98 protein-coding genes and 2 tRNA genes are annotated in these 114337 nt (G+C 64.8%); 55 read left to right on the top strand and 45 right to left on the bottom strand.

Features of this window, described 5'->3' with window-relative positions:
• Window positions 1-71: 71 nt before the first annotated feature.
• The gene (locus tag CSC94_RS16760) at window positions 72-1352 is read left to right on the top strand and encodes a Rieske 2Fe-2S domain-containing protein (protein ID WP_099307516.1); all 1281 of its coding nucleotides are present in this window, start codon (window positions 72-74) and stop codon (window positions 1350-1352) included.
• 233 nt (window positions 1353-1585) lie between these two features.
• On the opposite strand, the gene CSC94_RS16755 is transcribed toward CSC94_RS16760, so the two are convergent.
• Both CSC94_RS16755 and CSC94_RS16750 read right to left on the bottom strand, forming a co-directional pair.
• Window positions 1586-2866, bottom strand: a complete 1281-nt coding sequence (locus CSC94_RS16755) for a gallate dioxygenase (protein ID WP_099307515.1) — start codon at window positions 2864-2866, stop codon at window positions 1586-1588.
• A gap of 81 nt (window positions 2867-2947) precedes the next feature.
• Entirely contained in the window at window positions 2948-3880 is a 933-nt protein-coding gene (locus CSC94_RS16750; protein ID WP_165784479.1) for a LysR substrate-binding domain-containing protein, read from the bottom strand.
• Window positions 3881-4222: 342 nt separating this feature from the next.
• Here CSC94_RS16750 and CSC94_RS16745 point away from each other — a divergent pair, with 342 nt between their 5' ends.
• The 3 genes from CSC94_RS16745 to CSC94_RS16735 are packed head-to-tail and all read left to right on the top strand — an operon-like array spanning window position 4223 to window position 7030.
• Window positions 4223-5209, top strand: a complete 987-nt coding sequence (locus tag CSC94_RS16745; RefSeq protein WP_099307513.1) for a TRAP transporter substrate-binding protein — start codon at window positions 4223-4225, stop codon at window positions 5207-5209.
• Window positions 5206-5733, top strand: a complete 528-nt coding sequence (locus CSC94_RS16740; RefSeq protein ID WP_099307512.1) for a TRAP transporter small permease — start codon at window positions 5206-5208, stop codon at window positions 5731-5733. The genes CSC94_RS16745 and CSC94_RS16740 overlap by 4 nt, the downstream gene beginning before the upstream one ends.
• Window positions 5726-7030 (top strand): TRAP transporter large permease, encoded by a 1305-nt coding sequence (locus tag CSC94_RS16735; RefSeq protein ID WP_099307511.1) that lies wholly within the window; start codon window positions 5726-5728, stop codon window positions 7028-7030. The genes CSC94_RS16740 and CSC94_RS16735 overlap by 8 nt, the downstream gene beginning before the upstream one ends.
• 30 nt (window positions 7031-7060) lie before the next feature.
• On the opposite strand, the gene CSC94_RS16730 is transcribed toward CSC94_RS16735, so the two are convergent.
• Complete coding sequence (locus CSC94_RS16730) at window positions 7061-7501, bottom strand: MarR family winged helix-turn-helix transcriptional regulator (protein WP_099307546.1); 441 nt, start codon at window positions 7499-7501, stop codon at window positions 7061-7063.
• A 151-nt stretch (window positions 7502-7652) separates the two neighbouring features.
• Here CSC94_RS16730 and CSC94_RS16725 point away from each other — a divergent pair, with 151 nt between their 5' ends.
• Window positions 7653-9563, top strand: coding sequence for an FAD-binding monooxygenase (locus CSC94_RS16725; protein ID WP_099307510.1), 1911 nt, complete (start codon window positions 7653-7655; stop codon window positions 9561-9563).
• A 101-nt stretch (window positions 9564-9664) separates the two neighbouring features.
• Here the strand turns inward: CSC94_RS16725 and CSC94_RS16720 are convergent, their stop codons facing one another.
• The 11 genes from CSC94_RS16720 to CSC94_RS16670 all read right to left on the bottom strand — a co-directional run bounded on the left by CSC94_RS16720 (window position 9665) and on the right by CSC94_RS16670 (window position 20568).
• The gene (locus CSC94_RS16720) at window positions 9665-11377 is read right to left on the bottom strand and encodes a pyrroloquinoline quinone-dependent dehydrogenase (protein WP_099307509.1); all 1713 of its coding nucleotides are present in this window, start codon (window positions 11375-11377) and stop codon (window positions 9665-9667) included.
• Between the two features lie 90 nt (window positions 11378-11467).
• The gene (locus CSC94_RS16715; protein ID WP_165784477.1) at window positions 11468-11875 is read right to left on the bottom strand and encodes a c-type cytochrome; all 408 of its coding nucleotides are present in this window, start codon (window positions 11873-11875) and stop codon (window positions 11468-11470) included.
• Between the two features lie 207 nt (window positions 11876-12082).
• Window positions 12083-13711 carry a thiamine pyrophosphate-binding protein gene (locus CSC94_RS16710; RefSeq protein WP_099307507.1) on the bottom strand — a complete coding sequence of 543 codons (1629 nt, stop codon included), beginning with the start codon at window positions 13709-13711 and terminating at the stop codon, window positions 12083-12085.
• Between the two features lie 235 nt (window positions 13712-13946).
• On the bottom strand, window positions 13947-14261 hold the full coding sequence (locus CSC94_RS16705; RefSeq protein WP_099307506.1) for a 2Fe-2S iron-sulfur cluster-binding protein: 315 nt from the start codon (window positions 14259-14261) through the stop codon (window positions 13947-13949).
• A 72-nt stretch (window positions 14262-14333) separates the two neighbouring features.
• Window positions 14334-14813, bottom strand: coding sequence for a cyanase (gene cynS / locus CSC94_RS16700; protein ID WP_245408392.1), 480 nt, complete (start codon window positions 14811-14813; stop codon window positions 14334-14336).
• A 75-nt stretch (window positions 14814-14888) separates the two neighbouring features.
• A complete protein-coding gene (locus CSC94_RS16695; protein ID WP_099307505.1) occupies window positions 14889-15740 on the bottom strand; it encodes a sulfurtransferase in 852 nt (283 codons plus the stop codon).
• 81 nt (window positions 15741-15821) lie between these two features.
• Window positions 15822-16931 (bottom strand): acyl-CoA dehydrogenase family protein, encoded by a 1110-nt coding sequence (locus CSC94_RS16690; RefSeq protein WP_099307504.1) that lies wholly within the window; start codon window positions 16929-16931, stop codon window positions 15822-15824.
• Between the two features lie 67 nt (window positions 16932-16998).
• Window positions 16999-17559: an OsmC family protein gene (locus CSC94_RS16685; RefSeq protein ID WP_099307503.1), complete on the bottom strand. Its 561-nt coding sequence runs from the start codon at window positions 17557-17559 to the stop codon at window positions 16999-17001.
• A 43-nt stretch (window positions 17560-17602) separates the two neighbouring features.
• On the bottom strand, window positions 17603-18439 hold the full coding sequence (locus CSC94_RS16680) for an ABC transporter permease (RefSeq protein WP_099307502.1): 837 nt from the start codon (window positions 18437-18439) through the stop codon (window positions 17603-17605).
• Window positions 18436-19698, bottom strand: a complete 1263-nt coding sequence (locus tag CSC94_RS16675) for an ABC transporter substrate-binding protein (RefSeq protein ID WP_099307501.1) — start codon at window positions 19696-19698, stop codon at window positions 18436-18438. Before CSC94_RS16675 ends, CSC94_RS16680 begins: the two co-directional genes overlap by 4 nt.
• Window positions 19699-19728: 30 nt before the next feature.
• On the bottom strand, window positions 19729-20568 hold the full coding sequence (locus tag CSC94_RS16670) for an ABC transporter ATP-binding protein (RefSeq protein WP_099307500.1): 840 nt from the start codon (window positions 20566-20568) through the stop codon (window positions 19729-19731).
• Between the two features lie 293 nt (window positions 20569-20861).
• Here CSC94_RS16670 and CSC94_RS16665 point away from each other — a divergent pair, with 293 nt between their 5' ends.
• From CSC94_RS16665 to CSC94_RS16655, 3 genes are all read left to right on the top strand, one after another.
• A complete protein-coding gene (locus CSC94_RS16665; protein ID WP_099307499.1) occupies window positions 20862-21455 on the top strand; it encodes a TetR/AcrR family transcriptional regulator in 594 nt (197 codons plus the stop codon).
• Between the two features lie 253 nt (window positions 21456-21708).
• A complete protein-coding gene (locus CSC94_RS16660) occupies window positions 21709-22653 on the top strand; it encodes a cytochrome c oxidase assembly protein (protein ID WP_165784476.1) in 945 nt (314 codons plus the stop codon).
• Window positions 22654-22669: 16 nt separating this feature from the next.
• The gene (locus CSC94_RS16655) at window positions 22670-23092 is read left to right on the top strand and encodes a copper chaperone PCu(A)C (protein WP_165784475.1); all 423 of its coding nucleotides are present in this window, start codon (window positions 22670-22672) and stop codon (window positions 23090-23092) included.
• Between the two features lie 4 nt (window positions 23093-23096).
• Here the strand turns inward: CSC94_RS16655 and CSC94_RS16650 are convergent, their stop codons facing one another.
• Window positions 23097-23756 carry an SCO family protein gene (locus tag CSC94_RS16650; RefSeq protein WP_099307496.1) on the bottom strand — a complete coding sequence of 220 codons (660 nt, stop codon included), beginning with the start codon at window positions 23754-23756 and terminating at the stop codon, window positions 23097-23099.
• Between the two features lie 65 nt (window positions 23757-23821).
• Complete coding sequence (locus tag CSC94_RS16645) at window positions 23822-24454, bottom strand: TetR/AcrR family transcriptional regulator (protein WP_165784474.1); 633 nt, start codon at window positions 24452-24454, stop codon at window positions 23822-23824.
• Between the two features lie 174 nt (window positions 24455-24628).
• On the opposite strand from CSC94_RS16645, the gene CSC94_RS16640 reads away from it, so the two are divergent.
• From CSC94_RS16640 to CSC94_RS16605, 8 genes are all read left to right on the top strand, one after another.
• A complete protein-coding gene (locus CSC94_RS16640; protein WP_099307494.1) occupies window positions 24629-26221 on the top strand; it encodes an acyl-CoA carboxylase subunit beta in 1593 nt (530 codons plus the stop codon).
• Window positions 26218-27021 carry an enoyl-CoA hydratase-related protein gene (locus tag CSC94_RS16635; RefSeq protein WP_099307493.1) on the top strand — a complete coding sequence of 268 codons (804 nt, stop codon included), beginning with the start codon at window positions 26218-26220 and terminating at the stop codon, window positions 27019-27021. Before CSC94_RS16640 ends, CSC94_RS16635 begins: the two co-directional genes overlap by 4 nt.
• On the top strand, window positions 27015-29006 hold the full coding sequence (locus CSC94_RS16630) for an acetyl/propionyl/methylcrotonyl-CoA carboxylase subunit alpha (RefSeq protein WP_099307492.1): 1992 nt from the start codon (window positions 27015-27017) through the stop codon (window positions 29004-29006). Before CSC94_RS16635 ends, CSC94_RS16630 begins: the two co-directional genes overlap by 7 nt.
• The gene (locus tag CSC94_RS16625) at window positions 29003-29797 is read left to right on the top strand and encodes a TIGR03084 family metal-binding protein (protein ID WP_205853336.1); all 795 of its coding nucleotides are present in this window, start codon (window positions 29003-29005) and stop codon (window positions 29795-29797) included. Before CSC94_RS16630 ends, CSC94_RS16625 begins: the two co-directional genes overlap by 4 nt.
• Before the next feature lie 8 nt (window positions 29798-29805).
• Complete coding sequence (locus CSC94_RS16620) at window positions 29806-30663, top strand: beta-keto acid cleavage family enzyme (protein WP_099307491.1); 858 nt, start codon at window positions 29806-29808, stop codon at window positions 30661-30663.
• Between the two features lie 122 nt (window positions 30664-30785).
• A complete protein-coding gene (locus CSC94_RS16615) occupies window positions 30786-34133 on the top strand; it encodes a transglutaminase family protein (RefSeq protein WP_099307490.1) in 3348 nt (1115 codons plus the stop codon).
• 13 nt (window positions 34134-34146) lie between these two features.
• The gene (locus CSC94_RS16610; RefSeq protein WP_099307489.1) at window positions 34147-36543 is read left to right on the top strand and encodes a circularly permuted type 2 ATP-grasp protein; all 2397 of its coding nucleotides are present in this window, start codon (window positions 34147-34149) and stop codon (window positions 36541-36543) included.
• Between the two features lie 2 nt (window positions 36544-36545).
• Window positions 36546-37430 carry a transglutaminase family protein gene (locus CSC94_RS16605; RefSeq protein ID WP_099307488.1) on the top strand — a complete coding sequence of 295 codons (885 nt, stop codon included), beginning with the start codon at window positions 36546-36548 and terminating at the stop codon, window positions 37428-37430.
• 10 nt (window positions 37431-37440) lie between these two features.
• On the opposite strand, the gene CSC94_RS16600 is transcribed toward CSC94_RS16605, so the two are convergent.
• Genes CSC94_RS16600 through CSC94_RS16590 form a run of 4 tightly spaced genes read right to left on the bottom strand, consistent with a single transcriptional unit; the run spans window position 37441 to window position 42193 of the window.
• Window positions 37441-38631, bottom strand: coding sequence for an OpgC family protein (locus CSC94_RS16600; protein WP_099307487.1), 1191 nt, complete (start codon window positions 38629-38631; stop codon window positions 37441-37443).
• A complete protein-coding gene (gene mdoH / locus CSC94_RS16595; RefSeq protein ID WP_165784473.1) occupies window positions 38628-40427 on the bottom strand; it encodes a glucans biosynthesis glucosyltransferase MdoH in 1800 nt (599 codons plus the stop codon). Before mdoH ends, CSC94_RS16600 begins: the two co-directional genes overlap by 4 nt.
• A gap of 25 nt (window positions 40428-40452) precedes the next feature.
• A complete protein-coding gene (locus tag CSC94_RS24685) occupies window positions 40453-40614 on the bottom strand; it encodes a hypothetical protein (protein WP_165784472.1) in 162 nt (53 codons plus the stop codon).
• Window positions 40598-42193, bottom strand: coding sequence for an OpgD/OpgG family glucan biosynthesis protein (locus CSC94_RS16590; protein ID WP_099307485.1), 1596 nt, complete (start codon window positions 42191-42193; stop codon window positions 40598-40600). Before CSC94_RS16590 ends, CSC94_RS24685 begins: the two co-directional genes overlap by 17 nt.
• 310 nt (window positions 42194-42503) lie before the next feature.
• On the opposite strand from CSC94_RS16590, the gene CSC94_RS16585 reads away from it, so the two are divergent.
• Genes CSC94_RS16585 through CSC94_RS16570 form a run of 4 tightly spaced genes read left to right on the top strand, consistent with a single transcriptional unit; the run spans window position 42504 to window position 46039 of the window.
• Window positions 42504-42818, top strand: a complete 315-nt coding sequence (locus tag CSC94_RS16585) for a FeoA family protein (protein ID WP_099307484.1) — start codon at window positions 42504-42506, stop codon at window positions 42816-42818.
• Window positions 42818-44701, top strand: coding sequence for a ferrous iron transporter B (gene feoB / locus CSC94_RS16580; protein WP_099307483.1), 1884 nt, complete (start codon window positions 42818-42820; stop codon window positions 44699-44701). The genes CSC94_RS16585 and feoB overlap by 1 nt, the downstream gene beginning before the upstream one ends.
• Window positions 44701-44928: a hypothetical protein gene (locus CSC94_RS16575; RefSeq protein WP_099307482.1), complete on the top strand. Its 228-nt coding sequence runs from the start codon at window positions 44701-44703 to the stop codon at window positions 44926-44928. The genes feoB and CSC94_RS16575 overlap by 1 nt, the downstream gene beginning before the upstream one ends.
• Window positions 44929-44965: 37 nt before the next feature.
• Complete coding sequence (locus CSC94_RS16570) at window positions 44966-46039, top strand: tartrate dehydrogenase (RefSeq protein WP_099307481.1); 1074 nt, start codon at window positions 44966-44968, stop codon at window positions 46037-46039.
• A 27-nt stretch (window positions 46040-46066) separates the two neighbouring features.
• Here CSC94_RS16570 and CSC94_RS16565 read toward each other — a convergent pair whose 3' ends face one another.
• From CSC94_RS16565 to CSC94_RS16555, 3 genes are all read right to left on the bottom strand, one after another.
• A complete protein-coding gene (locus CSC94_RS16565; protein ID WP_165784471.1) occupies window positions 46067-47962 on the bottom strand; it encodes a methyl-accepting chemotaxis protein in 1896 nt (631 codons plus the stop codon).
• A gap of 307 nt (window positions 47963-48269) precedes the next feature.
• On the bottom strand, window positions 48270-49922 hold the full coding sequence (locus tag CSC94_RS16560; RefSeq protein ID WP_099307479.1) for a globin-coupled sensor protein: 1653 nt from the start codon (window positions 49920-49922) through the stop codon (window positions 48270-48272).
• Between the two features lie 264 nt (window positions 49923-50186).
• The gene (locus CSC94_RS16555) at window positions 50187-51941 is read right to left on the bottom strand and encodes a cobalamin-dependent protein (protein WP_099307478.1); all 1755 of its coding nucleotides are present in this window, start codon (window positions 51939-51941) and stop codon (window positions 50187-50189) included.
• 84 nt (window positions 51942-52025) lie between these two features.
• On the opposite strand from CSC94_RS16555, the gene CSC94_RS16550 reads away from it, so the two are divergent.
• A complete protein-coding gene (locus CSC94_RS16550; protein WP_099307477.1) occupies window positions 52026-52784 on the top strand; it encodes a pyrroline-5-carboxylate reductase dimerization domain-containing protein in 759 nt (252 codons plus the stop codon).
• 40 nt (window positions 52785-52824) lie between these two features.
• Here CSC94_RS16550 and CSC94_RS16545 read toward each other — a convergent pair whose 3' ends face one another.
• Window positions 52825-53670, bottom strand: a complete 846-nt coding sequence (locus tag CSC94_RS16545; RefSeq protein WP_165784470.1) for a phytanoyl-CoA dioxygenase family protein — start codon at window positions 53668-53670, stop codon at window positions 52825-52827.
• 117 nt (window positions 53671-53787) lie between these two features.
• On the opposite strand from CSC94_RS16545, the gene CSC94_RS16540 reads away from it, so the two are divergent.
• Together CSC94_RS16540 and CSC94_RS16535 are read left to right on the top strand one after the other, a co-directional pair.
• Window positions 53788-54468: a GntR family transcriptional regulator gene (locus tag CSC94_RS16540; RefSeq protein ID WP_099307475.1), complete on the top strand. Its 681-nt coding sequence runs from the start codon at window positions 53788-53790 to the stop codon at window positions 54466-54468.
• A gap of 81 nt (window positions 54469-54549) precedes the next feature.
• Entirely contained in the window at window positions 54550-55839 is a 1290-nt protein-coding gene (locus CSC94_RS16535) for an MFS transporter (RefSeq protein ID WP_099307474.1), read from the top strand.
• Here CSC94_RS16535 and CSC94_RS16530 read toward each other — a convergent pair.
• The 4 genes from CSC94_RS16530 to acsA are packed head-to-tail and all read right to left on the bottom strand — an operon-like array spanning window position 55824 to window position 61012.
• Window positions 55824-56060 carry an acyl carrier protein gene (locus CSC94_RS16530; RefSeq protein WP_099307473.1) on the bottom strand — a complete coding sequence of 79 codons (237 nt, stop codon included), beginning with the start codon at window positions 56058-56060 and terminating at the stop codon, window positions 55824-55826. The genes CSC94_RS16535 and CSC94_RS16530 overlap by 16 nt on opposite strands.
• Window positions 56057-57235 carry a dihydrolipoamide acetyltransferase family protein gene (locus CSC94_RS16525; protein ID WP_099307472.1) on the bottom strand — a complete coding sequence of 393 codons (1179 nt, stop codon included), beginning with the start codon at window positions 57233-57235 and terminating at the stop codon, window positions 56057-56059. The genes CSC94_RS16530 and CSC94_RS16525 overlap by 4 nt, the downstream gene beginning before the upstream one ends.
• A 4-nt stretch (window positions 57236-57239) precedes the next feature.
• Window positions 57240-59228, bottom strand: coding sequence for a pyruvate dehydrogenase (acetyl-transferring) E1 component subunit alpha (gene pdhA, locus CSC94_RS25060; RefSeq protein ID WP_099307471.1), 1989 nt, complete (start codon window positions 59226-59228; stop codon window positions 57240-57242).
• Window positions 59225-61012, bottom strand: coding sequence for an acetate--CoA ligase (gene acsA, locus CSC94_RS16515; RefSeq protein ID WP_205853335.1), 1788 nt, complete (start codon window positions 61010-61012; stop codon window positions 59225-59227). Before acsA ends, pdhA begins: the two co-directional genes overlap by 4 nt.
• Window positions 61013-61493: 481 nt before the next feature.
• Between acsA and CSC94_RS16510 the strand changes: the two genes are divergently transcribed.
• The 10 genes from CSC94_RS16510 (at window position 61494) to CSC94_RS16465 (ending at window position 74222) form a co-directional block, all read left to right on the top strand.
• On the top strand, window positions 61494-62498 hold the full coding sequence (locus tag CSC94_RS16510) for an ABC transporter substrate-binding protein (protein ID WP_099307470.1): 1005 nt from the start codon (window positions 61494-61496) through the stop codon (window positions 62496-62498).
• 126 nt (window positions 62499-62624) lie between these two features.
• Window positions 62625-63512, top strand: coding sequence for an ABC transporter permease (locus CSC94_RS16505; protein ID WP_099307469.1), 888 nt, complete (start codon window positions 62625-62627; stop codon window positions 63510-63512).
• Complete coding sequence (locus tag CSC94_RS16500) at window positions 63505-64551, top strand: quaternary amine ABC transporter ATP-binding protein (protein ID WP_099307468.1); 1047 nt, start codon at window positions 63505-63507, stop codon at window positions 64549-64551. The genes CSC94_RS16505 and CSC94_RS16500 overlap by 8 nt, the downstream gene beginning before the upstream one ends.
• Window positions 64552-65002: 451 nt before the next feature.
• On the top strand, window positions 65003-66043 hold the full coding sequence (locus CSC94_RS16495) for a DUF2778 domain-containing protein (protein ID WP_245408391.1): 1041 nt from the start codon (window positions 65003-65005) through the stop codon (window positions 66041-66043).
• 137 nt (window positions 66044-66180) lie between these two features.
• Complete coding sequence (locus CSC94_RS16490; protein ID WP_099307542.1) at window positions 66181-67065, top strand: alpha/beta fold hydrolase; 885 nt, start codon at window positions 66181-66183, stop codon at window positions 67063-67065.
• 224 nt (window positions 67066-67289) lie between these two features.
• On the top strand, window positions 67290-67958 hold the full coding sequence (locus tag CSC94_RS16485; RefSeq protein ID WP_099307466.1) for a MarC family protein: 669 nt from the start codon (window positions 67290-67292) through the stop codon (window positions 67956-67958).
• Between the two features lie 295 nt (window positions 67959-68253).
• Window positions 68254-70515 (top strand): S8 family serine peptidase, encoded by a 2262-nt coding sequence (locus CSC94_RS16480; RefSeq protein ID WP_165784468.1) that lies wholly within the window; start codon window positions 68254-68256, stop codon window positions 70513-70515.
• Between the two features lie 744 nt (window positions 70516-71259).
• Window positions 71260-72375 (top strand): C4-dicarboxylate TRAP transporter substrate-binding protein, encoded by a 1116-nt coding sequence (locus CSC94_RS16475; protein WP_099307464.1) that lies wholly within the window; start codon window positions 71260-71262, stop codon window positions 72373-72375.
• Window positions 72376-72402: 27 nt separating this feature from the next.
• Window positions 72403-72942 (top strand): TRAP transporter small permease, encoded by a 540-nt coding sequence (locus CSC94_RS16470; RefSeq protein ID WP_099307463.1) that lies wholly within the window; start codon window positions 72403-72405, stop codon window positions 72940-72942.
• Window positions 72942-74222, top strand: coding sequence for a TRAP transporter large permease (locus CSC94_RS16465; RefSeq protein ID WP_099307462.1), 1281 nt, complete (start codon window positions 72942-72944; stop codon window positions 74220-74222). The genes CSC94_RS16470 and CSC94_RS16465 overlap by 1 nt, the downstream gene beginning before the upstream one ends.
• 10 nt (window positions 74223-74232) lie before the next feature.
• On the opposite strand, the gene CSC94_RS16460 is transcribed toward CSC94_RS16465, so the two are convergent.
• Window positions 74233-75147, bottom strand: coding sequence for a LysR family transcriptional regulator (locus CSC94_RS16460; protein WP_099307461.1), 915 nt, complete (start codon window positions 75145-75147; stop codon window positions 74233-74235).
• 127 nt (window positions 75148-75274) lie between these two features.
• On the opposite strand from CSC94_RS16460, the gene CSC94_RS16455 reads away from it, so the two are divergent.
• Genes CSC94_RS16455 through CSC94_RS16435 form a run of 5 tightly spaced genes read left to right on the top strand, consistent with a single transcriptional unit; the run spans window position 75275 to window position 81383 of the window.
• A complete protein-coding gene (locus CSC94_RS16455; protein WP_165784467.1) occupies window positions 75275-76300 on the top strand; it encodes a phosphotransferase family protein in 1026 nt (341 codons plus the stop codon).
• Window positions 76301-76303: 3 nt separating this feature from the next.
• Window positions 76304-77593: an acyl-CoA dehydrogenase family protein gene (locus tag CSC94_RS16450; RefSeq protein ID WP_099307459.1), complete on the top strand. Its 1290-nt coding sequence runs from the start codon at window positions 76304-76306 to the stop codon at window positions 77591-77593.
• 23 nt (window positions 77594-77616) lie between these two features.
• A complete protein-coding gene (locus tag CSC94_RS16445; protein WP_165784466.1) occupies window positions 77617-78945 on the top strand; it encodes a 3-hydroxyacyl-CoA dehydrogenase in 1329 nt (442 codons plus the stop codon).
• Window positions 78926-79702 carry an SDR family oxidoreductase gene (locus tag CSC94_RS16440; RefSeq protein ID WP_245408390.1) on the top strand — a complete coding sequence of 259 codons (777 nt, stop codon included), beginning with the start codon at window positions 78926-78928 and terminating at the stop codon, window positions 79700-79702. Before CSC94_RS16445 ends, CSC94_RS16440 begins: the two co-directional genes overlap by 20 nt.
• A gap of 16 nt (window positions 79703-79718) precedes the next feature.
• Window positions 79719-81383, top strand: a complete 1665-nt coding sequence (locus CSC94_RS16435) for a long-chain-fatty-acid--CoA ligase (RefSeq protein WP_205853334.1) — start codon at window positions 79719-79721, stop codon at window positions 81381-81383.
• A gap of 20 nt (window positions 81384-81403) precedes the next feature.
• On the opposite strand, the gene CSC94_RS16430 is transcribed toward CSC94_RS16435, so the two are convergent.
• Together CSC94_RS16430 and CSC94_RS16425 are read right to left on the bottom strand one after the other, a co-directional pair.
• Entirely contained in the window at window positions 81404-82135 is a 732-nt protein-coding gene (locus CSC94_RS16430) for a hypothetical protein (RefSeq protein ID WP_099307456.1), read from the bottom strand.
• 13 nt (window positions 82136-82148) lie between these two features.
• Entirely contained in the window at window positions 82149-82868 is a 720-nt protein-coding gene (locus CSC94_RS16425; RefSeq protein WP_099307455.1) for a TetR/AcrR family transcriptional regulator, read from the bottom strand.
• 114 nt (window positions 82869-82982) lie between these two features.
• Between CSC94_RS16425 and dctP the strand changes: the two genes are divergently transcribed.
• From dctP to CSC94_RS16395, 6 genes are all read left to right on the top strand, one after another.
• Window positions 82983-83975, top strand: a complete 993-nt coding sequence (gene dctP / locus CSC94_RS16420) for a TRAP transporter substrate-binding protein DctP (RefSeq protein WP_165784465.1) — start codon at window positions 82983-82985, stop codon at window positions 83973-83975.
• Window positions 83976-84045: 70 nt separating this feature from the next.
• The gene (locus CSC94_RS16415) at window positions 84046-84567 is read left to right on the top strand and encodes a TRAP transporter small permease (protein WP_099307453.1); all 522 of its coding nucleotides are present in this window, start codon (window positions 84046-84048) and stop codon (window positions 84565-84567) included.
• Window positions 84560-85855, top strand: a complete 1296-nt coding sequence (locus CSC94_RS16410; protein WP_099307452.1) for a TRAP transporter large permease — start codon at window positions 84560-84562, stop codon at window positions 85853-85855. Before CSC94_RS16415 ends, CSC94_RS16410 begins: the two co-directional genes overlap by 8 nt.
• Window positions 85852-86823 (top strand): alpha/beta hydrolase, encoded by a 972-nt coding sequence (locus CSC94_RS16405; protein WP_099307451.1) that lies wholly within the window; start codon window positions 85852-85854, stop codon window positions 86821-86823. Before CSC94_RS16410 ends, CSC94_RS16405 begins: the two co-directional genes overlap by 4 nt.
• A complete protein-coding gene (locus tag CSC94_RS16400) occupies window positions 86816-87292 on the top strand; it encodes a DUF3237 domain-containing protein (protein ID WP_099307450.1) in 477 nt (158 codons plus the stop codon). The genes CSC94_RS16405 and CSC94_RS16400 overlap by 8 nt, the downstream gene beginning before the upstream one ends.
• Before the next feature lie 143 nt (window positions 87293-87435).
• A complete protein-coding gene (locus tag CSC94_RS16395; RefSeq protein ID WP_099307449.1) occupies window positions 87436-87921 on the top strand; it encodes a hypothetical protein in 486 nt (161 codons plus the stop codon).
• A 94-nt stretch (window positions 87922-88015) separates the two neighbouring features.
• On the opposite strand, the gene CSC94_RS16390 is transcribed toward CSC94_RS16395, so the two are convergent.
• A complete protein-coding gene (locus CSC94_RS16390) occupies window positions 88016-89713 on the bottom strand; it encodes a winged helix-turn-helix domain-containing protein (protein ID WP_099307448.1) in 1698 nt (565 codons plus the stop codon).
• A 115-nt stretch (window positions 89714-89828) separates the two neighbouring features.
• On the opposite strand from CSC94_RS16390, the gene CSC94_RS16385 reads away from it, so the two are divergent.
• Window positions 89829-90302 carry a hypothetical protein gene (locus CSC94_RS16385; RefSeq protein ID WP_099307447.1) on the top strand — a complete coding sequence of 158 codons (474 nt, stop codon included), beginning with the start codon at window positions 89829-89831 and terminating at the stop codon, window positions 90300-90302.
• Between the two features lie 39 nt (window positions 90303-90341).
• Here the strand turns inward: CSC94_RS16385 and CSC94_RS16380 are convergent, their stop codons facing one another.
• Window positions 90342-91967, bottom strand: a complete 1626-nt coding sequence (locus CSC94_RS16380; protein ID WP_165784464.1) for a winged helix-turn-helix domain-containing tetratricopeptide repeat protein — start codon at window positions 91965-91967, stop codon at window positions 90342-90344.
• 142 nt (window positions 91968-92109) lie between these two features.
• Between CSC94_RS16380 and CSC94_RS16375 the strand changes: the two genes are divergently transcribed.
• Together CSC94_RS16375 and CSC94_RS16370 are read left to right on the top strand one after the other, a co-directional pair.
• Window positions 92110-92853 carry a dienelactone hydrolase family protein gene (locus CSC94_RS16375; RefSeq protein WP_099307540.1) on the top strand — a complete coding sequence of 248 codons (744 nt, stop codon included), beginning with the start codon at window positions 92110-92112 and terminating at the stop codon, window positions 92851-92853.
• 52 nt (window positions 92854-92905) lie between these two features.
• Window positions 92906-93319, top strand: a complete 414-nt coding sequence (locus CSC94_RS16370) for a cupin domain-containing protein (protein ID WP_099307445.1) — start codon at window positions 92906-92908, stop codon at window positions 93317-93319.
• Between the two features lie 173 nt (window positions 93320-93492).
• On the opposite strand, the gene CSC94_RS16365 is transcribed toward CSC94_RS16370, so the two are convergent.
• Both CSC94_RS16365 and CSC94_RS16360 read right to left on the bottom strand, forming a co-directional pair.
• Window positions 93493-93582: transfer RNA gene (locus tag CSC94_RS16365), tRNA-Ser, on the bottom strand.
• A gap of 418 nt (window positions 93583-94000) precedes the next feature.
• Window positions 94001-95494, bottom strand: coding sequence for a sensor histidine kinase (locus CSC94_RS16360; protein WP_099307444.1), 1494 nt, complete (start codon window positions 95492-95494; stop codon window positions 94001-94003).
• Window positions 95495-95657: 163 nt separating this feature from the next.
• Between CSC94_RS16360 and CSC94_RS16355 the strand changes: the two genes are divergently transcribed.
• On the top strand, window positions 95658-96596 hold the full coding sequence (locus CSC94_RS16355; RefSeq protein ID WP_205853333.1) for a lipid II flippase Amj family protein: 939 nt from the start codon (window positions 95658-95660) through the stop codon (window positions 96594-96596).
• 188 nt (window positions 96597-96784) lie between these two features.
• On the opposite strand, the gene groL is transcribed toward CSC94_RS16355, so the two are convergent.
• Entirely contained in the window at window positions 96785-98410 is a 1626-nt protein-coding gene (groL, locus tag CSC94_RS16350; RefSeq protein WP_099307442.1) for a chaperonin GroEL, read from the bottom strand.
• 52 nt (window positions 98411-98462) lie between these two features.
• On the bottom strand, window positions 98463-98777 hold the full coding sequence (locus CSC94_RS16345) for a co-chaperone GroES (RefSeq protein ID WP_099307539.1): 315 nt from the start codon (window positions 98775-98777) through the stop codon (window positions 98463-98465).
• A 323-nt stretch (window positions 98778-99100) separates the two neighbouring features.
• Here CSC94_RS16345 and CSC94_RS16340 point away from each other — a divergent pair, with 323 nt between their 5' ends.
• From CSC94_RS16340 to CSC94_RS16330, 3 genes are all read left to right on the top strand, one after another.
• On the top strand, window positions 99101-99451 hold the full coding sequence (locus tag CSC94_RS16340) for a hypothetical protein (RefSeq protein WP_245408389.1): 351 nt from the start codon (window positions 99101-99103) through the stop codon (window positions 99449-99451).
• A 117-nt stretch (window positions 99452-99568) separates the two neighbouring features.
• Window positions 99569-99778 carry a nitronate monooxygenase gene (locus tag CSC94_RS25290; protein WP_165784463.1) on the top strand — a complete coding sequence of 70 codons (210 nt, stop codon included), beginning with the start codon at window positions 99569-99571 and terminating at the stop codon, window positions 99776-99778.
• A 416-nt stretch (window positions 99779-100194) separates the two neighbouring features.
• A complete protein-coding gene (locus tag CSC94_RS16330; protein ID WP_099307440.1) occupies window positions 100195-101025 on the top strand; it encodes a class I SAM-dependent methyltransferase in 831 nt (276 codons plus the stop codon).
• 388 nt (window positions 101026-101413) lie between these two features.
• Here CSC94_RS16330 and CSC94_RS16325 read toward each other — a convergent pair whose 3' ends face one another.
• The 6 genes from CSC94_RS16325 to CSC94_RS16305 all read right to left on the bottom strand — a co-directional run bounded on the left by CSC94_RS16325 (window position 101414) and on the right by CSC94_RS16305 (window position 110062).
• On the bottom strand, window positions 101414-103003 hold the full coding sequence (locus tag CSC94_RS16325; protein WP_165784462.1) for a GMC family oxidoreductase: 1590 nt from the start codon (window positions 103001-103003) through the stop codon (window positions 101414-101416).
• 208 nt (window positions 103004-103211) lie between these two features.
• On the bottom strand, window positions 103212-104015 hold the full coding sequence (locus CSC94_RS16320) for a class I SAM-dependent methyltransferase (RefSeq protein WP_165784461.1): 804 nt from the start codon (window positions 104013-104015) through the stop codon (window positions 103212-103214).
• A gap of 954 nt (window positions 104016-104969) precedes the next feature.
• The gene (locus CSC94_RS16315; protein WP_099307437.1) at window positions 104970-105371 is read right to left on the bottom strand and encodes a hypothetical protein; all 402 of its coding nucleotides are present in this window, start codon (window positions 105369-105371) and stop codon (window positions 104970-104972) included.
• Between the two features lie 890 nt (window positions 105372-106261).
• The gene (locus CSC94_RS24270; RefSeq protein WP_133122914.1) at window positions 106262-107143 is read right to left on the bottom strand and encodes a hypothetical protein; all 882 of its coding nucleotides are present in this window, start codon (window positions 107141-107143) and stop codon (window positions 106262-106264) included.
• A 1236-nt stretch (window positions 107144-108379) separates the two neighbouring features.
• The gene (locus tag CSC94_RS16310; protein WP_099307436.1) at window positions 108380-109372 is read right to left on the bottom strand and encodes a tyrosine-type recombinase/integrase; all 993 of its coding nucleotides are present in this window, start codon (window positions 109370-109372) and stop codon (window positions 108380-108382) included.
• 312 nt (window positions 109373-109684) lie between these two features.
• A complete protein-coding gene (locus tag CSC94_RS16305) occupies window positions 109685-110062 on the bottom strand; it encodes a hypothetical protein (RefSeq protein WP_133122913.1) in 378 nt (125 codons plus the stop codon).
• A gap of 195 nt (window positions 110063-110257) precedes the next feature.
• Here CSC94_RS16305 and CSC94_RS16300 point away from each other — a divergent pair, with 195 nt between their 5' ends.
• On the top strand, window positions 110258-111160 hold the full coding sequence (locus CSC94_RS16300; protein ID WP_099307434.1) for an HNH endonuclease: 903 nt from the start codon (window positions 110258-110260) through the stop codon (window positions 111158-111160).
• 131 nt (window positions 111161-111291) lie between these two features.
• Here CSC94_RS16300 and CSC94_RS16295 read toward each other — a convergent pair.
• Window positions 111292-111381 (bottom strand) — tRNA-Ser (locus CSC94_RS16295).
• 354 nt (window positions 111382-111735) lie between these two features.
• On the opposite strand from CSC94_RS16295, the gene CSC94_RS16290 reads away from it, so the two are divergent.
• The 3 genes from CSC94_RS16290 (at window position 111736) to CSC94_RS16280 (ending at window position 113430) form a co-directional block, all read left to right on the top strand.
• Window positions 111736-112359: a 50S ribosomal protein L21 gene (locus CSC94_RS16290; protein WP_099307433.1), complete on the top strand. Its 624-nt coding sequence runs from the start codon at window positions 111736-111738 to the stop codon at window positions 112357-112359.
• 84 nt (window positions 112360-112443) lie between these two features.
• A complete protein-coding gene (gene rpmA / locus CSC94_RS16285; protein ID WP_099307432.1) occupies window positions 112444-112713 on the top strand; it encodes a 50S ribosomal protein L27 in 270 nt (89 codons plus the stop codon).
• Window positions 112714-112833: 120 nt separating this feature from the next.
• A complete protein-coding gene (locus CSC94_RS16280) occupies window positions 112834-113430 on the top strand; it encodes a GNAT family N-acetyltransferase (protein ID WP_099307537.1) in 597 nt (198 codons plus the stop codon).
• Between the two features lie 83 nt (window positions 113431-113513).
• On the opposite strand, the gene CSC94_RS24680 is transcribed toward CSC94_RS16280, so the two are convergent.
• A partial coding sequence (locus CSC94_RS24680; protein WP_342585963.1) for a transporter occupies window positions 113514-114337 on the bottom strand: 824 nt, incomplete at its 5' end.

Genomic DNA, 114337 nt, shown 5'->3' with positions numbered 1-114337 from the left:
TGGCTGGACGGACGTGGCCTCGCGTTCTATTTTTGCTTAGAAAGCTAATCAGATTTTTCCCGGGAGGTTCCATGCTTACGCAGGAAGAAAACGCCATCCTGACCGAAGTCGGTCCGGACAAGCCCATGGGCAAGCTGATGCGCCAGCACTGGACGCCGGTCTGCCTGATCGAGGAGGTTGCCGAACCCGATGGCACGCCGCTGCTGGTCGAGGTCCTTGGCGAGCGCTACGTCGCCTTCCGCAACAGCGACGGCAAGCTCGGCCTGCTCGATGAGCTGTGTCCGCACCGCCGCGCCTCTTTGGTGCTCGGCCGCAACGAGGAATGCGGCTTGCGCTGCCTGTACCACGGCTGGAAGTTCGATGTGGACGGCAATGTCGTGGCCATGTCGTCCGAGCCGGAGGGCAGCCCGCTGATGAACAAGGTCAAACACCGTTCCTACCCGGTGAAGGAATGGGGCGGGTTCGTCTGGGCCTGGTTCGGCGAGAAGGACGCGGCCCCGGACTTCGATCCGCCGGCCTTCGCCCCGGCGGAGGACACGCCCGTGTCGATCCTGAAGATCCGCATTCCCTGCAACTGGGCGCAGATTCACGAGGGCCAGATCGATAGCGCCCATTCCTCCAGCCTGCATTCCTCCGACATGGTACCGGCCCGCGTCGAGCGCGCCTCGGCCGACGACAAGTCCTGGTACCGGCCATCGACCGACAAGTCGCCGCGGATGCAGACCCAGACGACGAGCTACGGCTTCCACTATGCCGCCATCCGCAAGCCGATCAAGAATGCTGCAACGCACAATTACCTGCGGATCACCGAGTTCATCGCGCCCTATTACTCGTTGATCCCGCCGAACAACATGTACAACGTCGCCTCCGTCATCGTGCCGATCGACGACGTGACGACGGCCTTCCATTTCATCGCGTGGGGCACCGATGAAGTGCCTTCCACCGAGGAATGGCGCAAGTTCGCCCATGCCCGCAAGGGCATCGATCTGAACGATCGCTGGGAACCGGTGCGCACGCTGGAAAACAACTTCCTCCAGGACCGGCAGGCCATGAAGCTCGGCAATTTCACCGGCATCAAGGGCATCCCCAACCAGGACATCGCCATGTGGGTCACCCAGGGCCCGATTGCCGACCGGTCCGCCGACATTCTCGGCGCCTCCGACCTTGCCATCGTCGAGTTCCGCCGCCTGATGGTGGATGCCGCGCGCAAGGTCGCCGAGGGTGGCGCGGCCATCGGCACGGAGGAGCCGCGCGTCCGCCAGGGCACGATCGCCTCGCGCGAAGGCGTCTATCCCAAGGATGTCGACTGGCGCACGCTCGGCGACAACAAGGACGCCGTGGCGGCGGAATAAGCATTTTGCAGCCCGGTGATATCACCGGGCGTCGCATAAATGCGATGGGAAAGAACCCCGGTTTTGCAGCCCGGAGATATCGCCGGGCGTCGCACGAATGCGATGGGAAAGAGCCGGATCTTGCAGTACGGCGATGGCGTCGGCGGACATGTGAAGCCGGAGAAAGAAAGAGGCGGGACCCGGTACCCGGACCCCGCCTTTCCCGTCTTCGAAAGCGAACGCCGGCCAGTCCCTCAGGCCTTGTCCATCTGCTTCACCTTGTCGCCGCCGGCCACCGAATAGGTGATCGGCACCTTGCGGGTGGCGAGGAATTCCTCCAGCGTTTCGCCCCGGAAGGCGGCATAGACCTGCGGGTTCGGCACGCCGATGACGGCCGCCATCTTTTCGAGCACGAAGAAGCTCACGCCGTGGCGGATCATCTCGATCCACTTGCGGTCGCGGATCAGGGTTTTTTCTTCGTCCGTCAGGCCGTATTCCGATGCCAGCGCGTCGAAATCGCCGAGGAAGCGCTCCCTGTGAGCCGGCTCGACCAGCCGGTGCAGGAAGTCGTTGATGCGGAAATTGGCCTGGCTGCGGGCATGGGTGAAGGGATAGGTTCCGGCGAGCGTCTCCGCCCCTTCCAGTTCATGGCCGATATGCTTGCGGTAGGCGGCGATCTCCTCGGCATCCGGCTCGCCCCCCTCGTCCTCGAAAACGAGCGTGGCGATATTCGTCACCGACGGCGCATAGGTCTGCTTGTGGACGAGGCGGACCCGGTCCGACAGCGCACCGCGCATGATCAGCCACATGATGACTTCCGCGCCTTCCATCCCGCCCTTCACCGCGTAGTCGGCGATGCGCATGTCGACGAGCGCCTGCGGATTGGTTTCCAGCAGGTCGAGGAATTCGTTGTCCCAGTCCTCGTTGACAAAGCCGGCCCGCTCTCCGTGCACCTGGTGCGACAGGCCGCCGGTCGCGAACACCGCCACGCGCAGGTCTTCCGGGTAGCTCTCGATGGCCTTGCGCAGGCTCTTGCCCAGCTTCCACATCCGCTTCGCGCCCGGTATCGGCAATTGCAGCACGCCGACCTGTAGCGGAACCACCTTGCCCGGCCATGGACCGCTCTCGTCGCCGAGCATCGACAGCGGCGACAGGAAGCCGTGATCGACCGGCTTTCCCTGGAAGAAGGACATGTCGAACTCGTCGGCCACGAGCGCCGTGGCGATGTGCCGGGAGAGGCCGAGGTGGCCCGAGGCCGGGGCGACGTCACGCGGACCGCCGCCCTCGTCAGCCGGGCGATAGGTGTCGTCGATGCCCATGGCGAAGGCCGAGTAGTGGTCGAAGAAGAACGACGTGATGTGATCGTTGTAGATCATGAACAGCACGTCGATGTTCTTGTCCTGCACCCATTTGCGGATCTCGGCGAAGCCGTCGAAGATCGGCTTCCAGGCCGGGTCGTTCTGCTTCCCGGTGTCCTTGGCGAAGCCGATCGTGGGTGAATGGGATGCGCCGATGCCGCCGATGATCCTGGCCATGGGAAATGTCCTCCGAAACGTGATCTGAAGGACCTTCTAATTTCACGATATTTGCATGTGAAATGCCATTTTGAATTGCTTTTATAACATTTCTGTCATGATTCTGTTTTTGGCAATCGTCCGGATGATGCCGAGGAACCGTTCCTCGACAAGTGTCAGCCGGCGGCGGGGGTCGGTCGTGATCCCCACGGACGCGTCGATCCGCCAGCCGGAGACGGCCAGTTCGCTCAGGTCCCCGGTCTCCAGGTCGCGCGACACCACGCCCTCCGGCGCGATCCACACCCGGTCGTCGTCGATGACGAGACGCCGCGCCAGCGCCATGGAATCGGTTTCGATGGCATCGTCCAGCCGGCTGACCCCCTGCGAGAAAAGGAAGCGGTCCGTTTCGGCGCGGATGATCGTTTCCGGCTGGTGCAGCACGAGGCGCATCTGCGCCAGTTCGCCGGGCGGGATCGGCTCGCTTCCCTGCAGCGGATGCCCCGCCCGGACCACGCAGGTCACCCGTTCCGAGTAAAGGTGCTCGAACGACAGGCCGGTAAGAAGGTCGGAACCGGCGATCCGCCCGATGACGAAGGTCAGGTCGCCATGGCGCAGCATGGTCATGTGATCGGCATTCGTGCCATGCAGAACCCGCAGCACGGTACGCGGCGCCGCCCGCCGCATTTCAGTAAGCGCCTGCGGCATCAGCGAGACCGCCTCCGGCAGCGTGCCGACCACGATGGTGCTCTCCGCCTGCTCCGACGGCTGAAGCGCCGCGTAGGCCTGGCGGATCTGCGCCGCGCCCGGCGCCGCGAACTGGTAGAACTTCTCGCCGAGGTCGGTCAGCCGGCTGCCGCGCTTGCTCCGCTCCGTCAGCCTGGCCCCGGTGATCGCCTCGAGGTCGGCCAGCGCCCGCGAGACCGCCGACTGCGCCATATTGAGCGACTCCGCCGCCCGGCTGACGCTCTGGTAGCGGGCAACCTCGAGGAAGCAGACGATCTGCCGGAACTTGATGCGATTGTCGTTGACCGTCATTTGATTTGCCCGAAACATGATTTGAATGGCTTCTGCGCCAATTTAATATGACAGAATAGATATAAAACCATATCGAAATAGCAATTCTGTCGCGCGGCGGGCTTCGATATGGGTTTGTCACATGTGAACGGGAGGACACGCAACGCCAGGTGCTGGCGGATGACAGGTGTCCGCACGATCATGTGATGCCTGCGGCGGGAAACGCCGGCCTGACGGATGGCAGGCCCCCGCAAGCCGCGGGCCAAAGGCATCGGCCCCGGGCATTCCGGCCCGGAACGTCTCGAACGAGGCGCAGACCGCACGACGGTCTCGCCCAAACACCCGCTACGGGAGGAGAAACCAATGATGAAGACTTTGCTGGGACTGGCATTGACCGCCGCCGTTGCCATGGCCGCGCCCATGGTTCAGGCCACGGAACTGAAGCTCGCCGATTTCCAGCCGCCCACGCATTTCGTGGTCGGCAAGGTCTATGACCCGATGAACGAGGCGATTTCCGCGGCCACCAACGGCGCGGTGACGCTGAAGGTCTTCATGGGCGGGGAGCTTGGGCCCGGCCCGCGCGACCAGTACAACCGTGCCGTCGACGGCGTCGCCGACATCGTCTTCGGCCTGCCCGGATACACCGCCTCCAACTTCCCCAAGACGCTTCTGACGGAACTGCCCGGCGTCATCTCCGCCGACACCGGGACCGAAAAGATCGTCGCCAACATGGACATGCTCGACAAGGAATACCGCCGCGTCGTGCTGCTGTCGCTGTGGAACAACGCGCCCAACCTTCTGCTCACCGCCCAGAAGCCCGTGCGCAGCATGGACGACTTGAAAGGCCTGAAGATCCGCGTTCCCTCGCGCAATGCCGGCCTGGTGGTCGAGGCATGGGGCGCCACGCCGGTTTCCATGCCGGCTCCTGAAATCTACAACGCCATGCAGACGGGCGTCATCGACGGCGCCATGATCGATGCGACCACGCTGAACGCCTTCAAGCTCAAGGAAGTGACGAAATATGTCACCATGGGCATGGAGACGACCATCTCCAGCTTCTTCCTGATCATGAACCGCGACGCCTTCTCCGGCCTGACCGATGACCAGCAGAAGGCGGTTCTCGAAGCCGGCAGGCAGGCCTCGCTCAACGGCAACAAGGCCTGGCTGGGGATCGCCGACAAGGCACTCGCCGCGTTCAAGGAGACCGACGGCAAGGAAGTGATCACCCTGTCGTCCGAAGAGGCAGGCAAGTTCGACGCGGCATCCGCGCCGGTCGTCGCGAAGGTGATCGCCGAGGCCGATGCCGCTGGCCTGGACGCCACGGCCTTTGTCGAAGCCCTCAAGAAATGAGCGGATACACCTCCGGGGAAGACAATCGCGGACTGGCCCACTCGACACCCGTCGAGTGGGCCGTCCGGCTCCTGACCACGCTGTCCGCGGCCTCCCTGGCCGTGGTCCTCATCGTCACCTTCATCGGCGTCATCATGCGCTACGTCTTTGCAGCGCCCATCCTGGGCAGCAACGAGATCATCCAGCTGGCCTCCGTCGGCCTCGTCATGCTGGCCATGCCGCTGGCGACCCAGCAGGAGATCCATATCCGGGTCGATGTCTTCGACCGCCGTATCGGCGCGCTCGGGCGCTTCGCCGGCGATATCCTCTCGCGCGTCATCGCCGCCTTCATCCTCGCGATGCTGGCGCTGCGCGCTTGGGACAAGATGCTGGATTCCGCCGAGTTCGGCGATGCCACCAACATGCTCGCGCTGCCGCTCTGGCCTTTCTACGGACTGCTGGTCGTGGGCGCCGTGCTCTATGTCGTTGTCCTTGTCCTGCAACTCGCCGATATCCTGCGCGGGGGAGTGAACAGCCGTGACTGATTTCATGATCGGCCTGTCCGGACTGGGCGCCATGTTCGTCCTGATGATCCTGCGCATGCCTGTCGGCATGGCGATGCTCGCCGCCGGCTATTTCGGCACCATGGTTCTCAACGGCACCCGCTCCGCCAACGCCCTGCTCGTCACCGAGACCTTCTCGGCGGCGTCCAACTATTCGCTCACCGTGGTGCCGCTGTTCATCCTGATGGGCAACATCGCCTCGGCCGCCGGCTTCAGCCGCCGCCTCTACGAGGCTGCCTTTGCCTGGGTCGGCTGGCTGCGCGGCGGGCTCGCCTCGGCCTCGATCGTCGGCTGTGCCGCCTTCGCCGCGGTCAGCGGCTCGTCGGTCGCCACCGCCGTCACCATCGGCAAGGTCGCCCTGCCCGAGATGAAACGCTTCGGCTATTCCGATGCGCTGTCCACCGGCGCCATCGCCGCCGGCGGCACACTCGGCTTCCTCATCCCGCCATCCACCGGCTTCGTGCTCTATGCCATCCTGACAGAGGAGAGCATCGGCCAGCTCTTCATGGCCGGCATCCTGCCCGGCCTGCTGCTGACGGGCCTGTTCATGATCGCCGTGGCGCTCGTCACGTGGCGCAATCCGGAAGCCGGTCCGCGCGGCGCGTCGGTGGAAATGGCGGAGCGGTTCCTCGCCCTCACGCGCGCCCTGCCGCTGGTTACCGTGATCGTGGTCTCCATCGGCGGCATCTACCTCGGTGTCTTCACCCCGGTCGAAGCCGCGGGCGTGGGTGCCGGCCTGGTCATCCTGATGGCGCTCGCCGGCCGCAAGCTCGACTGGGTGACGCTGAAGGGTGCCGTCTCGGACACGGTGCGCACCACCGCCATGCTCTATCTCATCGTCATCGGCGCCAGCCTGCTCAACCCCTTCCTGGCGCTGACCCAGCTCCCCGCCACGCTCGGCGAGATCATGACCTCGCTCGGACTCGGCGCCTACGGCGTGCTTTTCCTCATCGTCGTCGCCTATCTGGTGCTCGGCATGTTCATGGACGGGCTCGCCATGCTGGTGGTGACCATCCCGATCTTCTTCCCGATCATCACCGCGCTCGGCTTCGACCCGATCTGGTTCGGCGTCATCGCGGTGATCATCATCGAGATGGGCATGATCACGCCGCCGGTCGGCCTGAATGTCTTCGTCGTCAAGAGCGTGGCCGACAACGTTCCCATGGCCACCATCTTCCGCGGCGTCCTGCCGTTCTGGTTCGCCATGATGGCCTGCCTGCTGCTGATCGTGATCTTTCCGCAGATCGCCCTGGTCATCCCGCAGGCCATGTTCCAGTAGCAACCGGAAGCACCCGGTCCCGGCCGGCGATCAGTCCTCGGGACCGGCGCCGGCCGCCGCGGCTTTCGCCGCCAGACGCACGAACTGCTCGTACTCCGCCTCGTCCAGCCCGCCGAGGATCTCCTTCTGCAGCGCATCGACCACCGGCAGCAATGCTGCGATGACGCGCCGGCCTTCCTCCGTCATCTCCAGCACGCGCGCCCTGCGGTCCGCCTTGCTGCGCGACCGCGTCAGCAGGCCCTTCTGCGCCAGCCGGTCAACCACGGCCCCGATCGTCGCCGGGTCCTTGCCGACCACGTCCGCCAGCCCCGCCTGGTCGATTCCCGGGACGTGGCTAAGCGCATCGAGCGCGGCAAACTGCACCGGGGTCAGGTCAAACCCGGCATCCCGGACGCGCTGGGTGAAGACATGTGTCGATTTCTGGTGCAGGCGCCGGATGAGATGGCCCGGCATCCGTGAACTGGCGATCATCATGGTTCTCCGCTGCCCCGCTCATCCCTGATCCGGCTTGCCTCGATCTTCATAGCGAAAAATGATAAGTGCGCATACTTATTCAATTGACGAAGGTCCGAACCGGCCATATAATACGTACACTTATTAATTCCCCCGAGGAGGATTGGCAATGCAGTACTACCTGAACGGTTTCAAGCCAGGTGACCCTGACGTCCAGGAAGTCGCACCGGCGCGCGCTGGTGCCGGCCTGCCGGAAAAGGTGGACGTGCTGATTGCCGGCTGCGGCCCCGCCGGGCTCTGCCTTGCCGCGCAGCTTTCGCAGTTCCCCGAGATCCACACCATGATCGTGGAGCCCAAGCCCGGCCCCATCGAGAAGGGCCAGGCCGACGGCCTGAATGTGCGATCGATGGAGATGTTCCAGGCCTTCGGCTTTGCCGAGAAGGTCAAGCGCGAGGCCTACTGGGTCAACCAGACCAACTTCTGGGCCCCCGACCCTGCCAATCCCGCCGGAATCAAGCGCATCGGCCGCGTGCAGGATGTCGCCGACGACCTGTCGGAAATGCCGCATACGCTGATGAACCAGGCGCGCGTCCACGAGATGTTCCTCGACGTGATGCGCAATTCGCCGACCCGCCTCGAGCCGCACTATTCTCTGGCCGTGCGGGATCTCACGGTGGACACGACCACTGACGATCATCCGGTCACCGTCACGCTGGAGCGCACCGGAGAGGGCGAGGAAGGGCAGACCGTGACCGTTCGCGCCAACTACGTTGTTGGCTGCGATGGCGCGCGCTCCAACGTGCGCAAGGCGATCGGCGGCGAACTCCAGGGCGATGCCGCCCACCAGGCCTGGGGCGTGATGGACATCCTGGCGAATACCGATTTCCCCGACGTGCGCATGAAATGCCTCATTGCCTCGCAGAAGGAGGGCAACGTGCTCATCCTGCCGCGCGAGGGCGGCTACCTGTTCCGCATGTATGTCGAGCTGGACAAGCTCAATCCCGACGAGCGCGTGGCCAACCGCAACCTGACCATCGACCACATGATCGCCGCCGCCAACCGCATCATGAGCCCCTATTCGCTCGACGTGAAGGAAGTGGTCTGGTGGTCGATCTACGAGATCGGCCATCGCCTGACCAACAAGTTCGATGATGTGCCGGAAGGCGAGACCGCGACGCGCAATCCCCGCGTCTTTACCGCCGGCGATGCCTGCCACACCCACAGCCCGAAAGCGGGCCAGGGCATGAACGTCTCCATGGGCGACACGTTCAACCTCGGCTGGAAGCTGGTCCAGGTCTTCAAGGGCCGCTCCGATGCGAGCCTGCTGCACAGCTACACCGCCGAACGCCGGGCGGAAGCCAAGCGCCTCGTCGACACCGACCACGCCTGGGCCCGCATCATGAGCGCACCGCCGGGACAGTCGGAACTCGACGGCACCGGCATGCCGCGCTTCCAGGAGCACTTCATCCGCAACGGCATGTTCACCGCCGGCCTGGAAGTCGAGTACGGCCCCTCGGCCATCATCGCCGGCAACGCGCGCCAGGACCTCGCCACCGGCCAGAAACTCGGCATGCGCTTCCATTCCGCGCCCGTCGTGCGACTGGCCGATGCCATGGCCATGCAGCTCGGCCATGCCGCCGAGGCCGATGCCCGCTGGCGGATCTATGCCTTCGCCGGCGCTGGCGACACCGGGGCGTCCGGTTCGGCCATGCGCGACCTGTGCGACTGGCTCGAAACCGATCCCGCCTCGCCCGTCCTGCGCCATACCCGCGGGGACGAGGACATCGATGCGGTCATCGACGTCCGTGCCATCTTCCAGCAGGGTTTCGACGAACTGGAATACGGCACGATGCCGTCGCTGCTCAAGCCCGCCAAGGGCCGTTACGGTCTGCGCGATTTCGAGAAGATCTTCTGCGTCGACAGGAAGAGCGGCATGGACATCTACGACATGCGCGGGATCAACCGCGAAAACGGCTGCATGATCGTGGTCCGGCCGGACCAGTACATCGCCCACATCCTGCCGCTCAATGCGCGCGAGGACCTGGCCGCTTTCTTTGCCGGCTTCCTGAAGAACGCCTGACCAGAAACGGTAACGGCGGATGAGCCACGGGCCCATCCGCCGCCTGCCACCCGTGAACGCCGGCCGTCAGACGGGCCGGCGTTTGTGGGTTCGGGGAAGCGTCAGCCGCTTTCCTGGTCATCGCCCGCGGCGAAGATGGCCACAACGTCGCCGCGCGGATAGCCAAGCTGGAAGTTTCCGCCGGCCGCCACCGCGATGTACTGACGCCCGTCCACCTGGTAGCTGATCGGCGGTGCATTCACGCCGGCGCCGAGATTGTAGCGCCAGACGGTTTCGCCGGTTTCCGCGTTGAAGGCATCGAACCAGCCATTGCCCTCGCCGGTGAACACCAGGTTGCCGGCCGTGGCCAGGACCCCGCCGATCATCGGCTGCGGTGCATCATAGGCCCACGCGATCTTGCCGGTATTGACGTCGACCGCGTCGAGCACGCCGTTCTGCACCGATGCGTCGCCCTTGACGTTCTTGAACGTGCTGCCGAGACGCAACTGGCCGGGAATGGTGGTCGTATCCGACGTCGTGAACGTCATCAGCTGGTTCATCTCCATGACGTAGAAGAGATTGGTGTCCGGCGAATAGGCCGGCGGCGACCATTCCGCCCCGCCGTTGGCACCGGGCAGCATCTTCACGCCTTCCCTGTTCGGCGTCGTGAACATGTTGTCGGACATTTTCACCAGCGGCTCGGACTTGCGGATCAGCTCGCCCGTGTCGCGGTTGACCTCGAACAGCCAGCCGACCTTGCCAGCCTCCGCCGCCACGGGAACGGTCTTGCCGTTCTCGTCCCTGGCATCGAACAGCACCACGTTCGAGACGGCATCATAGTCCCACACGTCGTGCTTCACTTCCTGGTAGTGCCACTTGATCCTGCCGGTGGAGGCATCGAGCGCGACGATGGAATCGGTATAGAGATTGTCGCCCTTCCGGCTGGCCCCGTTCAGGTCGGGGTTCGGGTTGCCGGTCGAGAAGATGACGAGGTTGCGCTCGGTGTCGATGGCCGGCGTCGTCCAGACCATGCCGCCACCCGTCTTCCAGGAATCGCCCTCGAAGGTTTTCGGATCCGTGGAATCCCAGCGCCAGTCCTGCTTGCCGGTCTTGGCGTCATAGGCGGCCACGAATCCGCGGATCGGCCATTCGCCGCCGGAACTCCCGACGATCACCTTGCCGTCATAGATCTGCGGCGCCATGGTTTCCGAGTAGCCGGCGCGCGGATCGGCGATGTCGGCGATCCACGCCTGCTTGCCGGTCCTGGCGTCCAGCGCCAGCAGCTTGGCATCCAGCGTGGCCAGGTAAACCTTGCCGTACCCGATTGCCAGGCCCCGGTTGACCGGACCGCAGCAGGTCTTGTTCGTCCCGACCTCGTAGGTGGTGGACCAGAAGCGCTCGCCCGAGGCGGCGTTCACTGCCATGACCTTCATCTTGCCGTCGACCATCGGCGTGGTCAGGTACATGACCCCGTCGGCGACGACCGGCGTGGTCTCGAAGCTGGCCACCATCCCTGTCTGGACCAGAGCCACTGGCTTGAGCTGGTCGACCGTATCGACGTTGATCTCGTCGAGGGGCGAGTAGCGCTGGTTCATGTAACTGCGGCCATGCAGCAGCCAGTTGTCCCGGTCATCCTTCGCGCCCGCCATCGCCTCGTCGCTCACCGCCACCGCGGCGTCGTCGGGAATGGGCGCGGTCTCTGTCCGGGTGACGTTGTCGCTGTTGGCGATTTCCTGGTTCTGCGCCGCCTGGGCGGGCAGGACGAAGCTCACCGAGAGCAGAAGTCCGGCTGCCAGGCCACGCGTGATGGTCCGTTCGGGCTTGAGATTTTGCATTGTCGTTACCTTCCGTGCTGGTGTTGAACGTCACGGAACGACCCCCTCGACGCGGCGATGGAATGCCGCGCAATCGCACCGAAGGCGTGATCAGGGAGAATGACAGGCCCCGGCCGGCTTGCCCGGCAAAGGCAGAAGCGTGACATTGCCGACCGAATCGGCATCGAGCGCGGTTTTCCCGGCCTTGAAGCCGTTCTCGCAGAGCATGTAGGCGAAAACGTCCCAGTAGGCTTTCTCAGGCAGGCTGCCCGGCTCGTTCTTCGGCATGTGCTTCGACATGAAGTCGAACAATTGGCTGGCCGTCATGTTCCCGTAGGAAAGGCTGCCGGAAAATTTCTTGCCGCGCAGGGCCGGCCCTGCGCCGCCCTGCAGCTTGCCGCCGTGACAGGCCGCGCAACTCTGGTTGTAAACGGTGCGGCCATGCACGGCCTGCTCCTTGCTGTAAGGGGCAGCGGCCAGGGACGTGGCGGGAAATGCCAGCGATGCGAGGATTGCCATCCATGCAAACCTCCCGAGCGGGAACGGATGGCCAGTTGATGTTGACGTCATGTGACCCTCCCAGGTCCTGTACGGGAAAACGGTCCCGCACTGGGAGGACAATGCGCCGCCCCCGGCAGCGTTCCTGAATATGAACAAAGATTAATGAGCGTGAACGCCACCGGGCGGCTGTCCCGTCCCACGGCCCCGCGCTTCGGCAGGCTGGGCTCAGATGCGCATGCGCGGAACGTCGTTCGGGTCGAGCCTGAGCTCGATCAGCAGCGGACGGTCGCGCGTCGCGATCGCCTCGATCGCCCTGTCGAGGTCTCCGGACGATTGCACCCGGATGCCCTGCCCGCCCAGCGCTGTCGCCACCTCGGCGAAAGACGGCCAGTCGAACTGGGCAAGGCCCGGATCCATGCTCCGGTCGAGGAACTGGATGTGCTCGGCGCCATAGGCGGAATCGTTGCAGACGATAACGATCAGGTCCTGTTTCATGCGCACGGCCGTGTTGAACTCGTTCACGCCCCCCATCATGAAGCCCCCGTCACCGGTGAACAGCACCACGGGGCTGCCCGGGTCGGCAAAGCTGGCGCCGATCGCTTCGGGGAGGCCAAGGCCGATCGAGCCGAAATTCGCGGTCACCAGGAAATGGCGCGGATCCGGCACGGATACCCGGCACCAGACCTCGGTCATGAACCGGCCGCCGTCGGTCGCCAGGATGCGATGCTTGGGCAGCGCTTCCTCCAGGCGTTCGAGCGCATGCACGTAGTTCACGACACCTTCGCCGGCCCTGTCGGCCTGACCCGCCGGGTGCGCCGTCAGCGCCGCCATGTCCAGTTCGCCGGTGAAACCGGTCGGCGGGATCTCGGCTTCATCCAGCCAGTGGATGATGTTGTCGGCGGTCAGACCCGCGTCCGCGACGAGCGCCGCGTCGGGGTGGAAGTTCCGCCCGATGGCCGCCGGATCCTCGTTGATCTGGATGATGCGCTTTCCCTTCATCAGCGCGCCCCGGTCGGTCGTGAAGGCATGCAGGCTTGCGCCGAACGCGATCACGCAATCGGATTTCGCGATGACGTCATAGGCCGCCGGTGTGCTCAGCGTCCCGAAGATGTCCATGTTGAACGGATGGGCGTTGAACAGTCCCTTGGCCTTGAGCGTGGTCGCCAGCGGCGCCTCCAGCCGGTCTGCCAGGCGAACGAGCGGCTCGCGCGCGCCCGTCGCGCCGCCACCGGCCAGGATGATTGGCCGCCGCGCCGAGGCAATAATGCCGATGGCCTCGTCGTGCGCCTCGCCTTCCGGCACGAAGGCCGGCGTGGCAAACACCGGGAAGACGGTCTTCTCGTGCGCCGTTTCCTGCCACATGAAGTCGGCCGGCATGTTCAGCACGATCGGCCTTTTCTCGACACGCGCCCGGTAGAAGGCGTTGGCCACGTCGTAGGCCGCCGTTTCCGGCGCGCGAAGCTGTTCGAAACCGGCACCCGTGACCTTGACGAGTTCGCGCTGGTCGATGCTCTGCAGGTGGCCCGGGTTGGCCACCGGCGTATCGCCGCAAAGCAGCACCATCGGCACATGCCCACGCGCACCCTCGGTCAGCGCCGTGGTGCAATTGGTCAGGCCCGGACCATGGGTCACCGTCGCCACCCCGACCTTGCCCGACACGTGCGAATAGGCGAGCGCCATGAGCACCGAGCTGCCCTCGAAGGCCGCCGGGATGAACCGTCCGCCACCGGCCCGGACGTAGTGGTCGACCATGAACAGGTTGGCGTCGCCCATCAGGCCGAAGAGCGTGTCGACCCCGTGATCGAGAATGGATTGGGCAATCGACTGGTAGGTGTAGCGCTTGGTGTCAGCCATGATCCTTGACCGCCTTGCGTCGTCCCGGACCGGTCCGCAGGATGCGGCGGGGTCCGGTAACGCGCGTCAGCGTACCCCTGGCAGGCCCGGACAGACAGGAAATTGTATGTCGGTCCAAAGGTCATAGCGCGAACGCGATACAAGCGGCATGCAAAATAGCCGCGCAACACGATCACTGATGCACGAAGCATGCGTTAATCAGGAAAATCCTGCGGGAAGTGGTATTCAGAGGCGGTCAGCCGGGAACGAACAGGGTCAATCCGTCCAGCTCATCGCTCATCGTGATCTGGCAGGCAAGCCGCGACTCGGGCCGCATCTCGTGCTGGGCAAACTCCAGCATGTCGGTTTCCGTCTCGCCCCGCTCACCGGTCTTCTCGAACCAGCCGTCGCCCACGTAGCAATGGCAGGTCGCGCAGCTCATCGAGCCGCCGCATTCGGCTTCGATGCCGGCGATCGCGTTGGAAACGGCCGCCTGCATGGCGCTTTCGCCGGCGCGCGCCTCGACCGTGGAACGGCTGCCGTCCGGCTGGACAAAGGTGACGTGGATCATGAAGGGCTGCTTTCGTTTCGCACGGGGAGGAATGGCCGGGCGCCCGGGATCAGGCACGGCGCCCGGTCGGCGTCACCACTGGTTGTAGGAGAGGAACTTGCCGGTCATCGAAACCTTGACCCGGTCGCCCTTAGGGTTCGCGATGCGGTCCACCTTCAGGTCGAAGTCGATGGCGCTCATGATGCCGTCGCCGAATTCCTCGTGGATGAGTTCCTTGATCGTGTCGCCATAGACATAGATGATCTCGAAGAAGCGGTAGATCAGCGGGTCCTTCGACACGGTCTCGGCGTCCTGTCCCTTCTTCGGCGGGCGCTGCAGGGCGATTTCCACGTCCTTTGCCCGGTTGCCGAGATCCAGGAAACCCGCGACCTTGGCCGCGGCATCGGCCGGTAGCGAGTTCTGGCCGAGACAGGCCGAGACCACGAAGACCTCCGACATGCCGGCGGCGGCCGCGATCTCCTTCCAGGTCTTTCCCTGCATGAACTTGGCCGCCATGATCAGTTCGGTCATCTCGACCTTCGACATCAGGCTGGCCACCGCGCTCTCACCCATGATCGTTCTCCTTTTCCGGTTTGCATTCTGGCTTGGGGGGTGGCCGGCGGCAGGATCGGCGCCGGCCGGAGTCCGTCAGAAGGGAAGACCTTCCTCGATCGGCAGGGACGGGTCGCGGGACCACTCGTTCCAGGATCCGAAATAGATCGCGACATCCCTGATGCCGGCCTCCTTCAGCGCCAGGAAGGTGTTGGAGGCGCGCGCGCCCTTGAAGCAGTAAAGCTTGACCGGCGTGTCCGGCGTGATGCCGACCGTCGCGCATTCGGCCAGCACTTCCGCCTTCGACTTGAAGACGGGTCCATGCGGCGTCGGCTTCATCATCCGGTACCACTCGATCCATTTGGCGCCCGGGATGCGTCCCTTGCGCGGGCAGAAATCCTTGCCGTAGGGCGACGAGGAATCGGCGATCCATTCGTCGATGTCGCGCACGTCGAGAATGACGACGCCGTCGTCGCCGATGGCCGCCTTCATGTCGGCGACATCCATCATGATCGATGCGGCTGCCGGATCGACGGTGAAGCTGCCCGGCGCCGGGGCAACCGTGTCGGTGGAAACCGGCAGGCCTTCCGCCAGCCAGGCGGCATAGCCGCCGTGCAGCACCTTCACCCTGGGATAGCCGAGGAACGAAAGCAGGTAGAAACCGCGGCACGACTGGCCGAAGCCGGTGTTCATCGAGGCTTCGTAGATGACGGCGATTTTCTCGCCGTCCAGGCCGGCGGCGGCGAACTCGTCGGCGAACTTGTCCTTCAGTTCAGCCATGCCGGCGGAATCGGACGTCGCCAGGAAGGTGAAGATGTCATGCATGTTGACCGCGCCGGGAATATGGCCGGCGGCGAAGCTCTCGGGGTCGCGGGTGTCGATGATGACGGCAAGGTCCGCATCGTGGAGGGTCTTCAGGTCGGCAGGCGTAAGCAGGGCGGATTCCATCTGTCGTTCTCCTGTGACTGGCTTGGGGTTTCGGCACGCGGGAAAAGGATGGCCCGGGGGGGGGCCGGACCATCCGGGGGATCAGGCGGACAGTTCGGCGATCAGCTTGCGCAGGTGCTTCGTCGCCGGCGTCACGATGGCGATGAAATAGGCCTCGCGCAGGCGCCGTTGTGCCGCGCCATTGGTGACATAGCCGCGCGCGCCGCAATGCAGTTGCGCCCAGTGAGCCGCTTCGACGGCAAGCTCGCCGCCCTTGAGGCGCGCTTCCAGCACCCGCCTGTAAAACGAAATGCTGTCGTCATAGGGCGTTTTCGCCAGCGCCAGCACATCGGCGACCAGGGCGTCGTAGTCCGCCTGGATGTCTTCCGGCTGCTTCTCAAGGAAGCGGTTGACGTGGCCGAGCGGCCCGGCGACCTGGGTCATCAGCTCGATGCAGTTCTTGATGATGCCGGCGGCCATTCCGCATTGCAGCAGCGTGAAGCCGGCGCGCATGCGCTTGACGAAGGGCTCCGCCGGGTCGGCGAGCACGTGGTCGTCGGGCACGAAGACGTCACGGAACTGGACGTTGCACGTCGCCGTGCCGCCCATGGCCACGAAATCGTGGTCGAGGCGCAGCCTGATCCCGTCCCAGGCGGCATGGATGATCGCCATCACGCGCTTCGGGCTGTCCTCGCCTGGAACGTCGACGTGGAACATCGTGCCGAAATAGCCGTCGTCGACGAGGTTCGAAACCCAGGGCAGCATGCCGCGCACCCGGTAGCCGCCCTCCACCCGCTCGCCCTTCAGGCGCATGGGTTCGATCTCGCCCATCGCCTTCATCGGGTTGGACATGCCGGTGCCGCCAAGTGCCTCGCCCCTGGCAACCTTCGGCAGCACGGTCGCCTTCAGGAAATCGTTGTCCGACGAGGCGATGTACCAGCCCAGCGTATCCTGGCACCAGACGCAGAAGCCGGTGGACAGGCATTCCTCCGCTGCCCGCGCCATCGCCAGGATCGCATCGCCAAGGTCGACCTTGCCGTTCGGGCCGCCCAGGTGCGTCGCATAGGCGCCTGCCGCGCCATAGGCCCGCACGATGTCCTCGGGATAGGTTCGTTCGTCATCGATCTTGCGCGCCAGGACCGCAAGCCGGTTGGCGGAAATCTCTTCGATCTTGCCGAAGTCGGCGGCGTTGAGAGGGGCTGCCACGTTCATTTCGGGTCTCCTTGCCTGTTCTGGATGGGGAAGCCGCGCCCGCCCGAAGAAAGGCGCGGCTCGCGGGTCAGACGGTCTCGGCGACCATGTTCACGGGCCGGGAGAAGGTGTTGAACACCGGCGACCACTGGACGACATGCGCCACCAGGGCCTCGATTTCCTCCTTTGGGCAATCGGCTTCCATGTCGACCTTGATGCGAACGTCGGTGAACCCGACCGGCTTTTCCGACGTATCGCCCGTGCCCCAGACGGCGGTGATGTTGAGATCGCCTTCCAGCGCCAGTTCCAGCTTCTTCACCTTGATGCCGCGGGCGACCGCATTGGCATGGAGCCCGACGGCCACGCAGGAGCCGAGCGCCGCCAGCGACGCCTCCGACGGGTTCGGCGCGGTGTCGTCGCCCAGCAGGCCCGGCGGCTCGTCGACGATGTAGGGATCGAGGTCGCGGATGTAGTTGGCATGGCGGAACCGGCCCTCGGCAACCGTCTTGCACTTGAGCGTCTTGACGGCCTGCGGATTGGCCTTGCCCTTGGCGATCAGGTCTTCGAGACCTTCCTTGGATATCGGCGCGAGGCCGGTCTCGGGATCCGGGGCGAGGCAGCCCGTCAGCACGGTAGCGGGTTGGGACATGGGGGGTCTCCTTTCGGTTTGCATGTCATGGGTTGGGTGCATGTCAGTCTTCCCGGTGCCAGCTCAGCCGGGCGATGGCCTGCTGGCAGGCGAAATCGAGGGTGAAACCGATGATGCCGATGATGATGACGGTGGCCGCCAGCCGGTCGTATTCCAGCGTGTCGCGGGCATCGTTGATCGAGTAGCCGAGGCCGGAAGTGACACCGAGATATTCCGCCGGCACCAGCACGATCCAGGCCACGCCGAGCGCCAGCCTCACCCCGGTCAGGATGTCCTGGCTGATCGCCGGCAGGATGATGGTGAACAGCATGTGCCACGGCCGGGCGCCGAGGTTGCGCGCCACCTTGAACCAGTCCGGATCGACCCGCCGCAGCCCGGCCGCGGTCGAAAACAGGATCGGCCAGATGGCGGCGATGGCGATCAGGAAGATGATCGCGCCATCCCAGGTCGAGTAGGCCATCACGGCGACCGGCATCCAGGACAGCGGCGAGATCATGCGCAGGAACTGGAACGGGATGTTGGTGATCTCCCGCAGCACCGGGACCCGCCCGATCAGGATGCCCGTCGGCACGCCGAGCAGGATGGCGATTGCCATGCCCTGCAGCACGCGTTCAAGGCTCGGAAGGGTCATGGCCAGCGCTTCGCCGCTCGCCACCATCTGGCCCAGCCGGTCGAGCGCCGGCCCCGGCGCGAAATCCGCGAAGGCAGCCATCGACGGGTTGCTGCGGATCACGAAACCGCCGAGCCACCACAGCCCGTAGAGCAGAACCATGCCGAGACCGGCGTAGCCGATGCTGCGCAGGGCCTTGATCCCGCGCATCGGCCCGGTGCCGGTCCCGGCCGCCATGGCGGCCGGGTCGAGGGCGATCTCCGCGCTCATAGCTCCAGGATCTCGGTGCGGTTGAACGGATCCTCCGGATTGACGCTCGGGTCCTTCTTCCAGTCCGGGTACTTGTCGAGCGCGTTCTTCACGAACTCGTAGTCGACGAGGTCGTTGGCGACGTGGTCCGGGTCGAGCCCGTCGAGGAAGGTCGTGTCGCCGCCGACCACCGTCCGGTTCATCTCTTCCACGATCAGCCTGGTGGCCGAGGGATATGGCCAGGGCTGGAAGTCGATACGCCCGTTGCCCCAGGCTTCGGCGTGCTTGATGGCGCCGCTCTTCTCGTAGGAAGGTTCCTCGGTGTAGAGCGTCATCGCCCGCTCCACCACGGCCGCGGGCATCGGCAGGTAGCCCTCGCCGTCCTTCGACATCAGGCGCGCCACCTCGGCCTTGTTCTGCGAGGCATAGACCTGCGCCCTGACGACGGCGTTCATGACCTTCTGCGTCCACTCCTTCTTCTCGGTCGTGGCCTGTTCGTGCATGCAGATCACGCAGCAGGGATGGTTCTTCCAGATGTCGCCGGTAAAGCGCAGCATCCGCGCGCCGGCCTTGATCTCGCCAAGCGCGTTGAACGGTTCGGCGACGATGTAGGCGTCGATCTTCCGCGACGCGAGCGCGGCCGGCATTTCCGGCGGCGGCAGGATCTGCAGGTTGCATTCATTGGCGGCCAGCGGCTCGCCCTCGCCCTTGATCACCGGCGTGACGCCCGACTTGCGCAGGGCATACTGCAGCACGATGTTGTGCATGGAATACCAGAACGGCACCGCCACCTGCTTGCCGCCGAGCTGGCTGAAATCGGTGATGTCGGTATGGCCGCCGACCACGAGGCCGGACCCGTTGGTATGCGCCCAGGCCATCAGCTTGACCGGGATCTTGTTGTTGTAGCGCATCCAAACCGGGATCGGCTTGAGGAAATGGACGAGGTTGAACTTGCCGGCGACGAAGCCTTCCACCAGCGGCGACCAGCCGCGGATCAGCGTCGGGCGTTCCGCCTTCAGGCCCTCTTCCTCGAAATAGCCCATGCCGTGCGCCACCAGCAGCGCCGTGGCATCGGTGATCGGCAGGTATCCGATCCGCACCACCTCGTCGGCCGCGGCCGCGAACGAGGGCGAGCTCATCGCGCCGATGAGCGGTCCGAGCGCCGCCATCAGACCGCCGGCAGCGAACATGTCCAGCGTCTGCCGGCGCGTGAAATCGGCCGGGAAATAGTCGTCATCCCAATGCGGGCTGTTCGGTCTGCGGGTTTTCTTGTCGGTCATGGCGCATTCCTTTCGGGGGCTTGGGGAGGATTACTTGGCGGCAGCACGGCCGGCGCGTTCCACCGGTTCCGCGGCCCGTGCGCCCGCGGCGGCCGCGGGCGCGGCCTCTTCGGTGAGGTGAATGCCCGCGGCGCGCTCGTAGGCGCGGGTCAGGCGGGCGCGGGCCGCGGCATATTCGGGCGTGCGCAGGTCGTCGCGGTTGGCAAGGTCGATCTCGACGATCTCGCTCACCTCGCCGGGGTTGGCGCTCAACACCACCGCGCGTTCGGCCATGATCACGGCTTCCGGCAGGTCGTGCGTCACGAGGACGAGCGTGATGCCCAGTTCCTTGGCGATGCGGCGGACATCGCGCTGCAGGCTGGAGCGGGTGAAGGCGTCAAGCGCCGAGAACGGCTCGTCCAGGAAAAGGATCTCAGGCCGCGGTGCCAGCGAACGGGCGAGCGCGACCCGCTGCTGCTGGCCGCCGGACAGGTCCTGCACGTTGCGGTCGGCGTAGTCCGAGAGCTCGACCAGCGACAGCAGGTCCGGAACCCGTGTCGCGATCTCGCCCGAACGCCGGGAGAACTTGAGACCGAGCGCCACGTTCTGGGCCACCGTCATCCACGGGTAGAGCGAGGGCTTCTGGAACATCACCACCCAGTTCGGCGACGGGTCGGTCACCTTGAGACCGTCGATGTAGATCCTACCTTCCGTCGGGCGCAGAAGACCGGACATGATGTGCAGCAGGGTCGACTTGCCACAGCCCGACCGTCCCACGAGGGCCAGCGCCTCCTCCGGACGGACTTCGAGGTTGATGTTCGCCAGGGCCTTCTGCTGACCGCGCCGGTAGGTGTGCGAGACGTTTTCGACTGCAAGGTGGGCGCCGGACATCGGGGGCTCCTGATGAAAACAAACCGTTCTGTACACCACCAAGCAAGGCCTGTGCCAAACCGTCCCCGCGATCGCGGGCATTTGTTTTCAAAGGATGATTTCCGGCGACGGAGGCATCTGCCCAAAAAGCGCGCCAGGGTGCACTGCACAATCGGAGTCCAGATAGACGCTGGCATCGCTTAAAAAAGCCGCATGTGTACGCCGGGTACACCCCGTATCCCGCACGCTTGCTGCAAGGTCGCTGCCGCGCTACAAATTCGGATACGGAACGTTCTGTATTCTGGAGGCACCGGATGACATCTGTCATGGAGACGCCGGCTGGCGGCATGCCCCACCATCCGGGTGCGGCAAGGGAAAGGCTCCTGCTGGCGGCCTGCGACCTGTTCTGCCGCTACGGGATCAACGCTACCGGCGTGGACAGCATCGTCGCTGCCGCCGGCACGGCAAAGACGACGCTCTACAAGGTCTTCGGCTCCAAGGAGGGTTTGATCGAGGCCGTCCTCGAACACGAGGGCCAGTCCTGGCGCGACTGGTTCTCCGCCGAGATCGACCGTTTCGAGGGCTCACCCGGCGAAAAGCTGGTGCATGTCTTCGATGTGCTGAAGAAATGGTTTGCCGAGGAGAACTTCTACGGCTGCCCCTTCATCAACGCGGTCGGCGAACATGACAAGGAAGACGACAAGATCCGGCTCATCACGATGAAGCACAAGAAGATCGTGCTCGACAAGATTTCCAACCTCGCTGCCGACGTCCGCCCGGATGATCCCGACGGCTTGACCCATGAACTGGCGCTCCTGATCGACGGCGCCATCGTCGCGGCCCTGATCACCCGCGACCCCGGTGTCGCAGATCACGCCCGCAACGCCGCAGCGCGCCTGGTCGCCTGATCCGGCCCGCGGGGTGGGTCGATTTGTCCGTGCCTCGCGCCGGCGTGCCGTGGTAACAGGACGGGCCGGCGCCGGGACCACCGGCGTTGTCGCCGTCATGCGCCGCCATCGCGCCGCGGACGGTATCGATGCATGCCCGTGACCGGGCCGCGCCACGGCAAGGAAACCGCGAGGAGACCGAATGACGAGCGATCCGGCACGGCACCACGCTCCGGGGAAACCTGACCACGGTCCCCGGCCTGGAACCCGGGCAATGGCCTGGCTGCCCTACGGTGTCATTGCCCTCCTCGCAGCCGTCCTGTGGTGGCTCGACCGCTACCAGGCCGCCTCGGTTCCGGTCTGGCTTCCCTACGAGTTCGACGCCACCTATTTCGTCGCCACCGCCCTGGCGGTCTGGTGGTATCTGCGCGGACTGGCCCTGACGCCACGCGGCGAGCGGCCCGCGCTCTGGCAGATTTTTTTCTATTTCGCGGGCGTCGCCACGATCTATGCCGTCTTGCAGACCCGGTTCGAATACATGGCCGAGCACATGTTCTTCCTCAACCGGCTCCAGCATGTCGTCTTGCATCACGTCGGTCCGTTCCTGATTGCGCTCGCCTGGCCGGGAGCGACGATGGCCCGCGCCATGCCCGGCTGGCTGATGCGCCTCGTCACGTCCCGCCCCGTCCTTGCGGTGCGCGATGTCGTCCAGCAGCCCTTCATCGCGGCCGTGCTCTTCGTCGGCCTCATCGCGCTCTGGCTGACACCGGCGGTGCATTTCGTTGCCATGATCGACACCGGCCTCTATCGAGTCATGAACTGGACCATGGTCGTCGACGGCCTGCTGTTCTGGTTTCTCATCCTCGATCCGCGGCCGAGCCCGCCCGCGCACGTGTCCCACGCCGGCCGGATCGTCACCGCCGTGCTGGTGATGTTTCCGCAGATCGCCATCGGCGCCGTGATCACCCTCGCGCATGGCGACATCTACACCTTCTACGACTGGTGCGGACGGTTGTACCCGTCGATCGGCGCCATCGATGACCAGGTCTATGGCGGCCTGATCGTCTGGATTCCCGCCGCCATGATGAGCGTCGTCGGCATGCTGCTCGCCCTCAACATGATGCGGCTGAGCGAAGAGGAAAAGGAAAGGCGGGAGCATGCGGGAAAAGGGAGCGAAGACGATGGCCTCGTGGTCTCGGCCGGCTGGACCGGGCGCTGACCGGCGGCTCTGCCTCTTGCTCGCGGCCCTCGCGGCCCTCGCGGGCGGCCATGCGGCGCTGGCAGCCGGACCATCCCTGAGCCTTCAGGATGCCTGGTTCCGTATGGTCGTTCCCGGGCGCCCCGCAGCAGGCTACTTCACGCTGCGCAACGACGGCGACACCAGGGCAACGCTCGTCGGCGCAGCATCGCCGGCCTGCGGCATGGCGTCCCTGCACAGATCCATGGAATCTGACGGGGTCGTGAAAATGGTGCCGGTCGAGGCGATCGCCGTGCCGGCGCATGGCGAACTTCGGTTCGCGCCCGGCGGCTATCACGTCATGTGCATGCAGCCCGCCGCCGCCATGGCACCCGGCGCGGCGGTGTCCCTGACCTTGCGCTTTGCCGACGGCACCAGCCTGACGGCGCAAGTGCCGGTGAAATCGGCGACGGGCGGCTGACGCCTCAGAACCAGGCGGCCAGCCCGCTGGCCCGGCTGCCCCCGACGAGACGCTCGAGATCGGCTTTCATGCCATCCGTGTCCGCGTCGCTGCTGCTGAGATTGCTGTAGAGCATGCGCGCCTTTCCCTCCTTGTCGAAGGCATAGACCGCCGGCCCGTGCGTGACGACGTAGTCGCCGGCGCTGTCCCTGCCCGCGGAATGGGCGACGCGGTAGCGTTTCGCCAGCGACGCCAGCTGGTCGTCGGTGCCCCGCAGGCCGACGACCTGCGGGCCGAAGGCCGAAACGTAGTCCTTCAGCACGTCCAGCGTATCCCGGGCCGGATCGACGGTGACGAACAGCACGCGGACATCCCCGGCCTTCTTGCCGAGCCCCTTGAGCACCTGCGCGACATTGGCCAGCGTCAGCGGGCAGACATCGGGGCAGAAGGTATAGCCGAAATAGAGCAGCACCACCTTGCCCTCGTAGGTCCCGCCGGTCACCTCCGCCCCGTCGCGCGCCCGCATCATGGTGAACTGCAGCGCCGGCAGCGCACCGGAAATGTCGGTACCGCTCCATGGCTCCGTCGACGACGAGCAGGATGTGAGCGGGATGGCGAAGACAAGAAGCGCGGTCGCGGCGAAAAACCGCCGGGCGCGCGCGGGGAGGGCCAGGAAGGTCAGCATGATCCTCGCTTTCTAGCAAATCTGGCCGCACGCCGCATCCCGACATGTCGACGCAGCCGACGGACCTACATGCGCCCGCGCAGCGAAAGCTCTTCCGCCATCATCATGCCGAACCGCCGCACCATACCCTCCAGGCGCATCGGGTCGTCGACGAAACGCGCATGGATCACGAGGCCGCGCAGGAAGGCACGCGCCATCGACCAGAGCATGGCGGCATCGTCTTCAAGGCCGCTGACGGCCCGGAAACTCTCCTGCGCCGCCTTGCCGATCTCCTCGTCCCACTCCGCGAAGTGTGGCGCCAGAGCGAGATCAAGCGCTGCATCCGTGCGGCAGGCGACGAGGATCTCGATAAAGGCGCGGCCTTCCCGCGTGTTGACGATATGCCGCCAGTAGAACATCAGCAGGTCCGCGACATTCCCGCCGGCCATGGCCCGCGCGGTGCTCAGCCGCCGCGTCGGCCGGATCGCGGCTTCAAGCAGGCGTTTCGCCGTCGCGACGATCATCTCCTGGCGCGTGGCGAAGTGGTACATAAGCGCGCCGCGCGACAAACCCGACATGTCCTGCACCGCGGCGATGGTCGTGTCCGCGTAGCCCTTCTGGTCGAGGCAGTCGAGCACCGCCTCGAACAGCGTTTCGCGGGTCTCGCGGACCCGGTCGGCCTGGCTGCGCCGTCGGTGCTGGGACGCGGGCTTCCGCATCGCGACTTCTCCTTTTTCAATGAAAATACCGTACGTTTGGTCTGTTTTCAATTGCGCCAAGGGATTCATATCCATATGTAAGGAATAGCGTTTTCTTCTGCAGCGCGAATGCCAGCGGCTCCCTTGTCATTCTTTCCGACCGTTTGTATTGTTTGTTCAACTGGGAGGAGACCGATGACCGAAACCACCCATTCGGCCAATCGCGCGGCAATGGAAGGCGCGGTCGCGGAGCTTCGCGGGCTGGAGGCGCGCGCCGCGCGCAAGTCGGAGGAGCGGCGCGACCGCTTCCGCGAGCGCGGCCAGATCACCCCGCGCGAACGGCTGGCCCGTCTGCTCGACCCCGGCATGCCCTTCCTGCGGCTCCACAGCCTCGCCGGCTACCTGGCCGATACCGATGACGCGGCGGCCTCCATTCCCGGCGGCACGTTCCTCGGCGGCATCGGCTTCGTCTCCGGTGTCCGCTGCATGGTGATCGTCGACGATAGCGGCATCAATGCCGGCGCGCTGAGTCCCATGGCCCTGCAGGCCGTGCTGTCGATGCAGGACATCGCGCTGCGCCAGAAGCTGCCTTTCCTGCACCTGGTCGAAAGCGCCGGGGCCAACCTGATGAACTACAAGGTCGAGGACTGGGCGCACGGCGGCGCGGTGTTCCGCAACCTGGCCCGCTTGTCGGCGGCCGGCCTGCCGACCATCGCCGTCCTGCATGGCCCGTCAACGGCCGGCGGCGCCTACATGCCCGGCATGTCCGACTACGTGATCGCCGTGAAGAGGAACGGCATGGCGGCCCTTGCCGGCGCCGCGCTCGTCTATGCCGCGACAGGGGAGAAGGCCCGCGACGCCGATCTCGGCGGCGCCGAGATGCACGCCACCGTCTCCGGCCTCGTCGAATATCTCGCCGAGAACGATGCCCATGCCATTGCCATGGCCCGCGATCTTCTGGCCCGTCTGGACTGGAACCGCGACATGCCGCGCCGGCAGCGCGATCATGCCCCGCCGCGCCTCCCGCCGCAGACCATCGCCGACGTGGTGCCTGCCGATCCGCGGGAGCCTTACGATGCCCGCGACCTCGTCACGCGGCTGGTGGATGGATCGCGCATGGAGGAGTTCAAGCCCGGTTTTGGCCCGGCCACCCTGTGCCTGCAGGCGTCAATCCACGGCCATCCCGTCGGCATCCTCGCCAACAACGGGCCGATCGACCCGCCCGGTGCCGCCAAGGCCACCCATTTCATCCAGGCCTGCGACCAGTCCGGCACCGCGCTCGTCTTCCTGAACAACACCACCGGTTACCTGGTCGGCACCGACTACGAACGGGCCGGCATGATCAAGCACGGCTCGAAGATGATCCAGGCCGTGGCCAACGCGCGCGTACCGAAGATCACGCTCTACGCGGGTGCCAGTTTCGGGGCCGGCAATTACGGCATGTGCGGCATCGCCTTCGAACCCGATTTCCTCTTCGCTTGGCCGACGTCACGCTCCGGTGTCATGGGCGGCGAGCAGGCGGCCCGCACGATGAGCGTGGTGGCCCGTGCCGGCGCGGCCAGGCGCGGCGTCGAACCCGACGAGGACCGGCTTGCCCGCCAGGAGGCCGCCATCCAGGCGCTGTTCGACCGGCAGTCCTCGCCGTTTTATACCTCCGGCCGCGTGCTCGATCATGGCGTGATCGATCCGCGCGACAGCCGCAAGGTCATCGCCTTCTGCCTCGACACTTGCTTGGAGGCACGCGCCCGCGCCCTCCGGCCGAACGCTTTCGGAGTGGCGCGGATATGAGCGGATTTCCGGAAACAGTCACCCTCGACCTGGAGCCGGACGGCGGCTGGCTGACGGTCTGGTTCAACGAACCGGAGCGCCGCAATCCGCTTTCGCCTGCCCGGGCGGCCGATCTGCTTGCCCTGGCCGGCGCGCTGGAAAACCGCCGCGACATTCGCGGTCTCACCTTTCGCGGCCGGGATGCCATGTTCAGCGCCGGCGCCGACCTCGCCGCCCTGAAGCGCCTCGGGCAGGCAGGCCGCGACGAGATCGAGGCGCTGAGCCGCGAGGGCGCGCGAATGTACCGGGCCCTGGCCGATCTGCCGCAATTCACCGTCGCGGTGATCGAGGGCGCGGCCATGGGTGGCGGCCTCGGCCTCGCCTGCACCGCCGACCTGGTGATCGCCACGCCGGATGCCCGGCTGGCCCTGTCGGAAGCCCGCGTCGGGCTGGTCGCTGCCCAGATCGCGCCTTTCGTCGTGGCCCGTGCGGGCATGACGGCCGCGCGGCGCCTGATGCTGACGGGAGAGGCCATGGATGCGACGGCGGCCTGCGCTGCCGGACTGGTCGACCGGGTCGTCCCGGCCGCCGCGATCGAGGCCGAGATCGGCGGCCTGCGTGCCAAACTGCGCAAGGCTGCGCCGGAAGCTGTGGTCGCCACCAAGCGGCTGCTGCAGGGCCTTCCCGCGCTGTCGGCGGCGCAGGCTGTCGATGCAGCCGCGAAGACCTTTGCCGACGCCATCCTGTCGGACGATGGCCGCGAAGGCATGGCCAGCTTCTTCGACAAGCGCCCCGCCGGCTGGACGGCCAAGCCATGCTGAAGCCGTTCACCTCCCTCCTGATCGCCAACCGGGGCGAGATCGCCTGCCGCATCATCCGCACGGCCCGGGATCTCGGCCTGCGCACCATTGCTGTCCATTCCGATGCCGATGACCGCGCGCCCCATGTCCGCCTCGCCGACGATGCCGTGCGGATCGGCCCCGGCCCGGCAGGCGAGAGCTACCTTGACGCCGCAGCGATCCTGGAGGCCGCCCGCCTGTCCGGCGCCGGAGCCATCCATCCGGGCTACGGGTTCCTGTCCGAGAACGCGGATTTTGCCCGTGCCGTCGAGGCGGCCGGCCTGGTCTTCGTCGGCCCGCCGGCCGAGGCCATCGCCGTCATGGGCGACAAGGCCGGCGCCAAGCGCGCCATGATCGCCGCGGGCGTGCCCTGCGTGCCCGGCTACCAGGACGCGGACCAGTCCGAAGCCACGCTCGCGCGCGAGGCCGAACGGATCGGATACCCGGTGATGGCGAAGGCGGCGGCCGGCGGTGGCGGCCGCGGCATGCGCCTCGTCGAAACACCGGATGCATTGCCGGATGCCCTCGCGCTGGCCCGCAATGAAGCTGTCTCCGCCTTCGGCTCGGGACAACTCATCCTGGAGAAGGCAATCCTTCGGCCGCGCCACGTCGAGATCCAGGTCTTTGCAGACGCCAGGGGGAATTGCATCCACCTCGGCGAACGCGACTGCTCGGTCCAGCGCCGTCACCAGAAGGTGGTGGAGGAAGCCCCCTGCCCGGTGATGACGGAGGGCCTGCGCGAGCGCATGGGTGCGGCCGCCGTGGCCGCGGCATCGGCCGTCGGCTATTGCGGCGCCGGCACCGTCGAATTCCTGCTCGACGACGAGGGCCGTTTCCATTTCCTCGAGATGAACACGCGGCTCCAGGTCGAACACCCGGTCACCGAGATGGTCACCGGCCATGATCTCGTCGCCTGGCAGATCAGGGTCGCCATGGGCGAGCCCCTGCCCGTGACGCAGGATGAGGTGCGCCTGTCCGGACATGCCATCGAGGTGCGTCTCTATGCCGAGGACCCGGCATGCGATTTCTTGCCCGTCACGGGGCAGGTCGCGCTCTGGTCGCCGGCTGAAGGTCCGGGAATCCGCATCGATGCGGGGATCGCCGGCGGACAGGAGATCACCCCCTTCTACGACCCCATGCTGGCCAAGCTGATCGCCTGGGGCGAAACCCGCGAGGCGGCACGAACCCGCCTCCTGGCAGCTTTGGAACGCACCGCCATTCTCGGCCTGACCACGAATGCCGGTTTCCTGGCGGGCATCCTCGATGCGCCGGCCTTCGTTGCCGGCGAGGCAACCACCGCCTTCATCGCCGAAACCTGGCCCGACGGCATGGCCGAAACGCCGCCAGGCAGCCGTCTCCTTGCCGCCGGTGCCGCCCTCGTCCTTCAGGGGGCCATGCACGAAGCGCTCGACGCCTCGCCCATGACGGACGACAGCCTGTGCGGCTTTGCCTCCGATGGCGGCCTTCCCGTGCCGGTCGACCTCATCGAATCCGGCCGCGTGCATGCTTTGCAAGCCGAGGCAGTCGGACCTCGCGGCTGGATGGTGACCGGGCCGGACTGGTGCCACGAGATCCGTCTCGAGGAGCCCGGACCCGGCTGGCGCGGGCTGACCATCGACGGGCGTGGCGCCGCAGTCGCAGAGGCCCCGGATGGCAACGGCGGCATGCATGTCCAGATCGGAACGCAGTCTGTGGCGCTTGCCCGCCACCGGCCGTGGGAGCCATCGGCCGGGGAAGCCGGGTCGGGCCGGGTCGCCGCGCCCATGCCGGGCCTGGTCGTCTCTCTCGCCGTGGGGCCGGGCGACCGCGTCGTGTCCGGCCAGGTGCTGGCCGTCATGGAAGCCATGAAGATGCAGCACCAGTTGCGAGCCGACATTGACGGCATCGTGGCGGACGTCGCCGTTTCCGTCGGCCAGCAGGTCGCCGCCGGAAGCCCGGTTGTCACCATAACGGAGGAAGAGCCATGAGCCTGCCGCAAGCCCGCGACTTCCTGGCCGAAAGCGAGGCCCTGCATGCGGCAGTGGCCGGTCTCGCGCCATCCGGCTTCGATCGCCCGACACAGTTCAAGGGCTGGACCATCGGCGACGTGCTCGTTCACCTCCATTTCTGGAACCTGGCAGCGGATTTGTCCGCAAGCGATCCCGCCGCCTTCGACGCGTTCGCGGCCCGGGTCACGGAAACATTCGCCGCCGGCGGCGGATTCCGCTCGCTCGAGAATGCCGCGATCTCGGAGCGGGGCCCCGAACTGCGCGATGCCTGGATTGCGCAGGCGCGGGCGATGGCGGCACGCTGGGAAGCGATGGACCCGAAGGCCCGCCTGGCCTGGGTCGGACCGTCCATGTCGGCGCGATCCTCGATCACCGCGCGGCAGATGGAGACCTGGGCGCATGGTTTCGAGGTCTTCGACACCCTGGGCAAGACCCGCGAGGAGACCGACCGCATCCGCAACATCGTCGTGCTCGGCGTCAACACCTTCGGCTGGTCGCACCAGGTCCATGGCCTGCCGGTTCCCGGCGCCGTGCCGCTGCTGGAACTGACGGCACCCTCCGGTACCCTGTGGACCTTCGGAGAGGCTTCGGCCGGCCGCATATCGGGACCGGCGGCCGATTTCGCCGCCGTCGTCACGCAGACCCGCGCCCTGGCCGACACGGCGCTCCACGTCGAGGGACCGGTCGCCACGACCTGGATGACCCATGCCCAGTGCTTCGCCGGCCAGCCCGTGAAACCGCCGGCGCAGGGCAGCCGCTTCCGCCAGTGAGGACCCACATGGACAAGGCCATCATCACCTGCGCGCTGAACGGCGTGCTCACAGACCCGCGCCAGCACCCGGTACCGGTCACGCCGGACCAGTGCGCCGCCTCCGCGCGCGAAGCCTGGAACGCCGGCGCCTCCATCATCCACGTCCATTTCCGGCGCCAGGAAGAAGGCATGGGCCACCTTCCCACCTGGGACACCGCCGTTGCAGGCGAGATCGTCGAAGCCATTCGCGCCGCCTGTCCCGGCATCCTGGTCAACACGACGACCGGCACGGTCGATGCCGACTACGCCGCGCCGCTCGCCGTGGTGCGCCAATTGGCGCCGGAGATCGCCGCCTGCAATGCCGGCTCGCTCAACTACCTGAAGCTCAAGGCCAACGGCGAGTGGGCCTGGCCGCCCATCCTGTTCGAGAACATGCCGGCGAAGGTGAAGGACCATCTCGACGCGATGGCTGAAAGCGGCACCATCCCCGAGTTCGAATGCTTCGACACCGGCATCGTCCGGTCGGTCGCCATGTATGTCGCCAATGGCATGACGAACCGCGCACAATACAATCTCGTCATGGGTGTCGCTTCCGGCATGCCCGTCGATGCCGCCCTGCTGGAATGGCTGCAGGACTACCTGCTGCCCGGCAGCTTCTGGCAGGCCACGCTGATCGGGCGCGCGGAAATCTGGCCGGTCCATCGCCGCGCCGCCGAGCTCGGTGGCATGTTGCGCACCGGCGTCGAGGACACCTTCTACCTTCCCGATGGCAGCAAGACCCGGTCCAACGGCCAGTTGATCGAGGCGCTCGCCGCATCCGCCCGGGGAGCCGGGCGCGACGTCGCGAGCCCTGCGGACGCCCGCCGGATGCTGGGCATCGCATGACCCCTGTCGGGATGCCGTCCCTGGCCGATGCCCACGGGCGGATCCGGAAAGCGTCCGCTCGGCGATTGTCCCGCGGCTAAAAAAGTGGAAGTCTGGCAGGCGAACAATCGCAGGACGGATTCATGTCGATCAAGGCGGCAGTCTATCACCTTACCCACTACAAGTATGATCGCCCGGTCACGCTCGGGCCGCAGGTCATCCGGCTGCGCCCCGCGCCGCACGGACGCACCCGGGTCATCTCTCATTCGCTGAAGGTTTCGCCGCAGGGCTATTTCGTCAATCACCAGCAGGATCCCTACGGCAACTGGCTGGCCCGGTTCGTCTTTCCCGAGCCTGTCACGGAACTGAAGATCGAGGTCGATCTCGTCGCCGACATGACGGTCTACAACCCGTTCGACTTCTTCGTCGAGGAAAGCGCCGAGACCTGGCCCTTCGACTATCCCGAGGACCTGCGCGACGACCTGTCGATCTACATGAAGGCGGAACCGGTGACGCCGCGCCTGGCGGCCTTTCTCGAGACCGTCGACCGCACGCCCCGGCGGACCGTCGACATGGTCGTCGCCCTCAACCACCGAATTTCCGACGAGACCGACTACCTGATCCGCATGGAACCCGGTGTTCAGACACCCGAGGAAACGCTGGAGAAGGCAAGCGGCTCCTGCCGCGATTCGTCCTGGCTGCTCGTCCAGGTCCTGCGCAACCTTGGCCTGGCCGCCCGCTTCGTTTCCGGCTACCTCATCCAGCTCAAGCCCGACCTGGTCGCCCTCGACGGCCCTGCCGGCACCGATCACGATTTCACCGACCTGCATGCCTGGGTGGAAGTCTATCTGCCGGGCGCCGGCTGGATCGGCCTCGATCCGACGTCGGGGCTTCTGACCGGCGAAAGCCATATCCCGCTGGCCGCGACCCCGCATTACCGCAACGCCGCGCCCATCGCCGGCGCGGCCAGCTATGCCGAGGTCGACTTCTCCTTCGACATGCACGTCTCGCGTGTCTCGGAGCATCCGCGGATCACCAAGCCCTTCCCAGAGGACTCCTGGCAGGCGCTCGACCGGCTCGGCAAGCAGGTCGACCGGCAACTGGAAGAAGGCGACGTACGCCTGACCATGGGCGGCGAGCCCACCTTCGTCTCGATCGACGATTTCGAATCCGAAGAATGGAACACCGCCGCCGTGGGGCCGCAGAAGCGCGCGCTGGCCGACACCCTGATCCGCCGCCTGCGCGGCCGGTTCGCGCCGGGCGGCATGCTGCACTACGGCCAGGGCAAGTGGTACCCCGGCGAAACCCTGCCCCGCTGGACCTTCTCGCTGTTCTGGCGCCGCGACGGCAAGCCGGTCTGGAAAAACGCCAGCCTCATTGCCGGCGAGCACGACGACACCAGCGCCGGCCCCGACGAGGCGGCGCGCCTGTTGGGCGCCATCGCCGACCACCTGGCGGTCAACCGCGACTATGTCGTGCCGGCCTTCGAGGATCCCGCAGAATGGGTGCTGCGCGAGGCCAACCTGCCGGAGAACGTCACCCCGGAAAACTCCCGCCTGAAGGATCCGGAGGAGCGCTATCGCATCGCCAGGGTCTTCGAACGCGGCCTGACAAACCCCTCCGGCTACGTGCTTCCGATCCAGCGCTGGCAGGCCCGAGCGGCCGACAGCCGCAAATGGCAGTCCGAGCGCTGGAAGCCCCGCCGCGGCCACGTCTTCCTTGTCCCCGGCGACAGCCCGGTCGGCTTCCGCCTGCCCCTGGGATCGCTGCCCTACGTCCCGCCGTCTCAGTATCCCTACGTCAACATCGCCGACCCGACGGAGCCCAAGGGCCCGCTTCCCGACGTGGAGCGGCCGAAGGCGCCGGAACCGGAAAAACCCGATGCCGCGCATCCGGCCCGCATGGCCTCCTTCTCGCCCGGGACGCCCGTCCAGAACGTCATCGAGCAGGAAATCTCCGAGGTCGGCCAGGCTGTCCGCACCGCCATCGCGGTCGAACCGCGTGATGGCCGCCTGTGCGTCTTCATGCCCCCCGTCGAGCGGGTCGAGGACTACCTGGAACTGCTCAACGCCGTCGAGAGCGCCGCCGAGACCGAGGGCCTGCGCGTGCACATCGAGGGTTATGCGCCGCCGCATGACCCGCGTCTGAACGTCATCCGCGTTGCGCCCGATCCCGGTGTCATCGAGGTCAACATCCATCCCGCCACCCGCTGGGAGGAATGCGTCGCGATCACCGAGGGCGTCTACGAGGATGCCCGCCAGTCGCGGCTCGGTGCCGACAAGTTCATGATTGACGGCCGCCATACCGGAACCGGCGGCGGCAATCATGTCGTCGTCGGCGGTGCGACGCCGATGGACAGCCCCTTCCTGCGCCGCCCGGACCTGCTGCGGTCGCTCATCCTGCACTGGCAGCGCCATCCGAGCCTGTCCTACCTGTTCTCGGGCCTGTTCATCGGCCCGACCAGCCAGGCGCCGCGCATCGACGAGGCCCGCCACGACAGCCTGTACGAACTGGAGATCGCGCTGGCGCAGATCCCCCACCCGGCCGAAGGCCAGCCGCCCTTGCCCTGGCTGACCGACCGGTTGCTGCGCAACCTGCTTACCGACGTGACCGGCAACACCCACCGCTCCGAGATCTGCATCGACAAGCTCTACTCGCCGGATGGCCCGACCGGACGGCTTGGCCTTGTCGAGTTCCGCGGCTTCGAGATGCCCCCGGACCCGCGCATGAGCCTGGCCCAGCAGCTTCTGCTGCGCGCGCTCATCGCCCGTTTCTGGAACAGTCCGGCCAAGGGCAGCTTCACCCGCTGGGGCACCACGCTGCTCGACCGCTTCATGCTGCCGCATTTCGTCTGGACCGATTTCCTCGACGTCCTCGCCGACCTGCGCCAGCACGGCTATGCCTTCCGTCCGGAATGGTACGAGGCGCAGGCCGAGTTCCGCTTCCCCTTCTGCGGCGAGGTCGAATACGAGGGCGTGAAGCTGGAGCTGCGCCAGGCGCTGGAACCCTGGCACGTGCTGGGCGAGACCGGCGCGATCGGCGGCACGGCGCGCTACACCGACAGTTCCACCGAGCGCCTCCAGGTCAAGCTGACGGCGGCCGATCCCGGCCGCTATGTCGTGGCCTGCGGCGGCAGGCGGATCCCGCTGGTCGATGCCGGCGTCAGCGGCGAGGCCGTCGGCGGCGTGCGCTTCAAGGCCTGGCAGCCGGCCATGGCGCTGCATCCCGTCATCCCGGTGCAGGCGCCGCTCACATTCGACATTTTCGACACCTGGGCCGACCGCGCGCTCGGCGGCTGCGTCTACCATGTCGCCCACCCGGGCGGACGCAACTACGATACCTTTCCCGTCAACAGCAACGAGGCGGAGGCCCGGCGTCTTGCGCGGTTCGAGCATTCCGGGCATACGCCCGGCGCATCCGTGCCCCCGCCCCGGACGCCGCATGCGGAATTTCCCATGACGCTCGACCTGCGCCGCCCTGCCGGTCTCTAGGGCCCGACGCCAGATGGACCAATCCGCACCGAACGAGGCGGCCGACCTGTCCGGCCTGCTTGCCGGGTACAGCCTGCTGCCCGGCATTGCCGACGAGCTGCTCGACGGGGCCGGCAATGTCCGCCCGGTCTGGCTGCCGCTGCTGCAGCACCTGGCCTCGCTCGACGACGAGGAGCGCGACATCGCGCTCAACCGCGCCGACCAGTACCTGCGCGACGGCGGGGTCTATTTCCGCCACTACGGCAAGAACGGGTCGACCGAGCGCGAATGGCCGCTCAGCCACATCCCCCTTCTCATCGAGAAGGCGGAGTGGGACACCATCGCCGCGGCGCTGACGGAGCGGGCCGAACTGCTCGAACAGGTGATGGCCGACATTTACGGCGAGAACCGCCTGGTTTCCGAAGGCATCCTGCCGCCCGAACTCCTGGCGGCCAACCCGGAATGGCTGCGCCCCGTGGTCGGCATCACGCCGCGTGGCGGCAAATTCCTGCACCATGTCGCCTTCGACATCGGCCGCGGCCCCGATGGCAGCTGGTGGGTGCTGGGCGACCGCACCCAGGCGCCCTCCGGCGCGGGCTTCGCGCTGGAAACGCGCATGGCCACCAACCGCAGCTTCTCCGCCCTGTTCCGGCAGAACCGCGTCATGCGCCTGGCCGGCTTTTACCGCCGCTTCCGCGACATGCTGCAATCCATGTGCGAGAGCGAGAACAGCCGCGTCGGCATCCTCACGCCCGGCCCGCTCAACGACACCTATTTCGAACACGCCTACATCGCCCGCTACCTCGGCTTCACCCTCATGCAGGGCGCCGATCTCACGGTACAGGACGGCCGCCTTCTTGCTCGCACCGTCGGCGGACTGAAACCCGTCGAGGTGCTGTGGCGCCGGCTCGATTCGGCCTGGGCCGATCCCCTGGAGCTCGAAGAGGACTCGCAGATCGGCACGCCCGGCCTCGTCGAGGCCCTGCGGGCCGGCTCCTGCACCCTGGTCAACGCGCTGGGGTCCGGCGCGCTCGAGGCCCGCGCGATGATGGCCTTCATGCCCCGCATCGCGGAATTCCTCACCGGCACGCCCCTCGCCATGCCCAACATCGCGACCTGGTGGTGCGGCGCGCCGGCCGCCTGCGAATACGTGGTGGCCAACAGTGCCCGCATGACCATCGACAAGGCCATGTCGACCGGCCTGCCCTTCGACCATGGCAGGGACGCGGTGATCGCCGGCGTCACCACGGACGGCGCGCCCGTCAACCCGGACTGGATCCGCGATCACGCCGCCGGACTCGCTGCGCAGGAGATCCTTTCCCTGTCCACCACGCCGGCACTGGCCGGTGGCAGGCTGACCCCGCGCCCCATGAGCATGCGCGTTTTCCTCGCCCGCACCCGCAACGGCTGGACCGTGATGCCGGGCGGCTTCGCCCGCATCGGCCACACCAGCAACAGCGCCGACATCTCCATGCAGCGGGGCGGCTCGGTCTGCGACGTCTGGGTGGTCTCCGACCGGATCGAGCAGCCGGAAACCCTGTTGCACCACAAGGTGACGGCGGCGCGGCGCTCCGAACTGGGCATCCTTCCCTCTAGCGCCGCCGACAACCTGCTCTGGCTGGGACGCTATGTCGAGCGCGCCGAGGACCAGATCCGGCTGTTGCGCGCCTACCACCTGCGCGTTGCCGAAACCGGCTCGGCCGATTACCCGCTCGCCAGCCACATCGCCGACCAGCTCACCGTCATCGGCGCCGATCCTGCCGAACCGGTTCCGCCGGGTCTGGCCCGCAACCTGGAATCCGCGCTGCGCTGCGCCGGGCGGGTGCGCGACCGCTTCTCGACCGATGGCTGGAATTCCCTCGTCGATCTCGACAGGACGTTGCGCGAATTCGCCTCCAGGGTCACCGCCGGCGACGACGCCGCACGCGCCTACAGCGTCCTGTTGCGCAAGATTTCCGGGTTCAGCGGCCTGGTGCACGAGAACATGTACCGCTTCACCGGCTGGCGCTTCCTCGGCATCGGACGCGCCATCGAGCGCTCGCTGGCCATGCTGCGGCTCCTGGCCGACTGCACCGCGCCGGATGCACCCTCCGGCGCGCTCGACCTCGCCATCGAGGTCGGCGATTCGATCATGACGCACCGCCGCCGCTATACCGTCGATACCGACCGCTACACGGCAATCGACCTGCTGCTCCTCGACGAGTTGAACCCGCGATCGGTGCATCACCAGTGCCGGGCCATGAACGAACATGCCATCTTCCTGCCCCGTCCGGCCGGGGAAAGCACCACGCCGTTCCAGACACGGACGATCTCGCTCGTGACCGCCCTGTCGTCCGCCTCGGCGGAAACCGTCACCGGCGAACGGCTGGCCGAACTGCAGGCCCAGGTCGGTGAACTCCATGGCCTTCTGGCCGAATCCTATCTTCACTGACCATGCTCTACGATATCCGCCTCTCCATCGAATACGACTACGAGACCCCGGCGGAAGCGGGGCTGCATGTCCTGCGCATGGTGCCGCGGGCGCTTGCCCCCCTGCAGAAGGTCATTGAGAGCCGGTTGGACTTCGATCCCCTGCCGGCCGGACGCAGCGAGCGGTTCGACTTCTTCGGCAATCCGGTAACGACCATCCGCTACGGCGAGGCGGTCACCCGCACCGCCTTCCTGATGACCGCGCTGGTCGATCGGCAGCCAGGCCGCGTCCCGGACGACACCTCGCCGCCGCTGGAAGACCTGAAGGCCGGAATCCGCGCGATCGCATCCCTCGGCCCGCAGGCGCCGCATCACTTCCTGCCGCCATCGCCGCGCGTCTCGCCGGACCCGATTGTCACTGCCTGGGCGGCCGGCATCGCGGTGGGCGCGGCAAGCGTCTTTGCCATCGTTTCCAAGCTCTGCGCCGCCCTGCATGAGGAAATGGTTTTCGACCCCACGTCAACGGCTGTCGACACGCCCTTTTCCGAGGCCTTCGCCGCACGTCACGGCGTCTGCCAGGATTTCTCCCATGTCATGATCGCCGCGCTTCGCTCGCTCGGCATTCCGGCCGGCTACGTCAGCGGATTTCTTCGAACGATCCCGCCGGAGGGCCAGCCACGCCTCGAAGGTGCCGATGCCATGCATGCCTGGGTCACCGCCTGGTGCGGCCCCGGCATGGGCTGGATCGAGTTCGATCCGACCAACAACCTGATTGCCGGGGAAGACCACGTGGTCGTCGCCCTGGGACGCGACTATTTCGACGTCGCGCCGGTGAAGGGCAACCTGCGCATGTCGGGCGGCCAGACGAGCCTCCAGTCGGTGGACATGATCGTCCGGCAGCCGGGATGACAGCGCGGCATCAGGCCGCCGGTTCGCTGACCGGCCCGGCCACCGGCGACGCGAGTCCCGGCCGCACGGCGCTTCGGTCCTCGGCCTGGCGCTGCCGGAACGGAAAGGACAGGCCACGGTCGGCGGCCAGCGCGACCAGATAGTGCGCGCCGATGCCCACGAGGATGATCGCCACCTTCATTCCCTCGCCAACGGGCCAAATTTCGAAGACCACTTGCAGCAGGATGGCCAGCACCGACCCGGCGGCGAAAACGGCCAGGCCATTGCGTCCCATGAGGATGACGGGTGCCATCGCGCGGCTGGACAGGATCCGCCCGATTGCCGGTGTGTAGATCACCACGTAGGCCAGCGCCAGCACGTGCGCCAGGCGCAGGAAGGCGAGCGGGCCCTTGTCGGTATCCGCGAAGAGGAACGGCAGGCTGGACAGGCCCGGCACGGCACCCATGTCGAACTTGATCCAGACCGCCGCGAACAGCACGAAGGCCCAGGCCAGCGCGTAGAGCGGGCCGTTCCAGGCCACCAGCGGCCGCCCGGTCTTCACGCCGAGCCCGATGGCAACGCCGATGGCGAAGATGAATTGCCAGCCGAAGGGGTTGAAGAACCAGCCCCACTGGCCGGGCCAGTTCGGGAAGTTGATGCCGGTCAGGTGCGCGAGCACCCAGACCAGCAGCGACACCGAGAGCATGGCATGAACGCTCCGTGTGGCCAGCGCCAGCAGGCCGGTGGAAGCGACCAGCAGCACCACGTAGAGCGGCAGGATGTTGAAATAGCCGATCTGGTATCCGAGCAGCGGAACGCCGATGGCCGCCCGCCACGTGTCGGTCTGGAGCCGGGTATAGTTCACGTGCTCGGCGACCGATGTGACCCCGAAGGCATGAAGTCCTGTCCCGATGATCACCAGCGCCAGCGTCATGATCAGCACATGGACGACATACAGCGTCCGGGCGCGCCGCAGGATGCGGGCGACCGGCTCGCGGAACGCCCCCTTGAGAAAGCCGCCGGAATAGGCGAGCGACACGGCAATCCCCGCCATCAGCACGAAGGCTTCAGCCGCGTCGGAAAATCCGAAATTGCGCGACGTGTACAGCTCCAGCGGATTGTTCGGGACGTGGTTGATGAAGATCGTCAGCAGGGCGAGGCCCCGCACCGCGTCGAGACGGAGGTCCCGCCTCGACACGCCCGGGATGATCGGCTGGCTCATGACGCGGCAACCTGCCCGGTCTGCAGGCCGGCCTGGCCGGTCACGTCCGGCGTGAGGGCCTCGTGCCGCCACCCTGCCCTGTGGGCCTCGTAGGCCTGGATGACCGGTGCCGGCGCCAGTTCCATCGGCGTGAGGAACAGGCCCGCCTGCGCGGCCTTCTGGCCGCTATGTCGCCGCGACGACCAGCTGATGATCGCAGGCGCCAGGATCATCGGCACCGCCACCGGCAGGAACCAGTAGAAGAGATCGGCCTTGAACTCCACCGAGCCGGCCAGCAGCAGCACGCCCGTGGCGACGATCCACCACGACGCGGCCCAGGATTCGCGCATGCCGATCTCGTCGGCATCGCGGTTGGAAGCAGGCCAGCCGCCGTCGCGTCCCAGGAGCACCTGGAAGACCGAACGGCTCTGGAACATCAGGGTGATGGGCGCCAGCACGCTTGACCAGAGGACTTCCGCCACCGTGCTGCGCAGGAAGGGCACGCGCATGGGCATCGTCTTCGACTGCCCGGTTACCAGCGCACGGCCGGCGATCAGCAGTTTCGGGCCGATCAGCAGGCCGAAGATCCCGACCAGCAGGGCGATGGCCTGCATCGTCTCGGGCCGCGGGAAGATTGCCGGCATGCGCGGCTGCGGGAAGTAGTTGAGCGGCGGCGCCAGCAGCGGCGCCAGCAGCGTGGCGACGAGGAAGACCAGCCAGAGCGGCGAGGCCAGGTAGGCCATGATCCCCTGGGCGAAAACGAACCGGCTCCACGGCTTCAGGCCCGGTGCGCCGAGCAGGCGGCCGTGCTGCAGGTTGCCCTGGCACCAGCGCCGGTCGCGCTTGGCGAAATCGATGATGTTGTCCGGCCCTTCCTCGTAGGAGCCTTCGAGGTCGGCATCCACCCGCACCGTCCATCCGTTGCGCGCCAGCATGGCCGCCTCTACGTAGTCGTGGCTGAGGATGTGGCCGCCGAGCGGCGGTTTCCCGGTCAGCGCCGGCAGACCGCAGCTTTCCGCGAAAGCGCGGGTGCGCACGATCGCGTTGTGGCCCCAGAACGGGCCTGTCCGCCCCTGCATGGCCGCCAGGCCGCGCGTGAAGGCGGGCGAATGGAAGGCCGCGGAAAACTGGATCGCGCGTCCGAACCAGGATTTGGCGTGGATGATTTTCGGCAGCGTCTGGAGCAGGCCGAGGCGTGGCTCGGCCTCCATCCGCCGGACCATCTCGACCATGGTCTCGCCTTCCATCAGGCTGTCGGCATCGAGGATGACGAGAAACGGGTAGGCCGCGCCCGATCCGCGCAGGAATTCTGCGATGTTGCCGGCCTTCTTGCCGGTGTTCTTCTCGCGCCGCCGGTAAAAGAAGCGGATCGCCTCCGGCCCCTCGCTGCGCAACCGCTGCGTGCAGCGCCGCTCGACGTTGGCGATCGTGTCGTCCTGCGTGTCCGAAAGCACGATGAAATCGAACCGCCGGCCTTCGCCGGTCGCCTCAACCGATCGCGCCATCGCCATCACGCGGGAGGCCACCGACACCGGGTCCTCGTTGTAGACGGGAACCAGCACGCCGATCTTCCCGGCATCGAGAGGCACCGGGTGGCGGTCGCGTGGCCGGCTCTTCTTGTCGGAGATGAAAACCCCCTGGACGGCCAGCGATGCGCCCCAGGCGATCCAGGCGGTGGTCGTCGCCAGGAGCAGGATGCGGACCACGTCCACCGGGTCGGATCCGTCGGAAAAGAAGACATCCGCCGCAAGGCGCGATGCGATGGCCGCAACCACGAAACTGAAGATGAACGACACTGAGCGTCGGAGACGAACCACGATGGCAATCCGGGATGGAAGGGAACTAGGACGCGGGCGAGAGGAAGGCCGACAGCAGGACCGCGAGGCGGAAGGGCCGCCGCGGACGTTCGATCATCTGTTCCGGCATCGCGAGGGGCGCGACGGGGGGATGCATGTCCTGCGAATGCCTCTCGGACATCATCTTCACCTCAGGAACGCTGCTCATCACCTTTTCTCCACTGGATAAGCCAATTTTCGGAAATGCGGACAGAACGCTGGTCAAGGTAGGCGTTGATCTCGACGGGACCGTCCTCTGGAAGCTCCAGGTCGATCACCATTCGCCAGCGGTGCGTCGTCTCCACCTGTGACACGGTCGCATGCGCGACCTTGCCCGCCGAGACGGACACTGCAGCCTTAACGTCGGCTTCCGGCGGAAGGTTCCCGAGCGGCCCGCCCTCGAAGTCGATGACGAACTTCCGGGTGCTCTGCTTGTCCTCGGCCTGGACGCCGGAAACGCCGCCGTCGCCGCTCGAAATCTCGACGACCCGCGCCAGGCGCGACCGGTCCTCCTCGATCGAACCCCATGTCAGGCGGTAGCGGAATTCGTGGCTCTGCCCCGCCTTGGCCTCGCCTTCGGGGATCCACAGCACCACGATGTTGTCGTTGACCTCCAGCTCGGTCGGGATCTCGATCAGCCCGATCATGCCGGGTCCCCACTCGCCGAGCGGCTCGACCAGCACCGATGGCCGCATCTCGTAATGCGCCCCGGCATCCTGGTAGTCGTCGAAGGCGCGCGACCGCTGGAACAGGCCGAACCCGCGCGGATTGGTCTCGTTGAAGAACGAACTGGCCAGGCGCGTCGGGTTGTTCAGGCTGCGCCACATCTCCTCGCCGTCGGCGCGGACGATCTTCAAACCCTCGCTGTCGTGGACGCTCTCGCGGTAATCGTCGAAGGCGTGGCGGTTCACCCCGTTGAACAGGAACATCGAGGTGAGCGGCGCGATGCCCAGCCGGCTGACGTCTTCGCGCAGGAAGATCCGCGCGGTCACTTCAATCTGGGTCGTATCGCCCGGCGTGATGACGAAACGGTAAGCCCCCGTGACGCTCGGGCTGTCCATGAGTGCATAAACGGTCAGGACGCCATCACCCCGTTCAGGCTTCTCGACGTAGAAATCGCTGAAGCGGGGAAATTCCTCGTCCACCTCGGTCGCCGTGTTGATCGCGAGCCCGCGCGCCGACAGGCCGTAGCGCGACCCGCGGCCGAGCGCGCGGAAATAGCTGGCACCCTGGAAGGCAACCAGCTCGTCCATGACGCCCGCATTGTTCAGCGGGTAGAGGATACGAAACCCCGCGACGCCCGGCATGTCCACCTGCTGAAGCTTCTCCGCGTCGAGCGGCTCGCGGTAGATGAAGTCCTTCGCCGTGAAGCGCACCGGCCGCGCCTGGCCGCCGGAAACCGTGAACACGTTCACCGGTGACCTGAACAGCCATCCCATGTGGAATGCCTGCAGCTCGAAAGATTCGTTGCCGCGCCAGACGGTCCGGTCCGGATCGTAGGCGATGTGCCGGTAGTCGTCGTAATTCAGCGCGGCCAGCGCTTCCGGAAGCTCCTCGCTCGGCGGTGCGAAGGCCTGCCCGGCCTTGGTCTTCGCCGCGCCGGTCAGCGTCTCGAAGTCGAACGCGATCGCGTCATCGGCCGCTTCTGCTGCCTTGCCTCCACCGTCCTGCGCCAGCGCGGAACGGGCAAGGGTTGTTGTTGCCAACAGGCCGAGCGCCATGGCGACGTTGAACTGGCGACGTTGCATACATGTTCCCCAATGTGGTTGGCAGCCGGGCCGAGCCGCTGGATGCTGCACCGCAAAACAAGCGGAATCATTTGCGGAAATTTTATGGCAGGAATCGTCGGCGGCTCACGAATCTGGTCGTCGTCCGCCTCAATTTTGATGAGCCGGCACAACCAACGGTGATCCGCCGTGGCGGTTCCGCGCGGCACCTCCACTTTAGAAAAATTCCAAGGAGGGGTGCTTCCGCTTGTATTCCGCGGCCGGATTGGCCATGCATCCGGCGAAAAGGCCGCGCAATCCTGCGGCAAACGGCTTCTGATGAGATGTTAGAGTGACGACACACGGCCAGTTCAGGCTCGGGCAGGCAAGGCGGGGCCAGCGCGGCATCATCGCGGCGGTCGGCCGGTCACCCGGCGCCACGAACGGCCGCGACGAGGTCTTCGACGTCGAGCTGGAGCGCCGTCTCTTGGAAATCGGCTTCGTCGAGGGGGCCCGCGTCGAGGTTCTCCACGAAGGCTTCCTCGGCCGCGACCCCATCGCCGTGAAGGTCGATTCCATGCGCGTCGCGCTGCGCCGGCACGAGGCCGACATGATCCTCGTTCGCGAGGCCCCCGCGCAGGGGCCCGCGGGAACCGCGCCACGTTGATGAACGTCATCGATCAGACAGCGCTGGTGAGAAACGCCCGGATCGCCCTTGTCGGCAATCCGAACTGCGGCAAGACGGCGCTGTTCAACGCGCTGACAGGCAGCCAGCAGAAGGTCGCCAACTATCCCGGCGTGACCGTGGAACGCAAGGAAGGCGCGCTTCGCACGCCCGCCGGCCGCCACCTCACGGTCATCGACCTTCCCGGCACCTACAGCCTGCGCGGCCGCAGCCCCGACGAGATCGTCACCCGCGACGTCATCCTCGGCCGGACGAATGCCGTCGAGCGGCCGGACCTTCTCGTCTGCGTCGCCGACGCCACCAACCTGCGCCTCATGCTGCGCCTGGTGATGGAAATGTCGGGCGCCGGCCTGCCCATGCTGCTCGTGCTCAACATGGCGGACATTGCACGCTACCGCGGCATCCGGATCGACATCCCCGGCCTGTCGCACGAGCTGGGCATCCCCGTCGTCGAGGCCGTCGCCGTCGAACATGGCGGCACCGACCGGCTGCTCGCCGAACTCGACCGCATGCTGACCGACCTCCGGCCCGCCCGCAGGGAGCATTGGCTGGAACAGAACGCGGCCGAGGTGCGCGACGCCCACCACGCCGCCGACAGCATGGTCGTCCGCTTCGTTTCGGCCGCCGGCGAGGACCGCGACTGGACCGGCCGCATCGACGCGGTGCTGCTGCATCCCGTCGCCGGCATCGCCATCCTGCTGGCAGTCCTCTTCCTGATGTTCCAGGCGGTTTTCAGCTGGGCAACCGTGCCGATGGACCTGATCGCCGCCGGCTTCGACTGGCTGGCCGGCACCCTCCGCGCCATCCTGCCCGACGGCCTGCTGACAAGCCTTCTCGTCGACGGCATCATCACCGGCGTCGGCTCCGTGCTGGTGTTTCTGCCGCAGATCATGATCCTGTTCTTCTTCATCATCCTGCTGGAAGATTTCGGCTACATGGCGCGGGCCGCCTTCCTGATGGACAAGATTATCGGCGGCGCCGGCCTGCACGGGCGCTCCTTCATTCCGCTGCTGTCGAGCTTTGCATGCGCCATTCCCGGCGTCATGGCCACCCGGGTGATCGAGAACCGCCGCCAGCGCCTGGCCACGATCATGATCGCGCCGCTGATGACCTGTTCCGCGCGGCTTCCGGTGTACACGCTGATCATCGCCGCCTTCATTCCCGCCCGCAAGGTCGCCGGCGTGTTCGACTTGCGCGGCCTGGTCATGTTCGCGCTCTACGCGGCAGGCATCGTCAGCGCCTTCGTCGTCGCCTGGGTCTTCCGCCACTGGGTATGGCGCGGCAAGAGCGAACCCTTCATCATGGAACTGCCGGGCTACAAGCGGCCCATGCTGCGCGCCGTCCTCACCGGCGTCCTGCAGCGCGGCGTCATCTTCCTGCGCCGCGCCGGCACCATCATCCTGTCGATGATGATCCTGATCTGGTTCCTGTCCACCTTCCCCGCACCGCCGGCCGGCGCGGCCGGGCCGGCCATCGACCATTCCTTTGCAGGCCTGATCGGCCATGCCATCCAGCCGCTGCTGGCGCCCGTCGGGTTCAACTGGGAGATTGCGGTCGCGCTGATCCCGGGCCTTGCCGCCCGTGAAGTCGCCGTCGGCGCACTCGCCACCGTCTACGCTGTCGGCGGCGATGCCGGCGGTGAAGCGCTGGGCACAATCCTCGCCGGGCACTGGCCGCTCGGCACCGCCCTGTCTCTTCTCGCCTGGTACGTGTTCGCCCCGCAATGCGTCTCGACGCTCGCGGTGGTCAGACGCGAGACCAATTCCTGGCGCTGGCCGGTGATGATGTTCGTCTACATGCTGGCGCTGGCCTATGTCGCATCTTTCGTGACCTACCAGCTCGCCAGCCTGGCGGGATACGGTTGATGGGCGCTTTCCTCGACCAGGCGGTGACCTTCGCCATTGTCCTTGCGGCCGCGCTCTATGTCGTCTGGCGTTTCTTCCTGCCCAAGCATGTCCGCACGAAGATCCGCTACGGCCTTTCCGGCCGCAAGGCGCCTTGTGCGCCGGAACCGGAGCAGACCGGCTGTGCCATCGGCTGCGCGGGCTGCTCCCTGGCCGGACCGCGACCCGGCGAGACCGAGGACCGCTGAGCCGCGGCCGCACGACAACCACAGGATCCGGGAAACGATGAAGACTTACAGGATTGCCGCGATACCGGCCGATGGCATTGGGCCTGAAGTCATTGCCGCCGGCCTCCAGGCGCTCGAGACGCTGGCAGCCCGTGACGGCAGCTTCCGCATCGACGTCACCACATTTGACTGGAGCTCGGACCGCTACAAGCGCACCGGCGCGCTCATGCCCGACGACGGGCCGGAGCAGCTGAAGGCCTTCGATGCCATCTTCTTCGGCGCGGTCGGAGCTCCGGACGTGCCGGATCACGTCACCCTCTGGGGATTGCGCCTGCCGATCTGCCAGGGCTTTGACCAGTATGCCAACGTCCGGCCGACCCGCATCCTGCCCGGCATCAGCTCGCCCTTGGCCGGCATCGGTCCTGGCGATCTCGACTGGGTCATCGTGCGCGAGAACTCCGAGGGCGAATATTCCGGCAACGGCGGCCGCACCCACCGGGGGATGCCGGAGGAGGTCGGCACGGAGGTCGCCATTTTCACCCGCGTCGGTGTGACCCGCATCATGCGCTACGCCTTCCGTCTGGCGCAGTCACGGGCGCGCAAGCTGCTCACCGTCGTCACGAAGTCGAACGCCCAGCGCTTCGGCCTGGTGATGTGGGACGAGATCGCCGCCGAGGTGGCCCGGGAATTCCCGGACGTCACCTGGGACAAGATGCTGGTCGACGCCATGACGGTGCGGATGGTGAAGAACCCGAAGAGCCTCGACACCATCGTCGCCACCAACCTGCATGCCGACATCCTGTCCGACCTGGCCGGCGCGCTCGCCGGCAGTCTCGGTGTCGCGCCGACCGCCAACATCGATCCGGAACGGCGCTACCCGTCGATGTTCGAGCCCATCCACGGATCGGCTTTCGACATTGCCGGCAAGGGCATCGCCAATCCCGTCGCCACCTTCTGGACCGCCGCCCAGATGCTCGAACATCTCGGCGAGCAGGCAGCCGCTGCCCGCCTGATGCGCGCGGTGGAAAAGGTCTGCGCCGATGGCATCTTGACGCCCGATGTCGGCGGCACCGCGACGACCCGGGACGTCACCGACGCGGTTTGCGATGCCATTCGCGGCTCCAATGTCTGATCGTCGGCGTACGCCGGAAATCCGGCATCAGGCCGATGCCTTCAGCGGCGCCGCCGACCCCTCGTTGCGATAGCCGAGCCGCATCATCCGCTCGGCTTCCGTCCAGACCGGCGCACCGGCCGCGCGGTTTTCCTTCCGGCGGTTGAGCTTGAACCGGCCGACGAGGCTGCCCAGCTCGCTTGCCTGCCTGGCCAGCATCTGGGTCGCGGCCGTCGACTCTTGGGCCATGGCCGAATTCTGCTGGGTCAGCCCGTCGAGCGCCTGGACCGCCGCGCTGACCTCGCGGATGGCCGTCGACTGTTCTTCGCTGGCTGCGGTCAGCGTGTTGATGTCGTCCGTGATCGCCACGACCCGCTCCCGGACCTGGCCGAGCGCCGTGCCGGTGGCCTTGACCATGTCGGCCCCTTCCACGACGCTGGTTCGCGTCGAACCGATCAGGCCGCCGATTTCGCTTGCCGCTTCCGAGCACCGCTGGGCGAGTTCACGCACCTCCTGCGCGACCACGGCAAAGCCCTTCCCCGCCTCCCCGGCCCGCGCGGCCTCGATGCCGGCATTCAGCGCCAGCAGGTTGGTCTGGAACGCGATCTCGTCGATCACCGTGTTGATCTTGCCGATTTCCACCGATGCCTTTTCGATCCGCTCGATCGACGCCACCGCCTTGTGCACGATGTCGGTCGCTTCCATCACGGTTCGTGAAATCTCCTGCGCCCCCGAGCGTGTTGCGGCCGTTGTGGCGGACGATGCCACGATCGTCCCCGCGATCTCCTCGATCGCCGAAGCCGTCTGCTCCAGCGTCACCGCCTGTTTCTCGACACGATCGGACAGGTGCAGCGAATCCTGGCTGAGCGACTGCGAATTGTCGTCGATCTCCAGCGCCAGGGCCAGCACCTGCTCCAGGGTTTCCTGGAACACGGCCATCGAGGAATTGAAGTCGTTGCGCAGCCGCTCGAATTCGCCGTCGAACGGCATGTCGATGGTCATCCGGATATTGCAATCGGCCAGCCGTTGCAGCCCGGCCCCGAGATGCTCGATGACGGCGTCGAGGCTTTCCGCCCGGCGGACACGGTCCACCTCGCTTTTTTCCCTCTCCTGGTCCACCAGGATCCGCTGCTCCTCGACGAGGCGAAGCCGCCTGTCCACGCGCTCGCCGACGGAATCGCGCAATTGCGACAGCGAAACGGCCATCGCGCCGATCTCGTCGCCGCGACCGGTCCCCGGCACATCGGCCGAGAAGTCCTCCTCGGCGATCCGGGCCATGGCGGTGCGAAGTTGCGCCAGCGGACCGGCGACACCGCGGATGATCGCAAGCGCGGCCAGTGCCATCAGCAGGATGCCGCCGGCTGCAATACCGCTTTCCCGGACCAGCATCGCCCGGGACTTCGCAGCGATATCGTCGAGATAGATGCCGTTGCCCACGACCCAGCCCCAGGGCTGGAACAGCGCCACGTTGGAGAGTTTGTCGACCGGTTTTTCGCTGCCCGGCTTCGGCCAGGTGTAGTCGACGAAACCGTTGCCCTGTTGCTTCGCAACGCGAACGAACTCGACGAACAGCTTCTTGCCGTTTGAATCCTCGATCGCCGAAAGATCGGTTCCGTCGAGCGCCGGCTTGATCGGGTGCATGATCATGACCGGCGTCGTATCGTTGATCCAGACATAGCCGTCCGCGCCGAATCGGATGGCCCGGATGGTTTCCAGCGCCCGGCGCTGGGCGGTCTCCCGGTCCAGGGAGCCGGCCTGCTCGAGCCCGTGAAAGTGCTGGAGAATGGAAATCGCGCTTTCATTGATTGAAGCCAGCTTCACCCGGCGCTCTTCCATCAGGTTGCCGTTAGCAAGGAAAAGGCTGGAAGCAACAACGACGACGGATACGATCATGGCCAGCGCGACCAGCGCATACAGCCGGATGGCAATCGGAAAGCGTTGCATGGAGTCTCCACAACGGGGCATGTCTTGGGGTCAACGGGTCGGTTGACGGCAGGCAACGAAGGGACGTCATGCCTGGCAGGCCGCGGCGGCGGCGGCGGGCCACTCATTGGCCGGGGGAAGATTTACGGATAAGTCTATTAATATTACATTTATATAGGGACTGCTCATTTGTGCAGGACTCATGCTCCCGCATGAGTTGCCACGACGGGCATCGGATGCAACGGCCCGAACAGCCGGACGCGACCGCAGGGAGGGGTGCCGGCGGCCGTCGTTTCCTTGAAAGCATCAGGGTGGTGCCGGCCGGAGCCTAGAACTCGACCCAGTTCTCGTCCGCCGCCGGGGCAAGGGTGCTGGTCGTCTTCAGGGCCGGGACGGGCGATCCGGAAGCCGGTCGCGGCACCGCGGGCCTGACGGCGGACGGCGCGGCACGCTGCAAGGATGCAGGGCAGGACGGCCCGGACTGGTCTTCATGCCGGAACGACCGCAGCATGGCGTCGATCTGCGCGATCTCGCTCTTCAGGGAATGGCTGGCCGCGGTCATCTGCTCGGCCATGGCCGCATTCTGCTGGGTTCCCTGGTCGATCACCGAGATCGTCCCGTTGAGTTCTTCCAGCCGCAGCGCCTGGTCACGCGAATCCGCGATGGTGGCCTCCATGTCGCCGGCAACCTCGTTGACCCGCGACACGATTTCCGACATGGCCGCGCCGGTCTTGCGAACCAGCGACACGCCGTTCTTCACCTCGTTGACCGAGCCGGTGATCAGCGACTTGATTTCCTTCGCCGCCTGCGCCGACCGCTGCGCCAGTTCACGCACTTCCTGCGCCACCACGCCGAAACCCTTGCCCGCGTCGCCGGCGCGCGCGGCCTCAACTCCGGCATTCAGCGCCAGCAGGTTGGTCTGGAAGGCAATGTCGTCGATGACGCCGATGATCTTGGAGATCTTGCTCGACGACTGGTCGATCTTTTCCATCGCTGAGACGGCCTCGCGCACCACGCCCTGCGATGTTTCGCCGTGCCCCTTCGCCTCGTTGACGAGACGGCCGGATTTTTCTGCCCGTTCCGCCATGGTGCGGACCGCGTCGGTGATCGTTGCCAGCGTTGCGGATGCCTCTTCCACCGACGCCGCGTGCTGTTCGGCGCGCCGTGACAGGTCGTCGGAAGCGATGCTGATCTCGCCGGACCCGGAATTGATGGTTTCCGCCGACGTGCCGATATCGTCGATGGCCCGGCTGATCCCGGCGATCGCCTGGTTGAAGTCGTTCCTCAGGTCCTGGTAGGCCTGTGGCATGTCGCCCGTCACCTTGCAATCGAGGTTCTTCTCGGCGAGGCGCGCAATGGCCTTGCCGAAGCTCGCGCAGACCCGGTCCCGTTCCTGCGCGATGGCCTCGGCCTGCGAGGCCTGGCGGGCTTCCTCCACCTTGGCCGTCTGGCGTGCCGCTTCCGCCTTCTCGAAATAGACCGAAAGCGACAGGTCCATGTCGAGATAGATCGCGCGCAGCAGGCTGGACAGGATGCTGGCCACGCGGTCGCCGCCCGCCTTGCCGCCGAGGCCGAACCTCGGCCAGTACTCGCGCAGGATCGCGTGCACGAGATGGTCGGTCAGCGTGCCGTAGCCGCCGATGTACCAGCGCGGCAGCAGACCGATGTCGGCGTGGATCGAGCCGATGCGGTTGACCCGCTCGGCGTAGGCATCATCGAACTTTCCTTCCGCGATAGCCCCCCAATGGGACACCTGGGCGTTCTTCGCCTGGCCCATGTGGGCATCGCCGGAAAAGAAGGCCGCCGTTTCCGGCGTTGCCTTCACCTTGGCGTAGAAGTGGTCGAGCCCGCGCGGGATTTCGCGCTCCAGGAGGGCGCGGATCGTCTTCAGATCGCGCTCGGTATCGGCATCGATGCCCAGGAAGGCCCGGCGTCCGTCGATATCCCTGTCGAACCCGGTTACGGCTGTTGCTTCGGTCACTGCTCAATCCGCCAGTGTGTTGAACAGTCTGCTGCCGGGAAAATCGCCGCGCCGATGCGATGGCCGGGGCGCCTGGCAACCAGAATGCTCGGTTGGTTCGGATTCATTCCCGCCAGCGGATCAGCGTCATGTAACCCTGCGTCAGGTTGCAGAAAAGCGCGGCACACTTAATCAATGGTAGAAGCAAACGTGTCAGATATCGCCCTTCCGGCATGCGAAAGCCCCGCAATCGCCGGTTTTCCGGGCTGCCGGCAGCCGCTCCGCTCAGGTCTTGGAGCCGCCGTCGCCCCTGCCGGACAGATCGCGCAGGACGGCGAGCATGTCGTCGAGCCCGGAGCAAGGCACCGCGCCCTCCTGGCGGATGTCCTCGCGGACGTCCCGTGGCAGGCCGGAGTTCGTGTCCTCGGGGATCTGGTTCAGCTTGCCGCCGGCCATGACGGCGATCGTGGCGCCGCGCCGCGCCAGTTCCCGCCGGACGGCACGGACATAGGTCAGCGCGATCCCGTTGTAGGTGCTGATGGCGATCGCGTCCGCCCCCTCCTCGCAGGCCCGGGCAACAAGGACTTCCGGATCCACCGCCGTGCCGGCATCAACCGCCGCGACGCCGAGCTGCTCCAGCGCCTGGCGCACCAGGTAGGCGCCGTGCTCGTGCACGTCGGTCGTCCCGATCACCACCCGAAGGTGCCGCAGCGCATCGGCGTCAGGCGCGGCCTTGCGCACCCAGCTGTCCGCCATGGCATCGAGCTCCTCCGCCCAGTCTGCCGGGATGAGCGCCGCCCGGCGTTCCCCGTCGTCCCGGCCCTGGCCCCAGAGCGCTTCAATCCGTTTCGGTCCCAGCCGCCGGATCGCCAGCATGAGGGCGGCCGGGTCGCCCGTGTCCACCCCGCGCCCGGCAAGTCCGGCAAGAACGGCCGCCGCGAAGCGATGGCCGCCACTGCGCAACGCCTGCGCCATCGTGTCGATGGCCGGCCGGTCCCAGAGTTGCCCGTGCCCGGCCGCGTGCTCCGCCAGCCTGGCGGCGAAGCATTGCGCGTCGAGGATCTCGTCGACGTCCGGGATGCGCTGGTTCTCGGTCACCGGCACCGGGTTGATCGCATGGCCGGTGTGGGCCGCCTGCAGCGCGACGATATCGGCCAGCAGGTAGCTTGCCAGGCTGGCGAAATTGGCCGCTGGCGCACCGCGATAGGCCACCGTGTTGCCGAACAGCATCGTGCCCGGCGTCTCCACTTCGGCGGCCATGGCCGCGTGGAAGGCCGCACGGGCCAGCGGCCGCGAGAAGTGATGCCCGAAGCAGAAGGACGCCCGCGCCCCGACAAGGTCCTCCACGATGTGCTTTTCGATCAGCATCATGCCGAAGGCGCTGGTCATGTCGAGGAACAGGCCGGCGAACCCGTCGTCGAGGTTGGAGTGAACCAGGATGTCCGCATTCTGCGCCGCGATCAGCCCGAGCGCCGTGACGGTGGCTTCCGTCATCGCCACGTCGTCATCCCAGTAGGGCAGGCGGAAGGTGAAATACTGGCCGAGATTGCCGATCGCCGTCGCCCCGGCCGCCAGCGCGGCCTGCGTGTTGTGCAGTGCTCCCGGCAGTCCGAGCATGAAATCCCCGAAATGCGCCGCGGCCGGGCTGGCATCGGTGATGCGGCGGAAATCCTCCGGCCCGGTGAGCACGATGCCGGTGCCCCGGCTGGCACCGGCGCGCCGCTCGGGCGGATAGCCCATCGACCAGTCCAGCGTGATGCCGAAGCGGTCGATGCGCACGCCCTGCCTGTCCGCGGTCTCGTGCAGGTGCCGGATGGCGTCCACGGTCCGGTCGATGCTGCGAAAGCCGATATGAGCGTGCTGCATCATCCGGCCGTCGCGCATCGCCTGGCGCTTGTACTCGGCCTCCGAGGCGACGCCGGCGCTGGCCAGGAAAAGATTGCCGCCGAGCCGCCAGTCGCCGGCAAGCGAGCGGCCTGCGGCCAGCAGGTCGGTGCCCGGCTGCATTCCGGGCGCGGTCAGGGGAAGGCTGGACGTCATGGCGCGCCTCCGCACCGGCCGGGGGCCGGGTGGTCAATCATCGGGTGAGAAGGTATCAGCATTCGGGCAAAGAGGAGAGAAGGCATGAAACTGGGTGTCATCGGCGTCGGCCATATCGCCGGATCGGTTCTGGAGGGTCTCTTGCGGGCAGGCATTGCCCCGCAAGGCATCCTGCTTTCGCCGCGCGGACATGGCCCGCAACTGGCCGAACGCCACGGCTTCACGCTGGCCGCCGGCAACGCCGCGCTGGTCGAGGCCTGCGACCTCGTCCTGCTGGCGGTCCGTCCCGCCCAGGCGGCCGAGGCCCTGCGCGGGTTGCCGTGGCAGCGCCGTCATGTCGTTGCCTCCGCCTGTGCCGGCGTGACGATCGCCGAACTGGAGGCTGTCGCCGCCCCGGCCCGCGTCGCGCGCATCATGCCGATCACGGCGTCGGAACTCGGCGCCAGCCCGACGGTTGTCTTCCCGGTTTTTCCGGAACTGGCCCCGCTTCTGGAAGCCATAGGAACGCCGGTCCCGCTTTCCGGCGAAGACCAGTTCGAGGTCGCGACCGTCAGCGCGGCGGTCTACGGCTGGGTCCAGGACCTGATCCGTACCGGGACGGACTGGAGCGCACGCCACGGTCTTGACCCGCGGATCGCCCGCCTGCTCATGGCGAAGACCTTCGTTGCCGCCGGCCGCATCCAGGGCGAACAGGAGGCGCCCATGGACGACATCCTCGCCAGCCTTTGCACGCCGGGCGGCATCACCGAGGCTGGGTTGAACCACCTGGCCGGAAAGGGCGTTGGCGAGGCCTGGGAAGGCGCCTGCGACCTCGTCCTGCGCAAGCTGGCCGGCAAGGCCTGACGCACCCGCCAGGCCAGCTTTCCCGGCCGCTGCCGGGCGGTCAGGACGCTGGCGGCCCATCGTGCCCGATGGTGAAATTGTTCCCCGCCCGGTCCTGCCCGCTGACGAGGTAGAGCGGCCGGACGCCATAGCCCTGCGCCGGGTGCTTCCTGCCGGTTTCCGCACCCAGCGCATGATCGTAGAACGACGTGGCCGGCATCAGCCGCACGATGAACGCAGCCCGGCGCTGGTCGGTGTGGTTCGCAGCCGAACCGTGGATCATGTAGACGTCGTGGAACGAGACCTGGCCCGCCCGGATGATCAGCGGCTCCGCATCGCCCTCGTCGAAATGATCGGAATCGGTCACCAGGTTGATCGTCTTGTCGGTTCCGTCCTTCCAGGAATGGCTGAACAGTTCGTGCGCCTTGTGCGATCCGGGGATGAATTTCATCGGCCCGTTCTCGGGCGTGACGTCATCCAGCGGAATCCACATGGTCAGCGTTTCCAGCGGCCGGATCGGGTAATACTCGCCGTCCTGGTGCCAGGGCGTTTCCTTGCCGTTGCGCGGTGGCTTGCCGAACAGCGTCGTGCCCCAGAGGATGATGTCGTCGCCGATCAGTTGCCGGGCGATCGCCATCAGTTCCGGCTGCGTGGCAAACTCCAGCCATTTCTCCGACCCCTTGATCCCCATCGACCCGCCATTGGTCTGGTGCGGGGCGAGGATGATGTCCGATTCCACCTGCGGATTGCGCGCCAGCAGGTCTTCGTATTCCTGCCGCATCTCCGCGATCAGTGCCTGCGGGATCTCCCACTTCGGCACGATCCACCCTTTCTCGTGGTACTGGGCGACTTCCCGTTCGGACAGGCGGGCAGCCTCGGTCCGGTCCGCGTTCATGGCTTCCGTCATGCGCCTCTCCTCATGCGTCTTTTGCCGACAAGATTGTCGACAGGTTTGACGGCATGATTGACGACACCCTGTCGATCTGTCAAGGACAGGGGAATTTCGCATCGGGGGGAGGACGTCATGGTCCGCACATCCGCAAACACGGTCGATATCGCCTATGACGACCTGCGTGACCGGCTGGTGACCTTCCAGGTGAAGCCCGGCGCACGCCTCAACGAGTCGGAAATCGCGGCGGCCCTCTCCATGAGCAGGGCACCGGTCCGCGAGGCTTTGAACCGGCTGATCGCCGACGGCCTGGTCAGCTTCGTTCCCGGGCGCGGCTTTTTCGGCCGCAAGCTGAGCGTCAGCGAGATCGCCGATCTCTACGATATACGCCTCGACCTGGAGACGGGCGGACTGCGGCGCATGATCGAGACGGTCCCGCCGGACGATCTCGCCGCTTTCCTTGCGCGCTGGCGCGCGACCGGCGAACGGGCCGAGGCCATGGCGCTCCCCGACCTCGTGGCCGCCGACGAGGCCTTTCACCTCGAGATCGCCGAACTTGCCGGCAACGCGCAGCGCGTCCGGGCCCTGCAGAACATCAACGATCGCATCCGCTTTGTCCGCCGCATCAACCTGGAAACGCCGCAACGGCACGCCGATGCGCTGGCCGAACATGGCCGCCTGCTCGAGGCCGTCGCCGCGCGCGATCCGGAACGGGCGGTCGTGGTCCTGCGCGATCATCTGGCCCGGTCGAACGAGGAAGTCCGCTTGCAGGTCCAGGGCGCGCTCACGCGCATCTATGCCGACGACGTCGCCTGAACCGGCCGACCGCCGATGGCCGTGTCCATCCGTGCTTATCCGGCATAGAGTGAAAGACCGGGACGCGTGGAGGGGACGTCGATGAAAAGAGGCAGCAAAGACCTCTATTACGGATGGGTGGTGGTGGCGATTGCCTTTGTCACCATGGCCGTCGCCGTCAATGCGCGCACCGGCTACTCGCTTCTGCTTCCGCAGATTTCCCGGGAATTCGGCTGGGCGACCGCCACGACGTCCGGGCCGTTCTCGCTCGGCTTCCTGGCGTCAACCGCCTTCGTGCCGGTGCTTGGCATCCTGATGGATCGCTACGGACCGCGCATCGCCATCCCGTTCGGCGCCCTTCTCGTTGCAGCCGGCTATGCCGGCGCCGTGGTCATCCAGTCGCCGGTCGGACTCTACATGGCGCTCGGCCTGCTGGCCGTCATGGGATCGATGGCCATGAGCTACATCGGCCATTCGATGTTCCTGCCCAACTGGTTCGTGCGCCGGCGCGGCCTGGCCATCGGCATTGCCTTTTCGGGCGTGGGCATCGGCGCCATCACGCTTTTGCCGCTCCTGCAATGGACCATTGACACCCATGGCTGGCGCACCGCCTGCCTCGGCATCGCGGTCCTGACCCTGGCAGTGGTCCTGCCGCTCAACTTCCTGTTCCAGCGCACGCGCCCGCAGGACATGGATCTCCTGCCGGACGGCGCGGGCGAACCCGTGGCGGCGTCCCGCGGCCCGGCGCCGGGGGAAGGCGATGCCAGGACCGGGCCGGCCATCGAGTGGACACTCGCACTTGCGCTGAAAAGCGGCCGGTTCTGGTGGATATCCGGTGCCTATTTCTGCGGCCTCTTCGTCTGGTATTCGATCCAGGTCCACCAGACCAATTTCCTGCTCCGCGAGGGCGTGGATTCGGTCACGGCGGCATCGGCGCTGGGGCTCGTCGCCCTGTTCGGCGTGGTCGGCCAGATCGCGCTCGGCGCGCTGTCCGACAAGGTCGGACGGGAAATGGCCTGGACGCTGGCGCTCGGCGGTTTCGCCGCAGCGGCCGCCCTGCTCGCGACCGTCGACTTCGGCCACGATCCGCGCATGATCTTTGTCATGGCGGCTGTCCAGGGCCTGCTCGGCTACGGCGCCGCCGCCATCTATGGCGCGATCCCGGCGGAGGTCTTTTCCGGCCCGCAGTTCGCGCGCATCTTCTCCATCCTGTCGCTGTTCGGCAATTTCGGCGCGGCAACCGGCGTTCTCGCGCTCGGTGTCATCGATGACCTATACGGCGGCTACCGCCCCGGCTGGTGGCTGTGCGTCCTCGCTTCCGCCTGTTCCATCGCCAGCATGTGGATGGCCGCACCGGGCAGGGCCAGGGCTGCCGGTCAGCCTTCCAGGTAGTCCAGCATGGCGTTGACCGAACCCATCTGGCCATAGTCGCTTTCAGGCATCTCCGCCCCGGTCTCCTTCGACAATGCGGCCACGAGGGTGAGGAAATCCATCGAATCGATATCGAATTCCTCCCGAAGGTCACCGTCCCGGTCGACATCGGCCATGCCGATGTCCGGGGCGATACGATGCAGTTCGCGGGTCAGGATGGCTTCCAGTTCCGAGCGTGTCATAGGGTCTCCGGTTCCAGCAGAAGGCGGCCGATCCGGTTGAGGAAAAGCGCGCCGCGATGGCCGTCGCTGACGCGATGGTCGGCCGACAGTGTGAGGGTGACGGTGCGCGCCGCGACCACCTTGCCGTCACGCACCCAGGGCCGTTCGGCCGGTGTGCCGAAGCCGAGAATGGCCACCTGCGGCGGGTAGATGACGCCGGCAAGCAGGTCGACGCCACGCTCGCCAAGGCTTGAGATCGTGATCGTCGGGTCCGACAGTTCGCGCTGGCGGAAGCGGCCGGCCCGGACACGGGTGACGAGATCCCGCATCGCAGCCATAACCGCGTCCAGCGAAAGGCCCTGGGCGTCATGGATCGCCGGCGCGACCAGCCCGCCGCCGCGCAGGTTGATGGCCATGCCGGCATGGACCGAGGGGGCCGGGGTGAAGGCACCATCGTCGAAGAACCCGTTGAACTCGGGATACTTGCCGACCGCTAGGGCCACCGCCTTGACGAACAGCGCCGCGAGCAGCAGCCGGTCGGCCGGTCCACGATCCTTGTTGGCGCGGGCGACGAAATCCTCCGCCGCGCCGATGTCAACGGTATGGGCAAGGTAATAGTGCGGGATCTCCCGTTTCGACCGCACCATCGCGGCGGCGATCGCCGCGCGCATGCCGCTCATCCCGTCCGGGGCCGGGGCGGCGGGCTGAGCCTTCTCCACGTCGGCCAGCACGATGGCCCCGCCGGGGCCGCTCCCCGCAAGCCTCGCTGCATCGATGCCGAGGCGCTCGGCCAGCCGGCGCGCGGCCGGGGAAATGCGGATCCGCGTCGCGGTGACGAGGGATTGCGGATCAGGCGGCCGGATTTCTGCCGATGCCGCCGGCCGGGCCTCTGATGGTGCCGGCGGCGCTTCCGCCACGGCGGCGGCCGACGCGGCCGGTTCGGGCGCCGCTTCCGCTTCGCCTTCGCCGCGAATGACCGCCAGCGGCGTGCCGACCGGGACGGTGGTGCCGGGAACGGCCTGCAGCTCCTCGACCACGCCGTCCTCGAAGACCTCGATCTCGATGGCTCCCTTCTGGGTCTCGATGACGGCGATGATGTCGCCGCGCTTGACCGCATCGCCCGGCTTGACGAGCCATTCGGTCAGCGTTCCGGCCTCCATGTCCGAGCCGAGCGAAGGCATGCGGAAGACGCCCACGGGATCAGCTCCTGCCCATCAGGGCCAGCGCGGCGGCCACAATGCGGTCGGTCTGCGGAATGGCGGCCTGTTCCAGGTGGTGGGCATAGGGGATCGGCACCTCCGCGCTGCACACGCGCGCCAGCGGCGCGTCGAGGTCGAAGAAGGCCCGTTCGGCCAGTTGCATCCCGATCTCGGCCGACAGGCTGCCGGTCTTCCACCCTTCGTCGACCACCAGCGCCCGATGGGTGCGCGCCACCGAGGCGATCACTGTCTCCATGTCGAGCGGACGCAGGCTGCGCAGGTCGATGACCTCGGTCTGGATGCCCTGCGCCGACAGCGCCTCCGCGGCGTCGAGCGTCTTGAACAGCGACCCGCCATAGGTGATCAGCGTCAGGTCGCGGCCCTCCCGCCGCACCACCGCCTTGTCGATGTCGACGGCCCCGGCGTTGGCCGCCAGCGGGCCGGAACGGTTGTACAGCATCACGTTCTCGAAGATCAGCACCGGGTCCGGGTCCTGGAGCGCGGTCCACAGCATGCCGCGCGCATCCTCCAGCGTCGCCGGCGCCAGCACGCGCAGCCCGGGGATATGCGCGTACCAGCCTTCCAGGCTGTGCGAATGCTGGGCGGCCAGCTGCTTGCCCGCGCCCGTCGCCATGCGGATGACGAGCGGCACGGAGAACTGGTTGTTCGACATGTGCCGGATGGTCGCCGCTGTGTTGAGGATCTGGTCGAGCGCGAGCAGCGAGAAATTCACCGTCATCAGTTCGACGATCGGCCGCATGCCGGCCATGGCCGCGCCGATCCCCGCGCCGGTGAATCCGGATTCCGAGAGCGGCGTGTCGCGGATCCGCTCCGGTCCGAACCGCTCGTAGAGACCCATGGACACGGCATAGCACCCGCCGTAGCGCCCCACGTCTTCGCCCATCAGGAACACCCGGTCGTCCCGCTCCATCGCCTCGGCGATGGCCGCCTTCATGGCCTCGCGATAGGTGGTCTGGACCGTTTCGCCGGGCGCCGCGGGCTCAGGCGCCGCCGGCCTGTCTTCTGCCGTCACATGGTGCGCCAGCGTCTCCACCGGCTCCGTGTCCGCCGCCTCGGCGAAGGCGACGGCCGCCGCGACCTCGGCATCCACGTCCGCGTCGATCCGCGCGACGTCCTCGTGGTGGATGAGGCTGTTCTGTTCCAGCCATCCCTGGAAGCGCACGATCGGCCCCTTCTGGCGCCAGGCCTCCACCTCGTCCTTGTCGCGGTAGAGCTGCGCGTCGAACATCGAGTGGGCGCGGAACCGGTATGTCCGGCATTCCAGCAGGAAGGGCTTTCCCGTTTCGCGGATGCCCTCGAGCGCCTGCCGGCCCGCCGCCTCGACGGCCACCACGTCCATGCCGTCGACCGTCGCGCTCTGGACGTCGTAGCAGGAAGCCTTGCGGGCGATGTCGGTCACCGCCTCGGACCGGTCCAGCGCCGTACCCATGGCGTACCCGTTGTTCTCGCAGACGAAGAGCACCGGCAACCGCCACAGCGCGGCTAGGTTCATCGCCTCGTGGAACTCGCCCTCCGCCACCGCGCCCTCGCCGAAGAAGCAGGCGGTGACCGCGCCTGTCCCGCCCATCCGGTCGGCCAGCGCCAGGCCCACGGCGAGCGGCAGTCCGCCGCCGACGATGGCATTGCCGCCAAAGAAGTTCGCCTCGCGCGAGAACAGGTGCATGGACCCGCCGCGCCCGCCGGCGCAACCGGCGGCCTTGCCGTACATTTCCGCCATGACCGCGTTCATCGGCAGCCCGCGGACCAGCGCGTGCCCGTGCTCGCGATAGGTCGCGACGATGCGGTCGTCGGCCGACAGCAGCGGGATGAGACCCGCGGCCACGGCTTCCTCGCCGTCATAGAGATGCAGGAACCCGCGGATCTTTTCCTGCGAGTAGAGCTCCGCGCACTTGGCCTCGAAATGGCGCACGCGGATCATCCGGGCCAGCAGGTCGAGCACATGGGCATGGTCCAGTCTGGGCTTGGTCATGTTTCGTCGCTTTCCAGGGTCGAGATGTCGCCCTCCGCCAGGCCGAGCTCGCGCGCCTTGAGCAGGCGCCGCATGATCTTGCCGCTGCGCGTCTTGGGCAGGTTGCCGCGAAAGGCGATGTCCTTGGGCGCGACCGCAGGCCCGAGGCGCTTGCGCGCGTGGCCGATCAGGTCGAGACGCAGGTCCTCGGACGGCTCGAAGCCGGGCTTCAGCGCCACGAAGGCCTTGACGATCTCGCCCGCGGTCTCGTCGGGAATGCCGATGACGCCGGCCTCGGCCACCGCCTCGTGCTCCATCAGCGCGCTTTCCACCTCGAACGGGCCGATCAGGTGGCCGGCGCTCTTGATGACATCGTCGGCCCGGCCGACGAACCAGAAATAGCCGTCGTCGTCTTTCATGGCGAGATCGCCGGACAGGTACCATCCACCGGAAAAGCACTTGGCGTAGCGTTCCTCCTCGTGGAGGTAGGCCCGCATCATCGATGGCCATCCCGGGCGCAACGCCAGCTCGCCGACCGTGCCCGGTTTTCCGATGGCGTGTGCCACGCCGTCCCTGCGGGTGACGATGGCCGCCTCGATGCCGGGCAGCGGCTTGCCCATCGAGCCGGGCTTGACGTCCATCGAGGCATAGTTGGCGATCATGATGCCACCCGTCTCGGTCTGCCACCAGTTGTCGTGGAAAGGCATGCCGAAGACATCTTCCCCCCACATCACCGCCTCCGGGTTCAGCGGTTCGCCGACGCTCGCCATGAAGCGCAGGGCAGATAGGTCGCGGCCGGCCGCTAGCTCGCGGCCCGCCTTCATCAGCATGCGGATGGCCGTCGGCGCCGTGTACCAGACGTTCACCTTCTCCGCCTCGAGGATTGCGTACCAGCGTTCGGCGTCGAAATCCGCTTCGTCGATGATCATCGTCACGCCGTTGGAAAGCGGCGCGATGATGCCGTAGGACGTGCCGGTGACCCAGCCGGGATCCGCCGTGCACCAGTAGATGTCGCCGGGCTTCAGGTCGAGCACCGTTCGCCCGGTATAGGTATGGGCGATCACCGCCTGGTGGACATGCACCGCGCCCTTCGGCTTGCCCGTCGTGCCGCTGGTGAAGTGCAGAAGCGCGGTCTCTTCCGGCGCCATGGCCTCGGTCTCGAACGTATCGCCAGCCCCGTCCATCAGCGCCGCGAGGTCGTGAAGGCCGGCATCGCCGCCGCCATCCGCGTCAATCAGCAGGACCGCCCGCAGGTCCGGCAGTCCGGACAGGATCGGGGCCACCTTGCGCCGGTAGAGCGCCTTCGACGTCACCAGCACGTTGGCGCCGCCGATCTCCATGCGCGAGCGCACCGGCTCCGGCCCGAAGGCGGAGAACAGGGGCGAGTAGACGCAACCGGCCTTCAGCGTGCCGAGCGCGGCGACGTAGAGTTCCGGAACCCGGCCCAGCAGCGAATAGACCCGGGCGCCCCGCCCGATGCCGAGCCCGCGCAGCACGTTCGCGAAACGGCTGGTGCGCCGGTCCAGTTCGCCATAGCTGATGTCGCTGCGCTGGCCGGCCCTGTCGATCCAGCGCATGGCGATCCGTTCGCCGTCCGGCCTCGCGTGGCGTGTCACCGCCTCGTGGGCGATGTTGAGCTTTCCGCCCGCCAGGCCCTCGACGAGGTCCGCGGCCTTGTCCCAGGAGAAGGCGGCGCGTTCGGCCGCGTAGTCGGGCATGTTGGCGGCGGCCCTTCGGCCCGCGCTCTTTTCGATGACCGGGTAGCGCATCATGGCCTCCTCTTCCCGCGCCGCCGGAAACGGCATCAGGCGATCTTCGCCGGACCGGGAGACCGGCGGACAAGCACCTTCCCCGTCTCTTCCCGGTGACTTGGAGCATCAGACACCACGGTGCAGGCGCACGGCATTGACGGGCATCAATGTGCGCACGCCGGAAGCCCGGTTTGCGGCTGGCCCGATCATGGCGCAAGTCAACGATTTTTATGGGAAAACCGCGTCAAAGACGGCAAAAACTGTCCTGCTCGCGACACGATATTGTGTCGGCAAAATACATCTTTTCAGCGATTGGAATTTGTGTCTTCCTTCGCGTCAATGGAGAGGCCGGATGTGACGCTCCCGACGATGTTGAAGCCCTTGCCGAAGGTGCGCGGCTAGGCCTTCCCAGCGCTGCGGACACACGAACGACATTTCACAACTGGGTTTGCCCGGGCCGGGGTCCGGGTAATCAACGTGGCGGGTCAACGCGGCAGCCCGCTCGTCGAGAATGGCCGCGCACAAGGGAACTGAAATGAACAAATTCCTTGCATCGACATGCCTCGCATTCGGCATTCTGGGAATGACGGCAATGGCCCACGCGGGCGAATGCGGACGGGTCACGATCGCCAGCATGAACTGGCAGAGCGCGGAGGTCCTGTCCTCGCTGGACAAGCTCATCCTGAACGAGGGCTATGGCTGCGAAGCCGAAGTCACGGTCGGTGATACCGTGCCCACGATCACCTCCATGGCCGAGAAGGGCGAACCGGACATCGCGCCCGAAGGCTGGGTCGACCTGCTGCCCGATGTCGTCAGGAAGGGAACCGAGGAAGGCCGGCTCGTCGCGGTCGGTTCGCCGCTGCCCGATGGCGGCGTGCAGGGCTGGTGGATCCCGAAATATTTCGCCGATGCCCATCCCGAGATCAGGACGATCGAGGATGTCCTGGCCCATCCCGAGCTCTTTCCGGATCCCGAAGACAGCTCCAAGGGCGCCATCTTCAACGGTCCCCAGGGCTGGGGCGGAACGGTCGTGACCTCGCAGCTCTTCAAGGCCTATGACGCGGAAAAGGCCGGCTTCGTGCTGGTCGATACCGGATCGGCCGCCGGCCTCGACGGCTCGATCGCCAAGGCCTACGAGCGCGAGCAGAGCTGGGCCGGCTACTACTGGGCGCCGACCGCGCTGCTCGGCAAGTATCCCATGGTCAAGCTCGGCCACGGCGTGCCCTATGACGCTGCCGAGTGGAAGCGCTGCAACACCGTTGCCGACTGCCCGGATCCGAAGAAGAACGACTGGCCCAAGGACACGGTCCAGACACTGGTATCCAAGTCGTTCGCCGACCGGGCCGGTCCCGAGGTGATGGATTACCTGGCCAAGCGCGCCTGGAGCAACGAGACGGTCAACGCGCTTATGTCCTGGATGACCGACAACCAGGCCGTGGGCGACGATGCCGCCAAGCACTTCCTGCAGGAAAACGAGGCCATCTGGACGGCCTGGGTTTCCCCCGAGGCCGCCGGGAAGATCAAGGCCGCCATCAAGTAGGCCAGCACCGCGAGGGCGGGAACCGGAAGCGGTTCCCGCCTTTTTCATTGGCCGGCGGCCCGGAACGCACCAGGGCTGCCGTCGCGATCGGCACGGCCGGGCAGAACGACATGAAAGGGGACCGGCATGGAATGGTTCATGTCCTTTCCACACCTCGACAACGGCTCACTGACGGCCCTCAAGAAGGCCATCGACAGCGGCTTCCGTGATTTCACCCGCGCCTGGGGTGGCGCCATCGAGACCTTTTTCGATCCGGTGAAGTGGTTTCTCATTCACACCGAGCGCTTCATGACCACGACCCCGTGGCCCATCGTCCTCGGCCTGATCGCCGCCCTGGTCTGGTTCGCCAGCCGGTCCTGGCGGATCACGCTCGGCTCCGTTGCCACGCTTCTCGTCATCGGCTTCTTCGACATGTGGGACGACACGATGAAGACGATCTCGATGACCTTCGTCTCGACCGTTCTGTCCATCGTCATCGGCATCCCGATCGGCATTGCCATGTCCCGCTCCAACCGGGTGCAGGCGCTCATCAGCCCCGTTCTCGACGTGATGCAGACCATGCCGAGCTTCGTCTATCTGATCCCGGTCGTCATGCTGCTCGGCATCGGCAAGGTGCCGGGCCTGATCGCGGTCGTCATCTACGCCATTCCGCCGATCATCCGCCTGACCAACCTCGGTATCCGCCTGGTCGACAAGGACGTCCTGGAAGCGGCCGACGCCTTCGGCTCGTCCGGCTGGCAGAAGCTGAGGAACGTGCAGATGCCCCTGGCGCTGCCGACCATCATGGCCGGCATCAACCAGACCATCATGATGGCGCTCGCCATGGTCGTAGTCGCCTCGATGATCGGTGTGCAGGGGCTCGGGCAGCCGGTGCTCAAGGCCATCGCCAACCAGTATTTCACGCTCGGCGTCTTCAACGGCCTGGCCATCGTCGGCATCGCCATGATCTTCGACCGTGCCAGCCAGGCCTATGGCAAGCGGCTGCAGAAGCACCAGGAGGTCGTCCATGGCTGAGCACGGCATCCCGATCGAGGTCAGGGACCTCTACAAGATCTTCGGCCCCCGCGGCGCCGACTTCGTCGACGCGGTCAGGGCCGGCATGTCAAAGGCCGAGCTGAACGAGAAACACGGCCACGTGCTGGGTCTGAAGGATATCAACATCCGGATGCCGGCAGGCGGCATCCAGGTGGTGATGGGCCTTTCCGGCTCCGGCAAGTCGACGCTGATCCGCCACATCAACCGCCTCATCGACCCCACCGCCGGGGAGGTCCTGGTGGGCGGCGAGGACGTGGTCCGGATGGACGCGCGGCAATTGCGCGAGTTCCGCCGCCACAAGACGGCGATGGTCTTCCAGAAGTTCGCCCTCCTGCCCCACCGCACCGTGCTCGAGAACACGGTCTATGGCCTGGAGATCCAGGGCCTGCCCCGGTCCAGGCAGGAGGAGGAAGCGCGCCGCTGGATCGACCGCGTCGGCCTGTCCGGGTTCGAGAACCATTACCCCAACCAGCTCTCCGGCGGCATGCAGCAGCGCGTCGGGCTTGCCCGCGCGCTGACCAACGATGCCCCGATCCTTCTCATGGACGAGGCCTTCTCGGCGCTCGATCCGCTGATCCGTGTCGACATGCAGACGGTGCTGCTCGACCTTCAAAAGGAAATCCGCAAGACCATCGTATTCATCACCCACGACCTCGACGAGGCGCTGCGCCTTGGCGACCGCATCGCCATCCTGCGCGATGGCGAGATCATCCAGCAGGGTACCGGCCAGGAGATCGTGCTCCGCCCGGCCGACGACTACATCACCAGCTTTGTCGCCGAGGTGAACCGTGGCCGCGTGATCCTCGCCCGCACCGTTATGCGCCCGCTTGCCGGGGAACCGCCCGCCGGACCGTCCATCGGCGCCGACGAGGTCCTCGAGACGGTGGCCCGGACGATGACCGGCGCATCGGTCTCGCAGGCCTGCGCGGTCGATGCGGCCGGCAAGCCGCTCGGCATCCTGGACATCCACGACGTGATCGGCGCCATGGTCTCCACGCAGGCCCCGCAACACGTCTAGCGCAATTCCGGCCGTCGCTGATGCCGGTTGGACGGCCACGGACGCAGGCCGGATCCGGCGCCCGCACTTCCTCCGTCATGCCGCCTCGGGGCGCCCTGTCCGTCACGGTCAGGGCGCCCTTTCGCCTCAGTATGGCCGGATTCGCATGGTTAGCGAATGGTTCGCACGAAGCGGTGTCGAAAGCTTTGCTTTACCAACATCTGCTATTCCTGCGAACGAACGGGATGCATGCCGCTGGCGAGATCGCCTGACCCGGAAGAGGGGAACGGTGCATGCGGAACGGGATTGGTACGGGCCTTGCGCGGAACCAGCCGCGCGGATGGACAGGGCGTTCCTGGAACGCCGCCCGGAACAGGATGATCGATTTCGACAGTCGGGGATGAGACATTTGACGGATGGGGTATGTGTATCGCGACCGGCAGGATCGCGGAGCCGCTTGAAGACAATGCCCGTGGCAGCCTGTGCCGGATCGCTTCTCGGCGTTCTCGCGCTGCTCGGCGCCACCGCGCTGATCGCCGGCGGCGTGGCCCGCTTTTCCACCTCCGTGGCACAAATGCCGGCCCTGCTGCACGCCTCGGCGGCCAGCGTCGATCCCCGCCGCGGCTACGAGGCCGACAGGGCCGCGCGCCCGGCCCGCATTGCGGAAGGTGATCGCGCCGCGCGCCTCGCCATGATCCGCAACGCCCGCGAGGACCGGTTTGTCCAGCGTTCCGCCGCAATCGACCCGCAGCGCTTCGCTGCCGTGCCCCTGCCGGTCCACCTGCGCCAGGCCTCCGCGCCGGTCACCGTCGCCAGCCTTGAACCGCAGGCGCAGCGGATGGCGGAGATACCGCTTCCGCGGCCGCGCCCGCAGGTCGCCGAGGCTACCGCCGCAATCGACGAAGCGCCGCAGGTGGCCACACTTCCCGCGCCCGACGTGACGCCGAGCCCGCGCCCGGAGCATGCGGCACGGAAGAAGCAGGGCCACAACGCCCTCGCCTATGCCAGTCCCGACGACGGCGCCGGCGAGGAAAAACCGGGCGGCATCTTCGGCCGCCTCTTCGGCGGCAGCGCCGCCGATGCTCTTCCCGGCCGCGCCAGCAAGGTCGCCGTCTACGACATCGGCTCGGCCACCGTCTACCTGCCGAACGGCGACAAGCTCGAGGCCCATTCCGGCCTCGCCCACATGCAGGACAACCCGCGCTACGTCACACAGAAGAACCGCGGTCCGACGCCCCCCAATCTCTACAACCTCGTCATGCGCGAAAGCCGGTTCCACGGCGTCGAGGCCATCCGCCTCCTGCCGGCCGATGGCCGCAAGAAGTACAACCGCGACGGCCTGCTCGCCCATACCTACATGTATGCCGGCGGGGGCAGCCGGTCCCAGTCGAACGGCTGCGTGGTCTTCAAGCGCTACGAACGCTTCCTGAACGCCTTCAAGCGCGGCGAGATCGAACGCCTCATCGTCGTGCCGAGCATGAAGGAACTGCCGACCTACGTCGCCGCGCTGTAGGTCAATTCCGGCATCCGCCATCCCGCTTCGCACCCCTCTGTTGCCTGCCGCACGCGGGCGCTGTACCTCTGCCTCCGGAACAGGATCCGCCGCACGGCGGCGCGGACGAGGGAGAGCGGCAGCACATGCAGGCGGGAATGGCAGCACCGGCAGGTCCGTGCGAATGCGAATGGGAGGTCGACGGCCTGCGCCTGACCGGACTGGCCTGGGGACCGGAAGACGGCACCCCGGTGCTCGCCCTGCACGGCTGGATGGACCACGCCGACAGTTTCCGCGAACTGGCGCCACGGCTGACCGGCTGCCGCGTCGTCGCGATCGACCTGAGCGGCCAGGGGCTCAGCGCCCACCGCGCCGCCCACGCCACCTACAATATCTGGGATGACCTGCCGCAGATCGCCGAGCTGCTCGACCGGCTCGGCTGGAAGGATTGCGTCCTGGTCGGCCACTCGCGCGGCGCCATCATCGCAACCCTGTTCACCGCAGCGCAGCCGGAAACCGTGCGCGCGCTGGTGGCGCTGGATTCCCTGGCGCCGGAACCGGCGGAACCCGGCAGCTTCGTACCGACCCTGCGCGCCTTCATCGAGCAGACCCGCAAGCAGAAGGCCCGCCCGCCGCGGACTTTCGGTACGAGGGCGGACTATGTCGAGCGCCGCCGCACGCAGGGCAATTCCGTCGAGGCCTCCGAGGCGCTCGCCGACCGCGCGCTGGAAGAAGGCCCCGAGGGCTTCCGGATGCGCGGCGACGCCCGCCTGTTCGCCTCCTCCGCCGTCAAGCTTACCGGCGACCACGTCGAGGCCGTGCTGCAGGCGATCCGCTGCCCGGTACTCAACATCTGGGCCGGCGACGGCATCCGCAGCCGGCGGCCCGCTGCCGATGCCATGGCAAGGCTCGGCGAAACACTGATCCCGCGCTACGAAACGGCGCAGGTTCCCGGCGATCACCACTTCCACCTCGACCCCGACGGGGCGAGCGCGACCGCCGAAGCCATCCTGGATTTCCTCGACCGCCACCACGCCCGGTAAAGCCCCCCTCGACCGGCAGACAGCCCGCCTTTCGGGGCGCATCCCGCTCCAAGGATCGGGCAGGGAACCAGTTTCCTGTTGCGCTCGTGCCAGCCTGCTTCATAAGGTCAGGCCAACAACGTCAGCGGTCTCCGTTCCGGGATCACGCGCATGCCGCCGCGGGCGGGTCGCGCCGCCGATCCGGCCGGACCGTCATCAACCTGCCAGCGGGAAAGCAGCGCGCCATGGACTGGGCGGCCCTCACGAAGGACTTCATCACCCTGGTCGTGGTTATCGACCCGGTCGGCTCGATTCCCGTCTTCCTTTTCGCGGTCCAGCACGTTCCCCGCCACCTGCATCGGCGCTTCGCGCTGAACGCCGTCGCGATCGCCGCGGTCGTCCTGCTGGCCTTCCTCGTCGGCGGCCAGTTCCTTCTGGAAACGCTCGGTCTCCGCTTCGGGTCGTTCCAGATCGCCGGCGGCATCATCCTGTTCCTGTTCGCCATGACCATGGTTTTTGGAGAGTCCAAGCCTGCCCGCGAGATCGAGGAAGCGGAACGCGATCACCTCGCCGGGGCGGTTTTCCCGCTGGCCATGCCGTCAATCGCCTCGCCTGGTGCCATGCTGGCCATCGTCATCCTGACCGACAACCACACCGAATCGATTGCCGAACAGGCGATTACCGCCGGCCTGCTCGGACTCGTCCTCCTGCTGACACTGGTTCTCCTGCTCGCGGCCAGCGTGGTCCACAGGGTCATCGGCAATACCGGCGCCAGCATCATCAGCCGGGTGATGGGCATCGTCCTGGCAACCATCGCTATCGATTCGATTCTGGGCGGCCTCGATGCGCTTGGCGTCCTCGACGTCGCGCCGGCCCCGGTCGAGAGCCCGCTCACGCAACCCGCGGCAGGTTAGAACCGGGTCGGGAGTTGCGGTCACCTTCCGGCATGGCGCCGGGATGGCTTGGTCCTTCAACCGCTCGCCCGGCAATCCGCGCAGAAATTCCGGGCCGGAAGTAATCCGTGCATCGCGATTTCAAAAGAAGCCCGGCCGGGGCGGCATGTTTCGAAATAAAGAACCGGTGACTATTGAGTCGGTCTTGTTTTCAAGTAAAATTAATCAAGTATTTAAAAATAACCATATGTGGGCATCACATCGGGAGGGACATGGCATGAGACCCGTCTGGAATGGAATCTTTCGCAGTTTGAGCATGATCGCCGTGCTTGGAATGACAGTCGCGTTCCTCGGCACCGGCACAACGGGCACCCTGGCCCAGCAGGCTGATGCTCTGCCGCTGGCGGCGCCGACGCTCGACAAGATCGCGGATGCAGGCCGCTTGGCCAGCATGATGGCCGGCAACCCCGCCGGCCGCTATCGCGTCATCATCCAGTATGGGAATTCCGATATCGGCGCCCCGGATGCCGCCGGCTCCCCCGAAGACGACGCCCTCTACATCGCCCGCAACCACGCCCTGCAGGACCTCGTCCTCTCCGACGTGTTCGGCTCGTCGCAGGCCGTCGTCAGCGGACCCCTGTCGGATGTTTACGGCACGAAGCGGTCGGACTACAGCCAGATGCTCGTCATGAACCTGACGGCCGAGGAAATCGACCGCGTCGCGGCGAGCCCCCGCGTACGCTACATCCGTCCGGATGTTGCCGTCCCGCCGGCGCTCGACGAGAGCACGGCCCATATCAACATGCCCGCGGTCTGGACCGCCGGCGGTACGGGCACCGGCCGGACGGTCGCGATCATCGACACCGGCGTGAAGAAGACCCACGAGTTCATCACGCCGTCCCGGGTCGTCTCGGAAGCCTGCTACAACTCCAATGTTGCTGCAAACAACGCAACGTCCCGCTGTCCCGGCGGCGCGGAAAGCTCCACGGCCGCGGATTCGGGCGCGGATTGCTCCGAGACCTTCGCAACCGGGTGCAGCCACGGCACTCACGTGGCCGGCATCGCCGCCGGCAACAATACCAACCGCCAGGCCGGCGAACCCCTGCGCGGCATGGCCTACCAGGCCGGCATCATCGCCATCAACGTCTTTACCAAGTTCGACAACACCGGCGCCACGTCGGCGGCTTGCGATCCTGCCGCCAATCCCTGCGTACTCGCCTTCACGTCCGATATCACGCTCGGCCTGGAACGCGTCTTCGCCTTGCGCAACACCTTCAGCATCGACGCCGTCAACATGAGCCTCGGCGGCGGCGCCTTCTCCACCCCGTGTGACAGCGACCCGAGTGCTCCCATCATCACGAGCCTGCGCAATGCCGGGATCGCGACGGTGATCGCGGCGGGCAACGAAGGCCTTGACAGCCAGGTCGGTTCCCCGGGGTGCATCTCGAATGCCATCACCGTGGGTTCGTCGCTCGACAATGCCGATACCCGGTCCGACTTCTCCAACTGGGGCACGCTCATTGACGTCGTGGCGCCTGGCTCCAACATCCTGTCATCGGTCTTCGGTCCGACCGATGGCAATACGACCACTTATGAGAACTACAACGGCACCTCCATGGCCGCGCCGCACGTGGCCGGGGCGTTCGCCGCGCTGCGTGGCCTGTATCCGACCAAGACCGTCACCGAGATCGAGAACGCCCTGGAATCCACCGGCATCCCGATCACCTCGGCCGGCGTAACAAAACCGCGCATCGACATGCTCGCGGCCTGCAATGCGCTGGGCGGCGGCACCTGCGGCGGTACACCAAGCGGTCCGGTCGTCGCGTCCGTCCTGCCGACGGCCCGGGCGACGCAGACCGGAACGGCCGTGACGGCCTTCGCCACCATCATCAACCCGAACGCCACCGCGGCGACCGGCTGCAGCATCGCCCTGCCGTCCGCCATCGCCGGAACCACCTTCCTCTACCAGACGACCAACGCGTCCAACGTGCCCATCGGCACCGCGAACACGCCGGTCAACATCGCCGCCGGCGGATCGCAGGGCTTCTACTTCGCCCTGTCGCCGACCGCAGCCGCGTCGAGCAACATCCCGCTCGTCTTCGACTGCGCCAACACCGCGCCCGCCGGCACGATCTTCGGGGTGAACACCTTCCAGTACACCGCTTCGACCACGCCGATCGCGGACCTGGTGGCCATCGCCGCGACAGCCGGCAACACCGGCTACATCTCGATCCCCGGCACGACCGGCCAGTCGGCGGCCTCCGTCGCCGCGATCAACATCGGTGCGTCGCAGACCGTCACGGCCAGCGTGACCGAGCAGGCCATCGGCGGAACCGACCCGAACATGCCGGCCACGCTGACAATCTGCCGGGCCAATTCGAGCGGCGTCTGCCTGACCACGTTTGCGGCCAGCACGTCGTTCACGGCGACGGCCGGGCAGACCTACTTCTTCGTGGTCCTCGCCCAGGGGTCGGGCACGGTGGCCGACAACCCGGCTACCAACCGAGCGCATATCTACTTCCGCAATGCGAGCTCGCAGGTGGTCGGAGCGACCAGCGTGGCCGTCCGCACCCAGTGACGCGGACGCGCCAAACCGCGCACAACCCGATCCCGTTGAAAATGGCCAGGCATAGTCCTGGCCATTTTCATGTTCGGGGGCCGGCTCAATTCGCCCCGCGCCGGAGACCCCCCAGCCCGTCCATGCGCCCCTGGCCAATCTCGTATCGTGAGGCACGACCGCTCTTCCCTCGACAGCAACAGGGGACAGTCCTGTGCCCGATCTTCCATGATGTTTCTGCATGATCACCATGCTCGCAATCGATTTCCCATCCACCCGGCCGCGCTCGACGCAAGCCGGACCCCTGTGGAGACAGTGGAGGTGGGCCGCAATTTCCCAATGTTTTCAAACGACGGGGAGTGGACCGGCTCCATGCCGTTGCATGCAAGGGCCGGGCCGCCCCGGCACCCCGGAGCCCGAGCAGCCATGCGGTCTGCGGTTGCCGTCGCGGTTGACATTTATGATGCACGGAATAACAGTTATATTACATAAGAATTAGCATGTGCGGCGTTTGAAGAAGGCATGCTTCGCGCTTTTTGCCGGTCGGCGCTGCGGACCGCAGGCATAGAAGCCGCGAATGCGTATCATGCTGAATCTTCATTATTGTACGTTCTTCACATGTCATTTCTTGATGGATGTGGCCGGACCGCCAAGGTGGCCGCATGGGGTTGAGGAGGAACCGGTTCCGGCCGGGTCCGATGCATTGCTTGTCCTGCCCGCCCCCAATGCCTGTGGGCGCCGGGCATCAACATCTGGGAGGATGTCATGAGGAAGTCTGTTCTGGGAATGCTGGCCGGTGCCGCCGTCGCGGTTATGGCCACGTCGGCCGCCAACGCCGAGACGATGCGCACCACGAGCGCGTTCGGCCCGTCGCACGTACAGGCCACGAAGGTCTATCCGAAGCTGTTCGAGAAACTGAAGGAATTCACGGGCGGCCGCTGGGAAGGCGTCGATACGCCCTCCGGCCTGCTGTCGCCCGGCGAGATGAATGCCGGACTGCGTGACGGCGTTTCCGACATGGGCCCGGTCATCCTGCCCTATTTCGCGGCTGACTACCCGGAGTCCGGGCTCGTCGCCGAACTGTCCGTGGTCGGGCGGGACAACCGCGCCATCGCCGGTGCGGTGACGGAGTACATTGTCAATTGCGCCGAATGCCAGGCGGAGTTCAAGAAGTTCGGCCAGGTCTATCTCGGTGCCGACGCCACCACGCTCTACGCGCTGCTCTCCACCAAGCCGATCCGGACGCTGGACGACATGAAGGGCCTTCGCATCCGCACGGCCGGCGCCGTCTTTACCCGCCTCGTCGAGGCCCTGGGCGGAACGCCGGCACAGATGCCGTCGAACGAGCTCTTCGAGGGTTTGAGCCAGGGCGTCATCGACGCCACCTATTCCTCGATCCCGGACCTCAAGAACGCCCGTCTCTACGACGTCGTGAAATACGTCACCGAGATCAACCAGGGCGTCTTCAACGCCGCCGCGACCAACAACGCCTCCAGGATGCTGTGGGAACGGATGGGCCCCGAGGACCGCAATGCCCTCGCCCATGCCGCGCAATATGGCCAGGCGCTCGGCATCGAAGGCTGGCGCGAGGCCGAGGCCGAGGCACGGGCCGAAGGGGCGAAGAAGGGCATCGAGTTCATCACCCCGGATGACGCCATGCTGAAAGCCGCCAACGCCTTCACCGAGCAGCACCTCGCCTCCGTCGTCGGCACGCTCGAACAGCGCGGCGTCACGGATGCCGGCGCCAAGGTGGCGAAGTACATCGCGCTCGTCGAGAAGTGGGAAGGCCTGGTCAAGGATGTCCGGACGACCGACGACTATGCCGAGCTCCGCTATCGGGAAATCTGGTCGAAGATCGACTTTTCCAAATACGGCGAGTAACCGGCCGGCCGGGAGCGGACTGACGCCATGCGTGGATTCGAGACCTTTGTTTCCAGGGTGACGGTCGCCTTCGGCGGCCTGATCCTCTGCCTGATGGTCGTCCAGATCATGCTGGACGTGTTCATGCGCCAGTTCGCCGGGGCCGGATTTCCGGCCACGGCCGAACTGGTGGCGAAATACTACATGGTCGCGGTCAGTTTTCTCCCGATCGCCTTCACCGAGATCAAGCGCCGGCACGTCGAGGCGACCATCTTCGCCGACGCGCTGCCGGCTCGGGCGAGGCCCGTCCTGCTGTTTGGCGGCTTCGCCCTGTCGCTGGTCATTTACGCTCTTATAACCTTCGGCACGGCACGTGAAGCGCTACGGCAGACCAGCCAGGGCGCCTATGTCGAGACAGGCACCATGAATTTCCTGACCTGGCCGAGCTACTGGATCCTGCCGGTCGCCTTCGGGCTGATGAGCGTCGTGCTCCTGCTCCGCCTGGTCGGCATGGCCACCGGCAGCTATGTCGACCATGCCCATGACCCGCTCGAGGAACTCGATTCCCACGCCGGGGAGACGCACTGATGGATCCCCTGTCGATCGGTATCCTGTGTGTCGTCTGCGTCCTGGCGCTGATTGCGCTTCGCGTTCCCATCGCCGTGGCGCTGATCACCGTGTCCTTCTTCGGCATCTATGGCGTGACCGGGCAGATCCCGGCCATGAGCATGCTGTCGACCGTGCCCTACAATTCGTCGGCAAGCTGGACCCTGTCTTCCGTTCCGATGTTCCTGCTGATGGGCTTCGTCACCTACCATTCCGGCCTCACGCGCGGCCTGTTCGACGCGGCGCGGGTCTGGTGGGGCTGGCTGCCCGGCGGCCTTGCCATCGCATCCCTGGCGGGCGCCGGCGGCTTCGCGGCCGTCACCGGCTCCTCCGTCGCCTGCTCGGCCGCCATCGGCCGCATCGCCGTGCCAGAGATGCAGCGGGCCGGCTACGACATCCGCATCGCCACCGGTGCGGTGGCGGCCGGCGGGACCATCGGCGCGCTGATCCCGCCCTCCATCCTGCTCATCCTGTTCGGCATCTACGCCGAGGTGTCGATCAATGCCCTGTTCCTCGGCGGCTTCTACGTCGGCCTGCTCTCGCTCGCCCTCTACATGGCGGCGGTGTTCAGCGTCTACCTGATGGCGCCGGAACGGCTGCCACGCGCAAGGTCCTACACTTTCGCCGAGAAGCTCGGCGCGACGCGGGAAATCTGGCCGGTGCTCGTGCTGGTGATTGCCGTTTTCGGCGGATTGTTCACCGGCTATTTTACCGCCACCGAGGCCGGCGCTGTCGGCGCCTTTTTTTCCATAGTTATCGGGATTGTTCAGCGATCCCTGACCCGCGAGCGCTTCGTCGAGAGCATTGTCGACACGCTCCTGTCGAGCGGCGGCCTCTTTGTCATCGCGGTCGGCGCCAACCTGTTCACCCGCCTGGTTGCCATGTCGGGCCTGTCGCACGAGATCAGCCAGTTCATCGAGGGGCTCGGCCTCGGAACCACCGGCGTGCTGATCGTCATCACGCTGGTCTATCTCCTGCTCGGCATGTTCCTCGAGCCAATCGGGGCCATGCTGCTCACCCTGCCGCTGTTCCTGCCGATCATCGGCATGCACGGGATCGACAAGATCTGGTTCGGCATCCTCGTCGCCAAGCTGCTGGAGATCGGCATGATCACGCCGCCGGTCGGCCTGAACGTGTTCGTCATCCACTCGGTGTCGAAGGACTTCGTGCGGCTCGAACAGGTGTTCGCCGGAATCATCCCCTTCCTGGCGGCCGACCTGATCCTCGTCGCGCTGATGATCGCGTCGCGGAGCCTCTTCTAGAAGTGCTCGGTCAGCCTTCGGGCACTTCGGTGATCGCCGAGACCAGCTGATCGCGTAGCCAGCGATTCGCCTGGTCGCTGTCGGAGTTGCGGTGCCAGTAGAGATAGAACTCGATCTCCTGGACGTCGAAAGGCAATGGCAGGAAGCTGTTGCCGTGAAGCCGGTTGGACCGCCTGGCGAAGGTTTCGGACATGGTGAGAACGAGATCGGAACGGGAAACGACGTCCATCGCCGTGCCGAGCTGCTGGCAACGCAAGGCGATCGTGCGGCTCTTGCCGAGCCGTGACAGGGCGATATCCTCCGGCCCCAACCCCTGCCGGCGGGTCGAGACGATGATGTGCCGCTGCGCAAGGTAGTCGTCCAGCGTCATGCCCCGGTGAGCCAGCGGGTGATCCTGGCGGACGACCACGACCGACCGGCCGCCGGACATCCGGCGGCGCATGATCGTTTCGGGCAGGGGAAGAAAGATGTCGACGGCGACGTTGAAGATACCGGCGGCGAGGTCGGCTTCGATGTTGCGGCGATCCAGCAGGACGGACGACAGGCCGATACCCGGCGCCGTCTGCTGAAGGCGTTCGGCCAACGGGCTGAACAGCAGGTTCTCGGTCAGCGGATGGATCCCCAGCTTGAAGGTCATGCGCGCCGTCGCGGGTTCGAATCCCTCCAGGTCGGCAAGCGTCGTCTCGATGGTCTGGAGGGCGCGCCGGACAGGGCTGATCATCTTGTGCGCGGCGGGCGTCGGCACCAGCTTCTGCCCCTGCCGCACGAACAGCGGATCGCCGACATGATCCCGCAGGCGCGCCAGCGCGTGACTGATGGTCGGTTGAGTCAGGTTGAGCGTTTCCGCGGCCTTCGTCACTCCGCTCTGCGTGTAGATCGCGTCGAAGACGACGAGGAGATTGAGATCGACCCTGGATATATGCATCGATTTAATCTCCTGACATATGAAACATTCATTTCACATATATTGTGCGAGTGCCCACTATGCGCGTCAAGCGGAATGTGGATGGTCGCTCTGCGCGCCGGGCTTCCGCGGGAGGACAGACGGCGACATGGGACAGGTCACGACCGGCGGCATCGATGCTGCGGCGCTCTCTGCATATCTCTCCGGCATCCTGCCCGGCTGCCACGGCTTGGCGCGGCTGGAGCGGATCGGGGGCGGCTATTCCAATCCCACGTTCTTCGCCTCCTTCGACGGCGGGGCCGATCTTGTCCTGCGCAAGCAGCCACCCGGCCCGCTTCTGCCCTCTGCCCATGCCATCGACCGCGAATATCGCGTCATCCGCGCACTGTCCGGCACGGGTGTCCCGGTTCCGGAGGCTTTGCACTATTGCGGCGACGCCAGCGTGATCGGCACGCCGTTTTACATCATGGAGCGGCTGGAAGGCCGCGTCTTCCATGACAATGCCTTACCGGACCTGACGTCGGCCGAACGCGGCGCCATTTTCGATTCCATGAACGCGACGCTCGCCGCCCTTCACAGCATCGATCCGGGCGCGATAGGGCTGGATGACTACGGCCGGCACGAAGGCTTCATCGATCGCCAGATCGCACGCTGGAGGCGGCAATACGAGAAGGGCATGACCCGCCGGCTGGAAGAATTCGAGACGCTCGGCGAATGGCTGTCGGTCCACAGGCCTGCCGACACCGGCGAGGTCCGGATCGTCCACGGCGACTATCGCCTTGGCAACCTGATGATCCACCCGGTCGAGCCCCGCGTCATTGCCGTCCTGGACTGGGAACTGTCGACGCTCGGCCATCCGCTGTCCGACCTCGGCTACAACCTCATGACATGGATCATGGACAGGAGCGAACATGAGGGCTTGGGTGGCCATGATCTCGTGGCGCTCGGCATTCCCGCGATGCGGGACTACGCGCGCGCCTACATGGGACGGCGCGGCATCGAAGGTGATCTCGACCCGTTCTTCATCGCGCTCGCCTTCTTCCGCCTGTCGGCAATCTTCGAAGGCATCGTCTCGCGCGCCGTCTCTGCTGGCAGGCCGCAAGCCGAGATCGAGGATGTGAAGCGCTACGGACCGGTTTTTGCCCGTCACGGGCTGATGATTGCAGGAGTGTGAACGATGGACTTTTCTTACAGCCCGAAAGTCGAGGAACTGCGCGCACGGGTGCGCGACTTCATGGACACGCACGTCGTGCCGCGCCACCGCCAATGGCTCGCCGAGGCCGCCGAAGGCCGCTACCCGGTTTCGTTCATGGGTGACCTCAAGGCCCTGGCCAGGGAGGAAGGCCTGTGGAACATGTTCCTGCCCCACCTCAAGGATGATGAGCCGGGAACGCGCCTGACCAACCTGGAATACGCGCCGCTGGCCGAGATCATGGGCCGCCTGCTCTGGGCGTCCGAGGTCTTCAACTGCTCGGCGCCGGACACCGGCAACATGGAACTGCTGCACATGTTCGCCACGCCGGAGCAGAAGGAACAGTGGTTGAAACCGCTGCTGAACGGCGAGATCCGGTCCTCCTTCGCCATGACGGAGCCGGACGTCGCCTCTTCCGATGCGACAAACGTGACGACGGTGATCCGCCGCGATGGCGATGACTACGTCATCAATGGCCGCAAGTGGTTCATCACCGGCGCGGTCAATCCGGCGACGAGGATCGCCATCGTGATGGGCAAGACAGATACCGGGGCGGAGACCCATCGCCAGCAGTCCATGGTGCTGGTGCCGTTCGGCACGCCCGGCATGAAAGTGGTTCGCAACATCGCCGTGATGAACCATCACAGCCACGAGAGCCATTGCGAGATCGTGTTCGAGAACTGCCGCGTACCGGCAACGAACCTGCTCGGCGAAGAGGGGTCCGGCTTTGCCATGGCCCAGGCCCGCCTCGGACCCGGCCGCATCCACCATTGCATGCGCTCCATCGGCCAGGCCGAACTGGCGCTGGACATGATGATCGAGCGGTCGCTGGAGCGGAAGACCTTCGGCAAGTATCTCCACGAGCAGGGCGTGGTGCAGGAATGGATCGCCCGCTCGCGCTGCGAGATCGAGCAGGCCCGCCTGCTGGTCCTGAAAGCCGCCTGGATGATCGACAACGTCGGCGCCAAGGCCGCCCGCAACGAGATCGCCATGATCAAGGTCGTCGTTCCGCAGATGCAGCTCAACGTGACCGATCGCGCCATGCAGACCTTCGGTGCCATGGGCTTGTCCCCTGACACCCCGCTGCCCGAACTCTGGACGATGGGCCGTTCGCTGCGCCTTGCCGACGGACCGGACGAGGTGCATCTTCGCTCCATCGCGCGTGGCCAGATCAAGGCGGCCCGCGAACGCAATTTCTCCACCCTGGCCTATTTTTCCACCCCGTCGCGCACCGAGGAAGTGGACATCTGGCCGGGTCGCGACGCCGCCGAATGACACCGGTCACGCAGGAGCAGATCATGGCCGCCGAACCCGCAGGGGATGCGGCGGCCTATCTTGCCGGCGCCGCGGCGCTAGCTGCCGAACGCGCGAAACGCGGAAGCGATTCCCGTGTCCGCAAGGTTCTTGTCTGTGGCGCCGGCGCCATGGGCCGGGACATTGCCCTCGCCTTTGCCAATGCCGGCCGGAGCGTCGTGCTGCAGGACATCGTCCCCGAAACGCTCTTGGATGCGCGTCGCGGCATCATCCGGTGGCTGGATGCGCAGGTGGACAAGGGACGCCTGTCGGCGGTGACGGCGAAGTCGCGCATGGCAGCAATCCAATTTGCCGGCAAATTGATCCCTGATGCAACGCTCGACATGGTCGTAGAGGCCGTGCCGGAAGACCTGGCACTGAAGCAGCGGATCATGGCGACGCTGGCAAGGCTCGCGCCGGGCCAGGCCATTCTCGCCACCAATACCTCGACCCTCGACATCGATGCGATTGCCGCAGCAACCAATTCTCCGGACCGGGTCATTGGCACCCATTTCTTCATGCCCGCTCAGGTCACCCCGCTCCTCGAACTCGTGCCGGGCAGGCAGACCGCGCCGGACCTCGTCGACGACGTGATGGCGCTCGCCCTGGCGATGGCTAAGACGCCGGTGATCGCCGGCAATGCGGACGGCTTTATCGGCAACCGCCTGTTCGATCGCTTTCACCAGGAGGCCATGTTCCTTCTGGAGGAAGGCGCTTTGCCGGAACAGGTGGACGCGGCGCTGGAACGGTGGGGCTATGCGATCGGGCCCTTCCGGACGCTGGACATGATCGGCAACGACATTCCCTGGACCGTGCGCAAGGCACGGCTCCAGGCAGACCCGGATCGCATTCAGCCGCTGATTGGCGACATCCTCTGCGAACGCGGGTGGCTGGGACAGAAGTCCGGCGCCGGCTGGTATCGCTATGGCCTCGGGTCACGGCGTCCGGAACCCAATCCCCGGGTTCACGCGCTGATCACGCAGGTCGCCGGCGCCGGACGCCGCCATGTCACCGCTGAAGAGATCGTCGCGCGCTGTGTCGCCACCGTCATCAACGAGGCGGCGAAGATCCTGGACGAGGGACTGGCGGTCCGCGGCTCCGATATCGATGTCGTGCAGGTCAAGGGTTACGGCTTTCCCGCCGCGCGTGGCGGACCGATGCACTTTGCCGATGAAGTCGGGCTCGGGCGGATCATCGCCCTGATGGAAGACATCAGGCGCAAGGCCGGCTGGAAGGCGCCGCTCTGGCAACCCTCGCCGCTGCTGGTAAAACTCGCCGCCTCCAACGGCAGGCTGAGCGAATGGGAGGCGTATCGTGCCGAACAGACTGTTTGACCTTTCCGGGCAGACCGCCCTGGTCACGGGCGGATCGCGGGGTCTCGGCCTCCAGATCGCCGAAGGCATCGTCGAGGCCGGCGGGCGCGTCGTCCTGACGGCACGCAAGCAGGGCGAACTCGACACCGCCGCCCGTCATCTCGAGGCACTGGGAGGACAGGTGGCAACCATTGCCTGCGACCTGCAGAAGCTGGAAGGCATCGAGGCGGTGGTCGACAGAGCGCTCGCCGCCTTCGGCGCCATCGACATGCTGGTCAACAATGCCGGGGCGAGCTGGGGCGCGCCGATGGTGGATTACCCGCTGGAGGGATGGATGAAGGTCATGACCCTCAATGTTACCGCGCCCTTCATGCTGACCCAGGCCGTCGGGCGCAAGGCCATGATCCCGGCCGGGCGCGGCAGGATCCTGAACATCGCCTCGATCGGCGGGCTGCGCGGCAATCGTCCCGACATGGAAATGCACACCATCGCCTACAACACGTCGAAGGCGGCGATCATCAATTTCACCCGCGCGCTGGCCAGTGAATGGGGAAGGCACGATATCAACGTGAACGCCTTGTGCCCGGGGTTCTTCCCCTCGAAAATGTCGGCCGGTCTGCTGTCGGACATCGAGGAAAGGCTTCTGCCTGCCGTGCCGCTGGGGCGTCTGGGCGGCGAGGCGGACCTGAAGGGACCGGCGGTCTTCCTGCTGTCCGGAGCCGCGCGCCACGTGACCGGCCAGGCCCTGGCCGTGGACGGCGGCGCAAGCGCAGTGTGACCGGGAGAGGCATGCCATGGAAATGAAGCCGCAATACAAGGTCTGGCCGCACGGCCTGCCCCACAAGATCGCCCGGCCGACGGGAACGCTCTACGAGAACCTGGCGGCCACCGCCGGTCGCGTGCCCGGCAAGACCGCCATGGTCTTCTACGACACGGAGATCACCTTCGCCGAACTGCACCGCACCGTTCTGGCGATCGCGGGATGGCTGCAGCAGGAGGCCGGCGTCAGGCCAGGTGACCGGGTGGCGATCTATGCGCAGAACTGCCCGCAATACGTGATGGCCAGCTACGGTATCCTGCGCGCCGGCGGCGTCGTCGTGCCGGTCAACCCGATGAACCTCGCCGACGAAGTACGCCACATGCTGGAAGACAGCGGCGCGGTGGCGCTGTTTGCTGCCCGGGACCTGCTCGACCATGCGCTGGCAGCGTCCGACGGAACGGCTGTCCGCACCATTCCCGTGATCCGCTACGCCGATTACCTCGGCGACGGCGGCGGACTGGCCATCCCGGACTTTCTGACAGCCGCACCTGAGGAACGGGAAGACCCTCGGCTGCAAAGCTGGGCGGATATCGTCGGAGCCGGGCTCGAGCCGGCGCCTTATGACCGCGTCACGGACGATCTCGCCTTCCTGCCCTATACCTCCGGATCGACAGGCCGATCCAAGGGCTGCCGGCATTCCAACGCCACCACCATGCATGCCATTCGCGGCATGTACGACTGGTTCGGCGTGACCGGCGACGACGTTGTGCTGGCGGTCGCACCCATGTTTCACGTGGTGGGTCTCCAGGGCTGCATGAACGCTCCGGTGCAATACGGCGCGACTACGGTGATCGTGCCGCGCTGGGACCGGGACGTGGTGTCCACCCTCATCCAGCGCCATCAGATCACCGCGTGGCCGGCGGTGCCCACCATGGCCATCGACCTGATCGCCAACCCGAAGCTCGCCGACTACGACATTTCCTCCATCCGCCTGATGTTCGGCGGCGGCATCGCCATGCCCGAGGCCGTGGCCGCCAAGCTGAAGGAACTGTGCGGCGTCACCTTCCTGGAGGGCTACGGCCTGACCGAAACCATGGCGCCCGGCACCGCAAATCCGCCGCAGAAGCCCTTGGCGCAATGCGGCGGAGTACCCGGACTGAACACGGACGTGCGGATCGTCGATCCCGACACGCTGGCGACCCTGCCGGTCGGCGACGTCGGCGAGATCCTCATTTCAGGCCCCCAGGTTCTGCTTGGATACTGGAACCGTCCGGAAGCCGACGCCGAATCCTTCGTCACGCTCGACGGACAGCGCTATTTCCGTACCGGCGACCTCGGCCGCCAGAACGACGAAGGCTATGTCTTCATCGTCGACCGCATCAAGCGCATGATCAACGCATCCGGCTTCAAGGTCTGGCCGACCGAGGTCGAAGCCATCCTCTACAGGCACCCCGCCGTGGAGGAAGCCTGTGTCATCGCCTCCAGGGACCCCAAGCGTGGCGAGACGGTGAAAGCCGTGGTCGTCCTGCGCCACGATGCGCCGGAAGTGACCGAGAGCGAGTTCATCGACTGGGCACGCGGGCACATGGCTGCTTACAAGGTGCCGCGACTGGTCTCCTTCGTCGACCGGCTGCCCAAGTCAGGCTCCGGCAAGGTGCTCTGGCGGCAGTTGCAGGACGAGGAAAATACCGCGCACTGAAGCCGCCGCGGGGGGATCCGTCAACCAGCCCCTGCGGGATGAAGGCCGCGGCCCTGTTCCGCCAGCGGCCGGCTCCGGGCGGCCTCATCCGCCGTCGCGGTATAGTGCAGGCCATAGAGATCGCACCGCATGTCCGGCGTTGCGCCATTGGCAATGAGGGCATCCTGGCCAAGCGACGCATCGGTGGCCGCGTCCAGCGCACCCCGGTCGTAGGCCGTGGCCACCACCAGCCAGGGCATGACCTTGTCCTGCCCGCGCAAAGCCTGTTCGCGGGTCATCGGCGGCGGTGGCGCCGGCCGCATCAGGTACGCGCTGACCATGCCGCGCCCCGCCACCAGCTCCTGCAGCACCGCTCCGGCCAGCCAGGCGGAAAGCGCATCTTCCCGTCCGGCTTCCGGATGAAACCGCAGGACCGCAGCCACCGCCCCGAGCCCGAACCCGGCGCTGGCCGTCACATGGCAGAAGCCGCGGACCATGCCGCGGAAACGCGGCATCATCTCGCTTGTCCATGGCGTCGGGTCGTTGAGCCGGTCGAGATAGCCTTTCGAAGTCGCGACATCGACATCGCTTACCTCGTAGGAGACCATGTAGCGCTCGCCGCTTTCCAGCGCGATCCAGCGCGTGGCGCGCAGGAAGCCCGGCACGGACAGACGTTCGTGAAAATGCTCCCGGCTGTGCCAGTCGTCATGATCGGCGGTATCGCCCTCGATATCGTAGAACAGCATCATCGCGGCATCGCTGGTCAGGGCCATGGTCTCTCCTTTGTCAGCTTTGTGCGCCCGGGCCTTCGCAGCGCATCACGTAGCGACAGGCGATATCTCCCACCATCCGCCGGCGGAAGGCAACTTCTTCCGCCGACGACAGGTCGACCCCGAGCGAAAGTCCCGTCGAGATACGATTGGAAACGGCATGGAAGCAGACCGCCACGATGGCGAGGTAAAGATCGAGGATGCGGATGTCGTCGCGCATGGCCCCCTCCGCACGGCCACGCTTCCAGATCGCTTCCAGCGACGCGAGATTGGCGGCTGACCGCTGCCGGACGAAATCCGACTCGCGGATGACCTCGCCGTTGTTCAGGTTCTCCGCCATGACGAGGCGGACGAAATCCTCGTTCTGGCGAAAATTGTCGAACGCCTCCTCGGCATACTGCCGCAGCGCCTGCATGGCTGAAAGATCGGCGGCGGCAGGCGGTTCGCGCCGCCCAACGCGTTCGTAGGCGGCTTCGAGGACCGCCCGGTACAGGCCGCGCTTGGAACCGTAGTGGTAGTAGAGCATCCGCTTGGATGTCTGCGTCGCGGCCGCAATTTCGTTGATGCTGGCGCCTTCGAAGCCGTTGCGGACGAATTCGCGGGTCGCAGCGGCGATGATGTCAGCCCTCGTCTGGGCCACGAGCCCGGCGGCGTCCTGGTCGGCCTCCAGCTTGCGGCGCCCCGGACCGGACCGCCGCGCCTTGATCACAGGACGTGTTTCCCCCTCGCCAGCCATCACTTCGCCTCCCGTCGCCTTCAGCCATAGCCAACGGAAAAGGCGCTTGACAAGATTGCCGCCACGAATAATTGTACCAATAGGTTCATTTAATGCATGAGACGGGAGGAGATCATGCGCAAACTGACGTCCATCCTTGCCGCCGGTGCCGCACTCGTGGCGGTTCAGGCAACGCTGACCCCGGCGCTCGCCGCCGACAAGGTCGAACTGATCTACTCCGACACGGTTTCGGAAAACGATATCCGCTCGACGACCCTGAAGAAGGAGTTCGGCGAGTGCCTCGGCAGCGACTTCGACTTCAAGCCCTATTTCGGCGCGACCCTGTTCAAGCAGGGCACGGAACTGACCGCGATGCAGCGCGGCAACCTCGACATGGGCAACCTGGCGATCTTCGATTTCTACAACCAGGTCCCCTCGACCACGCTGCTTGGCACGCCGTTCCTGTTCCGCGACTACGCCCACATGCGCGCGGTCTACAACAGTGACGTGCTCGATCCCATGCTCAAGGAGATCGAGGACACGGCCAAGGTCAAGATCCTCGCCTTCCCCTACATCGGCGCCCGCCACCTCGGCTACAAGGCAGACAAGCGCGTCATGACGCCGGAGGATCTCAAGGGCATGAAGCTGCGCATGCCGCCCGGCGAAGGCTGGCAGTTCGTCGGCGAGGCCATGGGCGCAACGCCCGTGCCGATCCCCTTCACCGAGGTCTACACCGCGCTTCAGACCGGTGCCATCGACGGCCAGGACAATGGTTTTCCTGCCACCCATTCGATGAAGTTCGACGAGATCATCAACCACATCGGCAAGACCGCTCACCTGATCGCGGCCAACGAGTTCACCATCTCGTTGTCGAAGTGGAATTCCATGACGCCGAATCAGCAGGCCAAGGTGCAATCCTGCGCCAAGAACTTCGAGGCGGCCCTGGACAAGATCACGCTTGACCAGGAAGCCGATCTGGAAGGCAAGATGAAGGCCGCCGGCATCGACGTCTACACGCCGGACAACGCTGCTTTCCAGAGCCATGTGCTCGAGGTCTACAAGGCCTCGAAATATTCCAGGGACTGGCCGGAAGGCCTGGTCGACAAGATCGTCGCCATCGGCAAGTGATGGACACGTGGCGGGCGGCCCGGGTCGTCCGCCACTCCCCGGCCCTGCCAGTTGTTTCCGGAGGGATCCGATGGATCGCCTGCGTTCGCTCGGACAATTGATCGCGCGCTACGGCGAGCATGTCACGGCCTTCCTGCTGGGCAGCATGTTCGTCGTCTTCATCCTGCAGATCGTGTTCCGCTACTTTCTCGACCTGCCGGTGGGCTGGACGGTGGAATGGGTCACCATCGCCTGGCTCTGGGGAATCCTGTTCTCCTTCGCCTTCGTCATCCGCACGGGCGACATGATCCGCCTCGACATCGTCTACAGCGCGGTACCACGCGGCGTGCGCCGGGCCTTCGACGTGTTCACCGGCCTGACCTGCGCTGCGATCTTCGCGATCACGCTGCCCAAGGCCTGGGAATACGTCGACTTCATGAAGATCGAGCGCACCGCCTACATGCGCTGGCCGTTCAACTGGGTCTTTGCCATCTACATCCCGTTCCACGTCGCGGTGATCGTCCGCATGCTGCTGGTCGCCTGGGGCGGGATCACCGGCGGGCGCCTGCCGTCGGAAGTCGTGACGACGCCGGAGACCCACGACTATGACTGACCCGTTCACGCTCGCCATGCTGCTCATCGTCGCCTTGTCCGTCGCCGGTCTCTCGGTCGGCCTCGCCATGATGTGCGGGTCCTTCCTCTACCTGCTGCTCAAGGGCTTCGACCCTTCGCTGGCCACGGAAACCCTTCTGCAGGGCCTGTTCAACGGCTACACGCTCCTGGCCATTCCGCTCTTCATCCTGGCCGCGGACCTGATGAACATCGGCTCGCTCGCCGACCGCCTGCTGGTCTTTTGCCAGGCACTCGTCGGGCGCTTCCGCGGCGGACTCGGCCATGTCAACGTCGTCGCCTCGGTCATCTTTTCCGGCATGTCCGGTTCGGCGGTCGCCGATGCGGTGGGCATGGGCAAGATCATCATCACGATGATGACCAGGGACGGCAAATACACGCCGTCCTACGCCGCGGCCATCACCGCCGCCACGGCGACCGTGGGGCCCATCATCCCGCCGTCGATTCCCATGGTGCTCTACGCGCTGGTCTCCGACCAGTCCGTCGGCTACCTCTTCGCCGCGGGTCTCGCGCCGGGCCTGCTGATGGCGCTCGTCATGGGATTGATGAACTTCGCCATCGCGCGCAAGCGCGGCTTCCCGGTCGATGACGCCATTCCGCTGCGCGACCTGCCTGGCGTCACCTGGCGGGCGCTGCCGGCCCTCATGCTGCCGGTCATCCTGCTTGGCGGCATCTACGGGGGCATCATGACGCCGACGGAGGCCGCCGCCGTGGCCGCCGCCTATGCGCTGGCCATATCCGTCCTGTTCTACCGCTCCGTTTCCTTCAGACAGTTCTGGGACACGTTGAAGACAGGCTCTCGCTCCGCCGGTGCCATCGGTGTGCTCATCGCCGGTTCGCTGACCTTCAACTACGTCATCACGCGGGAAAACATCCCCAACGTCTTCGCCGACTACCTGATGGGCCTGCACCTGTCGCAGACCGGGTTCCTGATCGCCGTCAACATCCTGGTCCTGGCACTCGGCTGCGTGCTCGAAGGTGGCGCCATCCTGCTGATCGTCGTTCCCCTGCTCATTCCCGCTGCCCAGGCCGTTGGTGTTGACCTGGTCCATTTCGGCGTCGTCGTCGTCGTCAACGCGATGCTCGGCCTCATCACCCCGCCCTATGGCCTCCTGCTTTTCATCACCGCCAACATCACCAACCAGTCCATCGGCGCGATCGTGAAGGACATCTGGCCCTTTATCCTGGCACTGCTCGGCGCTCTGGTCATCATCACCTTCGTTCCCGATTTCGTGCTCTACCTGCCCCGCCTGATGGGCTATGCCGGATGAGCCAAGCAAAGGTTCCACCCATGCTCGACCCCGAACTCAAGCCCTTTCTCGACACCTGGACGAAAAGCTGGGCGGTGCTGCCGGAGAACGCCACGCCGAAGGAGCGTCGGTTGCTGTTCGAATACATCGCCGAGAAGATGCGTCTGCCGGCCCCGGCGGGTATCACGCTCGACACGCGCTTCGTCCCTTCGGAAGGACGCAACGTGCTGGTGCGTATCGAGCGGCACGGCGATGGCGGCACGCAGCCATGCCTCGTCTACATGCATGGGGGTGCCTGGATGCAGGGCAGCCCGATGACGCACGCCGATATCACCAGCCGCATTGCCGCGGCCAACCGCCAGACGGTCGTCAGCATCGATTACGCGCTGGCGCCGGAGCACGTCTTCCCCAAGGCCGTCCACGAGGTGATGGACGTGGTCCGCTGGGTCCGCACCCATGCCGCCGATCTCGGTATCGACCCGGCCCGCATCGCCATCGGTGGCGACAGCGCCGGCGCCAACCTGGCCGCCGCGGCCTGTATCGGCCTGCGCGGCAGCGCCGACCTGCCGATGGCGCAACTGCTGGTCTATCCCTGCGTCCACTTCGAGATGTCGTTCCCTTCCTACGTGGAGAATGCCAACGCGCCGTTGCTGCAGGTCGCCGGCATGCCGCGCGTCAATGCCATGTACTGTCCTGACAAGACGAAGTGGACCGATCCGCTGGTCGCTCCCTTGCACGCGGCGAGCCACGCCGGTCTTCCGCAGGCCTTCATCGCCGTCGCCGAGAACGATCCGCTGCGCGATGACGGCTATGCCTATGCCGACAGGCTGCGCGAGGCCGGTGTCTCGGTCGAGTTCGATCCAGGGAAAGGTCTCATCCACGGCTATCTCCGCGCCATGGAGCATTGCACCGCGTCCAGGGAAAAGCTGAAGCGGATGGGCGACTGGCTGGCCGCCTGCTACGCGGCCGGGGTCGGCAGCCATGCGTGACGAAGAAGCGCCGGTGCCGCCGGGACTGGCCCACGTCTTCACCATCCGCGCGGAGATCGATGCGCCGCGGACCAACGGCCCCGGCGTCAACGGCGAGCGCAAGCACATCGCGATTACCGGCGGTTCCGTGGAGGGGCCGCGGCTCGCCGGTCGCATCCTGCCCGGTGGATCCGACTGGCTTTGGCAGCGCCCCGACGGAGTGGCGGAAATCCGGGCGCACTACACGGTCGAGGCCACCGACGGGGCGCTGATCTACGTCCGCAATCTCGGTCTGCGCGTGGCGCCGGACGACATCCGCGAGAAGATGATCGCCGGCGAACCGGTCGATCCCGCCGCGTTCTACTTCCGATCCTCGCCCGTCTTCGACGCGCCGGACGGCCCACATCGCTGGCTGCGCGAAACGATCTTCGTCGCGCGCCTCGCACCGCAAGCCGGCGGCGTGGTGATCGAGGTCTTCAGCGTCGCGTGACGCCACCCCTCTGGCCGGGCAAATGTGTGCTTGGTCCTGCAGGATTGCGGCATCGAAGGACCATCGCGTGAAACAATTCGGCGCCGGGCGCCGTTACGACCAGCAGATGACTTTCACTCTGGCGCGCCCCGGGACGACAGCTCATGGCAATCAACAATGCGGCCCCGCGAGGCGATCTCATGAAGATCGAGATCAGCCCGCAGCGGGTCAACGAGCAATCGATGCACGACGTCGGGCTACAGGGCGCGAACCTTCTGGATGTGCTGGCCCAGTTCGAGGAATTCGGTATCTGGCGGTTCGACCTGGGGGTCGGGCTTGCCTATTTCTCCCGTGATGCCTGCCTGTTGCAGGGCATGCGGCCGAAGACGGGGGCCATGGATCTCCTCCGCCTTGCATCCCACTATCATCCCGATGATCGCCCGTACTTCCTCGAATGCATCGAGGATGCGATTTCCCGGAAATCAGGGTTCCGCTACGTGCTCAGAACGCTCGTGACGGAGGAAGGCGACCAGCCGCGCGTCGTGGAAGTCAACGGGCGCTACCGGCTCAATGACCGTAACGGGTCGGAACTCTACGGAACGATCCGCCAGGTCCGCACCCGCGTCCGGTCCGTGGACCTGAACACCTGAACCTTCCCGCGACCCCGGCGGCGATGCCGCTCAAAGCGCCCGCGGATTGCCCGTCAGGACGTGACGAAGCATGATGATGGGCCACCCAGGCAATTCAACGCAGGGCGGAAGTGCCCGAAGGATGAACGATCCCGCGAACTGTGTTCGCTGCCTGCCGCCGCGCAGTCGGATTGCCGATCGGAATGCCGAGTTCGGCCGCCGTTTTCAGAAGGAGCGTTCCGTTGAAAGCCATGTCCATTCCTTCTCCGAAAACGAAGAAACCTGCCTTGAACCCGGGATTGGTCTCCTTCAGATGGTCGGCCGCACGCCTTGAGGCATCCATGTCGCCGGCTTCGTGATAGGCCACGGCCATGAACAGGCTTCGCGTCACGTAATCCGGCGCATTTCCGAAGGCGGCCGTCGATCCGGCCCAGTCCCGCACATTGAACCGGGCCAGGCCTTCGGCGATCCGGTACCATGGCGGCGGGTCAGGGTTCAGCAGGTAGGCCTTCTCGATCCAGGCGACCCCGTCCTTGCCAAGATCCATCTTGAGGTTTCCATTGAGCGCGGCATAGGCAAGGATATCGGGAATACCCTCCCCTATGGCGGCAGCACGCCTGATCGCGTCGGCCGCGGCCTCGTGATTGCCGTGGCGCGCGAGCAGCCAGGCGTTTTCCATGATCGCCATCGGGTCATTGGGCGCGAGGTCGATCGCCTTTTTCACGGCCATTTCGCGCGTCGCCATGATCTCGTGGAATTGCTCCGCGTCGGTTTCCACCATGGACCGGAGGTTCTGGACGACGGAAAGGGTTGTCCAGGCGGCAACGAACCCCGGGTCGATATCCAGCGCGCGCGAGAGCAGGCGGTGGGCCTCCTCGAACCCCTCCTTGGTAAAACGATGCTTGGCCTGGGTACCGCGCAGGAAAAGCTCGTAGGCATCCAGGCTGCCGGTCGGACGATGGCCGGCCCGGTTGGCATCGAAACGAACGACGGCACCCGACCATTGCCCGCCGAGTTCGGCGGCGGCCTCCTGGGAGACCGCGTATTGAAGGTCAAAAAAATCACCCTGCCGCCCGAGCCAGTTCCTTGACCAGACCAACTGGCCGGAATCGACCTCGGTGAGTTGCACGCTCACCTGTAGCCGCCCGTCGTCCGGCAACAATTGCCCGGTCAGCCGGAACCTGGCAGGACCCGGCTTGTCCGGAAGGTAAACCTGGAGCCACTTGTTGGCCGCGAGGATTCCCGCGATTCCGTTCGCCATGCTGCGCCCGAACAATTGCCAGCGCTGCGAATCGGAAGGGCCTTCAAAGGGATGGATCACCAGCGACGCCCGTTCCACCGCGGAATGACTTTCCCCGCCCGGACCCCCGAATGCCCCGAGGCCGGTCTGGCCCGATCCGGGCAACTGGGGCCAAAGCAGGACGGCCAGGCCCAGGACCGCGAGCAGGGCCAGCCCGCCGCGCCGGCCTGCCACGGGGATGGTGGAAAACCGCCGGCGGGCCTGCTCGGGCGCGACGAACCGGTAGCCACGCTTCGGAACGGTGCGGATCACAACATGCTTGTCGTCACCGATGGCACGCCGGATGTCGGCGATGCATTGGACAAGGCTGTCGTCGGTGACGTGGACGTCCTTCCAGACCGCCGCAATCAAGGCGTCTTTCGTGACAACTTCGCCGCCACTGTCGATCAGCCGCTGGAGCACGGCAGCGGACTGCGCACGCAGGGTGACGGGATATCCGTCCTCTCCGATGAAAGCCCTTGCCGGGTGGTCGTATCGGGCCGCCGGCCTGCCCTTGGACACCAAACCTGCCATTGGGTGCGTTCCCCAAAAATCTGATTTCGGAAAAATATCGTTCCGAATTCAGGACCGTACGTGCCTCCCCGGTGAAACTCATCCGCACTATCGCATTGAAACGGCGGAGGATCAAATGGACGCGCTGGCAGCATTGCTGATGACCTGGATTGCAGAAAACTCCGACTATAGGACAGCTCACCTGCCCGTCCCGGCAATCGTCGAGATGTCGCCGCAGGAACTCACGAGGGAAGCCTACAAGGACAATCCGAAAATGCTTCCCGACGGCGGGATCGATGACCGGATACTGGCGCTATACTCCTTCGAGGACGGGGCCCATGGCACCATCTTCGTCCTGGGAGCGAAATGGACGGACGACGGGTCCGCGCCAGACCTGCCGCCGCAGAGCGACCCGGTGTTCCAGGAGCGGGTGCTGCACGAACTGGTTCACCACGTGCAGCGGGTCACGGGGGCTTACGACCGGTTTCCATGTCGCAACTTCGGCGAACGAGAGGCCTACGATCTGGGCGGAAAGTTCCTCAAGCAGCGCCACGTCCGCGATCCGCTGCCGAACCGGGTCTTCTGGGCAACGATCTACAGCCGGTGCTGACAGGCCCCGGAGCGGAGCTTGCGATGCCGGCACGGTGTGTCAGTTCTCCGGAAGCCCCGCTTTCCTGAAACCGTCCGCGAAGAGGCCACGGTAGGTCGGATCATGGATCGCCGCCGTCTCCAGCAGATCGGACACCGTGGCGGACCGGCCGAGCGCCTCGTATTCCATCGCCATCCATTCCGCTTCGTCGGTATTGCCGGACTGCCCGTAGGTCGCGATCAGGAACCGGTACGGGAAGGGCGCCGTCGGGTTCTGGTCGCGCGCCTGCACCAGCGCCGCTTCCGCCCGGTCGTAGTGGCCGAGGAAGTAGTTCGCCATCCCGTCGGCAAGGTAATACCAGTACGGGGGCAGCGGGTTGCGTTCGAATCCCGACCGGATCAGGGGCAGCGCCTTCTCCGCCTTCCCGTCGAAAATATGGACATTTGCCAGGAACATGTATGCGTCGACGTAATTCGGGTCGAGCGCGATGGCCTTTTCATATTCGGCGATGGCAAGCGGGATGTCCGGCGCGTAGCTGCGCGTGTACAGCCGGCCCAGAGAGAAATGCGCGAACGGAAGATCCGGCTCCAGGCGGACGGCATTCCGGGCGGCGTCGAACGCGGCATCGACATATTTGCCCCGTTCCTGCGTCCACTTGTTCTCGACGCGGAAGCTGTAGACCTGGGCGAGATGCGCGTGGGCCAGGGCAAAGGCCGGATCCTCCCGGATTGCCAGCTTCAGCGCACCTTCGGCCGCGAGATTGGTCTCTTGCGTGTAGAGGTTCTCCAGTTCGCGCCCCCGGAGATAGGCGTCGTGCGCCGCGATGTTGCCGGTGCCGTGTACGCCGAGCCGGTCGCGTTCCGCCGGCGACAGGCGGACCGAAAGCACCCGGACAAGCTTGTCGAGCACATCCTTCTGGAAACGGAACATGTCCGTCGTCGAGCCTTCGTACCGGTCGGCCCAGACATTGGTTCCGCTTGTTCCATCGACAAGCGACGCGGAAACCCGCAAGTCCTTGTCCATCCGCCTGACGCTGCCCTCCAGCACGTAGTCGGCCCGTAACCGCTTGGCGATCTCGCGCGGATCGGTCCCGCCGTGATCGATGCTGAACGTGGTGCCGCGTGACAGCACCCGCAGGTCCGAGATGCGCGAAAGACTGACGATGAGATCCTCGGCCACCCCGTTCGACAGGTACTGCTGATCGGCCTCTCCACTCATGTTGCGGAAAGGCATGACCGCGATGGTGATCGGGGCCCCCGGCGTTTCGGCCTGCGGCCACCAGAGCGCGGCCGCGGCGGCGACGAGCACAAGAAGGACGGCAAGGCCCGGCACGAGGACACGAGCGGTACGGCGGGCCGGCAAGGCCGGTTCCGGCCTGCCCCCTGAAAGCCGGTACCCGGTCTTCGGGATCGTGGCCAAGAGCTGGCTGTCATTCGGACCGAGCGCCTTGCGGATTTCCGAAATGCACTGGACGAGGCTGTCGTCGGTCACGTGCGTATCCCGCCAGACGATGTCCATCAGTTCGTCCTTGGAAACCACGGAGCCCCGCCGCTCGAGGAGCACGTCCAGCACCCTGGCGGTCTGGGGGCGCAGTGCGACCGGCTCGCCGGACGGCGGGATGATCTCGAGCGAAGCCGGACGGAACATCGTCTCGCCGATGGGAAGGTTTCTGTCCGGTTTCGTCATGGTTTCGCTGCGCCTTCGTGACTTTCGGCAAGTCCGTGGCCTGAAGTCTACATGTGACCTGCGCGTCCGCAAGAACACATCGTTCCGAAAGCCCGACATCACTTGGCTGCCGGCGTTGCAGGACAGTTGAAGGAGGAAGACAATGAAAAGACGTCTTGGTTTCGCGATCCTGGCATCACTGGTCGCATTGCCGGCCTTGGCCGGTGACCGCATCGCCTACGCCGTCAACGGGAAGCCGTTCGAAGGCTACTTTGCCTCGGCCGGCAAAAACGCCATCACCGTTGTCATACTGCCGACGTGGAATGGCATCTCCGATTACGAGAAGGATCGCGCGCAGATGCTGGCGGACGAAGGCTACAACGCCTTCGCCGCCGATCTCCATGGTGAGGGAAACCTGCCGAAGACGATGGAGGACAAGCAGTCGGCGCATGACGCGCTCTTCGCCGCCAGGCCGGAGCTGCACGCGATGCTGCGGAGCGCCATCGGGAAGGCACAGGGCCTGGGGGGCGGAAAGATTGTCCTGCTCGGCTATTCCATGGGCGGCGGAGCGGCCATGGAACTGGTCCGCTCGGGCCTGGGAAGCGAACTCGGCGTGGCTGGCTATGCCGTCTTTTCGGGCCGTGTGACCGATCCGGAAAACCGGATGATCCCCGAAGGGATCGCCCCGATTTTCGTCGCCCACGGTGCCGAGGATCGCCGGGTACCCGGATCGGGCCTGCGCAATTTCGCCGATGATCTCGACCTGGCCGGCGTCGAGCACACGATCGAGATCTACCCCGGTGCCGGCCACCTGTTCTCCGCGTTCGGTTTCCCGAACTACGACCAGCAGACCGAACGCCGCAGTTGGGCAGCATTGCTGAAATTCCTCGGGGGTCTGGCCGACTGACCCCGACGGTCACCCCGGCCGGTTCGGCCGAAATCAGGAAAGGATACATGCCATGCAGAAGACATCTTTGATCAATGGGTTCGCCCTCGCCCTCATCCTGGCGACAGGCGTACTCGCTGCATCCACGGTCGGGTCCCGCGCGGCGCAGGCCACGCCCCCTGCCGCGGAATCCCATGTCGCTTCGCCCGATGTCTACAGGGTACTGGCCGAAAACGAGGCGTTGCGGGTGATCGAGGCCGCCTGGCAACCGGGTCAGGAGGACGCGTTTCATTCCCATCCCGCCAACCGCATCACGATCTACCAGACCGCGTGCGAACTCGAGGTCACCGGGGCGGACGGGGCGACTCGTACCGGCAGGCCCAAGGCGGGGACCGCGCGGATCGTCAGCGGCAAAGCGGTCGCTTCGCACAAGGTCAGGAACGCCGGTTCGAAAGCCTGCCGGATCTGGATGGTGGAGATGAAGTAACCGGCGAAGCCGCGGTCATGCCGGACGCACCGGCCCGGACCTGACTGCCCGTGGAACCGGGGCAGCGGAGAATTCCGGATCAAGCCGGACCGCAAGGCCTGTGGCCGCATCTGCGGCCCGGGCTTTCGCCCGGCCGGTCAAAGCCGCGAGCGGCGCGAACTGGCGTGGAAAGATGGCGGAGAGGGGGGGATTCGAACCCCCGATAGAGTTGCCCCTATGCCGCATTTCGAGTGCGGTGCTTTCAACCACTCAGCCACCTCTCCGCTCGTGGTTGACGTCAAACGTCGACGCGGGCGTCTCCATAGCGGGCTGCAACGGCCGACACCGAGCTGGCGGCTCCGCCGTGTTTAAAAAGCCACGTTTGGTCAATGTGCGCCGGGCAAGTGCCTCTCCTCAGATGGAGCCTTACGGCTGCGCCGCTCAGTGAGTTCAATCGAAAAACATGCCATAACCGATCCAAGGGTCCGTCTGCTTCGCCAAAGCCCAGAAATGCGAGAATTTCTAGATTGAACCGCCCCGAGTTTGCCGGAGGCGGTTGCAATAATCTATGCGGCCCACCGGGGGCGGATCAGCCTTAGTTTGACAGATGGGATAATCAATTCGAAGCCTTGCCCCAAGCCTGCCATTGCTGCTTTTGAGTTGGAAGGAAGCCGCGCTCCGATCTGCGATGAAATCCTGTAGTCAATCGTTTATCTCGCTCAAGGGAATCGAGCAGTGGAACTGGTAGCGTTCGCCCAACGCGATCTCCATTGTCCCTCCCCACTTCTGCTCAATCAGCGATCTCTTGAGACGACGACCAAAGCCGGTGCCATGTTGTTTCGTGGGCCGGGTTTCCGGGTCATTCCATTCAAGCTCGAAGAGCCGTGATCCGTCAGACCCTTCAGTCACCTTCCAGGTGATCGAGATCCCGCCCGCCTCGCTTCCAAGACTGCCATACTTGATCGAGTTGGTCGCCAGTTCATGGAGCACGAGGCCGATGTCAAAACACAGCTTGGGTGGAAGCAGGATGTCACGGCCCGATGTTTCGACGCGCTCTTGATATGGCAACATCACCTCGTCGACCAGCTCCTTGAAACGGGTCGGCATCCAGCCGCCCTGGCTGATCAGCCGGTTCGCACGGGAGATGGCGGAGAGCCGCTCGCCGAAGGTCGCGCTCGCCGTTGCCGGGTCTGCATCCTTCGTGAATGTTTGCCGTGCGATGACGCCAACCACCTGCAGTAGGTTGTTGGACCGGTGGGCGATCTCCCTGGTCAGCAGTTCCTGACGTCTCAAGGCTTCGACTTGCCGAGCCGCATTGGCGATAATGTTGGCCAACGATTGCAAAGAACCGGCATCCGTTTCGTCGAATTTACGGATGCGGGTGTCATGGATTCCGAACACCCCGAAGGGCCTGACACCCATGCCCTCGATCACGACGCTCATACCGCTCCTTACGCCGTGCTCTATCAGCAAAGGCGGACCGCTGAAACGGTGCTCGGTCAACAGGTCGTCGACAATGACCGGTCCATGCGCCAGGAGCGTGTATCCGGCCTGCGATTCGCTATCGATGCCAACGGTTGCATTGCCAACGAGCCCGTCCTTCCACCCCAGACCTGCTTTCAGTTCAAGCCTGTCGGCGGCACTTCCAAACTGCAGGATCTTGGTGAGGGGCACGCCGAAAATGCTTGCAGCAACATCGACTGCCCGGTTGAGCACTTCTTGAAAGTCGCTTTCGCCGAGCGCGAATGATCCAAGTTCGGTGATCCCGTCCAGATGCCGGAGCCGCTTTCGCAGTTCTTCTTCCTTGAGGACTTCTTCGGTGACTTCGCGACATGTGCCGGTGAGATACTTGGTTCCATCAACGACGACTGTTGCGCCGCAGGCGTGAATCCAGACCGGCTCACTGTTTCCATGAGGGGATGTGCGGTAGGTGATGTCGTAGGGTTGGTCTGACGCGACGGCCTCGTTGATCGCTGTCCAGACAGCGTCCACATCATCGGGATGGATGTCCTGGGTGAAACTGGCAAGCGTTCCATCGAAACTCCCCGCCGGAAGCCGATGAACCGCTTCGAGATTTCGGGTCCAGTCCAGATGGTTCGTATCGACCTTCCACCGCCAGACACCGACGCCGCATCTCTCGATCGCGTCAAGGAGGGCCGTGCTGTCTTGTAGAAACGGCGTTACGCTTCGATCCATGGCCAGACCAGTCTACACCAAAGACATCGCAAAATTATCACTTGGGAGTCCTTCCGTAAATATCGCTGGCAGGCATGAAAACGGCAGGACGCACACGATCGGGGATCGACAGTGACCTGAACCCCCTCAAGGGCTTTCGAAACCAAACAAGCTCGCCTCCAAAATGAGGCTACAACAGCCAGTCGACATCAATCCGCCCAATTCTGCGCTCGCTAGATGCATTGCAGAGACTGCGTCTGGCGGCGCGCTGGTTTGGCAGGGCAGCACCTCTGAAGATCAGTGGCTCGTGGTGTTGCCTATGGATGTCCAACTCGTTTTCGTGCTCGCGTTCACCTTTGTCATCCACCTGGTTGGGACGCTTGCCTTTGCCTTTCGGATTGCTGGCGTCCGCACCGGGCAAATCGCAGTCGCCTTTTCCTTGTTCAACATCCTAGTTCTGATTTCGAGGACGGCAAACTCGTTTCAAGGACCGTTGCTCGCCAAACGGGTCGAGACGGCGATTGGTTCTCGGCTGACCGCATCCCTTGATTTCGATTTCCTGCTGATCCTGATGATGGCAAGCGTTGCCACGCTCGTCGGTGGACTCCTGATCCCGACCTTCCAGCGGCTGTCATCGATTGCGGTGTCGAACTTCGGTCAACATCGTTCGCTGTTTCGGCTGATCTGCCGGTCGTTGACTCCGCGCGGCGTCTCCATTCTGACCGAGTCGGTATCGTTGCCTCGCTACTCCAGTGTCGCTGCGACCTCGCTCGGCATGAAGGCCCCTTTTTCGATCATCCTGATGAACTTCTTCGCAACAGCGCTGTGGACGGTCGGTGGTCTGGCAGCCATTTACGCCGGCACCCTGCAGCCGGAATTCCGTGTGACCTCAAGTTCATTGTCTGCTGTCATCAACGGTGTGGCGACCATCCTCCTGTTCACGGCCGTCGATCCCTTCCTGGCAGGGATGACCGACGACGTGGTGAAGGGACGTGAAACCGAGGCGCGTTTTCGCCAGGTCGTTGTCTGGATGGTCCTGAGCCGGTTTGCAGGAACGGCGGTTGCACCTGTGCTGCTCTGGCCCGCAGCCCATTTGATCGCGTCCATTTCGACCTGGATTTGATTCAACACACCGATTGTCTTCTTTCTGCGCCTTGGTGACACAAGAAGCGGGAAATTCAATTCGTATCGGATATGTCTCTCACGGCCCTTGTCAGGATGCAGCCCCCTTTTAAGTGGGCAGGCTGTTGAACAACCTACCGGGGTGATCGGGCCCGCCACCTGCACGGCAGCGGGCCCAATGCCGAAAGCTTAGAAGTCCATGCCACCGGGCATTGCCGGTGCTGGCGCATCCTTCTTGGGCTTCTCGGCCACCATGGCTTCGGTGGTCACCAGAAGGCCGGAGACCGATGCCGCGTCTTGCAGTGCTGTGCGCACGACCTTCACCGGATCGATCACGCCCTGGGCAAAGAGATCGCCGTATTCGCCGGTCTGGGCATTCCAGCCCCAGGCGAACTCGTCCTTCTCCCTGAGCTTGCCGACGACGATCGAGCCTTCAGCGCCGGCGTTCTCCGCGATCTGGCGGATCGGCGCCTCGATGGCCCGGCGGACAATCTCGATGCCATATTTCTGGTCGGGGTTGCCGGCTTCGACCCCTTCAAGTGCCCTGGCGGCGCGCAGCAGTGCGACACCACCGCCAGGCAGGATGCCCTCCTCGACGGCCGCGCGGGTCGCATGGAGGGCATCATCCACGCGGTCCTTCTTCTCCTTCACTTCGACCTCGGTCGCGCCGCCGACGCGGATGACGGCCACGCCGCCGGCGAGCTTGGCCAGACGCTCCTGGAGCTTCTCACAGTCGTAGTCCGAGGTCGTCTCCTCGATCTGCGCCTTGATTTGGGCAACGCGGCCCTCGATCTCCGCCTTGCTGCCCGCGCCATCGATGACGGTGGTGTTCTCCTTCTCGATGACCACCTTCTTGGCCCGGCCGAGCATTTGAAGTGTGACATTCTCCAACTTGATGCCGAGATCTTCCGAGATGGCGGTTCCGCCGGTCAGGATGGCGATGTCCTGAAGCATGGCCTTGCGGCGGTCACCGAAGCCTGGCGCCTTGACGGCAGCTACCTTGAGGCCGCCACGCAGCTTGTTGACCACCAGCGTGGCAAGAGCCTCGCCTTCCACGTCCTCGGCGATGATGAGCAGGGGCTTGGACGACTGCACGACGGCTTCCAGCACCGGCAGCATGGCCTGCAGGTTGGACAGCTTCTTCTCGTGAATCAGAACGTAGGGATCTTCGAGTTCGACCCGCATCTTCTCCTGGTTGGTCACGAAATAGGGCGACAGGTAACCACGATCGAACTGCATGCCTTCGACGACTTCCAGTTCGGTTTCGGCGGTCTTGGCTTCCTCGACGGTGATGACACCCTCGTTACCGACCTTCTCCATGGCCTGGGCAAGGAAGCGGCCGATTTCGCTATCCCCATTGGCGGAAATAGTGCCAACCTGGGCGATTTCGTCGTTCTTCGTGATCTTGCGGGCGTTGGTCTTCAACTCGGCGACAACAGCCTCAACCGCCTTGTCGATGCCGCGCTTCAAGTCCATCGGGTTCATGCCGGACGCAACGGCCTTTGCGCCTTCCTTGACGATCGCCTGGGCGAGAACGGTCGCGGTGGTCGTTCCGTCACCGGCGATGTCGTTGGTCTTGGAGGCGACTTCGCGCACCATCTGTGCGCCCATGTTCTCGAACTTGTCTTCCAGTTCGATTTCCTTGGCGACGGAAACGCCGTCCTTGGTGATGCGCGGAGCGCCGAACGCCTTGTCGATGACGACGTTGCGGCCCTTCGGGCCGAGCGTCACCTTCACCGCATCGGCCAGCGTATTGACACCCTTCAGCATGCGTTCGCGGGCGTCGGAATGGAACTTTACTTCTTTTGCAGCCATTGGATCACTCCTTCATAGGCAGCCATCGTTGACTGGATTGGGAAAGAAGCCGTCAGGCGGCCTTCTTCAATTCGTTTTCAGCCTGGAGGACACCCATCACGTCGCTTTCCTTCATGATGAGCAGGTCTTCTCCGTCTAGCTTGATCTCGGTGCCGGACCACTTTCCGAACAGGATGCGGTCACCCACCTTGACGTCGAGTTCAACCAGGTTCCCGCGCTCGTCGCGGGCGCCTGGTCCAACGGCGATGACTTCGCCCTGGCTTGGTTTTTCCTTGGCAGTATCGGGAATAATGATGCCGCCGGCTGTCTTCTCTTCAGCCTCAATGCGGCGGACCAGGATGCGGTCATGCAGTGGACGGAACTTCATGTCGTTCTCCTTCATGGACAAACTGTTTGAGAGGTCCCACCGTTGCCATCGGCAACGGCGTCGCGCGACCCAAAAATGGCATCGCGCGCGAAGATAGCTGGGTGTGCCTGGTCACCGGTTCAAGAGGCCGGAAGAAATTTTTGGCACTCCCTTTATAGGAGTGCTATAAAGCTGAAATCATTCATCTAATCATCGTAGGCGCAAGTTCCATCTTGCATTTTGAGGATGCCGGAACAAAATAACTTCCACGTCATGAGGAAGACTCATGACGTCGGGAAAGCCACAGGAGAATGCCACGACGAGACCCAAGCGGAGGAACACCGATGAAGAATCGCAACAGTTCGACCATCATTCCTTCATTCACGTCCGAAACCTCCGATCCGGACTTGGACCGCCTTTTGTCCCCAGCGCGCTTCTACGAGCACCCAAACGACGTTCTGGCGGATCCGACACTCGAGCTTGCCGAGAAGAGGGCTATCCTGTCCTCCTGGGTTTCTGATGCCTGTGCGGTCGAATCCATGCCTTCCCTGCGGAAGCCGCCTGGCATGCCAGCACCGATCCCCTTCGATGTCATCATGGATGCCTTGCATCGGCTCGACAGCGAGAATCTGCGTGCATCGGGCTCGAATGGGGATCGCAAGCGCGGTCCTGGTTCTCCGGCCCTGGATGCATGACGCGGATAACCTCCTGTCTGAATAGGTGGTTCCGGATTTCACATGCTTACAATGCCGGATTGGGAATACCGTTTATGAGTTCACGGCCTAGTTCCCTAAGTTATCAACGCGGTTTCGGTGCCCATTATCGCCGCCTGCGGCATTGGGGACGATAGAGGGGTTGCAGCAGCCTTCTGCCTTGGTGCGTCAGGAGTCCAGATGGGCACAGCCTTCTTACGCTGTCCTGAAGCAGCGACTGATCGTGTGGAGCGTGAGCAACTGCAGAACGCCAAGGACCGGGACACGATGGTGGCCGACGCCTTTTCGGGAGCCCCGCCAGGATCATGAAATCGAGGTTCGCCGAGGAAATGGAGCGCGACCATTGATGGCTTCCCGAGTTCCCGCGAATGTTCACGCTTGTTCGGCCCGTCAGGGAGGCAGCGGAACCGCGAAATGCTTCTTTCCTGCCTTACGGACAAGCCGCGCCTTTGTCGAAAGGGATCCCGGGCACGGAACTGGTGGCTCTGATCGTGCAAGAGGCGCAAGCAGTGCTGCGCCGGATGGCCAAGCGGGGGCCGGGTTCGCTTCGGGCTTAGAGTGACAGCCGCGCGGTTCGTTCAGCAGCGAGTCCGGAGCTGTCGAAAAGCGGACGTTCGCTTGCTCAAGGTCGGAGCAGCTACGCGGGAGCAGCAGTAAGGTGCTAGGTTGTAGTCAATGCAGGCAATGCAAGTAGCCAGAAACTGCAGTATTTGATATTGTTCACCATGGCCCTTAACCCTGAAGATATCGAGCCTTTCGTCAAGTTCGAACAGGACGGGTGGGAGGGAGCGGCAAGCGCCTATCACGATCATTGGGGTGGGCTGTCTGCGCAGTCTTCTGCCGCCATGCTGCAGGCAGCCGGTATCGGACCAGGGTCTCGAGTTCTGGATATCGCAACGGGCGCCGGCTATGTTGCAGCCGCCGCGGCCAATATGGGCGCAATATCGACGGGGTTGGATTTCGCCCACGCTCAGGTGGCGCTTGCGCGACAACTTCATCCAGAAATCGACTTCTGCCAGGGCAACGCCCAGGACTTGCCGTTCGAGAGTGAGACCTTCGACGCGGTCGTAATGGGTTTTGGCATGAACCATTTGCCGGACCCTGAAAAGGCCGCAACAGAAGCATGGCGCGTGCTCAGGCCAGGTGGTGCGTTTGCTTTCACCGTCTGGGCACCCCCAAGCCCTGGTGAAGGCTTTGGCATTGTCCTGTCTGCAATCCAGGAGCACGGCGTTCCTAACCCGAAGCTGCCTGCAGCCCCGCCCTATTTTCGCTTCGCGGACAAGAGGGAAGTTGAAGGTCTTCTGGGATCCGCTGGATTCGGGGGAATTTCGATCGATATCATTCCACAGGTCTGGCAGCACACGACTCCGGATCAGCTGTTCGACGCGTTCAACGAGGGCGCAGTGCGTGCAACGGCAATGCTTAGGTCACAGCCTGAAAGTGTCCGTGAAATAATCCGAAGCGTAGTCCGCCAAGAGGTCAGCAAGCTTAAATACGGCGACAAGTATCTAGTGCCGGTTCCGGCGGTGCTATCGGTGGGTTTCAAGCAAAGCTGACGCGTAGTTTCCTGCTAAATGAGGTTGTTTGCGGGCTAGAGACGGTCGATCGCATCGTTCATGAGGAAGGCCCGCTCCGACTTTGAGCCACCAACGTTCCTGGCCGCGCCGCACGGCAATTTGGTAGATCAAAAGGTCTCGCAATGCGACCCCACCCCAGCTGTTGCAGTCAACTGACGGTGGCCACGAAGCTCAGCAGTCACCGAGGTTAGTCAGGGCCTCAAAGTGGGTCAGCGATAGTTTTGTGGAGTTCGCCAGGAAGAGGGAAGCGGATACGCCAATCTGTTCGAAAGGAACCATTAGATCATGATGATCAGCGGCACGACTGACGCCGTGCGTGGTTCCCCAAATCCGGCGCTGCCAAAGCTGTCTGATCTTTCTGCAACGCTCAGGCGCGCGTTGCGATCAGGTCGGCTGCCTTTTCGGCGATCATGATAACCGGAGCTTGGGGGTGGCCCGTGTTCATCCGCGGCATCACCGAGGCGTCCGCGATGCTTAGCCCTTCCAGCCCATGCACCCGCAGGTCAGGCGCGACAACTGCGGTGTCATCCTGCCCCATCCGGCAGCTTCCCACCGGATGCCAGGAGGTCGATGACACCTCCCTGATATCTGCCAGAAGCGCATCGTCGGTCGTCTTGTCCGGACCAGGCGAGATCTCCCGCACTCCAAGCTCGGCGAAGGCGTCTTGCGATACGATCCGGCGCGCCGCGTGAATACAAGCGATCAACAGGTCGCTATCGGCCGGGTCGTTCAGGAAGCCCGGGTCGATCATCGGTCGGTCCAACGGATCGGCAGAAACGATGCAAACTCGGCCAGTGCTTCGCGGACGTGTGGGAAAGCCGGATATGGTGAAGCCGTGCCTGTCAGGTGGACGCATCTCCGGCGCGCCGAGGCTGATGAAATAGGGGATCATCAGCAGTTCGATGTCCGGCGCCGCGATGCCGGGAGTCGAACGGAGAAAGGCCCCAGATTCGAAATGGTTGCTGGTGAGCGGCCCACGCTCCTCTGCATAAAGGCGTTGCGCCTCGGCACTCTGTTCGGCGGTCCTGCCAAAAAATGTCAACGGTTTTTCGATTTCCCAACGGCTGCGGTAGTGAAGGTGATCTTGCAAATTTTCGCCTACGCCGGGCAGATCATGTAGCACCTCGACCCCGACCTCCCGAAGTCTGTCACCCGGGCCGATGCCTGAGACCTGCAGGAGATGCGGCGACCCGACCGTTCCTGCCGAAAGCACGGTTTCCTGCGCTGTCGCACGGTGCACCGAGCCCCCCGTGAGGTAGTCGATTCCAAGAATGCGAGAGCCGTCGAGGACGAGACGTAACGCAGTCGCGCCGGTGACCACTGTCAGGTTCGCCCTGCCAACTGCCGCCCCGAGATAGGTTCGCGCTGTGCTTCCACGCGCGTTGTCGCGCAAGGTCGCCGGGAAGTAGCCGCAACCGTCGATGTCGCTCCCGTTCAGGTCCGGGTTGAACGGGATACCGGCCTGCTGACAGCCAGCCAGAAAGATCGCTGTCAGCGGCGAGCGTTCGGCCTGTTCCGTGACCGTGAGTGGGCCGTCATAACCATGCAGGCCCGACTCGCCTTGTGCCTGCCAGTTCTCTGCCTTCCGGAAATAGGGAAGCACGTCCTGCCAGCCCCAACCCGTAGCGCCCAACTGCTGCCAAGTATCATAATCCGAGGGATGGCCCCGCAGGTAGATCATGTAGTTGATGGATCCGGTTCCACCGATGCAGCGGCCGCGCGGATAGCCGATCTGGCGTCGCGAAAGATGCTCCTGCGGCGCGGTTCGGAATCCCCAGTCGAACCGGGTGTTAGGCAGGGCGCCGAAGCTGGCCGGGGTCGATATTCGCGGATCATCGTCATCGCCGCCGGCTTCGAGAAGCAGGACGCGCCGTTGAGGATCATCACTCAGCCTGCTGGCGATCACGCATCCGGCAGATCCCGCACCAACGACGATGCAATCAAATGTGTCCGCCATGATCTGCCCTCCGAACAGTCCGACACCCGTGCAAAGGTTGGTAAGAAGGGTGCGCAGAAATTGTCCCAGCGTCAACAACCAGCGTAGAAACATGTCTGTGGCCATACGGCGAAGACCGAGATGCGCGGGCCATTCCGTTGGCAAGACCCCACCCAAACCACATCGCCGATCCGGCACGGGTTCAGCCTCTCTGGAAACCGTGATCCCGTCAGGGTTTTCTGCCGGAGACGACAAACGAAGGAACAGGCACAACGACGCCGTCAGCCGTATCATAGGCCGAGGCTGCCGTGTTTATCTCCTGCCGAATGCGCGCCACGACGTCGTCCGCCTGCGCGTCCACTATCATCGCACCTCGAACGGTCAAATGCATGAAGTTCTCGAAGAAATCCCCATCGGGCGCATGATAAACGCTGGGCACCTCGCGAACTTCGACGTCAGAGAAGCCGGTTGCTTCCATGAGCGATATGCAGCGTTCCCTGTCCGAAAGGGCGAAGGCATCAGGGGCCCGATCCGCTACCGACAGGTCCGCATGTTTCGCGATCGATCCCATGGTGATACGAAAGAAGTCCGACTCCAAGGGGCTGCACCACTGGCTGAAGGCGTAACGCCCGCCCGGCCGCAGCACCCGGTATGCCTCGGCGATTGCTCGGGCAGGGTCGGTGACATGGAAGATCCCGAAGGGGCAGAGAGCCGCGTCGAAGGTCGCATCGTCGAATTCAAGCTGCAGTGCATCGCCTTCCATGAAGCTGCAATGCGGGAAATTGGCCTTCGCTGCCCGCACCATCTCCGGGGCGAAATCGACGCCAACGGCCCGCGCGCAAACTGCATGCGCTGCGCCAGCGGCGTATCCGGGACCCGTGCATATATCTAGAACCGTGGCCCCGGCCCTAGCGCGCACCGCCGCCAGCAGCGTCGGGATAGCTTGCGTGGTGATGCGTGCGGTGTGATCCTGATAGCTGTTTGCCTTGGACCCCCATCCCTTGCGTTCCTTTTTGCTGAATTCCTCAAACATGTTCTGTCCCCTCCTCATTCACTTGTGGCTCAGTTTAGCACATCCTGAGGACAGCCCTGTCTTCGTCGAAAAAGTGCATGCTAATTGCGAACTGTTTCATCGACATGCGAGCATATTTGTTTCGATCCAGTGAAGATCTACTCATGCTATAAAGGTGGACGTGGCAATGTCGCCGTCGCCGATTTCCCCTCTGGGCTCAATCCAGCAATCTGACAGTTTTTGTCGGATGACGGGTTTGTCCCGGACTGTGGACATCGCTTGGTTGATTCCATCGGCGGCACCATCGTGATTCAAGGGCGACAGGAGGATATTCCATGTCGCATCTATTCTGGCTCGACCACGAGCACCTGAAACGCATCCAGCACTTGTTCCCGACGCCAAGCGGCGTTGCTTCCGGAAGTTTCCGGTTCTGACGCTTCGCAAGTTAGCTGAGCAAGAACAACGGACCGTCTTGAACGAAAAATCCTATTTGTTCAGCATCGGCTGAAAAGGTGGTGCTCGTCTACTTAAACTGCCAACACATTGTTCATATCATCGGCCTCAGTTCTCGCTAAGCGGCCGAAATCATCAATGTGTCTAAGGAGCTGAAACATTGGCAACCGTGCGACAACAACTGGGAGCCTACGGCGAGCAATTGGTCGCAAAGTCATGTCGATGCCCCGGCTGCAAACGGGAAGACTCTCTTGTCAGATTGCCCCCATACGCCTCGCCTGGCTGAAACGTAGCCTAGCCGTTTATCGTCTGGCGTTTGGGCAACCCCGGCAAGACGACTTGCTGGACTACCTGCAGAGTCTAGCGGGAACCAATATGGACCTAACCGACCTTGAAGACTTGCAGATTCGGCTTGAGCCGGAAGTTTCAGATCAGCGAACACGATAAATATTTCGGCAATTTCGGCCCGTAGTAGATGCGCCCATTTAGTAGACGCATCTACTATTTTGCATATCGCATTGGTTACTGCGGGATCGGCCGGTTGCCGGCCAGCGTGCCGATAATGGTGTAGAGGTCGCGGTAGCGCGCGTCGCCTGGGCCGGCGTAGCGGATCATGCCGGCGGCGAGGTTGAGCTCGATGTGGACGCCGCGCGACGGGTCGGTCAGCATGACCGTCGTCTGGCCCCGCGCGGTCTCGAAGAAGTTGAAGGTCGCGCCATTGTCGCCGCGTTCCTGCCACTGGCCGTTGCCGAGGAAATAGAACCCGCCGTTCGGATGGTAGACGGCGGCGACGGCAACCGCGCCGGCGGAGACCGGGGCGACCTCGTGGCCGCCACCGGTGGCATGGGCGGGGAGGGCGGCGGCGCCCATGGCGGAAGCGAAGGCAAAGGCAACGATGGCGAGGCGGCGGCTGGTGGCGGTCATGGCAGTGGTCCCTTCAAGGTTCGGGTTGAAACGATGAAGAAACGTTAGTCTTTGCTGATTGAACCCTTTCCGAACGCGCCCTTCATCCGGTGTTCATGAGGTGGGTTTCGTTGAATGGGATCGTGCGAAATGAACCGGGTAGGTTTTTGCGAGAATGTGGGTCGGCAAACAGGCAGCACCCTGCTCGTAGGTAGGCGGATTTTCTAGGACTTCGTTTCCGCGGAGGGTCTTCGCCGCGGGCATAGCTCTGGTTGCCACAGAGAAGCTCACCGGCAAGCGTTTGGGGTCCGGGAGCAGTCACGGGGCATGCCAACATGAAACGCGCGCCGGTGACTCTCTATTTCGATTTCTCGTAAATCACCGGCGAGACATGCTTCAGCTTCTAAAAGAAAACCGGGAGCAGCGTATTCGGGAGCCGGTGATGAAGTCGTTGACTTGTATGTTTGACACCTTTCAACCGGCGAGATTTTCATCAGCCGCGGATGGAGAGGGCGCAGCCCTCGACAGGCCGCGGATAAAGTTATGCTCGGAAGCACTACCCTCTCCGGGAGAGAGAGAAAAATGGCGGTGGCGTGGACGCGAAGCGGCCCGCCACCGTTACGAGCTTTGCTCGTAACTTATTACATATTTGTTTAGGTAGTTATTTAGCTACATATAACGAAATCGATGACACTCCGGCGTAGAAACAAGCACTTGAATTAACGAGATAAATTAAACTAAGGATCACGCGCCCGGGTCCGGTTTCCTAAATTCAGGGTCACGCGGCTCAACCGATGCCTCCAGACCTGAGATGGCGGGATAGTGGTAGATTCATCTACCTTTCGTAGCGCAACGTCTGTGTCAACGATCGCTGATCCGGCTATGAACACATTGTGAGCAGCGTCCGAGGTCTACGAAGGTGGAACCGCTACAGGAGCCCAAGCTTCTCCCGGTGCTTCAAGCCGCTCCACCAGCAAGCGTTTGCTCCTAGCCTGATCCTTGGTAAGCGAAATCCCGGTCATATTTTCATACTGCGTTGCGATGTCACGGTCAGTGGCTTTTGGATTTTCCATCCGGGCTATCTGGATTGCCTTCCAGAATGTAACAATCTCAGTCTCGCGACCGACAAGTTGCTCCATCCGTTTGCCCTTGCCATAAGCGCGCTGGCGCAGCGTAAGCCGTTTGTGTCGCCGTTCGGCCTCGACATTGATCGCTACACGAGGATCCGATTTATCAGCGGCGCGTTTCGCAGCTTTCACAGATCTATTCCGCTTCCGGGTCCTATTTTGCGAAAGCCGGAATTGATCGACGTAAAAGCGCCGAATGAGAGACAGGGGTATCCGATGTTCGGGAGCCGGCATATCCCGTGCTTCGATGCCGAGACGTTCAGCACTGGCGGGGTTTATTGACACTGAGCCGTAGACATAATGGCATTCGCTGCGCCCAATGCATTTTCCACAATCAGGCGCCTCGCGATCATAGAGTTTTGGGACTTTGAAACAAGCTGGCCGATCCTTGCGCGACCTGGCGCGCACTTTCGCCGACGGTCCGCTTGTTTCGAATTCATCGTCTGCCGGATTGTCGGATCTCTCATCAGGCATTGATCCAAAAGAGCCAAAGGCGTCCAGGTCTATCTTGTTGCCAAGCGCAACCGATGTAGTGCGCATGCTCTCAAACTCCTCTAGACCAAGGTTGTTGAGTGCGTCCAAGAAATCTTCGTCCATTCGCAATCCCTTCCTGCGTGCTGGCATGTATTCGATACTGATTTCAATAATTGAGAGGGCGGTAGCCATCCCGTTCTCCGCTACATAGCAATCGACCGGCGGACCTCTTCGAGAAAAAGGTCTGCTTGCGCATTTTTTTCGAATCAAGCCAATAAGTTGTATTCGGGAAACAGCACACGGCTTTACACACCATGTCATCCAAGCGACGCGACAACGCTTACTACGAAGACCTCCTACAACGCGCTCATCCGGAACACTTCGAGAAACTGAACGCCGGGGAATACAAGTCAGTTCGGGAAGCAGCGATTGCTGCCGGAATTCGAAGAAAACGCACGCCGCTTCAAACGCTGAAGGTCGAATGGGGCAAAGCCTCACATGAGGAGCGAGAGGCGTTCCTCAGATCGATTGGCGCATCGCTCTCGCCCGCTCCCTCTCCTATCACAACAGGAAGCGCTGCCGGACCCACGCCCAGTGGGGGCGGATCCGTGTTGGGACCGGATCGGAAGCTTATGCCCTGGGCGCATGCACGCATATCGGCCATTCTCGACACGCGTAGGATCACGGCGAACTGTGCGATGGGAGAGATGGGCTATAGCACGCTCGATTCGTCGCTGGCGAGCGCTCTTCGCAATCGCTACGCACTTCGAAGAATCGACGAGGCTCGGCTTGCCGGTTGGATCGACGAAAACTCAAAAGCATTAAAGCTATCGTAGACGCATCTACCTTGGTTTTTGGCATTCTTTACGGGCGATGACCCGCGCGTTACTCGATTCCGCCAAACGAGACGCTATGCCGATTCTCATCTAGCAGGTGCGCATGGAGATGTGCTCCAGACCGCCAAACTCGTAGTTTCTCGAATTGTGAGGAGCATTCCTCCGACACGAAGCACCCTATGCATCCCCGATGTCGCTCAAGTCATGACGATGAATTTTGGATACGTATTTTCCTTGAGAGGCTCGGCTTCCGAGTTCGTGGGAAATCTGGAAGTGGCTTCACCGGAAATAGATACGTCTACATTTCTTCACTAGCTACCGGCTGAGCAAGCACGATGGCTGAGCACCTTCAGCGGAGGCGCCTGTAAACACCCATGTCGGGATCGAAGCCGCTGGATTGCGTGTTCGTCGATTAAGCCAAATTTTTCCGACGCCGGAAAAATGAAGCGAAATGAATGCCCAAAAACAAAATGACATTTCGTCAACAGACGAATTTTGGCTCCAAACCGCGATCGCGAGATTAATTTCACTTAATCCGCAGGAACCAGTTAAGCTCGGGATGTGACATTCTGGAGGGTCTATCTTTCCCGCTCTACCCCAACCGGGAGACCAGATCCTTTGCGCGTAGATGCGTATACCGTCCCAACATCCGGAGCTCCTTGTGCCCGGAGATCGATGCGACCTCGACCACATTCAATCCGCGTTCAAACAGACGACTGACGGCTTCGTGTCGCAGGTCATGAAAGCGGAGCCCTACTACGTCAACGCGAGCGCACAGACGTCTCCACGTTTGCTCAAGCGCTCCGGCCGTTGTCGGGAACAACGGCTGTTCTCGGTCCTGGCCATCGCGTGCTAGCCCGGAAATGACTTCGAATGCGCGCATCGAGAGCGGTATCTCTCGCCCTGTGCCGTTCTTTGAGGTGCGTAAGGTTGCCGTCCTAGCAGAGAGATCAATATCAGCCCAACGCAGCGCCAGAAGCTCTCCCCGACGCATCCCAGTTTCAATTGCGACGACAACGAGCGCACGCAGCCATGGAATCTGACCGGCGTCACAGCCATCGAGCAGCCGATCCTCTTCATTGCCCACAAGTCGACGATTTCGAGCATTGGCGACCTTCGGGCGCCGGACCCGCTTCACCGCGTTGCTTGCCAGAGGATAGCCCCAATCACGAATAGCGACCTCAAGGACGTGCGACAGGATAGCGATCTCACGAGTGACAGTCGCCGGAGAAACCACGGCAAGCCGTTCATCCCGATAGGATGCGATGTCGGATGGAGAGATGCCGATTAACGTGCGATGAGCCAAGTCTTGATGGCAGAGCCAATTCAAACGTTGCCGCTCTTGTTCGGCCCCGCGCTTACTGGGTGTCACTTCATCTCGATAGCGCAGCAGTAGCTGCTTGACGGTAGTCGATTCGAGGATCCGAGTATCAGGTGCCGCGCCAAAACGATCCGCCTGTGATTCAAGATCTCGCGCCCAGCGCTCAGCCTCGGTTTTCGTATCGAACGACTTCGCGCGGGGCTTCATCCCGCGACGCCGCACTTGAGCTTGCCAGCGCCCCCGAAGCCTACGGATCGTTGCCATCTTCTGTCTCCGCGAATGATGCGAAGATCTGCGTAGGACGCCGGCGAAATGGCGCCAAGGATAAACCCGGCACACCGCAGGGGTTACCTCTCCACTCTGTTGACCGAGCAGTAGAATTTCGGTTCGAAAATGACTGCTAGCGTGTCGCACCGGTAGTATCTAAGGCGACTTGAGTCATAGTCAGAAGGCGACTATCAGAAGCGCTGATCACGGCTGATCCTCACCCCGGTAAGCCGTGATGGACCGGAGCGGCGCACACACATCGCTCCGGTCCGCTTATTCGCTGATCAAGTTGGATCAAAAGGTCGGCCCCTATTTGCATGTGTCGGTCGCGAGTAGTTCGTTTACGGGCATGAAGAAGGTTGTGACGTCCATCGCCACGATCTCCCCATCGCGAAGGTCCAGACCCGATTTATATGACTGGAAGAATTCGCCCCTTACTCTTGGTGATCCGATCGAGATGATGCCGCCACATACCCAACCGAATTCGTTTCCGGTAGGGGCCTTCATGCGCAAGACGGTAAGATGGTGGTTTTCAGCATCGATCATCCACCGCGGGGCTATCGCATTGACTGCCATCTCCGCGCGAAACTGTTCGAGCATATCTGCCTGCGAGGCGCTGCCAGAAAACGAGACCAGGGCCGTGCCGGTGATCAGTGCCGCAGTTCCTGTAACAAAATAACGTATCATGAGGTCGCGTCCTATCTGCAGGTCAGTGTTGAGACACACTCGCGTAGGACACGGTCAGTTCGGTGTGAAGGAGGTTTCCGGTTCCTTCGTCCTGGAAAAACATCCGAGGTTGGCGGGACTCTCACAAAGTGCTTTCATCCCGATGCATGAACCGTGAAATCTGCCTGATATCTTTGACGAAAGCGCATTTTTAAAATGAACTTCTGGTGGGTAAATCAGAACCAAACCTTCAGCAGCGAAATCGGTGGCGGCTACCTCTGGTCACCAAAGACTAAGAAGGACGGTGGCCGGAACGTCTTCTATGACAACATGACGGCCGTCCGACCGGGTGACATCATATTCTCATTCTATGGCCAGCACATTGGCACGCTCGGCGTTGCTCAAGGACCAGCAGTCACTTCTCAGAAGCCGGAAGAATTTGGCGCGATTACCAACTGGTCCAAGGAAGGCTGGCGCTTGCCGGTGCGCTTCTTCAAGGCAGAGACTGCGATACGTCCAGCAGACCACATGGATGTAATCGGGCCTTTGCTGCCTGATAAATACGCCCCACTGCAAGCGTCCGGTCGAGGAAACCAAGGCGTCTATCTTGCCGCGTTGTCGCCCGAATTGGGCAAGCTGCTCCTACACCTTTGCGATTCAGAAAACTCCGTCGCGGTCGACGAGACCACTGAAATCACGACTGAGCAGCGAACGGATATCCCGGCGACGACGAAAATGCAGATCGTTCAAGCTCGGCGAGGTCAGGGAGCTTTCCGCGAAGGCGTCATCAAGATCGAAAAGCAGTGCCGCGTAACCGGACTTAGCGAAAGCGGCTTCCTGGTCGCCAGCCACATGAAGCCATGGAGCGTCTCATCAGATGAAGAGAAGCTCGATGGCAACAATGGGCTACTTCTGGCGCCCCACATCGACCGGTTGTTCGACCGTGGCTATATCTCATTTGAAGATGATGGATCGTTGCTGATCAGTTCAGCTTTGCCTGAAGAGGTCGCCAAGGCTTGGGGCCTGCGAGACAAATACACGCCACGCTCGTTTCGAAAAGCCCAACTGCCATATGTCGCGTATCACCGAAAAGATGTCTTCAAACGCGAACAAGACTAGTTTCAACGCTGCCGGGCTTCCGGCTTGCGCCGCAAACGTGGCCCTGTGACGGATTGTGACGCAGCGAGCATCGGAAACAGAGCTCACCCGGATCGGGCAAGCTCACAAGCGTTTGATTTAATAAATTATTCTGGCGGAGAGGGGGGGATTCGAACCCCCGATAGAGTTGCCCCTATGCCGCATTTCGAGTGCGGTGCTTTCAACCACTCAGCCACCTCTCCGCTCGTGGTTGACGTCAAACGTCGACGCGGGCGTCTCCATAGCGGGCTGCAACGGCCGACACAAGGGCAAATTTGCGTCCCGCTTTGCTTTTGCCGCCTTGCGGTGACCGGATATGCTTGACTCCCGCGCCGTAGCCATGTATCCGCACGCCCGTCTGGCGGTGTGGGCCATCCACGCCGCCTGATTGTTTTGTTTCCGCCCGGAGAGCATGGCGGCCAGCCGGCCGCAACGACGGGAGAACCGGAAGCAGGACAGCCAGATCGGGCAGAAGCCCGTTCCAAGACTGACAAAAAGACGGACGGACCGGCCAGCAGGACCGGTTCAGATCCGGACGGACACTGAAAGGAAGAAAAATGTTCGCAGTCATCAAGACCGGCGGGAAGCAGTACCGCGTCGCCGCCGAAGACGTCATCGAGATCGAGCGCGTGGCCGGCGAGGCCGGTGATATCGTCACCCTCACCGACGTGCTCATGGTCGGCGAAGGTGCCTCCGCCTCCATCGGCGCACCCTTCGTGGACGGCGCTTCCGTCGCCGCCGAGATCGTGGAACAGAATCGCGGCCCGAAGGTCATCTCGTTCAAGAAGCGCCGCCGCCAGAATTCGCGCCGCAAGCGCGGTCATCGCCAGCTGCTGACCACGGTGCGCATTTCCGAGATCCTGACCGGTGGCGCCAAGCCCTCCAAGGCCGCGGCTCCGAAGAAGGCCGAAGCGCCGAAGGCTGCTGTCAAGGAAGAGGCCGCGCCGGTCGCTGCCGCCGCGCCGCTCTTCACCGCGCCGGCCGGCGAGCCGGACGACCTGACGAAGATCAAGGGCATCGGCCCGGTCGCCAAGCGCCAGCTGGCCGAGCAGGGCATCACCCAGTTCGCCCAGGTCGCCGCGCTGACCGACGAGGAAATCGTCACGATCGACGAAGCCATGCCCTTCTCCGCCGACCAGATCAAGGACTGGCGTGAGCAGGCCAGGGACATGGCGAAGTAAGCCGCAGACGGCTGAGCTTGAATTCGGGCGGCGAAACGCCCATAAGGAACAAAAGGCGCCTTGCAGGCGCGAAGGAGACTGACAATGGCACACAAGAAAGCAGGCGGTTCGTCCCGTAACGGTCGCGATTCCATCGGCCGCCGTCTTGGCGTCAAGAAGTTCGGCGGCGAGAAGGTCGTGCCGGGCAACATCATCATCCGCCAGCGTGGCACCAAGTGGCATCCGGGCAACAATGTCGGCATGGGCAAGGATCACACGATCTTCGCCGTGACCGAGGGCGCCGTGTCTTTCGCCAAGAAAGCCAACGGTCGAACCTATGTGTCCGTCGTGCCGATGGCCGACGCCGCGGAGTAAGCCGGTTCCGCACCAAACACCGGCGGCCCACCTCGGGTTCCGGTGTCTGGAAAGGCAGGAAAAGGATCAGGGGAGATGGGCCGCCATCTCCCCTTTTCTTTTGACCTGATGGAGGAACCCATGGTCGGCGATACACAGGAGAGTGAAGAAGAAAGTCTGTTGCGCATCGATTGCCCGGTCCTGCTGACAGAGCGGCTCGTGCTGCGCAAGCCGCACGAGAGCGATGCCGCCGACCTGGCCCGTCTTGCCAGCAACCCGCGTGTCGCCTTGATGCTCACCCGCATGCCGCATCCCTATGGCATGCGGGAGGCCGATGCTTTCCTTTCCTATGCCGCCAACCGCCAGCATGGCTGCATTTCTGCTGTCACCCTGGCCGCTACCGGCCGATTCATCGGCTGTGCCGGCCTCGAACCGGCCGACGGTGGGGCACTCGAACTCGGCTACTGGTTCGGCCAGCCTTACTGGGGCAAGGGCTACGCCACCGAGACCGCGCACGCCCTCGTCGACGTGGCCTTCCGCAACACCGATGTTGACATGGTGCATGCCTCCTGCCGTGTCACCAACAGCGCTTCGCGCCGCGTCCTGCACAAGTGCGGCTTCCAGTTCGCCGGACACGGCATGAAGACCTCGCTGGCCGCCGGCCGCATCAGCGTCGAGCAGTACCGGCTCGATCGTGCCACCTGGATCGGCCTGAAGAGCTGGGCCGCGAGGGCATAGCCCGTCCATGAGCGGCAGGCCGGAATGAAAGTGGCGGCGCTTCCAGGGCAAGCGCCGCCTCTCCATGCTCTGACGAGGTCAAGTCAGAACTTTCCGACGGCGTTGAGGAAGACGCCCTGGTCGTTGAGGGTTATGTCTCGCAGGTCGTCGGTGAATCGACCGAAGTTGTATCCGACGCCGAGCTTGAAGTTGTCGCCCATGTGGCGGTAGGCGCCGGCGAGGAAGCCGTAGTCGGCGGTCTTCGATCCGGGCAGGTAGAGCACGCGGGCCTCGGCCAGCAGGTCCCACTTCTTCACGACGTGGACGTCGGCGCGCAGGATGCCGAGATGGGCATCGGCCCGCGACCATGCGCCCGTCGTGCGGTCGAGGCTTCGGCCGAGCCGCATGCCGTACTTGCCGCCCAGCGTCAGCCAGCGGTTGATGTCGTAGTTGGCGTCGGCCGACAGGATGTGGCTCTGCTGGCCGGGACCGTTGAGGTCGCCGGCGGCATTGACCTGGGACGCGCCGGGGATGTCGTGCAGGAAGGTATACTTGAACAGCACGTTGAGGCGGTCGTTGTCGACCGGCCGGTAGGCGGCCGCCAGCGAGGCCTCGGCATATTCGCCGTTGCGCAGCGTCGAGGCGCCCTTGGCGTCGGCAAACAGCACGTCGGCACTGGCCTGCAGGGTCAGCGCCTCGTCGGGCATCCAGCCGACCTTGACGCCGCCGGCCCAGGTGTCGGCGTCGCGGCTGCCGTCGGACGAACGCTCGCGGCGGAACTCGCCGCGCAGGCGCGCCGTCAGCCCGTTGTCCTCGCCCTTGTAGGTCGCCGCCGTGGAGAGGGCGAAGCGGTCGAAGTCCGACGCCTTGACCCCGCCGACGATGCGGTCGTCGCGGATCTGCCCGCTCTCGAACCCGCCGGTCAGCG

This window comes from Zhengella mangrovi (genome assembly GCF_002727065.1).
GTDB classification, from domain to species: domain Bacteria; phylum Pseudomonadota; class Alphaproteobacteria; order Rhizobiales; family Rhizobiaceae; genus Zhengella; species Zhengella mangrovi.
Note: the sequence above shows the minus strand (reverse complement) of the source record. Positions and strands in the feature narration are given on the sequence as shown.

Bases quoted from the DNA above. Each gene is read 5' to 3' on its own strand.
- pdhA (WP_099307471.1), bottom strand. From the start codon at position 59,228: ATGACCAAGCCCAGACTGGACCATGCCCATGTGCTCGACCTGCTGGCC.
- CSC94_RS16485 (WP_099307466.1), top strand. From the start codon at position 67,290: ATGGACTGGGCGGCCCTCACGAAGGACTTCATCACCCTGGTCGTGGTT.
- CSC94_RS16500 (WP_099307468.1), top strand. From the start codon at position 63,505: ATGGCTGAGCACGGCATCCCGATCGAGGTCAGGGACCTCTACAAGATC.
- CSC94_RS16615 (WP_099307490.1), top strand. From the start codon at position 30,786: ATGTCGATCAAGGCGGCAGTCTATCACCTTACCCACTACAAGTATGAT.
- CSC94_RS16590 (WP_099307485.1), bottom strand. From the start codon at position 42,193: ATGCAACGTCGCCAGTTCAACGTCGCCATGGCGCTCGGCCTGTTGGCA.
- CSC94_RS16415 (WP_099307453.1), top strand. From the start codon at position 84,046: ATGGATCGCCTGCGTTCGCTCGGACAATTGATCGCGCGCTACGGCGAG.
- CSC94_RS16340 (WP_245408389.1), top strand. From the start codon at position 99,101: ATGAAGAATCGCAACAGTTCGACCATCATTCCTTCATTCACGTCCGAA.
- CSC94_RS16435 (WP_205853334.1), top strand. From the start codon at position 79,719: ATGGAAATGAAGCCGCAATACAAGGTCTGGCCGCACGGCCTGCCCCAC.
- CSC94_RS16665 (WP_099307499.1), top strand. From the start codon at position 20,862: ATGACATCTGTCATGGAGACGCCGGCTGGCGGCATGCCCCACCATCCG.
- CSC94_RS16505 (WP_099307469.1), top strand. From the start codon at position 62,625: ATGGAATGGTTCATGTCCTTTCCACACCTCGACAACGGCTCACTGACG.
- CSC94_RS16430 (WP_099307456.1), bottom strand. From the start codon at position 82,135: ATGGCCCTGACCAGCGATGCCGCGATGATGCTGTTCTACGATATCGAG.
- CSC94_RS16610 (WP_099307489.1), top strand. From the start codon at position 34,147: ATGGACCAATCCGCACCGAACGAGGCGGCCGACCTGTCCGGCCTGCTT.
- CSC94_RS16305 (WP_133122913.1), bottom strand. From the start codon at position 110,062: ATGATACGTTATTTTGTTACAGGAACTGCGGCACTGATCACCGGCACG.
- CSC94_RS24270 (WP_133122914.1), bottom strand. From the start codon at position 107,143: ATGGCTACCGCCCTCTCAATTATTGAAATCAGTATCGAATACATGCCA.
- CSC94_RS16620 (WP_099307491.1), top strand. From the start codon at position 29,806: ATGGACAAGGCCATCATCACCTGCGCGCTGAACGGCGTGCTCACAGAC.
- CSC94_RS16550 (WP_099307477.1), top strand. From the start codon at position 52,026: ATGAAACTGGGTGTCATCGGCGTCGGCCATATCGCCGGATCGGTTCTG.
- CSC94_RS16670 (WP_099307500.1), bottom strand. From the start codon at position 20,568: ATGTCCGGCGCCCACCTTGCAGTCGAAAACGTCTCGCACACCTACCGG.
- CSC94_RS16680 (WP_099307502.1), bottom strand. From the start codon at position 18,439: ATGAGCGCGGAGATCGCCCTCGACCCGGCCGCCATGGCGGCCGGGACC.
- CSC94_RS16325 (WP_165784462.1), bottom strand. From the start codon at position 103,003: ATGGCGGACACATTTGATTGCATCGTCGTTGGTGCGGGATCTGCCGGA.
- CSC94_RS16745 (WP_099307513.1), top strand. From the start codon at position 4,223: ATGATGAAGACTTTGCTGGGACTGGCATTGACCGCCGCCGTTGCCATG.
- CSC94_RS16375 (WP_099307540.1), top strand. From the start codon at position 92,110: ATGAAAAGACGTCTTGGTTTCGCGATCCTGGCATCACTGGTCGCATTG.
- cynS (WP_245408392.1), bottom strand. From the start codon at position 14,813: ATGGGTGAGAGCGCGGTGGCCAGCCTGATGTCGAAGGTCGAGATGACC.
- CSC94_RS16360 (WP_099307444.1), bottom strand. From the start codon at position 95,494: ATGGATCGAAGCGTAACGCCGTTTCTACAAGACAGCACGGCCCTCCTT.
- CSC94_RS16320 (WP_165784461.1), bottom strand. From the start codon at position 104,015: ATGTTTGAGGAATTCAGCAAAAAGGAACGCAAGGGATGGGGGTCCAAG.
- CSC94_RS16465 (WP_099307462.1), top strand. From the start codon at position 72,942: ATGGATCCCCTGTCGATCGGTATCCTGTGTGTCGTCTGCGTCCTGGCG.
- CSC94_RS16720 (WP_099307509.1), bottom strand. From the start codon at position 11,377: ATGCAAAATCTCAAGCCCGAACGGACCATCACGCGTGGCCTGGCAGCC.
- CSC94_RS16660 (WP_165784476.1), top strand. From the start codon at position 21,709: ATGGCCTGGCTGCCCTACGGTGTCATTGCCCTCCTCGCAGCCGTCCTG.
- CSC94_RS16380 (WP_165784464.1), bottom strand. From the start codon at position 91,967: ATGACGAAACCGGACAGAAACCTTCCCATCGGCGAGACGATGTTCCGT.
- CSC94_RS16475 (WP_099307464.1), top strand. From the start codon at position 71,260: ATGAGGAAGTCTGTTCTGGGAATGCTGGCCGGTGCCGCCGTCGCGGTT.
- CSC94_RS16715 (WP_165784477.1), bottom strand. From the start codon at position 11,875: ATGGCAATCCTCGCATCGCTGGCATTTCCCGCCACGTCCCTGGCCGCT.
- CSC94_RS16575 (WP_099307482.1), top strand. From the start codon at position 44,701: ATGGGCGCTTTCCTCGACCAGGCGGTGACCTTCGCCATTGTCCTTGCG.
- CSC94_RS16760 (WP_099307516.1), top strand. From the start codon at position 72: ATGCTTACGCAGGAAGAAAACGCCATCCTGACCGAAGTCGGTCCGGAC.
- CSC94_RS16510 (WP_099307470.1), top strand. From the start codon at position 61,494: ATGAACAAATTCCTTGCATCGACATGCCTCGCATTCGGCATTCTGGGA.
- CSC94_RS16710 (WP_099307507.1), bottom strand. From the start codon at position 13,711: ATGGCTGACACCAAGCGCTACACCTACCAGTCGATTGCCCAATCCATT.
- CSC94_RS16315 (WP_099307437.1), bottom strand. From the start codon at position 105,371: ATGACCGCCACCAGCCGCCGCCTCGCCATCGTTGCCTTTGCCTTCGCT.
- CSC94_RS16725 (WP_099307510.1), top strand. From the start codon at position 7,653: ATGCAGTACTACCTGAACGGTTTCAAGCCAGGTGACCCTGACGTCCAG.
- CSC94_RS16290 (WP_099307433.1), top strand. From the start codon at position 111,736: ATGTTCGCAGTCATCAAGACCGGCGGGAAGCAGTACCGCGTCGCCGCC.
- CSC94_RS16370 (WP_099307445.1), top strand. From the start codon at position 92,906: ATGCAGAAGACATCTTTGATCAATGGGTTCGCCCTCGCCCTCATCCTG.
- CSC94_RS16695 (WP_099307505.1), bottom strand. From the start codon at position 15,740: ATGGAATCCGCCCTGCTTACGCCTGCCGACCTGAAGACCCTCCACGAT.
- CSC94_RS16690 (WP_099307504.1), bottom strand. From the start codon at position 16,931: ATGAACGTGGCAGCCCCTCTCAACGCCGCCGACTTCGGCAAGATCGAA.
- CSC94_RS16405 (WP_099307451.1), top strand. From the start codon at position 85,852: ATGAGCCAAGCAAAGGTTCCACCCATGCTCGACCCCGAACTCAAGCCC.
- CSC94_RS16490 (WP_099307542.1), top strand. From the start codon at position 66,181: ATGGCAGCACCGGCAGGTCCGTGCGAATGCGAATGGGAGGTCGACGGC.
- CSC94_RS16540 (WP_099307475.1), top strand. From the start codon at position 53,788: ATGGTCCGCACATCCGCAAACACGGTCGATATCGCCTATGACGACCTG.
- CSC94_RS16395 (WP_099307449.1), top strand. From the start codon at position 87,436: ATGGCAATCAACAATGCGGCCCCGCGAGGCGATCTCATGAAGATCGAG.
- CSC94_RS16630 (WP_099307492.1), top strand. From the start codon at position 27,015: ATGCTGAAGCCGTTCACCTCCCTCCTGATCGCCAACCGGGGCGAGATC.
- CSC94_RS16470 (WP_099307463.1), top strand. From the start codon at position 72,403: ATGCGTGGATTCGAGACCTTTGTTTCCAGGGTGACGGTCGCCTTCGGC.
- CSC94_RS16445 (WP_165784466.1), top strand. From the start codon at position 77,617: ATGGCCGCCGAACCCGCAGGGGATGCGGCGGCCTATCTTGCCGGCGCC.
- CSC94_RS16530 (WP_099307473.1), bottom strand. From the start codon at position 56,060: ATGACACGCTCGGAACTGGAAGCCATCCTGACCCGCGAACTGCATCGT.
- CSC94_RS16635 (WP_099307493.1), top strand. From the start codon at position 26,218: ATGAGCGGATTTCCGGAAACAGTCACCCTCGACCTGGAGCCGGACGGC.
- CSC94_RS16675 (WP_099307501.1), bottom strand. From the start codon at position 19,698: ATGACCGACAAGAAAACCCGCAGACCGAACAGCCCGCATTGGGATGAC.
- CSC94_RS16455 (WP_165784467.1), top strand. From the start codon at position 75,275: ATGGGACAGGTCACGACCGGCGGCATCGATGCTGCGGCGCTCTCTGCA.
- CSC94_RS16650 (WP_099307496.1), bottom strand. From the start codon at position 23,756: ATGCTGACCTTCCTGGCCCTCCCCGCGCGCGCCCGGCGGTTTTTCGCC.
- CSC94_RS16450 (WP_099307459.1), top strand. From the start codon at position 76,304: ATGGACTTTTCTTACAGCCCGAAAGTCGAGGAACTGCGCGCACGGGTG.
- CSC94_RS16605 (WP_099307488.1), top strand. From the start codon at position 36,546: ATGCTCTACGATATCCGCCTCTCCATCGAATACGACTACGAGACCCCG.
- CSC94_RS16555 (WP_099307478.1), bottom strand. From the start codon at position 51,941: ATGACGTCCAGCCTTCCCCTGACCGCGCCCGGAATGCAGCCGGGCACC.
- CSC94_RS16390 (WP_099307448.1), bottom strand. From the start codon at position 89,713: ATGGCAGGTTTGGTGTCCAAGGGCAGGCCGGCGGCCCGATACGACCAC.
- CSC94_RS16570 (WP_099307481.1), top strand. From the start codon at position 44,966: ATGAAGACTTACAGGATTGCCGCGATACCGGCCGATGGCATTGGGCCT.
- CSC94_RS16400 (WP_099307450.1), top strand. From the start codon at position 86,816: ATGCGTGACGAAGAAGCGCCGGTGCCGCCGGGACTGGCCCACGTCTTC.
- groL (WP_099307442.1), bottom strand. From the start codon at position 98,410: ATGGCTGCAAAAGAAGTAAAGTTCCATTCCGACGCCCGCGAACGCATG.
- CSC94_RS16600 (WP_099307487.1), bottom strand. From the start codon at position 38,631: ATGAGCCAGCCGATCATCCCGGGCGTGTCGAGGCGGGACCTCCGTCTC.
- CSC94_RS16280 (WP_099307537.1), top strand. From the start codon at position 112,834: ATGGTCGGCGATACACAGGAGAGTGAAGAAGAAAGTCTGTTGCGCATC.
- CSC94_RS16705 (WP_099307506.1), bottom strand. From the start codon at position 14,261: ATGATCCACGTCACCTTTGTCCAGCCGGACGGCAGCCGTTCCACGGTC.
- CSC94_RS16460 (WP_099307461.1), bottom strand. From the start codon at position 75,147: ATGCATATATCCAGGGTCGATCTCAATCTCCTCGTCGTCTTCGACGCG.
- CSC94_RS16535 (WP_099307474.1), top strand. From the start codon at position 54,550: ATGAAAAGAGGCAGCAAAGACCTCTATTACGGATGGGTGGTGGTGGCG.
- CSC94_RS16740 (WP_099307512.1), top strand. From the start codon at position 5,206: ATGAGCGGATACACCTCCGGGGAAGACAATCGCGGACTGGCCCACTCG.
- CSC94_RS16425 (WP_099307455.1), bottom strand. From the start codon at position 82,868: ATGGCTGGCGAGGGGGAAACACGTCCTGTGATCAAGGCGCGGCGGTCC.
- CSC94_RS16625 (WP_205853336.1), top strand. From the start codon at position 29,003: ATGAGCCTGCCGCAAGCCCGCGACTTCCTGGCCGAAAGCGAGGCCCTG.
- CSC94_RS16730 (WP_099307546.1), bottom strand. From the start codon at position 7,501: ATGATCGCCAGTTCACGGATGCCGGGCCATCTCATCCGGCGCCTGCAC.
- CSC94_RS16685 (WP_099307503.1), bottom strand. From the start codon at position 17,559: ATGTCCCAACCCGCTACCGTGCTGACGGGCTGCCTCGCCCCGGATCCC.
- CSC94_RS16565 (WP_165784471.1), bottom strand. From the start codon at position 47,962: ATGCAACGCTTTCCGATTGCCATCCGGCTGTATGCGCTGGTCGCGCTG.
- CSC94_RS16385 (WP_099307447.1), top strand. From the start codon at position 89,829: ATGGACGCGCTGGCAGCATTGCTGATGACCTGGATTGCAGAAAACTCC.
- CSC94_RS16480 (WP_165784468.1), top strand. From the start codon at position 68,254: ATGATCGCCGTGCTTGGAATGACAGTCGCGTTCCTCGGCACCGGCACA.
- CSC94_RS16410 (WP_099307452.1), top strand. From the start codon at position 84,560: ATGACTGACCCGTTCACGCTCGCCATGCTGCTCATCGTCGCCTTGTCC.
- CSC94_RS16310 (WP_099307436.1), bottom strand. From the start codon at position 109,372: ATGGCAACGATCCGTAGGCTTCGGGGGCGCTGGCAAGCTCAAGTGCGG.
- CSC94_RS16755 (WP_099307515.1), bottom strand. From the start codon at position 2,866: ATGGCCAGGATCATCGGCGGCATCGGCGCATCCCATTCACCCACGATC.
- CSC94_RS16640 (WP_099307494.1), top strand. From the start codon at position 24,629: ATGACCGAAACCACCCATTCGGCCAATCGCGCGGCAATGGAAGGCGCG.
- acsA (WP_205853335.1), bottom strand. From the start codon at position 61,012: ATGCCGTTTCCGGCGGCGCGGGAAGAGGAGGCCATGATGCGCTACCCG.
- feoB (WP_099307483.1), top strand. From the start codon at position 42,818: ATGAACGTCATCGATCAGACAGCGCTGGTGAGAAACGCCCGGATCGCC.
- CSC94_RS16355 (WP_205853333.1), top strand. From the start codon at position 95,658: ATGAGGCTACAACAGCCAGTCGACATCAATCCGCCCAATTCTGCGCTC.
- rpmA (WP_099307432.1), top strand. From the start codon at position 112,444: ATGGCACACAAGAAAGCAGGCGGTTCGTCCCGTAACGGTCGCGATTCC.
- CSC94_RS16300 (WP_099307434.1), top strand. From the start codon at position 110,258: ATGAACTTCTGGTGGGTAAATCAGAACCAAACCTTCAGCAGCGAAATC.
- CSC94_RS16750 (WP_165784479.1), bottom strand. From the start codon at position 3,880: ATGACGGTCAACGACAATCGCATCAAGTTCCGGCAGATCGTCTGCTTC.
- CSC94_RS24685 (WP_165784472.1), bottom strand. From the start codon at position 40,614: ATGAGCAGCGTTCCTGAGGTGAAGATGATGTCCGAGAGGCATTCGCAG.
- CSC94_RS16345 (WP_099307539.1), bottom strand. From the start codon at position 98,777: ATGAAGTTCCGTCCACTGCATGACCGCATCCTGGTCCGCCGCATTGAG.
- CSC94_RS16330 (WP_099307440.1), top strand. From the start codon at position 100,195: ATGGCCCTTAACCCTGAAGATATCGAGCCTTTCGTCAAGTTCGAACAG.
- CSC94_RS16545 (WP_165784470.1), bottom strand. From the start codon at position 53,670: ATGACGGAAGCCATGAACGCGGACCGGACCGAGGCTGCCCGCCTGTCC.
- dctP (WP_165784465.1), top strand. From the start codon at position 82,983: ATGCGCAAACTGACGTCCATCCTTGCCGCCGGTGCCGCACTCGTGGCG.
- CSC94_RS16645 (WP_165784474.1), bottom strand. From the start codon at position 24,454: ATGCGGAAGCCCGCGTCCCAGCACCGACGGCGCAGCCAGGCCGACCGG.